The organism is Lysinibacillus sphaericus OT4b.31 (assembly GCF_000392615.1).
Lineage (GTDB): Bacteria > Bacillota > Bacilli > Bacillales_A > Planococcaceae > Lysinibacillus > Lysinibacillus sphaericus_B.
On record NZ_KB933398.1, the window covers coordinates 3,690,875 to 3,806,217 of the forward strand.

The following is a 115,343-nucleotide window of genomic DNA, read 5'->3' on the forward strand; positions in this document are numbered from 1 at the left end:
AGATTCGTACTATTTTCTTTACTCACATTATAAAATCGAAAACAGCAATGGAGAGCAGTCAATGATTTGAATAGAATGTTGTTTCAACTTTCCTGTTTGACTCAGTAATACCTGTGAATCACGCCATTCTGGTTCAACTACCAATCAATAAACTAATTATGAATAAAAAAATGCCTTGAATCCTTAGTGAATTCAAGACACTTTTATTCTTTTATTATTGTAATTCTGTTTGTTTTGTTTCAGTACCTAACAAGATTACTCCGATGACACCGATAATAATCGCTCCACAGAAAATAGCAAAGATAAAGCCAATATCATAACCCGCAGTTAACATAGAGCCGACTAATAAGGGACCAAAAATACCACCAATGCGTCCTACTGCTGCAGCCATACCTGCACCTGTACCACGAATAATTGCTGGGTACTGCTCTGGTGTGTAAGCATAAAGTGCACCCCATGCTCCTAAATTAAAGAAAGATAAAAACATGCCTGACGTCAAAAGCATTGCCATCGTTTCAGCATTACCGAAAATGAAAGCACTTACAGCTGTGCCAATTAAATAGGAAACAAGTACAAACTTCCGACCAAATTTTTCTATAAACCACGCTGCTGTAAAATAGCCCGGCAATTGAGCTACTGTCATAATGAGAACATATTTAAAGCTTGTGATCATGTCAAAGCCTTTACCAACCATCACGCTAGGTAGCCATAAGAACATTCCATAATATGAAAATACAACCGTAAACCATAACAGCCAAAGCATCAATGTAGAGCGTGCATATTTTTTTGACCAGACCTCACGAATGTTTTGAAGAATGCTACGTTTTTTAGACTCAACCTTCACTGTAAACTGTGGTGAATCTGGTAAATGCCACCGAAGATAAATTGCATATAGTGCGGGTATTGCTGTTAACAGTAATGCTATACGCCAGCCCCATGTAGGAATGACAAAATAAGAAATGAGGGCAGCGATTAACCAACCCGCAGCCCAAAAACTTTCGAGCAAGACAACCACTCTGCCACGTTCTTTCGCTTCAACACTCTCTGACACAAGTGTTGATGCAACTGGTAATTCCCCACCAAGCCCCATACCTACTAAAAAGCGTAGTGCCATAAAAGCGACTAGTGTTGATGTAAACGCAGATAAACCACTTGCAATTGAAAATAACACAAGCGTCCACATAAATATTTGCTTGCGCCCTACTTTATCGGCAAAAACACCGAAAACGAGTGCACCAACAGCCATCCCTATTGAGTTTATGCTACCAATCCAACCCATTTGACTCGAATTTAAACCCCAATCAACAGCTAAGGCTGCTATAACGAATGATAAAATCCCGACGTCCATGGCATCGAAAAGCCAACCTACTCCTGCTACGCCCAAAAGCTTATTTCGAGAAATGGATTGTTGTGACTTATTAGTTGTACCAGTATTTGTTGTCATCTTAACCACCTGTCTTTACAATTGACTTTACATCATGAGTTTACTATACAGTTGTTTCAATTAAGTGACAAGTAAAATTCAAATGACCGAATTGTTTCGACAATTTCTTAATTGCTATTGAAAACATAGGGCCATTTGCGTTAAAATGTCTTTTATACAAAAACAAATGTTCTTCCTATAAGAACAAAAGGAGATCGTATCGTTATGTGGAAAGGCCTTATTGAAGAATATAAACAATTTTTACCCGTAACAGAAAATACACCTGCTCTAACTTTAAATGAAGGCAATACGCCTCTTATACATTTAGTCAATCTATCTAAAAAAATTGGTATCGAGCTATATGGTAAAATTGAAGGTGCAAACCCAACCGGTTCTTTTAAAGACCGTGGTATGGTGTTTGCAGTTGCAAAAGCTATTGAAGACGGCAGCAAATGCGTTATTTGTGCATCTACTGGTAACACTTCAGCTGCTGCTGCTGCTTATGCAACTCGCGCAGGCATCCAATCAATTGTTGTTATCCCAAAAGGAAAAGTTGCACTTGGTAAATTAGCACAAGCAACAATGTACGGAGCAAAAATTATTGAAATCGACGGTAACTTTGACGACGCATTAAATATTGTGCGCCAAGTGAGTGAAACAACACCAGTCGCACTAGTAAATTCAGTGAACCCTTACCGTATCGAAGGTCAAAAAACGGCTTCATTTGAAATTGTAGACGCTTTAGGTGCTGCACCAGACTATCTATGCATTCCAGTCGGTAACGCAGGGAATATCACTGCTTACTGGAAAGGCTTCAAAGAATATAACGATGCGAAAGGCTCTGGCTTACCAAAAATGTACGGTTTTGAAGCTGAAGGGGCTGCAGCGATTGTTAAAGGTGAGCCTATTGCTAATCCAGAAACAGTAGCAACAGCCATCCGTATTGGTAATCCTGCAAGTTGGAAATATGCTGAAGCAGCACGTGATGAGTCTGGTGGCATTATTGATTCTGTAACAGATGAAGAGATTTTAGCAGCTTACAAACTAATAGCGGGAACTGAAGGAATCTTTGTAGAGCCTGGTTCAGCAGCATCATTAGCGGGTGTCATCAAATCAGTCGAAAGTGGTAAGATTGCACAAGGCGCTAAAGTTGTCACAGTCTTTACTGGTAATGGCTTAAAAGATCCTGATACAGCAATGAACGTATCAACAGTGGATGTTGTATCTCTTAAAAATGATGAAGAGGAAATTCGTAAATACATCGAGGGTGTACTATGAGTAAAAAGTGGCAAATCTCAGTTCCTGGGAGCACAGCCAATCTAGGCCCTGGCTTTGACTCAATCGGACTTGGCTTGTCTCTTTATTTAAAGCTAGATGTTTCTCTACAGGATAGCTGGGAAATCATACACCTCGATGAAAACGGTCCTAGTGAGTTTGAGCTTGAAGAACATTTACTATACGTTATTGCGAAAAAAATCGCTGATCAATACAGTAAACAACTCCCTCCCTGCCGTGTAAAAATGACAAGCGAGCTTCCATTAGCACGTGGCTTAGGAAGTAGTGCTGCAGTCATCGTTGCAGGTATTGAGTTAGCCAACCAGACATGCGAGCTCGGGTTAACAGTGCAAGATAAATTGAATTTATCTTCTCAAATCGAAGGACATCCAGATAATGCAACAGCCTCTGTATTGGGGGGCTTAACTATCTCTTCTATGGATGAAAGCGGCATTGTTGATACTTTCCATGTAAATAATATCGATGCTTCGTTCGTCGTATTTGTACCTGATGTTGAACTAAAAACAAGTGAATCTCGCTCGGTATTACCAGAGCACTTTGAGCGAGCATATGCCGTACATGCATCGGCAAATGCCAATATGCTTGCGGCTTCATTAATGGTACGCGATTTTGAACGTGCGGGTCGTTATATGGAAGCTGATTTATTCCATGAACCTTTCCGTTCAAATTTGATACCTCAATATGCAGAAATCCGTGCAGCGGCTAAAGCAAGTGGTGCATACGGTACAGCATTAAGTGGAGCAGGTCCTACCCTGATTGCCATTATTCCGACGGCTATTGCCGAAGACTTTGTTACAACAATGGCAGTACAATTTCCAGAACACCATATTATCCTAACAAAAGCCGATGAGTATGGTGTACAAGTAATATGATTTAAAACGTCTACTTCCTAGCGGTAGGCGTTTTTTCTTGAAGGAGGAAATATCTTGAAACCAATTATTTTCTGTGATTTTGATGGCACTATTACAGCAACTGATAATATCGTCTCTCTCATGACTCATTTCGTTCCAGTGGAATCAGAAAAAATTGCTCAAGCGATGATGGCACAGACGATTACCTTTAAAGAAGGTGTCACAGCTATGTTTGAGCTATTGTCCACTACCCAAAAAGATGATGTCATCCAATATTTATTAGACACAGCTGTCATTCGTGAAGGCTTTGATGAATTCGTTCGCTATGCTCATAAGCACGCTATTCCATTTTATGTTGTTAGTGGTGGCGTAGACTTCTTTATTGAGCCAATGTTGGAGAAATTTGGCCCTTTTTCAGGTGTCTATTGTAACACCGCTGACTTTTCAGCGACGCAGATCACACTTGTCTATCCAAACAATTGTGATGAGGAATGTGCCAAATACGAAACACAGGGCTGTGGCTGCTGTAAGCCAACAGTCATGCGGAAAGTTGCACAGAATGACCATTTTAAAATCGTAATAGGTGATTCTATTTCTGATTTTGAAGCCGCTAAACAAGCTGATTTAGTCCTCGCTCGAGATCATCTAATTGAGCGTTGTGAAGATTTACATATCCCACACAAGCCCTTTGAAACCTTCTATGACTGCTTAGAAGCTGTTAAAGAGCTTGTAGAAGCATAAAAAAAGGAATCTAGCTAGAAATGTCTGCTAGATTCCTTTTACTATATCGCTAATTGTCGTTTATGCTAGTAACACTAAACTAACCGCCATAACAGCCATTCCAGCTACTAAGCCATACATCGATAAATGTGTTTCGTCATATCTTTGTGCAGCTGGCAGTAATTCATCTAATGATATAAATACCATTATCCCCGCAACCCCTGCAAAGACAATACCAAACATGACATCTGTTAAAAAAGGCATTAATAGGAAGAATGCCACTAGAGCACCTACAGGCTCTGCCAATCCTGATAAGAAAGATAGCTTAAAAGCTTTTCTACGATTTCCTGTTGCAAAGTAAATCGGCACGGATACCGCAATTCCCTCAGGAATATTATGAATCGCAACAGCTATGGCAATAGCAATTCCAACATTCGGATCATTTATGGCAGACATAAATGTGGCAATCCCCTCTGGGAAATTATGAATGCCAATTGCAAGTGCCGTAAATAGCCCCATCTTCATTAAACGATCCTGATCCACCTGAGGCTTAACCGCATTTACATCCTCTACAAGCTTCACTTCATGAGGATTTGTAGCTTTTGGAATGAACTTATCAATCAACGCAATAAATAGCATACCACCAAAAAATCCGGCAATTGTCATCCAATAACCATTGGTTGTGCCTAACGCATTTGTTAAAGCATCTTTGGCCTTCACAAAAATTTCAACCAATGATACGTAAATCATAACACCTGCTGAAAAACCAAGTGCTAATGATAAAAATTTTGTATTTGTTCTTGACGTAAAAAACGCGATTAAACTACCTACACCTGTTGCAAGTCCGGCAAAAAGAGTTAACCCTAATGCCAATAATACATTACCTTCCATTCCCTTCTTCCTTTTCCCTTTTTGTTATAGTACTCATCTTAACTTAGAAGTTTCCTATGTGCAATTCTTTTTTACTAGGCTAATAATGACCAACAATGCCTATTCTAGATTTCTAGACGAAAAAGCAGCACCCTATTCCTACGAATAAAGTACTGCTTCCTCGATTTTTACTACATATCCCCTTTTTGCATTACTCGCTTACGTCGCTCATACCAGATGACACAAATGATAAACCATGTAAAACCGACGCTCCATCCTGCGAGTACATCGGATGCAAAATGTCGAGCTCCTGCCACACGCGACAAACCGATGAGTATTGTTAATACGATTGCCCCAGCCCACAATTGAATTTTACGTACCTTCTTATTGTTCTCCGATAAAATATAAGCCGCAGCAAATAAATATAAGAGGCCTGACATGGAATGTCCTGATGGAAAACTAAAGGAAGTTAATTGATCTTCAATTTCAGGTCGTGGTCGCTGCACCCACTTTTTTAATAATTGATTTAGTACATTTCCTGCTGCGAATGTTAACAATATGAATAGTAAAGCACGGTAATTTTTCATCTTCCAAGCTAAATACACCATTAATATAATCGCCACAGCGACTACAAATATCGGCTCTCCGATATAATGAAAAACTTCTATGAAGCGATTGCCAAATAAAATATCTGCCATTTTAGCATCAAAGTTTTCTATCGATTCACTCTGATAAGTTGCTCGTAAAACAAAAAAGGCAATAAGCGTTAAAACCGCCATTGGATATGCCCATTTTTTCATAATTTCTTTCACCTCTAAGCACATTTTTCACATCATATCATAAATACGTGCCATTAGAGGAGAATAAACACTAGCTCTTCATGAACATTCTATCGTTATAATACAAGTTTGTACTCTTTATGTTGTGCAATGACAATTGTCTCTTCATCCGATTTATTGAAAAAATTTGAAAGAGCTAAAGCAACAATAAATAAGATCAAAATTATAGGTAGTATTTTTTTAAACAAACTAAACACTTCCTTATCATCTAGAGTTTCATTCTCAGAGACGTTTACTTTAATAATACAGGATCAAACAGCCAATCTTTCGGTCCGAAATTTCGATCCTTTTCTCCCTTAACTTCTCGAGAAATATTATTTTTTATAATGAATTCTCTGAACTTTCGACTGAATATTGTTTTTCTGTAAAGATAACTTCCATCATGACTCAACTCAGCTGAAAAGAATATATCTCCCTTTACGTTCGTTATATCATGTCGATTATAAATATCAGGGCCGTTGATAACTCCGCTTAACCCACATGGACAAGGCGGTTGCTCTGTCGCAAAATACAGTTTAACTCTTTCTGCGCTACATGATGGAAGCATCTGTCTTGGTATTATTTGATATGCAGGTTGCTTCCCTATTTCAGGTCCTTGATGGATTACCTCTAGAAGATCATATCCTTCAATATTCTCTTGTTTCATTAATGTCACTAATTTCTCTGAAGCTACCCAAAAACCGCTTACATGTACTAGATGACGATCATTTATTTTTGATGTATCAATAACTAAAGGCGATAGTTGCTCTTTCTCCATTAAACCACAATGCTGGCAATATGTACTGATAGAACATAAGGTGCCTCTATCATCCAAAAACATTTCTGGTGAGTTTCCCGTAGAATTTAACGTAAATAGCGACGCTTGCTCATATTCGCTTTCTGAAAAGTCGAAGTAAAATCGTTCACCAATTGAAACAATGCCTAATTCATGTTCTAAGGATTTATATAGAGCTGCTACCTGTTCATACGTCACATCTTCATTTAATGTGAAAATTGGATTAAAGGAAGCTTTTAAATTTCTTTTTCTTATTTCAGGCGCACCTATAAAAATACCATAGCGATTATAAACTTTAATGACCTGATCTTGACTAGATTCATCTATAGAAAATAAATTTTCAAGTTCTACTTTCAAAATATACGCCTACCTTTATATAAAGTTTTATCGTGAAGTATATTGTCTAGCTAGTGACATTTATTAGAAAATCTAACATCGTCTACTTTATTGATAGATAGCCAGGCAGCTTATTTTAAACGAAAATCATATCTTGTCTTATTACCCACTACAGCATATTTACTTAACCACGATTATACTAAGCGTAACAGCACTTACACCGATATTTCAATGTCGGGTTTACGCCAATTTTTTGGCGGACATTAGAGGTATTTTTGGCGTGAATTGGCGGACTCAAGAAAAACACCGCCACTTTTTGGCGGTGTTTTTTGAAATGTATAGGTCTTTAAGGATATAAATATGTTTTATTTATCCAAAGTAAATAAAAGTAATTTATTTGGAATCAAACTGGAATTTTCGTTACTAGGAATATATACCATTTTTAAAGGATTATAGCACATTAGAAAACTACAGTAAATTCATTTTTTCTGCAAGATCCACAGCTTCCGTGCGAGAATCTACATTTAGTAAAGTGAACAACTGTGTTAAATATCTCTCCGTTGTTCGTTGCGGAATATTTAATTCAATGGCAATAGCTCGATTCGTATGGCCCTGTGCAATGAGTCTTAATATCTTCTTTTCTTTTTCATTTAAATGAATATCAAGCTTTGCATCCTGTAATTTAAATCGATTATCTAGAAAATCCAAGAAATTTTTAGGTAAAACAATTTCACCATTCGCTATTGCTCTTACTGTCCGTAAAATCTGCTCTTTCGAGGCCGTTTTAGCTAATATGCCCTCAATTTTCCTTTCTAAAATAAGTGGATAATAATCAGTAATATCATCACCTGTATAAAGGATAATAGAAGCATCTGTTTGTATCGCTTTAAGATTTCGAGCTAAGTTAATGCCATTTTCTAAAGGCATATTTATATCAATTAAATAAATATCATACGGCTTGTTCTTAATTCTCTGTATTACAGAAGTTGCATCACTTTCAGTATCAACTAAAATATCTTCATTTTCTTTAAATAAATTCTTAGTTCCCTCTAACACAATAGGGTGATCATCCACTATGAGCATCTTAATCAAGTGTGTCACTTCCTTCTTTTACTATAATTCTAATAGACATCCCTTCATTAACTCGTGTATTGATGTAAAAGTGTCCATCAAAGGCCTTTACTCGCTCTTGCATGCCTCTAATCCCCATTGAAGTTGCAACAATAATATCATCAACATTACAGCCGACACCATCATCCTTATAGAGGATCTCAAATCCATCGTCCATTTCCTTGAGATAAACCTCAACTGTTGTTGCATAAGAATGTTTCAAAGCATTGTTAAGTAATTCTTGAAACAATCGATAAATCATTAAATTCAAGCGCTCGTCCTCTAAATAAAGACGATCAATTGTATAAATTAACACAAAACTAGCTCTTTCGGTCACTTTCCGAATTAGCTTTTCTAATGCAGCGTTTAGCCCTAATGTGTCCAATAATGGGGGCTTCAGATTTTCACAATAGGCTCTTAAATCGTGTAAAGATGCAACCATTTGCTTATGAATATTCTCCAGTTTTTGTTGAATATCTGCAGTGTCTTTTGCATTCACTAGGACATCAACTTCTCGAGCAATATGAAGTTGCTCTTGTAAGTTAGTGTCATGTAATTCTTGAGCTAATTGATATTTCTCCTCTTCAAACCTTAACCATAGTAGCTTATTTAACCAAGGTAATTGACTATCATCCGCTTGCTTCATATGCTTTAGTTCCTCTAACAGTTCTTCCACCATCTTTGTATTTTCAATAAAATTATTTACATATAACAGGAGCAATTCCAGCCATAAAAGCTCTTCATCTTTTAAGTGGATTGAATTGTTATGTCCCAATACTAAGGCTCTTTTGTAATGAGAATCTTGATGGAGGAAAGCTAGATAGACCTTGTCAATTTTCCGTATTTCTCCTAATTTTATATCTTCCATTAACTCAGGATTAATCGGAACCTTTCCCTCAACCATTGAAGTAAATTGATTTGTGCCATAGTCATAGGTTAATACAAATACATGCTCAAGCTCAAGGTGCAGTGAAACCTCCTGAGCAAACTTCTCTAGTAACTCGTTCATTTTAATTGTTTTACCAATCCTATCGACAGCAGTATATAGCTGATGTATATAATCCCCTTTTGTTGAAAATAGGATTTTCCGTTTGCGATAATCGACCTTTTCTTTTATGTAAAAAAGTATAACTAACGATGAAAATGTAAAGAAGGACACGCCTGACAAGACAGTCTTTGTTAGATAATTTCCTGCAATCCAATACAACCCAACAGTAAACCACACCGTAAATATTAAAGAAAATATTACATAATAGCGCAATCTCGTAATATGATATTCGATATCAAATAGTCGTTCCGCTAATTGTGTAAAGATAAAGCTAAATGGAATTAGTAATAAAAATAATGAACTAATTTCTGCCTTAAGTATATGTGTATGGAATAAAATTTCAGGGAGTGCATATAAAAAAAGAAATGGCAGAAACGGTATCAATATACTACTTAATAATATTTTCAACTGAGGTGAGCTGTATTTGAAATAGCTAAACAATAAAATACTAAGTATAATGATTAGAAGAATTAAGAAAAGAGCTAATACTACATTAGAAAGTGCATTATTATAAGCAGGATAAATAGTGCCCATACAGCCCAGTATTAAAGCCATCATAGGGAATATATAAAAGAATTTGATATGGTTTGTAAACACCCAATTTATCTTTACAAATGAAAAATAATTTCTTAAAAAATGCAATAATAGGACTAAACATAACAGCATACTACTACGATTTACTATAATCCCAACACCATTTAATCTACCAGAGACACCACTACTTACATAAGCTAATGAAACAGTAAGCATGAAAAGAATAAGCAAGTTAGTAAGCAATGTATTTTTTTGTTTAAAATGTAGAAAGACAGTAACGAATAGAGTTAATAAAAAATAACAAGCTGGAATTATTAATATATAGTAAAATTGCTGAGGAATATCTAAATGTTTAATATGTATATCTATTATTTCTCCATCTGGTTTCTTTATTGTTAAAGAATTAGCAGATAATATTACTGATTTATATTTCACCTGTTTTTGATTATCAGTTGGCATATTATCTATAGTTAAAACAACATCACCTGCAGATATATTTTGCCCTTCTGCCCAGCCTTTATAATAAGGTTTGGTTACTACCCACTTGCCATTCTCTTTTTCTACCTCAATATCTAAAAAAGGCGCGCTATAATTTACATAATTCAGATAAAGACCAATTACTAAATAAAGCATTATAGCGGGCCAGAATATCTTACTATTCAATGTTTTTAATTCCAAATATCACTTTCTAAATCAATCTCACCACTAAACGCATCTAAAATTGCTTTTTTTTCTATAAACGACATTCCAATTAATGAGGCTTTTTGGTCCTTTAATAATGTAACTAGTACTGATTTTGGTTCAAGATACTGAATTACTTTAATCATACAAATCACTCCTCATCTCATTAGTTTTAATACGTACTCTTTACCTAAATCGTTTATAGCAACATTTTTCAGATTATGCAACGCCTTGAACTTGTAGACATTTTTTATAGTAATCGTATAACGTATTGCGCCGCCATTTGTCAATTCATTTTTTGTGGCATTATTATCCAAAAATGAAACTATATCATTATTATAATAGTTTACTACTGATTTTGAAACATCATTTTTCTGAGACATAAGATAAATAATAGGCAATGAGTATCTTTTATTTAGTAGATCATTTTTGGGTCCCCAAGTTTTTAAACCTTGAATATCGTTTTTTATTTGCTGGATAACACCTATGCATTTACCATATTCCTCCATTCCAGAAGATACTCTTCCTTTTGCAAGCGCTTCCCCAATTAAGCAACTCATTGCTGTTAATGATCCAGACTTCAGTTCAATCATTTGTAAGTAGGACTGTTCGTCCCGGCAGTTATTAAGTAAATCTAATTGCTGGCCGTTGATACTTCGTAATGCATACTCTTCTAACAGTTGTATAGCCACACTTTTGTGTTCAAAGGATGTCTCCTGTATTGTTCTAGATGCCATAACGAGCATAGTTAAAGCTGCATTTAAAGATAGTTCAGGTGTTTTGCTCCAACTATAGTCCGAATCCTTATCCTGCAAGTCGTCAATAATATCAAAGGACAAAATTAAAAGTTCAATAGCTGTAGCAACTTTATAAATATCTTCATTAAAACTATCTGTATATGCTTCATAATGCCAAAAGCATAGTTTACCAAATGAATAACCTACTAATGTCTTTTCTTCTTTAAAACTTTTAAGCATAGTCTTTAATTCAACACCAAGCAATGCCTCGTTTTCAATAACCATGTCCAACGATTCATTAATCCGTTCATCCAGCTCCCTCAATAGTCCTCTACCCCCTTAATTATATTAATAAATATTATATAGATTAATGGGAAATAATACTATGAATCGCAATGTAAAAGAAATGGTAGTACATAGATACCGCCAAATAATGGCGGTATTCAAGAAGTTCACGCCAATTTCTGCAAACAAATAGTAAAAAAAGTGGCGGTATTGAATTACTACCGCCACTTTTTGGCGTAAACTCCCCGTTGAAATGGCGTCCTTATTGATGTTACGCTTAAACTAGGTTAAAGATACATAGGCTAGTAATGAAAACTACTGAGAAACATATAAGGAAATTCTCCAATATTGGGAGTGGTTGATATGAAAAATGGAAAAAACGAAACTGTTTTAATAATTGCCGCTACTTTTTCATGCACTATATCTGTCTCGGCAGAAGAAATTACAATTAAAAAGCCGACGAGTGAACAACAATATGTTGAGCAAATTATTATTCAAACGGAATTACAAGCTTATAAAGAAACATTAACTGAGTATAAAAATAAATCTACATTTTCAAATTTTATTAGTGATATTCCTGGATTTGATAATTCGTTTCAGCAAAAGCTAGACAATACTATTGATCAATACGGGATTAGAAGAGTAGCTGAAGACAGTCTTTCAATTATGCCCTTAGTAACACCATTTACCTCTGGATTAAATATAAGTAAACCTAGCATCTATACAGCAGCACAGTTTAGTATTATCAATGCAAGAGGGGTATTAAATAGGGACACCACTAATCACAATTGTTCTAGTACTTCCTCCATAGGTAATACCGTTAAAATAGGGGGAAACGTTGACTTACCTTTTTACTACAAAGACTCGAAGGCAGAAATTGCTATTCCTTCTGCAGATATTGGTGAAAATAATATTTATTGTGAACAAACACGATCTAGTTCGAAATTTACTGGCGTTTCAATAAGTGAAAGCGGTATCTCATTTAATATTGCCTCAGCATTTAACACATGGAATAAGGCATCCATTAAACATTAACATATCGGAATTAACTGTTTAGCATGACCACTTATGAAATCCCCTTAAACTACTCATACATTGGGGTAAGGCACAAAAAACTAAACTGTTTTTTTGTACTTGCCCCCCTACTAAAATACCCGCAAGAATAGAAACACGTCTGCCGCATAGAACAAATACCAAATACCTATTGAATAAAGATCATTTTTAACAGGACAATCGGATCAATACTTAGTCGCCCAACTTTACGTACACGAGTTGATTGGAGCGCAGGCGGCGACTTCTGCGGAAATGGCATGAGGAGACTGAAGCCATGCACGCGAAAAGCGTCCACCGTAGCGCAAATCAACGGGTTCATAAAGATACTTCTATTTTAAAAGAAAAAAGACTGTGACAAACTCAATTTTTGAGTTTGTCACAGTCTAAAGAGGTGCCTCAAAAGATTTGAGACACCTCTAGTTTATTAAGCTTTTACATAATATACTTCTTGTCCGCTTTCAATGATGTATTCGGGCTTTGGCTTACCGGCATTTGCTTTATGACCCGCAACATGCTCAGGGCTCTTCTCCCAATTTTTCCATGCTTCTTCTGATTCCCATCGAACCACAATAAGCACTTCCTCATCACCACGACGTACTTTCTTAACTAATACTTGCTTATCAATAAACCCTGGTTGTTGTTCTAGCAATGATGGACCATCTTTTTTAGTACCAAAACGCTCAACAACTTTGTCCGAATTCCCTTCCGTAACGACCATACGTTTAATTTGTACAAACATATTAGTTAAAAGCCTTTAAAACATCGTCAGCTTTTGCAGTTTCAGAAGTGATACCGCCACCTGATAGGTACCAGTATTGTGGATCTAGATAGAAAATTTTACCATTTTTCGCTGCATTAGTAGCCCCAACGATTTCATTTTCAATTGCCGCTTTCGTGCCAGATTCGCCTTCAGGATTTACTGCAGCATCACGGTCAACTACGAATAATACATCTGGGTTTGTATCGCGCACATATTCGAATGATGCGTTTGCACCATGTGTAGATACTTCAATTTTCTCATCAGCAGGTTTTACACCAAATACATCGTGAATCACACCGAAACGTGAACCAGGACCATATGCAGATAATGAACCTTCAGAACCTAAAACGATTAATGCTTTTTCTTCAGCAGTTGCAGTTTTAGCTTTGATTTCTTCTACTTTCGCTTCATATGCAGCAAATGCATCTGCAGCTTCTTGTTCTTTACCAAAGATTTTACCAGCTAATTCAGTATTTGTTTTGAAAGAGTTTACGAAATCAGCGTTCTCCACACCAATGTATACAGTTGGAGCGATTTTAGATAATTCTTCGTAAGCAGATGCTTGACGACCAGAGATGAAAATAATATCTGGATTCATAGAAGATAATGCTTCAAAATCAGGCTCTTTTAAAGAACCAACATTTACATATGTTGTGTCTGTGTATTTACTTAAATATTCAGGAACTGATTTTTGTGCAACACCTGCAACTTCAACACCTAAAGCGTCTAAAGTATCAAGGAAACCATAGTCAAAAACAACAACGTTCTCTGGTTTTTTTTCTAAAGTAACGTCAGCAAAAGTGCTTTCATCAACTGTGCTACCTGGGATTGTAAGTGGGTACGCAGTTGCTTCGTCCTTTTGTTCCTCTGCAGGCTTGTTATCAGTTGTTGAACCTTTATCTTCTTCTTTTGCTTCATCTTTTGAACCACACGCAGCTAATACTAATAGCATCATAGCCATTAATACTGTAAGTAATTTCCAATTCTTCATAGTGAAATTGCTCCTTTATTTGTTTTATATTTTTCAGATGACTTTAATCATCTTTGTTCCTAAGAGTTAAAATACACGCAAATACGGCAACCGTTCTGTTCTTGAACAGGGATATCCATATCATAGATTTCCTTAAGCGCATCCGAAGTAATGATGTCATGCGTTGGACCGTCTTTAACAACTCGTCCATCTTTTAATGCTACGATATGGTCAGAGTACACCGATGCAAAGTTAATATCGTGTAATACAATGACAACCGTTTTTCCTAACTCGTCCACCAATTTGCGCAGGATTTTCATGATTTGCACCGAGTGCTTCATGTCCAAGTTGTTCAGTGGCTCATCGAGTAAGATATAGTCTGTGTCTTGTGCAATCACCATTGCGATAAAGGCACGTTGACGCTGACCCCCTGATAATTCATCCAAATAATTATGTTGGAGATCATCCAAATTCATATATTGAAGCGCCTCTTCTACTTTTATCTCATCCTCTGGTTTTAAATTTCCTTTTGAATAGGGGAAACGGCCAAAGGATACAAGCTCACGAATTGTTAGACGTACATTCATATAGTTCGACTGCTTTAAAATCGATACGCGCTTTGCAAAGTCATCTGATTTCCAACGACGTACATCCGATTTATCGAGTAATACTTCTCCAGTGTCTGCATTAAGTAAACGGCTTACCATTGAAAGCAGTGTTGATTTACCAGCACCATTCGGTCCAATAAAGGACGTAATTTTTCCTGTTGCTACTTCGACACTGACATCTTGAATGACCGGTTTTTTTCCAAAATACTTAGAAATTTCTTTAACTTGGATCATCCTGCTGACCTACTTTCCTTTAGTAATAGGTAGATGAAATATACGCCACCTATAAAGTTTATAATAACGCTAAGTGTTGTATCGAAATTAAAAATACGTTCGACCACCCACTGCCCACCGACTAAAGCAACAATACTCATTATACAAGAGCCTGCAATTAATACAGAATGCTTGTATGTCTTGAAAAACTGATATGACAAATTCGCCACGATTAAGCCGAAGAACGTAATTGGCCCAACAAGTGCAGTAGAAACGGCAATTAATACCGAAGATAATATAAGCATGCGCTGTACAAGTTTATCATAGGGTACCCCTAAGTTTATCGCTGTATCTCGACCAAGAGACATAACATCTAATTGACTCATGTGACGCCAGCCAAAAATAAAGGTAATCACAATAACAAGCCCTGCTAGCCATACTAAATCCGAATTGACATTGTTAAAGCTTGCAAACATTTTACTTTGTAAACTCAAAAACTCATTCGGATCAATTAATACTTGGAAGAACGTTGTGACGCTACCTAAAAACGTTCCGACAATCATGCCGACAAGCAGCAAGAAGTAAATTGGACGTTTTCCTTCTTTAAACAATACGCGATAGAAAATTAACGCAAAAACAATCATTGCTGAAACAGCTAGTAAGAAATTATATTGTGCATTAATAACGAACACCGACATCGAGCCAAAGAAGTAGTAAATAATTGTTTGAACCAACATATATAAAGCATCGAGACCCATTACACTTGGCGTTAAAATACGATTATGTGTAATCGTTTGGAAAACAACTGTAGAATAAGCAATTGCTATCCCTGTTAACGTCATTGCCACCACTTTAATTATGCGGCGTGGGAACGCGTAATGATAGTTACCATTTAGTTCATAAAATACATAAAGCAACACAAAGACTATAGCCAGTCCTACTAAAATTAACAGCTTCTTACTATTACGCATACGCTTTCCCCCTAAACAACATAAATAGGAAGATTGCACTTCCGATAACACCAACTGTCATGCTAATCGGAATTTCATATGGGAAAATTAATATCCTGCCTAAAATATCACAGAATAATAGGAATGACATACCTAGCAAGGCTGTATGGGGTAATGTCTTCGCTAAATTATCCCCTTTGAACAGCGAAATAATATTCGGAATGATTAAACCAAGGAATGGAATCACACCTACTGTCAACACCACTGTCGTTGAGATAAGTGCTACTAACACTAAACCTAAATTCAAAACGAACTTATAGGAAAGACCAAGGTTTTTAGCAAAATCCTCGCCCATCCCTGCTACAGTGAAGCGGTTTGCATAAATGTAAGCTAAAATCAGCACAGGTACACTTATGTATAAAAGCTCATAACGGCCTTTCATCATTAATGAAAAATCTCCTTGTAACCATGCAGAAATGTTTTGGATAATATCCGCCTTATACGCAAAGAATGTCGTAATAGATGAAAGAATATTTCCGAACATTAAGCCAATAAGCGGTATAAATATCGCATCTTTAAACTTGATTCGATTTAATATTTGCATAAACAATAACGTGCCGGCTAAAGCAAATATGAAAGCGAAAGAAATTTTTTGGAAGTACGTGACATTCGTGAAAAACATCATCGAAATTAGTATACCTAACTTCGTTGCATCTAACGTTCCTGCTGTAGTTGGCGACACGAACTTATTCCTACTTAAGCTTTGCATAATTAAACCAGCAATACTCATACCTGCACCTGCAAGCAAAATTGCAACAAGTCTTGGTATACGACTAATTAAAAATAGTCTCGTTTCTTCTGATTGGAAGTCTAATAAGTCACTCGGCTTAATATTCACTACACCGATAAACAGCGACACAATAGACAACACAATAGTTGCTGTTAAAAGATATCTAATTTTCATTGTAATCCCCGGTAGATTCATTTTTATTCGCAAACCATTTTCTAGTGAAAATGATTATCACTACTCACGATTCTCATTATAAGCGTGTTTGGAATATCAGTCAACCTTCAAATGAGAATTATTCTCGCTTTATTTAATATTCTCTAATAAACTAGTATAAATGATGATATATCGACATTTTTGACTTTTCCAAAGACAAAAATAATTCAATAATTCATCTATTTTTCATCCAAATAAAAAAGGTAATTGAGAATAAAGCAGTATGCTTTTCTCAATCACCTTTTTATTCAAGCAAATCGACGAATTCCTCTTAACCATGCAAGTACAATAGACACGACTAAAATAAAACCTAGATAACCCATCACAGCATATAATTTCGATACGAGTGTGGTGAAACCTGCAAGGCTTGCTAAAAAGCCTAAAGCACCTATGAAGATGACGGCAACCTTAAAGCTAGGCTTTGTTGGCTTAAAGAAACGTACCATGAACGAGTAGAACATCCCAACCGCCGTATTATAGATCATGCCCAGTAACGATAATGACATTAATAGACCAATTATCGGATGTATTTCATTCGCTAAGGCGAGCATCGGGATATCTACTCCACCTATGATATTCATCTTTGCAAGTAATGAGAGATTTATGAGTAAGATTAATGCACCTAACAGCATTCCTCCGATAATGCCTCCCATTCCTGCAACTCGCTCATTTCGTATAGATCCACACATCACGGTAAGAAGTGAGAAACATACGCCAATGTTGAAAGACATATACAGTAAAGCTGTGACCCACCAGCTTTTAGATTCTACTCGTAATTGTTGTTCAGCAATCACAACTTGTTCTGCAAAGGATAATTCCATCGTTGCTAATGAATACACAGCTATCACTGTTACAACGGCTAACAAATAGGGTGTGGCAATAGCAATAATGTTAATGATACTTTTAACATTCATCATCACTGTGACAATGGTTAAGGCAATCATAAAAATACTCCCCATCCACACTGGCAGACCAAACATTTGTTCAAATGTAGCACCCGCTCCAGCAAACATAATAACAGCCACACCAAATAAGAAGAGTGACAGTAAATAATCCATCACAAAACCAACCGTATTACCTGAAATTAGATAAATCAAATCCTTATGTGATGTTGTCCGCAATCTTGAGCTAATTTGCGCAATACACATTCCTACAAAGGCAAATCCTAATGTGGCAATAAGTGCTCCGAAAATCCCCTTATAGCCATAACTCGTAAAGTACTGCACGATTTCCTGCCCTGATGCAAACCCCGCACCGACGATAATTCCTACATAGGCACCACCGATTTGCAAACTTTTTTTCAATCAATTCTCTCCCCGTTTATTTATCCCGTGCCAGCTGGTACTACGACTCCCACCAATGAAAGTTCCTATTTATAAATTTTCTTACTGATTGTCAACTTTTCAATGACGTCCATATTAGGCATATATCCAATACCTATACACTGTGGTACACGAATATAGCCATTTTCTACAACCACTTCAGGTGTAATAATATCCTCGTCCCAATAATGGCTTGAACCTGCTGTATCTCCAGGTAATACAAAATTAGCGAGTGACGTTAAGGCAATATTATGCGCTCGTCCGATTCCAGCCTCTAACATACCGCCACACCATACAGGAATACCTTTTTCTTGACACAAGTCATGAATTCTCTTGGCTTCAGTTAAGCCACCTACCCGTCCAATTTTAATATTTATGACACCACAGCTTCCAAGTTCAATTGCCTTCCGAACATCCTCCAAAGACGTAATACTTTCATCTAGACAAATGGGTGTTGTCAACTGCTTTTGTAACGTAGCATGATCTATGATATCGTCAGCTGCAAGTGGCTGCTCAATCATTAATAAATTGTAGGCATCCAGTTGCCGTAACACGTCAATGTCATTTAAGGTATAGGCAGAATTGGCGTCAGCCATTAATGGTAAGTCTGGAAATTCAGTACGAATAGCACGAATCACTTCAACATCATAGCCTGGTTTGATTTTCACTTTTACACGTTTATAACCCATTTCTACATAGACTTTTAACAAATCGATTAATTTTTGGGTAGAGGATTGAATGCCAACACTTATGCCTACCTCAATCATTTCCTTACGACCACCTAATGCGTGAGCAAGTGACTGCTTCGTTTGTTGTGCATATATATCCCAAACCGCTCCTTCAATCGAGGCCTTTGCCATACAATTACGCCGAATAGGGGCGAACATCGCACTGATCTCATCTGGATGCACAATATCTTTATGTAGCAAGGTTGGCATTAAAAAGTCCTCTAGCATATGCCATGTCGTCTTTAATGTCTCCTCTGTATACCACGGCGCCACAAAGGCTACCGCTTCTCCCCAGCCTATCGTGCCTGATAGATCCTTCACTTCTAAAAGCAATAATTCTTTGTCATGAATCGTGCCAAAACTTGTTTTAAATGGGGACTTCATGGCTATTTTCAAATGTCTAATTGTAACTTCTTCTATTCTCACAAAAATTCACTCCTTATCCTTAATTATAAAGCTAATAAAGAGCGTCTGACTAATAGATAGAAGTTCACATATTCCTTGTGTTTCTTCACTCGAACGATGGCATACTCCTGTTCAAATAAGGTCGTTAAAATTGTACGAACCTTATAACGCCAGTCTTCCGCAAGCTTCGGACTCTCTACTTTCATTTTTTGCAAATATTGTGGTATTGCTAATAAGTAAGCCTCCCTAATAAATACTTGATCACGCTGAAATTCACCATCTTTATCAAGTACTGGCAAACCATCCACCGTCATTGACCACGAAACAATTTCTTCTGCACTTTCTGCAAATTCGTCTAAGCAATCGTCTACATGTTTGCGTTCAATCCACCACTCAACAGCAAGCCGGTCTGAAGGTAGTCCATCATTAAAATCATCTTGTAACGGACCGTAATAATCCGTCTTATATTGATAGCTAACAGCATTTAATTTCAAAAATGATAAATTAGCCATACGTGTTTCTAATGGGTCAAATACCCAACGGACAAGTTGAAACCCATTTTCTTTGGCATATTCTTGTTGAGCATGTTTTAATAATTCCCCTACACCTTGTTCACGATATGTTTTCTCCACGCCAATCATGTGCGAATGAAGATACATTTCCCCCTCTTGATAGCCCACAAAGCAATAATTAAAGCCAATCAGCCGACCTTCTAAATATGCACCAAGTAATAGTCCCCCATTTTGCACAGCAGCAAGCAACTGGTGAGAGGGAATGGCCTGACTTCCCCATATTTCTGCGTTAAGGTGTTGCACCTTAGCAATTTCCACTGGTGTAATCACTTTCTTTATACATACTTTTTCTAACATCATACTGACGCCTCCCCTATATTCTTTGTTTTTAATGCCAGTAATACGGCATTCGTAAGAATTTCAACTCCAGTCACAAGCCTCGCCTGCTTAAATTTCATCTTTGGATGGTGTAGCCCTGGTGTTAAACCACAACCTAAACCTAACATTGTCGTCTTTAAATGTGGTCGTTGAACAGCATAATGGTGAAAATCCTCCCCACCCGGTGTTCGAATTGGCTTTCTTAAATTCGATAAACCTGTCGCTTTTACAATAGCCTGCTCCATAATATATTGGGCGGTTGAATCTACCTCTGCCGCCACAATATTTGCCACTGTACGTAATTCAATCTGAACTTTATGCAAGATTTTTGAAGAATCTACTACACGTTTTACACCTTGAGCGAGTGTATCCATTACATCATTTTGTTGTGCGCGTATATCAATGGTGAAAGATGCTCTACCAGGAATTATATTGCCAGACTCTCCCCCTGCTTGAAACTTCGTCATCTTTATTGACACAGGAATCATAGGGTCAGTATGAATCGTACGTAAATCCTCTATAATTGTTGCCCCTACTTCAATTGCATTGACACCTAGATGGGGTCTTGCCGCATGGGCATCCTCGCCAATTATTTCTCCTTCAAGCAATCTTGAAGCGCCATGGTACAATGCCGCACAATAGGCACCATCCTCTAGTTCATGCACAGGTCTCAAATGAACGCCAAATAAATAGTCTAAATCATCAATTATTCCTTCTTGTAGAATAGCTAATGCACCTGTGCCCTTTTCTTCTGCGGGTTGGAAAATTACACGAATCGTACCATTGAATGTTTGTGGTTGTTCTTTCAACAGTAACAGAGCACCAATGGCCATCGTCATATGTCCATCATGTCCACAGGAGTGATTGGCGCGCAACTCACCATCTACCTCCTGCCACAGTGCATCAATATCGGTACGCAAACCAACTTTCGGTTTTCCTCGACCTACGTCCACATAAAGTCCTGTACAATTTTCAAAGCGCTTTGGTGAATATCCTTCACGCGTTAATAGCTCAAAAATATAATTAGTTGTTTCTACCTCATACCAGCTTTTCTCTGGATGCGCGTGTAAGTACGTGAAAATCTCCATTAATCTAGGCCTCAAGCGATCCAACGCTTCTTTCATACCAAACCACCCCTTTAATTTTCATACTATTAAGACTATTATAACGAAAAAAGTTGCTTTTCTACACAGAAACTTATTGCCTTATTTAGCATTTCAACCTCAAGAAAGACAAAAAAGATGCCAAGAGCAGTCCATCACTAGACTACCCCGACATCCTTATACTAATTAATACCACGCATTGCTTTAGAAATAATTGGTGACAGCAATAATATGATCACACCAATAATAATCGACAAGAAACCTAAAAAGCCAAAGTAGGTGAATTCACTTACAACTTCATATACTTTTACAAGCTGGGCATTGATTGCTTGCGCTGCGGCACTTGTTAAGAACCAAAGTGACATTGTCTGCGCTGCAAAAGCCTGTGGTGCTAACTTCGTTGTAGCTGAAAGACCTACTGGCGATAGCAATAATTCGCCTATTACGACTAAGAAAAATGACAACACTAACCACCAAGGACTCACCAATGCTTGTCCATCTGAAAAGTGCGCTGGAATCATCATAACTAAAAACGACAAACCTGCAAAGAATAATGAATACGAGAACTTACGTGGTGTCGACGGTTGCTTATCGCCCCATTTTAGCCATAGCATTGCAAATAACGGCGCCATGGTAATAACGAATAACGGGTTTAACGATTGGAACCAAGACGATTGAAGTTGGAAACCACCAATGTTTAAACGTGTACGTTCATCTGCATACGTTGCTAAAATAGTTGCGCCTTGTTCTTGTATGGCCCAGAACATTACAGCAGATAAAAACAGTGGAATATAAGCAAGCAGACGAGATTTTTCGTCCTTTGTTGTTTTCTCACTGCGATACATATAGATAAAGAACACCGTTGGAATGATAATACCTAATGCAGTAATGATTAAACTAAAGACATTCATCGTTAGTATGCCCGTTTTTATGCCAATCGCACCTGCAATTATTATAAGTAAGGCAATAATGCCGAATTGCGTGAATACTTTTTTACGTTCTTCAGGCTTTAACGGATTATTTACTTGTAAGCCCGCTAAACCTAAATACTTTTTCTCAGTTGCTTTATAAACAATTAAACCAATTAGCATCCCAATGCCTGCTAAACCGAACCCTAAATGGAAACTATACTTTTGTCCAATTGTTCCGACAATAAACGGCGCAATAAATGCACCCATATTAATACCCATATAGAAAATTGAAAATCCTGCGTCGCGACGACTATCTGTCTGAGCATAAATATCTCCAACAATACTTGAGACATTTGGTTTTAATAACCCAGTACCAATAACAATAAAGGCCATTGAGACAAACAACATGCTTACGCCTCCAGGCAGCGCTAACAGTAAGTGACCAATCATAATTAACACGCCACCATAAAATATAGTTCTACGTGTACCTAAAAGTCGGTCGGCAATCCAACCACCGATTATACCTGACATATAGACAAGTGATCCATAAATGGCCATAATTGAGTTTGCTGTACCACGATCTAAGCCTAAACCGCCTTCATGCAACTCATAATACATAAAGAATATTAGAATCGCTCGCATACCGTAGTATGAAAAACGTTCCCAAAATTCAGTGAAAAACAAAGTGAAGAGCCCTTTAGGATGTCCGACAAAGCCTTTTTGAGGGACGGATTTTACAATTTCATCTTTAGTAGACATAACAATATCCTCTCCCATTTTCATTATTCCTTAAAAATATTATTGCCCATTAATAAGGATAAAAAACTATATTTCATCATACTAAAGCGTTTTCATGACTTTATCAACAGTTTTTAAAAATGTTGAAAATTTATCATTTTTCTTTAAATTCTGATTGATTCCAATTATTTTCGCCAAACTCATTGATATATCTAAGTTTTCTTACACTTTCACCAGCCTCCCTTTGGCTTCTTGCTTTAAATTATTTTAAAATAATTTCAAATCTGAATTTTCCATTTTTTACGCATAAAAAAATCAACGACGAATAATCGCCGTTGACTCCATTACTGCTATTTAATGACATATTGCTGAAACTTTGCATAATCTACCTCTTTTGCTTCAAGCGTCAGTAATGTGCCCTCTTCTTCGTATGCCGTTTCATGAATGGATGCATTTTCGTTAAGATAAGACACCACATTTCCTTGCTCATAAGGAATGAGCATTTTACATGATATATAATCACAGAAAATATGCTGACGTATCGTTTGTATTAAATCGTCTAAGCCAACACCCTGCTTTGCAGAAATCCAAATATTGTCACCACTGATTACAGGATGAGGAACATTTGCTAAATCCGCTTTATTATAAACATAAATAGTTGGGATTCCTTCAACACCCACTGCTTTTAACGTTTCATTTGTAACATCCATCATAAAACCATGTTCTTCATTTGAAACATCCACAACATGGAGCAGTAGATCTGCATCACGGGCCTCTTCTAATGTCGAGCGGAATGCCTTCACTAAATGATGAGGCAATTTACTAACAAAGCCGACTGTATCGGTTAATAAAAACGATTTGTTATCAGCTAACTCAATCTGACGGACAGACGTCTCAAGTGTAGCAAATAGCATATCTTTCTCAAATACTTGTTTATGGTCTTCTTGTCCAATTTTCGTAAGAAGCTGATTCATGATAGTTGATTTCCCTGCATTCGTATAGCCGACAAGGGATACGACGGGTATATCATTTTTACGTCTCTGCTTACGCTGTGTCTCCCGTTGTTCCTTCACTTGCTCTAAATCTTTTTTAATTTTCGAGATTTGGTCCTCAATTTTACGGCGATCTAACTCAAGTTTTGTTTCACCAGCTCCACGGTTTTTAAAGCCACCACCTGTACCTCCACCTTGACGGCTAAGTGAAGCATGTAATCCGACTAAACGTGGCAACATATATTGAAGCTGTGCCAATTCTACCTGCATTTGTGCCTCACGAGTTTTAGCACGACGACCGAAAATATCTAAAATCAACATCGTCCGATCAATAACCTTTGTTGCTAAATCACGTTCTAGATTGCGGATTTGCGAAGGGGACAATTCATCATTAAAAATGACAAGATTGGCTTGTGCCTCATCATAGAAATTTTTAATCTCTTCTATTTTCCCAGTTCCCACATAATGTGAAGGCGTGACACGCTCTAAGTTTTGTGTCACAGTGCCGATGACTTCTACATTTAAAGCTTCTGCTAAATTCGTTAGCTCTTCCATGGAATAAGCAAAATGCGCATCGTTACGTAAATTCACGCCAACTAAAATTGCCTTTTCCTGTAATACATCTACTTCCTTAATTCTATCCATTCACAAACCTCCCACCAACGCATTGGTAACGCTACGACAAATTTTCTCCATCTTACCATATAATGCCCCCAATCTATGTCTTTTAGAAGATATAGAATACGAACGGATTAAAGTGATGAAACACCCCGTCCAGACACATCTGAAAAAATGCGCCCTCTAAGCTTAGGGCGCATGTAGTTGATTTATCTTTCTTCTTTTAATAATTCTTCCGTACGATTAAATTCATTCTCAATATCTTTATTTGGTCTATATGTCAAAATACTGACAATAACGGCAACGATTAAGCACACTAAGAATCCTGGAACAATTTCGTATAATGCATCAGCTAATACATCGATTTTTCCCCAGATAAACGCTGTAGCCGCACCTGCCACCATACCACTTAGGGCTCCGTAATTCGTTAGCTTTTTCCAATATAATGACAGTAATATCACTGGACCAAACGCCGCACCGAAGCCAGCCCAAGCGAAGCCTACTAAACTTAAAATAGAACTGTCGGGGTTCCATGCTAAAACGGCTGAAATAATTGCAACAACTAACACAGCCGCACGACCCACAAAGACATAATGCTTATCATCGGCCGTCTTATTAAATAATGCTTTATAAATGTCTTCCACAAGTGCCGAAGAAGTAACAATTAACTGTGATGAAATGGTACTCATAACAGCAGCTAAGATGGCAGCTAACATAATACCAGCAATAAATGGATGGAATAAAGTTTGACCGAGCACAATGAAGACAGTCTCAGCATCCTTTAACTCTCCAGCATTTTGTTCAAAATAAGCAACACCTACCAACGCTGTGCCAATCGCACCAAAAAGGCTTAACATCATCCAACCAATACCAATACGACGAGCTTGCTTTGTCTCTTTCACTGAGCTAATCGCCATAAAACGAACAATAATATGCGGTTGTCCAAAATAACCTAATCCCCATGCCAATGAGGAAATAATAGCTGCGGCTGTTGCCGTTGTCGGTAATAAGTTCAAATGTTCTGGGTTAACCGCCTTAATAGATGCAATTGTATCTCCTAATCCACCTGTTAAATACAACCCAACTAACGGAACTGTAACAAGTGCTAAAAACATTATGAGACCTTGTAAAAAGTCAGTATAACTAACCGCTAAAAATCCTCCAAATAATGTATAGGCAACTACAACACCAGATACAATTAATAAACCAGTATGGTAGTCATAGCCAAATGAACTATCAAAGAACTTGCCTCCTGCTACCATTCCTGAAGATACATAAAATGTAAAAAATATTAGAATGATAATACCTGAAGCAATTCTTATGAGCTTTGTACTGTCACGTAAACGATTATCCAAATAACTCGGAATGGTAATTGAATCATTGGTAACTTGTGTATAAACACGTAACCTCGGTGCGACAAATAACCAGTTCAAATAGGCACCGACTGTTAATCCAATGGCTATCCAAGCTTCAACAAGTCCTGATAAAAAAATAGCACCCGGTAAGCCCATTAAAAGCCAGCCAGACATATCCGCTGCACCCGCACTAAGCGCTGTTACTGCTGGACCTAGCGAACGACCGCCAAGCATATAATCCGTCAGATTTGACGTTTTAACAAAAGCGTACCATCCGATTGCAAGCATAGCGACCATATAAATAGTAATCGCAAGTAATTGATACATGTTATCTGACATATTTTCTCCCCCTATTCGTCTTTAGTATCACCAAATTAAAAAGAATTACTATACTAAAGATACCACGAATATACAATTTCACCCATAAACATTCAGAAAAATCATGAAATTATTTTTGAATTTCAAAGTAGCAATGTACTTTATAAATTGTGTTACACTAATGCCATCTATCACACAATAAAGAAGGAGAAAACATGACATTTGAAGAAATGAAAGCTCAACTTCTAGAGCAAATTTTACAACAGCAACTTGTAGCGGCAACAATTAGCCAGCCACGCATGAAATCGAATGAAGTAAAACGTATTAAACTAAAACCTTTAAAGTTAAAAGATGCTTACCATATACAGATTGAATACCAATATGAACGCATCTTGAAACATGAAAACGTCCATTTGACGGATTTCTCCACAAAGCTTGAAGCTTTTTTCGAAGATTTTCGCCAAGCACATGTAGACTTTATTGGCGAAAAAGTACAAGTACAACTTTCGAAAAAAAACAAAGTATTATGGAAATCCGATAATTTAGCGGTACCAAAACAAGTTAACCTTTCCCATAATCGTAAGAAAAACTATTTACTAGATGATGCGACACCTTACCCCTTTCTAATTCGACTTGGTGTACAAACAGAAGAAGGTAAGGTAAAAAAACAAAAGTACGATAAGTTTAAGCAAATTAACCGTTTCATTGAATTTATCGATGATGCTCTAGCTTATTTACCTAAGGATCGCCCAGTCCGTATTTTAGATTTTGGTTCAGGAAAATCCTATTTAACCTTTGCTTTATACCATTATTTAAAAATTGAAAAGGGCTTGGACATTCGCGTCACTGGCTTGGATTTAAAAAAGGAAGTGATCGAGGAGTGCTCCCGTATCGCGCAGGACTTAGGCTATGAACAGCTTGAATTTTTAGTCGGGGATATTAATGACTATAATGATGAGTCCACAGTGGACATGGTGGTTACATTACATGCCTGCGATGTAGCAACAGATATGGCTTTATCGCGCGCTGTCAAATGGGGAGCAAGCGTTATTTTAAGTGTACCTTGTTGCCAACATGAGTTAAACCAGCAACTTCATACTCCGGCGCTCGACATTATGTTACAGCACGGGCTTGTACGTGAACGATTTGCTGCTTTAGCAACCGATTCAATTCGCGCAGAAATACTATCACTCGTAGGCTATGAAGCTCAATTGCTGGAGTTTATAGACATGGAAAACACTCCAAAAAATATTCTCATACGAGCGTATCGTACTGGCAAAAAGCCAAGTCTCGAACAACGTGCCGAATATGATGCCTTTGTAACATTGTTGAATGCAAAACCATTTTTAGCAAATGAACTAAAATCATACTTATAATTATGAAAACCCGTGACAAGAAATGTCTTTACTCATTGTGGCACAGTTCAAATTGGCAAAGTCGAGTTTGCCTACAGTCTTTGTTTTTTTAAGGAAGTAATAATAATCAGGCCCGGAAAAAGCCACTACCTTTCCGTGGACGAACCATCTAGCGTCCCCTTTGAATGCTCTGTGCGGGTTCTAGCTGGTTCTTTCTTCCGCAGGAGGCTCGCAGCTTGTTCCTCTCTAAACTGATACAATAAATTTCAAAGAAGCTCGCTCCGATGCACAAACTGCTGTAACAGTTATCATAAGAGACACAGGCTGTACAGGGCAACACTAGTTTAGAACAAAAGAGCACAGAAAAAGGTTTCGGGAATGCCTAGCATTCCCGAAACCTTTTGTCTTCAATCTGACCTTAGACAAGATATATGTCACTAATAGAAAAATACTTTTATTACTCATAAGGTTTCTATCAAAAATTTACGCGATATTCCTGTCCATCAGCTTAGTCTTTATATTGATGGGCTGTGAATTATAACTCTTGTCGTAATGCTTGAATGACATCTATTTTCGTTGCCTTACGGGCTGGTCGGTAGCCGGAAATCATCGCTACTCCAATACTTATAGCCGATGCAATAATGACAAGTTGCCACGGAATGAGCGAAAACGTAATGTCATTCGTACTAAAAGCATCTTCTCCAGTTGCTGCTTTTAGAATTAATGGTAATACCACATTAGCTGCAAAACTAATGACATATGAAATCACTACAGCTATCAGTGTTCCCAAAAGCCCGATAAACGTGCTCTCCATTAAGAACAAACGTTGAATAAGCTTTGGACTAGCCCCAATTGCCTTTAATACACCAATTTCACGTGTACGCTCTGTAACAGCCATCGTCATCGTATTAAAAATCCCAATTGAAGCAATTAATACTGCGATTGTCCCAACAAATATTAATCCAATCTTCAATACAAGGAAAAATACATCCAATTGCTCTAATTGTTCTGTTACAGAGAAAACACTATAGCCTTTTTCTTTCAACTTCTCTAAAATCGGTTTTACATTTTCCATACTGTCTGCAAAGATGTTAAATTCCGAATAGAACATTTCATCGGCTTGTAGATTTCCTGTTGTTGACATGTTTGTTGCTAATACCGCTTGCTGTTGTGTATCCATATAAACAGCGTTGTCAATCATCCAATCATAAGAGGGTTTTTTAGTCACACCGACAATTGTATATTTCTTTTTTTCAGTCTCAGTCGCTTCGGAAGTATTCGGCAATAAAGACATTTCAATTTCTTTACCAATTAAGGAGTCTTTATAACCTTCCTCATGGCCATCATAATATGTTCCCTCTGCTTCAGCTTTTTTATTTTTATCTTGAATCACATCACGTTCGGCATCATTTAATAATGTTTGACCAAAGTGGTACCCTACAATGATTTCATTTGCCTTTGTCGGATATTTCCCTTCCGATAGTTTCCCCGTCACTCTCTCGAAATCCTTCATATTTGTTACAAATAAATTACCGTTTGTATCACGATTCTCAAAAAATGAGTGCGCGCTTGCATTGACCGTAACGGTTTCTAGAACAGTTTCTACATGCTCAATTGCTTTAATTTCATCTATTTGTTCATCTGTAAATTGCCCGTCACCATGTACTTGGATTTTCGTAACCTTTTCATCTGAAAGTATTTCATTGCGAATGGAATCTTGTAAGCCAAAACCTATGGATGCTAGTACAATCAAAAATGCACAACCCATTGTTGCCGCTAATACTGTCATAAAAACTCGTAATTTATTTTTCTTAATATGCTGTGTGACAAAGTCTAGTTGGTCTTTAAATAACATGTTACGCCTCCTCCTTTACAAGTTCGCCATCATACATACGAAAACGACGATGTGCAATCGACGCTACTTCTTCATCGTGCGTAATGATGACAAACGTTAAGCCCAATTCCCGATTCAAGCTTTGAATCAGTAGTAAAATATCCTGCTCTGTTTCAGAGTCTAGACTTCCTGTTGGCTCATCCGCTAGTAAAATAGGTGGATTCGTAATCAAGGCCCTTGCAATACTAACACGCTGTTGCTGACCACCTGATAATTCATTCGGATAATGGTCTGCTACCTCTGCTAGTCCGACCTTGTTCATTAATTTTTTTACTTTCTCTTTTCGTACTGCCTTGCTAGTACTTTGTAATTTCAAAGGTAACTCAATATTTTCAAAAGCTGTTAAGCCCGGCATTAGTTGAAAGTTTTGAAAGATAAATCCGAACTGTTGCAAGCGAAAAGCAGCGCTCTCCGTTTCCGTAAGCGTCGCAGTTTCCTGTCCGTTTACATTAATGGAGCCTTGTTCTGACTTCATAAACCCCGCTAAAATTTGTAGTAAAGTTGATTTACCAGAGCCACTTTTGCCAACAATTGCAACAATCTCGCCCTCCTTGACTTCGAAGTTTACGCCTTTTAATACTGGCACACGCTTTTCCTTGCCCTTTTTTCCTATTAAAAATGTATGTTGTAAATTCTCGACTTGTATCATTATTGTTTAAACGCCCCTTTCTCTTCTTTTTCCATTGTAGAGAAGAATTCTTAATAATAACGAAGGATAAAAGTGAAGATATTCTTAAGAAAACAGGGAACACTAATAATAATCGAACGCCTTTACAATACCTTTACAATTGAATCTGTTATATTTGTAAAAAACTACGATACAACATGTTCTTTCCTGTACTAAACAGTTATTCATTTTTTAAAAAATGTTATTTTATAGCCATTTTTCTGTATCTATAAAAATAGAGACAATACACACCAATAATAATTGTGAATATTTTGCATATTACAGCAATGTAAAGTTTTGTGGAGATTAGATAAATTTTATGTAGATAAACTAAAGATTTTGTTATGATAGTAAAGTTTAAAGGTCGATTATTTTATATACATCCAGGAGGATTCGATTTACATGCTTAACTCAAAAAAACAAGACCCTTTCTTTGTTGCATTGCATAAAATTGCTGAGAACATGAGAGAGGCCGTACATTACGCAAATGATTTCCGGATTAACAGTGTAGCTGACCTGAAAGAGATTAGCATTACAATGAAAAATTACGAAACAGCTGGCGATAAACTGATTCATGAGCTTATCGTTATGCTAAATAAATCGTTTATGACACCAATCGAGCGCGAGGATATTTTAGAATTTGCGATTCGTATGGACGATGTGTTAGATGGTACGGAGCATTGTATCGCTCACTTTGAAATGTTCTCCTTAACAGAAGTAGACGAATCTATGCGTATCTTCTTAGGCTACATTTCTAAAAGTGCTGACGAAATTGTTAAAGCAACTGAAGAGTTAAAGAAAAAGAATCTTATCGGCATGCGCCCACATGCAATTTTAATTAAAGACTATGAGCGCGAATGTGACGAAGTGCAACGTACTTCTATTAAGCAATTGTTTTTAAATGAAAAAGATCCAATCCGAATTATTAAGTTTAAAGATATTTATGAACAATTAGAAGATATCGCTGATTATTGTCAAAACGTTGCCAACACAATGGAAACAATTATCATGCGTAACGCGTAATTAGGAGCTGGGCACTTACAATGGACACAATTATTATACTAACCGTACTAGTCGTCATCTTTGCCCTAACATTTGACTTTATCAATGGTTTCCATGATACAGCAAATGCTATTGCTACTTCGGTTTCTACTAGAGCATTACCACCACGTGTGGCAATTATTATGGCTGCTACAATGAATTTCATCGGTGCTATCACCTTCGTGGGTGTAGCAAAGGCACTTACAAAAGACATTGTAGATCCATTTGCTTTAAATGCCTTTGAAGGAGATACAACGGGTTCTGTCGTAATTTTAGCGGCATTAATCTCGGCTATTATTTGGAATTTACTTACTTGGTATTTTGGTATACCATCAAGCTCTTCCCATACGTTAATCGGTTCAATTGCTGGTGCAGCTATTGCGTCCGCTGGTTTCAATGTACTTAACTATGGTGGTTTTACAAAAATTTTAACGGCGTTAATACTGTCGCCAATCATCGCCATTTGCGCTGGTTTTCTGATGATGACTCTGTTTAAATTACTGTTCAAAAACTTAAATTTGTATCGTACAAATAAAGGCTTTCGTACAATGCAAATTTTCACTGCTGCTATTCAATCGTTTACGCACGGTACAAACGATGCGCAAAAGGCGATGGGTATTATGACAATGGCATTAATCGCAGGCGGCTTGCACACAGGAGACGAAATTCCTTTCTGGGTCCGCGCTGCAGCAGCGACTGCTATGGGTCTTGGTACCTCTATTGGTGGTTATAAAATTATTAAAACTGTTGGCGGTAAGATTATGAAAATTCGTCCTGTTAACGGGGTGGCAGCAGACTTAGCTTCGGCAACAGTTATTTTCGGTGCTACTTTAATTCACTTGCCAGTATCTACAACCCATGTAATTTCTTCATCTATCATGGGTGTTGGTTCAGCACAACGTGTACGTGGTGTAAACTGGGGCATGGCACGTAAGATTGTAACAACTTGGATCATTACAATGCCAATTTCGGCAGTGATGGCATCTATTATTTACTTGTGCTTATCACTTTTCTTTTAATTTTATTGAATATGCGTTTCAACGCCTGCTCAATAAAATTAAAATCTCCAACGGATGTTTTGAAGACTCCTGTTCCTTTATGGGCAGGAGTCTTTGCTTTGTCACACGACAAAATGTGACACATCCTTTACACTAGTTTAAAAAGGGGGAAACATACTCAATATGAAAGCTTACTCAAATTTCATCACTGCACATGCGAAGGCCATCGTTGCTGTATGGCTTGTTCTTTTCATTGCAATGGTAGTGTTTGCAATACAACTTCCAAGTAAACTCCAAGGTGATGGTTTTTTTGTCGAAGCGGATCATTCCTATGTAACAAATGAGCTAGCAAAAACATTTGATTTACCTGCTGATACAGTTTTAGTGCTCTTTGATCCCGCAGAAGATAAAAAAATACAAGAGACATTGCACAAGTTAGAGGATATCGAAGACATTCATTCTATTCAGTCCCCGCTAGAAGATACCTCTTTGCGAAAGAATGGCATTGCCTATGCGATGGTTCATTTTAAGAATGATGTTAAAAACCTTCCTGAGGTCGTCAAAGAGGTTCGTTCCTTAATAGAGGAAGATGGTGTCAGCATAACGGGTGGACCGGTAATTTCAGAGGACATTAATACAGCTAGTCAAAAAGATTTAGCATCAGCTGAAGCCATTGGTCTCCCTATTGCCATTGTCGTGTTGCTACTTGCTTTTGGGACTGTTGTAGCTGCACTATTACCAATTATCATTGGTGTCGTTACAGTTATCTCAGCATTCGGTATTCTAACATTACTAACCGGTAGTGTTAATTTATCCATTTTCGTATTAAATATTGTCCCTATGCTAGGGCTCGCATTAAGCATTGACTTTGCGCTACTCTTTATCAATCGCTATCGCGAAGAACGAGGACACGCAACAATCGCTCAAGCTATTCAAACGTCGATTCAAACTGCTGGTCGTTCCATTATATTTTCTGCGGTTTGTGTAATGATTGGTCTTGGTGCAATGATTGTCATTGATGTAGAAATTTTTCACAATATCGCACTTGGTGGCACAATCGTTGTGTTACTTGCAGTGATTTCCGGCCTCACGTTATTACCAGCCACAATGATGCTTCTAGGGGATCGTTTGAATAAGTGGCGTATACTACGTGTGAAGCCAGGAGGCGCAAATCGCTGGCGTGGCTTTGCAGGCTTCGTGATGAAACGTCCAGTAACGATTGTTATAGCAGCTTTACTTTTACTTGGCATCGGCATGATTCCACTAAAGGATATTCGACTGACGATTCCACAGGTGGATTCTTTACCAACAAAATACGATGCACGTGCGGCATACGATAAGTTAGATGAAACATTTGGGCTAGGCGAAACTTCCACTATGTACTTACTTGCGGAGCGCCCTAGTGGCTGGGAAGATGATGAGGCGAGAAACCTTATTTACGACATTCAAGAAAAGCTACTCGACGATCCGCTCGTAGACAAAGTATCAACTATTTATACGGCTGCTCAAATCAAATCACCAGAGGATTTAGCTGCTTCGTTAAAGATCCCACAAGCGGCACAACAATTAAAACCACTTCTGAATGCTTTTTCAAAGGATACACAAATGTTTATACCGATTACATTAAATGTCGCAGGTTCATCAACTGCTGCTCAAGAATTTGCTAGAACATGGATGAATAAAGATTTAGGCGTCGATTTTGCACTTGGCGGGCATGCGAAATTTAACCAAGAAATTTTTGATGAAATTGCTAGTAAAATCTTTTTAGCTGTATCGATTATTATCGTCTCAACTTTCTTTATTTTAATGCTTGCTTTCCGTTCTATTCTCATTCCAATAAAAGCGATTATTATGAATATCATTGGGTTATCTTCAGCATTCGGGATACTCGTGTATATTTTCCAATACGGTCATTTGGGGTTAGAGGCTGGTTCAATCGTACTTATTATTCCTGTCATCGTGTTCTGTCTTGTATTCGGCTTGAGTATGGATTATGAAGTCTTTTTAATATCACGTATTCAAGAAGAATATCTAAAGGGCTCAGATAATACACGCGCAACAATTGATGGGCTAACATCTACAAGTCGTATCATTACTTCTGCTGCGCTCATTATGATTGTTATTACAGGCGCATTTGCTTTCACGGATGTTATGCCAGTGAAGCAAATCGGGGTTGGTATTGCGCTTGCCGTTGCCATAGATGCAACCATTATTCGCCTTATGCTAGTTCCAAGTCTAATGAAGCTATTTGGAGATTGGAACTGGTGGCTTCCATTTACGAAAAAAAATAAATAATGCCGCATGTGGAACATGAAAAACCGAGAACATCGATTACAGATGTCTCGGTTTTTTAATTACTTTTAGCTTTACTAAATAAAAATACTAAACTTCACTATAATTATTTTTATACCATGCCTTCGCCGCTTCTACCTCAGGCATTGTTAATTGATGGCCGTAATTAAACCAATTCGTCATTACTTCGGCCCCGGCAGCAGACAAAAGTGCCTCCAAGTCCTGCGATTCCTCAGCTGTACACATCGGATCATTCGTACCTGCAGCGATAAACACTGGCATTGAAGTTAATACTGGCAGTTCGATATCTCGTCTAGGTACCATAGGGTGATGTAATATTGCACCTGCTAATGCATCCTTATAATGGAATAGCAAGCTCGTTGCAATATTCGCGCCATTTGAGTACCCAATAGCTACAATACGTTGACGATCAAAACCGTACTGTTGTGCAGCCTCAGTCAAAAAATCATTTAACTGTTGTGTACGGAAGATTAAATCTTCTATATCAAAAACACCTTCTGCTAATCGACGGAAAAAGCGTGGCATGCCATTTTCTAGTACATTCCCACGAACACTTAAAATATTCGCTGTCTCATCAATTTCCTTTGCAAGGCCAATTAAGCTCTGCTCGTTGCCACCTGTACCATGTAACAATAATAAGGTTGGTTTAGTCTCGTCGGTTCCCTTATGAAAAACGTGCTGCATAAACAGACCACCTCTCAATTATCTTGAATTCGAGATAATTGTAGCTTGTGGCAAAATTAAATTCAAGCTCTTTGACTTATTAATTTCACGATTTTCGCTATTTGGCTGTTCTTCATTGTTTTTATAAAAATTCATAATCGTAATCACTGAAATTAAACAGACAGCTAAAACAACAACAATAACAATTCCTACTAGTTTTTTCCCATTCATCGTAAGTTTTCCCCCGCCTTACTCAGTTCTTTTTGCGAAAGCCTTCTTCCAGTAAATATTCCTTTGCCGCATCATATGTGCCAAAGGCTTCCTCTAAATTTTCTCCATGATAAATATTCCAAGAACGCTGCTCGTAGGCAAGCTCTAATTTATCGCCCTCACGATTGCGCCATAATTCAACTATAGGTTCTTCTTTTTCTTGCTCCTCCGCTAAATATTGAACAGCATCTTCGATAATTTCTCGTAACTGTTGCTCATCATAATCGCGAATATTCACTAGTCCTTTATCATTTGCTTCGTTTTCGTAACGCAATAAATCACCCACAAAGACAAAGCCATTGCCGTTTGGATGTAATTTTTCTACGATAATGGTCTTTTCGTAAAGGCTATCCTTGAAATGATAATTTACGCGTTTCAATGAAATTTCCTTTTTCGTTAGTTCTGGAAATGATTCAATAACAGTTTGTTTTTGTTCAAATGTTAGCATCTAAAAATGCTCCTTTTCTATCAATCTACCTTACAGTATAACTTATTTCACCTGTTAAATCGTACTATAAAATTATAGTCAAAATATAGCTGTTTTTAAACATAGTGGCCTACGCTTAGTTTCTAAACGGAACTAGCTAGAACCTACATTTCCCTTCGCGGTTTATGAACCATGATACTTGCTGTTTTAAGCAATTCATATGATGATACATACTAGGGACAAAAAATTCTACCTTCTCCGTTTAAAAATAGTAGCACAAACCTTGTTCTTGGCTTGTCCTACTATTAGTTAATGTGACTATATAGCGCTATTTATACATCTCATTTTTGACAAACTGAATGACTTGTGCAACATAGAGCTCTCGGTACGGTACGAATTGAGCTGTGCTTACAGGTCGTACTACTCTACCTCGTTTACCGTCTGGGAAGTATTCATAACCCTCAATATTAAGCGTCACTGTTTCTCCCAAAAAGAAGGATTCTGCTTCATCAAGTCGCGCCCTAACGACACCTGACACTTCCTCATATTGCAACTCAAAAGAATCCCAATCATGCTCAAACGGATACAAGTATACATGACAAAACTCATTGTCTATCATCTTTTCAGATACAATGCTACAAGACGTCATGCCCATCCTCACAACTTGTTGAATATCAATATTAAGCCCTAGCTCTTCCTTCACTTCTCGAATACCAGCTTCAACTGTTTCAAGCGCTAACAGATGTCCTGCCGCAGTAATATCAAGTAAACCAGGGTAATCCTTCTTCTGAGAGCTACGAATTTGGAAATAAATATAATCCTCATTTACAAGCCAGCAGTGAAATGTTTCATGCCATAAGCCCTTTTCATGCACTTCTGCTCGTGTAGCTGTGCCAATTTGTTCGTACTGTTCATTAAAAACTTTAACGATTTCTTGCTCCATGTTATTTCGACCCCTATACTGACTTCGTAGCCTTTTTCTTAATCGCATTACGTTGATCATAAATATTGGACACGGTGACCTTCAACACCGCATAAAACGGTACCGCAATAATAATACCGACAAATCCTGCAATATTTCCTGCCGCTAAAATGATAGTAATAACCGTTAACGGATGTATATCAAGTGATTTCCCCATCACATTTGGCGTAATAAAATTGCTATCAATTTGCTGTGCGACAAGCGTAACTAAACATACCCAAATAACAAGCATCGGCTCTTGTATTACAGCCACAACAATCGCTGGCGCTAATGCAATCCAAGGTCCGATAAACGGTATCATATTCATAAAAAAAGCAAAAATAACGAGTAACAGCGAATACTCTAAACCAATAATTAAAAAGCCCACATACATAATTAATGCCAATAAAAAACTAATTTGTAGTTGCCCTTGAATATAACTACGTAACACATCGTCAATTTCACTTAACGTTTTTTTCACCCATTCACGACGTTCACCACTAAAATATTTATAAATGGAGGGCGCAAATTTCTCATGATCCTTCAACATGAAAATGAAGAAGAATGGAATTAAAATAGCCAATAATGAAGCGGATACAATAGATTGTAAGAACGTAACAAGCCCCTTACTTGCCACTACTGCAATATCTTGTACTGAATTGGCTACATGATTGATCATGGATGTTAATTGTGGAGGGAAATTTTCCCTGTTTTTTAATACATAATCCGATGCATCTTGAATGCTTGCTCCAATCATAGGTGCACTTTTCACAAGATTATTTACCTGTGTCGCGATGGGACTCCCAATAATCCAACCAAAACCACCTACAAGCGCTATGAGTCCAACGACAATCGTCAGTATACTTGCCCACCTAGGCCATCTGCGTTTCTCTAAAAACCGCTGGATTGGCTCTGTCACATAATACAAAACGCCACCTAATAACAATGGCACAAAAATAGTTTTTAGTATAATAGCGAGTGGTGAAAAAATCCAATGAATCTCTATAAAATATTTTGCAATTAGTAGAGCTAGTAAAATTCCTACTCCAACCTGAAACCAGACTTTCCTCGTCACTCTCGTCACTTCCTTTTATCACAGTTACTGAAAATACTACTTATATATTCACCATTTCGCAAGTATCCTAGTATTTCTTCTTCAGCAAATAATTCACAACTCCAAAGTAACACCAAACACCGAAGATTTCCACTCCTTATAGACGATGATAGCACTCATTGTTTCATTGTAGATACTATTTGCAAGAATTTCGCATATTCCTTACTTTTTTGATAATAAAAAATAACAAAGAGAAACACTGCTGTTTTTACTTAAAAGATAACCCTTTTTACTAGTTGACCCGTTAGATTTAAACAAAAAAATTCGCTCTCTTCCCGCGGGGATCCGCAAGCCCCTACAGATGCTAATACTAAAGCATCTGTGAAGTATCGCTCGGCTCGTTGTCCCGCAGGAGTATCGCGAAATTTTTACATAAATATTCTATAATAATTTAGGAGCAACTATATCCATTTCGGACTGTCTCCTCCACATGCTATAACTTTGTGTCGTCAACCGAATTTAAGTAACTCTCAATATCACCAATTACCGATTCGACACAGCCATCTTCAAATGGCGAAATTAGTCCAGCTTCTTTTACGAGCTTGGTAAATGACATAGAACCGCCTAAACCACATAAATGTAGATAGTCCTTCCAGGCTGCAGCAAATTCTTCACGTGAGCGTTTCCAGAACTGGAATGCACAAATTTGCGCTAATGTATAGTCAATATAGTAGAACGGGCTTGCATAGATGTGCGCTTGTCGTTGCCATATACCACCCGCTTCTAAATAGCTGTTACCATCATAGTCACGATGTGGTAAATAGGTTTCCTCGATTTTTTTCCATGCTGCTTTACGCTCAGCAGGTGTCATTTCAGGGTTTTCATAAATAACGTGCTGGAACTCATCAACAGCAACTCCATAAGGAAGGAATAATAGGCCACTGCTTAAATGTGTGAATTTATATTTCTCTGTGTCCTCTTTGAAGAATAATTCCATCCATGGCCATGTGAAGAATTCCATACTCATAGAGTGGATTTCACAAGATTCATATGTTGGCCATAAATATTCAGGAATGCCAATGTTACGGCTTGAATACACCTGGAAGGCATGTCCAGCCTCATGTGTTAGTACGTCGATATCACCTGACGTTCCATTGAAATTCGAGAAAATAAACGGCGCATGATAATTTTCAATAAATGTACAATAACCGCCACTTTCTTTCCCCTTCTTCGCCACTAAATCCATCAGATCATTATCAATCATAAAGTTGAAGAATTCACCTGTTTCAGCTGATAATTCTTCGTACATTTTTTTACCATTGGCAACAATCCACTCTGGATCACCCTTTGGTGTAGCATTCCCTGTTAGGAAATTTAAGTTTTCATCATAGAACTTGAAATCAGAGATACCGATACGCGTTGCTTGACGTTCAAATAGCTTTGTTGCAAGCGGTACGATTAAATCACGCACTTGATCACGGAATTTCTTTACCATACTCGCATCATAATCAATACGGTTCATTCGTATATAGCCAAGTTCAACATAATTTTTATAGCCAAGTTTCACAGCGATTTCGTGACGTACCTTAACTAGTTCGTCATAGAATCGGTCAAACTCCTCCTCATGCTCTGCGAAAAAGTCAAACCTTGCCTCTGTTGCAGCTTTACGCATAGCGCGATCAGTCGATTCAGCATATGGGCCAAGCTGTGCAAGTGTTAATGTTTCCCCATTAAATTCAATTTGTGCTGAGGCAACTAGCTTATTATACTCAGAAATCACTTTATTCTCTTTTTGCATTAAATCGATGACAGTTGGTGAAAAGCCTTTGATTTGGTAGGAAGCTAAATCAAATAGCTGTTGTCCCCACTTTTCTTCTAATTGCCCGCGAAATTGTGAAGCAACTAATGCCTTATAGTATTCCGTAGTAACTTCTTCTAACTCTGGGCCAACTTCGTCGAAATAATCGCGTTCAGCCTGATAGAAGTCATCATTCGTATCAATGGACGCACGAATATAAACTAAGTTTGCCATGGTAGCATAATCATTACTTAGCTTATTTAATTTCTCAATAAGAATACTTTGTTCCTCAACAGTTTGTGCATCCTTAAATTCCACAATTAAAGCTAATTGCTGCTCTTTCAATGCCTCCACATTCGGACGTTGGTATTCATAATCTTTAAACGTTGTCATAGAAGTCCCCTCTTTCTGTCGTATACACAGTGATATTTCTATTATATGCCAAATACATAATATTAAGAAACTAAAAATAGCATTAATAGCCAAAAATATATGTTTTTAATAGCGCTGCTCTTTCTCGTATTCTGAGCTTCGTTTCAACAGACTTAGGGGTTTTCGCGGCAACAACATCCACCTCAAAGCCTAGAGATTTTGCTAAATACTTCGCCCGTTGTAAATGAAAATCATTTGAAACAATCGTAATGTGCTTTGTCCCCTCTGGTAATAACTCTCTTGAAAATAGTAAATTTTCGTATGTCGATGTGGATTGATCTTCTAGTAAAATACGTTCAGCTGGGATACCCCTTTTCACTAAATAGTCGAGCATAACGGAAGCCTCTGTCCTGTCCTCATCAGAGCCTTGCCCACCTGATACAATCACCTTGACATGTGGATACTTAGTTAAATACTCAATTGACTCCTCTAATCTGTTTTTTAAAGAGAGTGAGGGCACTCCATCTGGTTTTACCTTGGCCCCAAGTACAATCATATATGTAGCTGTCCCATTTGCGACTGGCTGAGCACCACGTCTCATTTCTTGTCCTAGCCATATATAAGTCACACCGCCAATGCACAATAGCAGAATCGTTACCCTCATTGTCCACTTTTTCAAATGCATCACCCCTTTACTACTATCAACGTCCGAAAATGACAAAGGATGCTTGTACAAAGTACTACTACTGTACAAACATCCGATCAGTTATCGTAATATAAAGCGTTTTATAGACTCTTGTAATGCAGAGATTTCATCCGTTAAATCATTTGAGGATTCACTTACAAGTTGTATTGCACGCTGTTGCTCGTCAACAGATGCAGTTACTTCCTCTGATGTACCTGCATTTTTCTCACTGATATGTGCAATACTTTCAATAGAATGCATGATTTCATCCTTCGACTGATTTAAATGTTCTACGCCAGTTGCCATTTCTTCAATTGCAGAAATGATTTTTTCAACTGCTAACTCAATTTCCCTAAATGATGATTCTGTAATCGCAACCGAATCATTTTGCGCTTGAACGATGGCATTCGTTTTGTGCATTTCGCCCGTCACTAGATGTGTTTCACTTTCAATACCTCGTAACGTTGTACGGACTAATTCTGTTGCTACTGATGTTTGATCTGCAAGTTTACGTACTTCCTCTGCCACTACGGCAAAGCCCTTCCCATGTTCACCTGCACGAGCTGCTTCAATCGATGCATTTAATGCCAGAAGGTTTGTTTGATCGGAAATTTCATTAATCGTTCCAACAATGCCTTCGATTTCTCTAACTTTTACAATAAGACTGTCGAAAACAGTTTGCACATTATTTATTAGTGCTGACGATTCCAATGACTTTTCCTTCAATTTACTTAAATTTGCTAAACCTTCTTCATTGGAATGCTTCATCAATTGTGATGAACTCAACATAGATGTGTTTTTATCGTGTAAAACGACGATTTGCTGTGCAAACTCAAGCGCTGTGCGATTTGTATCCTCAGCATCTGATGCCTGTTGCACTGCGCCTTTTGATACTTCATTAATTGCTTTTACGATTTCATCACCATATGCATTTGTTTCCTCTGCCACCGCTGTAAGATTAGAAGAAGTTGCTTGTATTTCTACAATCGACTCTTCAACATCTGTAATTAATGTTTTTAATTGATTAACCATTTCATTAAAGCCTTCATTTAATTGGCCAATTTCATCGGAACGTTGTAAATTTTCGATTTCAACAGTCAGATTTCCCTTTGCCACTTCACGAACACGTTTCGACAAACGACCGATAGGTAGAGCTAAATGTCTAGAAACTAAGATAACAATTATACTCCCAATAATAACTGCCCCAAATAATGTAAGTCCAATCACTAATAATAAAGAATGCGCTTCTTTATTAAAATCCTGCATATATGTACCCGATGCAATAATCCAACCCCAATGAGGGTCTTTTTCGGAGTAGATTATTTTATCAGCCAATGTTGTTTGTCCTGGTAATTCAAACTCATATTGTGTAAAACCGCCACCTTCAAGTGCTCTATCAGTAACTTCACGAATAAAATACTTGCCGCTACTATCCTGATCTTCCCAAAGATTGTCCCCTTCACGAGTAGGGTGGGTAGTTAATGTTCCCTTATCATCTAACACATATATATATCCGTACTCACCCAAATTTCCTGGATAATTAATTGGTCGCTTTCCGTCATCGTCCTTTGGACCAAGAAATGCCTCGCGTACTCTTTCTTGCGCAACTTCCAACGGGATGTCGCCTTTTTCTACACTTTCATTCGCCAGTTCAATTAATTGCAAAGCAGATTCAACGCTATTTTGAATAACTTGTTCTCCAAGACCTTCCATACCATCTTTTGCTGTCCCATAGCTAACTATACCAATAATTAGGCTTGGCACTATTAGTAATGCTAATGAAATGATAATTAGTTTCCCCTGTATTGAACGTAAAAATTTCATGCTTTACACCCCTTTTCTTCTCGTTCACAAAATGTATTAGTTTATATTATGGTATGGTTTCAAAGTTTACACAATGGGTAAATCACAAAAAATAAGCAAATTAGTTGCATTATTGTCGTAATATGCTAATATACATATCTTTGTGTATAGAAAAAAACTATCTTTCTACAGGAATTTGGTCCGTAAAAAAATAGTTTTTTGATTTTTTTCATAATTTAACAGAATAACTAACTTCAATTACTTCTTTTGACGTTTGCCCTAGCAAATCAACTATGCTACTTGTAAAAAGGCCTATGCAAAAATCGAAATTTCATGTTTTCCTTTTAAGTGAATTTGGACAACTTGTCCAACGTTAGATTAACTGTAGATATCCTTGTAATTGATTGTAGTACAACACTAGTACCTATAACTCTATTTCAACTTTGAGCTCTTTCCTACGCTATTATGGCTATCCAAACAATCAATGCTATTAATGTAACGAAAAGTGTCGGTATAGTTAAAATAATACCTATCTTAAAAAATTGCCCCCAGCCTATTTTAATGCCCTGTTGCGCTAATATATGAAGCCATATTAATGTTGCCAGTGATCCAATCGGCGTCATTTTTGGTCCTAGATTAGTGCCAATAACATTTGCATAAATAAGCCCTTCTTTAATAGTGCCTGTTGCGCTTGTCTCAGAAATGGCTAACGCATCTATCATAACAGTAGGTAAATTATTCATAACAGCTGATAGAATCGCTGCTACGAAGCCCATCGTTATAGTAGCTACAAATAAGCCCTGCTGTACGGCATGCTCTAATAATTCTGCTAGTAAACCTGTCATGCCTACATTTTTTAAGCCATATACAACCACATACATACCAATAGAGAAAAACACAATATTCCATGGCGCGCCTTTTACAACTCGCTTCGTATTTACATGTTGACTGCCCCGTGCTAGCCATAAAAAGATCAGCGCGACACCACACAAAATGAATGATACGGGAATTTTAAAAAACTCACTCGAAAAGAAACCTATTAGTAGAATCCCTATGACATACCACGATAAATGAAATAGCCTGCTATCACGGATGGCAGTTGCTGGTTGTTCTACTGCTTCCATCGAATAATGCTTTGGTATCGATCTTCGGAAAAATACATAGAGTACAATTACGCTTGTTAGTAACGAAAAGATATTTGGCACTATCATATGTACAGCATATTCCATAAAACCAATACCAAAATAATCCGCTGAAACAATATTTGTTAAGTTGCTGATCACTAGGGGGAGTGAAGTTGTATCCGCAATAAAACCGCTCGCTATAATAAAAGGAAAAACCATCTTCTCTGTCAATTTCAACTTACGTACCATCGCCAAAACAATCGGCGTTAAAATGAGCGCAGCACCATCATTCGCAAATAAAGCTGACACGATTGCGCCGAGGCAGGCACTATAAATAAATAAACGAACCCCACTACCTTTTGCAAGTCGTGCCATGTGTAGTGTAGCGCTGCCCATTCAAAAAAACCAATTTCGTCTAAAATAAGCGAAATTAATATAATGCCTATAAACGATAATGTTGCGTTCCATACAATACCGGTGACCTCAAAAACATCATGCCATGTCACAACACCCAATGTCAGAGCAACTGACGCCCCAATACATGCCGACCAACCGATTGACAATTTACGTGGCTGCACAATAACTAAACATAACGTTACCAAAAATACTACGATTGCTAAAAAAGCCTGCATAATTCTCCTCCCTAATTAAAGGGTCTGTCTAAAAGCACTTTAAACAATAACGTCCAACTATCCTATATGTTAAAAACCAGCATTTTTCAGGGGCAACGTACGAGCTGTAGGAGTCTACGGCAATTTTTTCTCTATTCAGCAAAAAAATAGCATACTAGGAGTACTCCTAGCATACTATTGTTACTTTTGGGACAGCCCCATTACCATTTCCCAGAAATCATTCGCCTAAATCTGCATTATGGTAAACATTTTGTACATCATCTAAATCTTCTAATGCATCAATTAATTTTTCAAATTTCGCGACATCATCACCAGTTAATGTAACTTCTGTTTGCGGTAACATAGAAAGCTCGGCTACTGTGAATTCTTGTACGCCTGCCTCTTTCAGTGCTTCTTGAGCAGCAAAGAATTGATCTGGCTCTGCATAAATAATGACCGTTTCTTCTTCTTCAAGAATATCACGAGCATCAATATCTGCTTCCATTAAAATCTCAAGTACTTCGTCTGCTGACTTACCTTCTAAACCAATAACAGCTGTTGAATCGAACATGTAAGCTACTGAACCACTTACACCCATGTTTCCATTATTTTTACCAAATGCTGCCCGCACATCAGATGCTGTACGGTTTACATTGTTTGTTAAGGCATCCACGATGAGCATTGTCCCGGCAGGACCAAAACCTTCATAACGTAATTCATCGAAGTTTTCATCGCTGCCACCTTTCGCTTTTTCAATTGCCTTTTCAATGATGTGTTTTGGGACACTATATGTTTTTGCACGTTCAAGGACAACTTTAAGGGCGCGGTTTGATTCAGGGTCTGGTTCGCCCGATTTTGCTGCTACATAAATTTCGCGACCAAATTTTGCATTTACACGACTTGTGCTTTGATCTTTAGACGCCTTCTTTTCTTTAATATTGTTCCACTTACGACCCATTGTTTCCACTCTCTTTCGAAAATAAAGTTTATAAAAATCCTAGATGCACAACTACACATCTATAAATGGTATTTAAATACTTATCGTATCTTTACTCTGCAAATAATAACACAATGATGCTTACAAAGCTAGATATACCAATGTTTAAGGTGCTATTTTATGAGACTTCAGTTAGTGATAATTTCATGATTTAGAGACTCTCTTTATGCTACTTTCTAATAAATAGAGGCATCTTCACAATTTATTTTCTTGTGTAATTTTTTCTAATAATGCTTGGCATCCTTCTACGGCTAAGTCATAGGTTTCTTGAAAATCCCCTGTATAGTAAGGGTCGGGTACGTCTTTTCGGTGGCTTGTTAAATCTAAAAAGCGAAAAATCTTCGGTGACTCTGAATTGCCCAACATAGTGTGGATATTACGAATATTACTACCATCCATTCCAACAATATAATCAAATTGCTCGAAATCAATCTTTTGTAATTGGCGTCCTTTCATCCCTACCGTCGAAACCCCATACTCTCGAAGCTTGTCCTGCGTACCACGATGTGGCAGTTCCCCAATATGCCACGCACTTGTCGCGGCAGAATCCACTTCAATGGCATCACTTAGATGTGCTTTCCCTATTAAATCACGCATCACTGCTTCGGCCATTGGTGAACGACATATATTACCTAAACAAACGAAAAGTACTCGAATCATGTCACTGTCCTCCTACGACAAAACACTCAAAATCACATGATTTTGAGTGCTTACTTTTTACTTTTTCTCTGCTGCAATCCGCTGATGTAACTCTTCAGTCAGCGCAATTAGTTCATGCTCTAAATGATTCATAAATTCCTCACGTCCGTCTTTACCCTTACCTGTTACATAAAAAGGTTCACCATAAATTAAATAGCCCTTGCCACGCTTAAATACATCGCCGGCATTACGTGCACCAACGTAAGCGGCTGGAACAATTTGCGATTTTGACAACTGTGCAATCGTAATTGCACCTTGCTTTAAATCGGCCCCTTCCGAATTACGTGTACCAGATGGGAAAATCCCAACAATTTTTCCCTCTTTTAATAACTGTGAAGGAATTTTAATGACACTCGGTCCTGGATTATCACGATCAACTGGGAAGGCATTCAAATGGCCAATAAGCCAGCCAAGGCCTTTTATATCAAATAACTGCTTTTTTGCCATGAAATGAATTTCTCGTGGATACATCGAAACACCTAAGTTTAAAATATCAACATACCCTGTATGTGTACAGGCAATAATAAACCCATCATCCTTTGGTAAGTTCTGCTCCTCATACACACGAGCTTTCGAGCCCATTAACTTTAATATTATCTTGACGAGGCTTGCTACAAATTTATACACTGTCTCATTCCTATCTTATTGAATAGTTACCACTATTGTAATCGAAAAGACTAGTATACTGCAATTAGGTAAACAAAATTAGACCTTTCCCACTAACACATCGACATCAATTGTTATTTCATTTAGTATAATTCTTGCTTCCTCTGATTTATGCCAGCCCATCGGTGTCATTTCGAGGAGTGCAGGAACCAGCTCTGAAGTGAGTCTAACAGAATAGGTAACACGCTCAACCATCACATCCGCAAAACTTTCTCTAAAACGTTCTACCGTTTGTTCATTCGAATACGTTTCTTTAGCTGAATCAGCATATAGCTGTGTGCGAAGCTCTTGTAAATAACCACTTTGCGGTACAACTTTTATCACGCAGCCACCTGGTACTAGTAGTCGCTTAAATTCCTCATAATTCGCTGGCGATAAAATATTTAAAATAGCATCAAAGTTTGTTTTTGCAAATGGACTCTTCGCTAAATCGCCAACACACCAAATTTGCTCTGGATAATGTCGAGCTGCGGCTAGAATACCTTCCTTTGCTATATCAATTCCAATGCCGATACCTCCCTTATGCGCCATAATGCGGGCTAAATGTGAGCCCTCACCACAGCCAGTATCCAGTACTGTTTCCGCAGTAGCAATTAGATTTCTAATTTTTTCTTCAAGTAAATCGTACATACCACTATCAATAACAGCTTTGCGAGATTCAAAAAGATCCTTACTATATTTTGAAGCAGCGCCATGTGTCAGCATATTAACATAGCCTTGCTTGGCAATATCAAAAGAGTGATGCATTGCACACTCCAGTCTTCCTTGTTCATGCACCTTCATAGGCTCTTGACAAATTGGGCAAGCGAATAGCATGATATTTTTATTCATCAATTCCGCTCCGGCCGCTCGTTTAGATAATGCTCCCATTAATTCGCCTCCTTGTGCTCTGTTGGTGAAACGAGTGCGAAACGCTCCCATTTCCGACTTTTCCATCTAAAGTATACGATAATTGCTCGCATCCATTCATCCGCTGAAATAGCTAACCAAATCCCTATTAATCCCCAGTCTAAAACGAATACAAGCAAATAGCCAAGCGGTAGACTCATACAGACCATTGATAGGAAACCAATTTTCACAGGAAATCTTGCATCGCCTGAGGCACGTAATGAATTAATGACAACAATATTCATTGTACGTCCTGTTTCAAGCAAAATACTCAATACTAAGACAGACGCCCCAATAGCAACGATTTCAGGATTATCCGTAAAAATGCCCATAAGCTGTTTACGGAAAATCGTCACAACTCCCACCATTATTAATGTGAAAATAAAAGCTGCCCGTACACTTGACCACAGCTGATGGTACGCTTCATCCTTCTTGCCAGCACCTACATTACGACCTATGATAATCGCTGTCCCTGTACCAATTGCAATAGCAAATAAATACGTAAACATAGAAATATTCATAGCATATTGTCTTGCCGCAAGGGTTTCAGCTCCTAAATACGTAGCATAGTAAAGGAATATAATTTGACAGAACTGATATAGCACCTGCTCAAAAGCTGACGGTAAGCCGATATTTAATATTTTCCGGACATATTCTTTTGAATAGGTGAAGTAATATTCAATCTTTACACGAACCTCCATCACTTGATACAACAGCCATAAAAACACGATTACTGCGAGTCCACGGCTAATAACAGAGGAAATAGCAGCACCTTTTACTCCTAACTCTGGTAACCCTAAATTACCGAAAATTAAGCCATAATTTAATACAACATGGAGCACGTTCATGCCAAGGGAAACATACATCGTTTGCTTTGTCCAACCATGTACACGAATCACCGCTGCTAACGCATTGATAATTGCTTGTAAAAAAATAAAACTACCAATAATAACTAAATAGCTCTGGGCATAAGCCAAGACATCGCCCTTTAAATTCATCATTGACATTAAGTTGCTTGCACCAAAAAAGAACACGACACTCATAATTAGTCCTACGCATAAATTCATGGTCACTGCCAATGCTGAAATCTTTGCCGCCTCAAAGTAACGCTTTGAACCTAGATACTGCGACACAACAATCGAAGCACCGTTTCCGACAACTTCAAGTATTAAAATTGCAATATGAATATATTGATTGGCCGCGCCAACACCTGATACAGCATTATCAGATAAAGCACTAAGCATAAACGTATCGGCCAGCCCCATTAGCATAAATAAAAAAACTTCTAAAAAAATCGGCCACGTTAAATGAAATAAACTCAAATGGTCAGCCGTTTTTTTCTCTCTAATCGTACTTGCCAAGCTTTGTCACTTCTCTCTCTACATTACATAAAAATCTATTGTATCTTATCATAGATTTCTCTGCTGTAAAGAATAATACGGTGAGAATGAGTAGCAAAATCTGTCGCAATATTCCTCAGTGAGCTCAAATACAAAAACGCTTCGACTCGTGAAAGTTAACAAAAAAAATCCCTCTCACAAAGCTCGTGTGAAAGGGTGACTTATTAACTTAAGCAATTAGCTTGTAATTGTTGACGTTTGTCTTTCGTTAGACCCAACTCTTGCTCTAAAAAGGCTGTCTTTGAGCCATAACGTACATCCATTGCATCGAATGCTGCTTGTAAATAATCTTCTCGTGCAGACATTAATGCATAGAACTGCTGTAATTCACGATCATTAAAATCCTTCTGAATAGTCTGGGCCATACGATCTACCATAGGGCGTAAAAGTGCATTCGTATCTAAATAATCTTGCATAATAATCTCCTCAGGTACATCTAAGGCTAATAAAATCAGCGCACCACCTATACCTGTTCGATCCTTCCCGACTGCACAATGATGGACAAGCCCTAAATTTTCAGGATTTTGAATCGTTGTGATTAATTGTTTAAACGAAGCATTATTAAAAGGCATCTGCGCATAAAATTCGCAGAACATTTCTGGACTTACAACTTTATAGAAATTTTGCCCGCCAGTATTCGTAGGCATTTCAAAAGCATGGTTCCCCTTGGCAGGAATTTGTATATACTTCGCATTTGGAAATGTCGGATTAGGGTTGTTCTGCGCCTCATGTTTGTCCCGATAATCAAAAATCGTTTTCACACCTAGTGTCTCAAAACGTTCTTTATCCGCCAACGTCATTTTTCCAAGTGCTGCCGAACGATAGATCAAGCCTTTTTTGACAGTACGCCCATCCTTTGTTTTATAGCCACCCATATCGCGGAAATTATAGACTGCTTCAAACGGAATAACCTTCATGTCAAACTGTGTCATCCACTACGCCTCCCTTATATTAGCAATCACCTTATCCTCTATTCTATAGAACCAATAAGGATAATACCAATTTTCACACTAATGCATTTCTGCACACAGCAATGCCTTTTCAGAATCACTAAACATCTATGCGTACGTAAAAACGGCTTCTAAAAGTAAATGCTGTGTACACGCCAGCCGATCGGTGCGCTGCTGAACCTGAGCAGTTCTCGCCTTTACCCGAGCGCTTCTCGTCATTTCCTGATGTAATTGGGGCGGGGTATGATTCATAACATATCAAAAAGCCGTCCTAACTTATGGGACGGCTTTAAAAAGTCTTCAATTATTGAAATAACTCAGGATAGACAGCTTTGGCTACTAGCTCAACCGCTTCGCCGATACGTGGACCAGGTCGACTGGATATATCAGCATCTATATAAAACACAACTTTGTTTTGAATGGCTGTAATCGTATTCCAACCATTGCGTGCAATGATTTCTGCCACAGGGTCTTCGCCGTAATTTACAGTTGTTAGAATGACTTCAGGGTTTTTAGCAATGACGTTTTCCTCAGAAACCTTTACCCAATCCTTTTTGTCAGCAAATACATTGTTCACTTTAGCCGCATTTAAAATTTCTTGTTGGAATGTACCTGAACCTGCTGTATAAATCTCTGGCTTCGGACTAATTTCCAAGTAAACATTTTTTTGTTTTTCTACATCTTTTACTTTTGCTTGAACATCAGCTATTTTAGCCTTGATGTCTTCATTTAGTTGATCACCTTTATCCTCAACACCCATGACAGTAGCAATTTGTTCAATATCTCCATAAACATCTTCAAATGAAGCTGCTGATTTAATAACAAATACTTTCACACCTGCATCTTCAAGTCCTTTTAACGCATCAACTTTACCATCAGTAGTGTAAGCAATCACCACATCCGGTTTTAATGACACAATGCGCTCGCTATTAAACGTCATAGAATCTGAAACACGTTCAATGTTCTGTGCTTCTGCTGGATATGTATCATATTCTGTAGCGCCTACGATTTTATCACCCGCACCTAATGCAAATAAAATTTCTGTATTGCTTGGCTGTAAAGACACAATAGTTTTTGGTACAGCATCAAATGTCACTTCTACACCACGATCATCTGTCACTTTATAGCCTGTTTCTTCAGCTGTATTTACTTCCTTCGATGTGTCCCCACTTTTCGCTTCATCAGTTGTACCGCAACCTACTAGGACAAGCGCTAACATTAAAATCGAAAGCCATTGAAAATTAACGAATTTCTTCACTTCACTCAATCTCCTTTTTCTTTTTCATTGGGTATGATTTACTTATAAACGGAATTTCAGCAATTCCTGCCTGTTGATTCATGTATACAGCCATAACGAAAAATACATTGGCCAGTAATCCTAAATAATCGAAAAGAATGGCTGGTACTTCTCGCTCCTCTGACACTTTGTGCAAGGCACGGTATGATTTTTTTGCTTCACTTCGACATAGATGAAGTGCAGCGGCAGCCTCCGTCCCTTGTGGTAAAACAAAGTTTTGAATTTCATCTCTAACATGTTCAACGTAAAAATCATAACGATCGCTCAGCCATGCTAAATCTCCATCAGTTACAGCTAATTTGCCACGTACTGAACCATTCACATGATAAGCCATTGGCAAAATTGCCATCAAATCGACCGCAACAACCTCAACTGTTTCTTTCTTTACAGCAGCCAAGGCTACGCCCACATGCGTTGTTAGGCTATCTGTTCGAATCTCATAATCGACCGTCGATACTTTTTCACGCATAAACGGATAACATGAATAACGCGCATCTTTTTTCAATCCTGAAACCCCACTTTCTTTCGTGAAAATATTCCTACTGGATTTGAGCTAAACGTGCATAAAAAAAACGCCCTCCCCCATTAATAGTGGAACGACGAAAATGCATAAGTTGCGTCGCTGTGACACGACATTGCCTATGTATTTGCCGCATATCCTCCTAACTTCCGAAGAGTACTTATACGCTCAAATAAAGGTCGGTCTCCTGGCTTGTACAGTTCACTACCTTGTATGTAGCGATGTTATCATAATAACCTTCCCATCTACTAAAGTTATGAATCTTCGACAGTGGCTTATTTTTATGATTTTTTCTGCACTTACAGTTGCGGAAACAGCTCCGGTTTTACACCGAATTCCCGATTATGCTATGGACTAGCACCCTTATTCTGCAAGAATTATTCACTTGTAAAGCAGTTTATCATAGATTGTGATGAAAAAGTAGTTGCGAAATTGCAGAAAACTCGCTCAAAAACATACAGAACCTAGCACTATTTCCACATAACGATTAGCTATTTGTAGTTCTCCCCTGAAAATTCTATAATAATTACTGACTATAATATTTTTTCGATAACTTGTTCAATATCTAGTTGTGAATCAGTCGGTTCAAAGCGCGCAATCGTTTTACCATTGCCATCTACTAAGAACTTTGTAAAGTTCCAGCGAATATTACGACCATCTAAAAAACTAGGTGCTATTTGGACAATAGCTTGCGCCAACATTTTTTCTTGCATATTTGCCTTCCCAAATTCGCGAAAACCCACTTCATGTTTTAAATAATTGAATAACGGATGTGTCGTCTCACCGTTTACTTGCACTAATTCAAAAATTGGGAACGTCACACCGTAGTTAATCTTGCAAAGTTGTGTTGTTTCCTCGCCATCTTCAGGATTTTGATTGTCAAATTGATCACAAGGAAAACCTAAAACAACGAAATTATTCTCGCCATATTTTTCATACATTTTTTGCAAATCCTCAAGCTGATAGGTAAAACGATTGGTTTGCTGTGTTGACAATTAGCATAGGCTTTCCACGATAGGTTTCCATTGATAAAATTTCACCATTTGGCTTTTTCACTAAATAATTATAAATTCTCATTTTTTAAACCCCTTTTATATTTTTTATGATTATAGCAATAAACCCTATTTTCTCCAATAAAAGAGGTTTAACATAAAAAATAGCCATTACGCTTGTTTAACGAATGGCTGTCTTATATTTCTTTTTATATTTTGCATCTTGCTCTTCTTCAATTAATCTCTGTGCAATTTCCAATAGCTTCTTGTCGCTTGTGGCATCAAACAACTTTTTAAAGGATACAATAATATCATATCGAATGAGTGTCGAATGTTTCTCATCAATACATGTTTGGAATCTTTTTGCTAAATACGAAACAACTAAATCCCTTTGCACCTGTCCCGCAAGACCAATTTGCCAAATTGCTTGCAGACTATGTCTAGCTGTTACGGTTTTATCATCATATGTTACTGCCCAGATTTTCAAAAAATCTTCTAATACACGTTCTTCTGGATCACTTTTTGCCGCCAATGCGCATAAAAACTGTACTGCCCGCGCACGTACATGTCCATCTTTATATGTAAGGGCTTGAACAAGCTGCTCCCAGACTGCGTATGTCCAATCAACTGGTTCTTGCATAATTTTCATCAATTCTTCGTAAGACTCGAATTGGATTTCACGGTCATGCTCTGTTAATTTACTAAAAAGTTGCAAAATCTCTTTTTCCATGATTCATCCCTACCTTTATTCTGTCAGAACGTTATAAAATTTTAAATTTTTTATGTTACACTTAACTTAATTTATAGCAAGAAGGAGAGTTTATGAATAAATCTATTACCCGAAAGTTGATTTTACGAACGCTTGTGATTATATGTCTAATAGTTGCGGCATATTTTATCATACCAGTCTCCGTGCCTATTATATTGGCGGGGATTACGGCTTTTTTCTTAGAGCCAATAGTTATGTTTTTTAAACGTAAGTGGAAAATGTCACGTAAAATTGCAGTCGCCTTCATTTACATAATGAGCGTTATCTTTATTTCTATTATTTGTTACTTTACTATTACACAGCTCATGTCGCAAATAATAGTTATTTCTAAGCAAGCTCCCTATTATATTTCCAAAATATCGGAAATGTGGCTTCACATGCAAGATAACATTTCTAAATATACCGAAGACTTCCCCGATGAAGTGAGTATATCACTTCAAAATACGACGATGGATTTCATTAAGAAAATTGAAGAATCTTTTCTAAACTTCTTTAATTATACCAAAGTTACCGCATTCTTTTCTGAAATTCCAAGCCTCTTTATTAGTCTTCTCGTATATATGATTGTTTTATTTTTATTTATGCTAGATTTACCAAAATTAAAACAGATAACTTACAAATATTTAAAGCCATCTACCGCAAAAAAAATGAAAATAATCTCGAATCGCTTAAAAGACGCATTTTTTGGTTTTATGAAGGCACATCTACTCGTTAGCTTTATAATTGGAGGTGTCACACTTGTTGGACTTCTTTTTATTCAGCCAAAATATGCGATTACTATGACTTTTATCATTTGGCTTATCGACATTATTCCATTCCTTGGATCAATTATTATTTTGGCACCTTGGGGGCTTTATCATTTATTGATGGGAAACACCTCCATTTCTGTTCAATTATTCATCTTAGCAGTTATTTTACTCATTATTCGTCGAGTAGTCGAGCCTAAGATGATGGGAGATCATATTGGTTTGTCTACTTTACCAACATTAATAGCCATGTTTATCGGACTTCAGCTATTTGGTATTATCGGTTTGCTGACTGGACCATTTTTTATTATTTTATTCTTTGCTTTAAAAGAAACAGGTATTATCAAGTTTAATTTCAAAATTTAAGATATAAAAACGCACAAGTGGCCTTTAATTGCGGTGAGCGTTGGTCAGCAATTTTTAGCACGAATGTCTTGACTTGAATAAAGAAATTTATATTTTCGAACCTTTAAAAAAGGCCATCTTTGTAATTTACTCTACAAAGATGACCTTTTTGCTATTTAAATCGTCTATAAAATAGTAGGATTATTGAATGCGACCAAAGCCTACTAAATATTGATTCCACCAATCAAGTGATTCGATGACAACACCTTTGTTTTGAGCGTCAATCATCGTGTTGTTGCCTAGGTAAATACCGACATGTGCTACGCCTGAACCATAGCTGAAGAATACTAAGTCACCTACACGTGCTTCACTTGCAGAAATGCGTTGTGTTGCTAAATATTGCTGGGATGCTGTACGTGGTAATGAAACGCCTGCTTGCTTGTATGACCATTGTACAAGACCCGAACAGTCAAAGCCTGTTGACGGATTGCTACCGCCCCATACGTAACTACGACCTAAAAACTGTTTAGCTGTTGAAATAGCATCACCTGAAGAAGCTGTGCCTGAACCTGAACCAACAACGATTGATTGCGGTTTACCACCACCATTATTAGTTGTTTGCATTACAGGTGTAGCTGATTGAAGTGCACGTAAACGAGCCGCTTCCTCTTCAGCTGCTTTACGTTCCGCTTCTAAGCGTTCCTCTTCTTGTTTAGTAGCAATTTGAGCCTTTAACGCAAGTGATTTTGCTTCGTTTTCAGCTTTTTTAACTTCCATTTCGCTTTCTTTTTGTTGAAGCGCTTGGAATTGCGTTTGTAATTCTTTTTGTTTTTCATCTAAAGTTGCTTTTTGTTCTTCTAATTTTACTTTATCTGCCTCTTGTTGATTGACCAATTCTTGGTCAGCATCCATTAATGTTTTAACCGCTACGACACGGTCCATTAAATCTGCAAAGCTTTTCGCTTCAAGGACTACGCTTAAATAAACCCCTACTGTGTTATCCTGCGCTTGGTATGCAGCCATACGTTCATTTAGAATAGCAGAACGTTGCTCGATACGCTTTTCTGTTTCCACGATACTAGCATCAACTTCTTTAATTTCTGCTTGTACTTGGTTAAATACTTTAACTTTTTCATCAATATCGTTTTGCAGATCTGTCAACTCTGCCTCTAATTTTTTAACTTCTGCATCAATCTGAGCTTTTTTCTCAATCATTTGTTGAGAAGTTTCTTCTGCATGTACTTCGGTTGGTTGTACTGTATTAAATAATAAGCCGCCCGCAAGTGCTATTGTTAGCACCATCGACTTACGCCATTTATTGCGCTTCCCCACTAAACTTCATTTCCCTTCATCCATCAATTTCGCTCTCGGTGTTCTATGTAATCACTTGAACGATTTCTATTATATTCAAATTTATATTTATACTTTTATTAGCCTTTTAAAGTTTAGCATTAATAGCATAACTTTTATACTATTTCTCGTCGTTTTAATAGTTTAGTAAAACTCGAAACATTTTTGTAATATTATCGAAAACACTTAATTCTTCTACAACAAACAACTATATACTGCAACAACACTTATTTAGCTCCTCTCACGACAACTAACCAATACGTATTTGTAATGGTTTTGTAATATACGCTCATCTAATTATTAGTAAGTAAAAAAAGGCAGGGGCATTTTCCCCCTACCTATTGTTTCATTGAACGTAATGCTTGAATGGAGAGCCGTACTAACAGGATTGCACACAAGAACAATCCTAAGTACGCTGCTGTATTTAAGTAAACCGCATAGGAATCATGTATAAATTGCGAGATAGCTAATAGCGCTACGGAAATAATGCCAAACGTAATACCAACTAGTAATAGGACAAAACGCGAAAACAACTGCGTTATAAAACGGGCATTATGTTCATCTGAAAAAATATCATGATGTAATATTATTTTCCCGCTTTCGACTCGTTGAATGAGTTGATCCACTCTTCTTGGCATTTTTCGTAATGTCGGAATTAACATCGATAACTCTTCTTGCACACGTTCCTTTGTAGCCATTGGTTCTTTAAAAGGCTTTAAAAATGCTGCGCGCATATAGGAGGAAGAAAAATCTTTTGCCTCTGTGAAAATATCAAATTGCGCATCTATGATTCTTAACGTACCATCTAACGTCACTAATGATCGAAGCGCCAGTCCGACAGAGGGATAAAACGCAAGACCGAAATCACGTACAACGGTAAATAACGAATGGATCAATTCTTCAGTTGGAATACGATCGACATAAGAAATCTTTAGCAATATTTGATCGATTGCTTGCTCCATTCTTGACCGTTCTGCATGAGCAGCATTTTCTACTAATAGCATTAAGCCGTCATATAAGATACTCGAATCGTTTTGCTGAATACCCATTAAAAATAGCTTTAAGCCTTCTTGTTGAGTAGCGCCCAAACGACCGACCGCTCCGAAATCGAGCAAAATCGGCGCACCATCCTTCTCATCAATGTAAATATTGCCTGGATGCGGATCTGCATGAAATATACCAGAAAAAAGCATTTGCTCAAAAAATGAATACAGAACCGTCTGTGCAAACTGCTTCGGATCTATTGATAACCGTCTAAATTCTGCTGCGCCTTCTGATACACTTTTTCCACGTACGTATTCCATGACAATTATATCTTCATCACTGTATTGTGTATAAACTTTAGGAATTCGCACCTTATAATCACTTTTCGCAAGCGCATTGGTCACCTGTAATGTATTGCGTACCTCAATGTCTAAATGAATTTCCTCACGTAAACCATCGGCAAATCCACCAGCCAACTCTCGAAAACCAAGTGACTCTGCCCATGTTGACTTACTTGTCAGCCAGTTCGCAAATTCCTCTAATATATCCAGATCATCACGCATTATGCCTTTCACTTCTGGACGCAGTAGTTTCACCACAACTTCATCGGAATTTTTCAGTCGTGCCTTATGTACTTGTCCTATAGATGCTGCCGCTAAAGGTTCCATATGAAAAGTAGTGAATACCTCTTCTACAGGCTTTGGAAGAGAATATGCCAAAATCTTTGTCACTTGCTCAGGTTGCAATGGCCTTACACTATGCTGTAGCCGCTCTAGCTCATCAATGAATATGGGCGAAAACAATTCTTTGCGTGTAGATAATACTTGACCAAATTTGATGAATATTCCACCACACTGCTCTAATGTCGTTCTTAGTGCTATTGCAAGCTCCTTCTCATTTTCGCGCTGTCTTGCATATTTAATTGTTTGTACAACCCCGTTTGTGACTGCTATTTTTAATACTTGACGTAATCGCTTTTGCTGACGCCAGTAGCTTCGTAATCTTAATAGAATCGACCGCTGACCGTTTCGTCGTTCTCCACCGGCAATACCACTCGAATCAAAGAGTTCAAATACAAGGTAAAGCAGCATGGAAATAAGTAGCATGCTACCTATCCAAATAAGCGTACTCACCTCTGTCACAGTTTGCATCATCGATTCCGATAAAAAGTCTGTATGACGCAAGTATGAATACCAGTAAACAAAGGACGTGAGCGTCACACTAATAACAACAGATAGCACTCTTCGTACAAAATTAATACTCGAACCTATTAAACGACCACTGACAAAGTAAATGATTCCCGAAGCAACTATGATTTGAATCAGAAACTTCACAAAAATCAACAGTGCCACCCCCCGTTGTTTCTTCCTAATACTGCTAGTATAACAAATTCATGCATGTACTTTCTTTTACTAGCCTCAAGTTAGTAAACAATAAGTGAAATCAACAATCATTTTATGCATTACAGCCATTGTTTCGTACAGCCATTAGCACAAAATCAGTTATTCGGTCATTCTCAGCTAGTGGATGAAGCTGGGGTTCGAGGACTAGTAAGAAAAAAGAATATCAGGTTGGACCTTCCACTAAGCGAGCTTTCGTGAACGTATAAACGACATCCCAAAGGTGGACCCAGTTATATGCACTGTTAATCTAGTCAGCTTAGTTGTAACGCCGTTATGACTGTACAAAATAGTGGTTACTCACTAACCGTCTATAAGGTAGCAGCAGCATCCCTAGGCATTTGCTTAGACGTGTACTTTAGTGACGAGACAACAAATTGTTTACAGCATATAACTTCACATAATATGAAAGGGATGCTGCCATATAGCAGCATCCCTTTCGTTTAATTCGTTGAAAGCACTTGCTCCCAATCAATCGTGTTATTTTTCACTTGATCTCGTTTCTCTTTGTCCATAATATCGTTCGGACGGCCACCTTTTGGCCAATCTTTATCATGATTTGCCCATTCTGGTCGATCCTGCGTTAAAATATATGCCGCTAAATCGGAAGCATCTTGATCTGTTAAGGTACCTCCTGCTCCAACCGGCATGTTATTTTGAATATAACCAGCCATTTTGGTCATACGTGCCATACCCGCACCATCATTAAAGGAATTTTCACCCCATAATGCTGGACCTGAATTTGCTCCAGTACCTGAGCCATCTGCAGCATGACAAGTGATACAAGACTGTGCATATAGTTCCTCACCATTTGCTACATCCGGAATAGGAACACTCTTCATATTACTCGTACCAGCCCATTCACGTTCTGCCCCTATTGGAACACCTTTTGAAATATATGCAAAGTACGCTACCATCGCTTCCAACTCGTCACTATTCATTTCGAATTTTTTGCCATTCATGCTTCGTACCATACAGCCATTAATTCGTTCTTCAATCGTGACAATACTTCCTGAGCGACCAATGTATTGCGGATAATTTGCCATAACACCTACTAAAGAAGAAGCTTGTTCATCATAACCTGCACCTGCATGACAACTTGTGCAAGATAATTGATTACCAACGTATTCATCTGCAGCAACATGTGTATTATTCACAAGCTCATAGCCATATAAAATCGCTTCTTTCATAGGTCCATCTGGCACTTCTTCGATACTAGGTGGTGCGTAGACAACTTTCTGAGAAGCTGCTGTTGTCGGTACTTGTGTTTGTACCGTTGCATCTTCTGTTTCTCCATTCGCATCACCTAAGATTTTATCGCTTACGACTGCTCCCACAAAAAGTGAACCAGCTATTAATACCGTTCCTGCAATCCCCGTTACTATAGCTTTCATCTTTCATACCCCCCTCTGTATCACTAACTTTACTTTAGCAAGATAATGTATTTTTGGATGTGATTTTTCTCACACTCCCTAATATTTGAACCTTATATACAACAAAGTTGGATAAAAAAGGAAGTATTTAATGTGCTATAACAGAAAAACCTAGACTTAATACCCCTTCACGTATAATTATTTTTATGCCAAAAAACCGAGTACATTGCTGTACCCGGTTGCCAACATTCCTTTAAAGTTTACAGCCATCCTTACACGCCAATTTTCCATTACCAACCATCTTCACCGAAGACTTTAAGCCAACCATTTCAGCTGTCTGATGCAATGTGCGTACGAATACTTCATTCGGCTCTGCTCCTTTGATTCCATAACGATTTTCAAATACAAAGAACGGTACACTTTGTACACCAATTTGCTGCGCATCGTAACGATCCTTATGCAATTCCTCCATAAAAGCATCACTCGAAGAAAGCACTTCTTTTGCTTCAGCAATGTTTAAGCCTAAGTTTTTGATAATTGCTAGCAAAACAGCCTCATCATTTAAATCCTTACCTTCAATAAAATAGGCAGCCATCAAGGCTTCATTATAATCCACGTCTTTGCTATACTGCTTTGTCCATTTCGCTAAGCGATGCGCATTTTCTGTGTGCGCCGTTTTTATTTCATCATAATTATAGGCAAGTCCCACTTCCTTTGCTCGCTCTACAATACCGGCAGTCATTTGCTTCACTTCTTCCAGTGTCACCTGGTGATGAGCCATCCAATACTCATAAAAGTTTTGACCTAGCTCTTTTGGTGCCTCCGGAGCGATTTGGAACGCTTTAAATTCTATCTCTACTTGGCCAGTATACCCAGCCTCTTCAATCGCTCGCTCTAATTCTTTCTCCCCTATATAGCAAAAAGGGCAGGAGAAATCAGAAAATATTTCAATTTTCATTGGAACCTCCCTATAAAATATCTATCCAAATCTTCATAGTCGTTGCCGAAATAAGTATGGCTAAAATCCATTGCAATACCTTCGTATTCATACTTTTCCCCGCATTTGCTCCTAATGGTGCAGCAATTAAACTAGCCACAATCATTATCGCTGCTGGATAATAATCGACTTGCCCTGTCATTAACTTGCCAATTGTTCCACCGATGGATGAAATAAAGGTTATTGCTAAACTTGATGCAATCGTCATGCGCGTAGGAATCCCTAATACAATAAGCATAATCGGGACAAGCAGGAAACCACCCGCCGCTCCGACAATTCCTGAACCAATACCAACGACAAAGGCTAGAGATGCAGCTAATGCTTTATTAAAACTAATGTCATTCATTGGCTTATCATCAATTTGCTTTTTCGGAATAAACATCATGACTGTCGCAATCAGTGCTAGTAAACCATAAACGACATTAACGCCTGTCTCCGATAAAAATTGGGAGCCATAACTACCAACAAAGCTACCGGCTAAAATAGCCCCTCCCATATAAATAATGAGCGATTTATTCAAATAGCCACCTTTACGGTAAGCCCACACTCCAGCAATCGAAGCAAAGAGTACTTGCACAGCACTAATACCCGATACCTCATGTGCTGTAAACGCTGATAAACCTAGTAAAGGTGGAATGTATAATAACATTGGATATTTAATAATCGAACCACCAATACCTAGCATCCCTGACACAAATGAACCTACAAAACCAATTAAAAATATAGTAATAATCCATGTTACATCCATTTATTTTTCCTTCTTTCTTTTGTGTGAGTGCCAGGCACGCACACAATTAGACTCTTCGCATACCCCCTTGTCAACACCCGCTGAATGAAGGAGAAAGGTGAGTGTCCAAGCTTGAACACTCACCATCATAATTACGCCTTTTGAATTGTGTAAGTGCCTGGCACGCACACAATTTAGCCACCTATCTTACTGCACAGCGATTAGGGCCAATTTCCATTTCCGTTTGCTCATCTTGTGCTGGTGTGATTTTACCCATATTCACTTGACGAATTTCTTGATATGCATGCGGTTGTGGTGGTAAATTATCCGTTACAACGCTACGGAACTTTGCCTCATCCTCAATAGTTAAGCCATGGTTTTCAGCAAACAATTCACCGAGACGTTTGGCCACTGTACCATCTTCATTTAACTCATCAATGATCATAAAGTGAGCAGGTAACACAACTAAATCATCCGAAAGTTCGCGGTAACGCTTATAAAGCGTTTCACGTAAATCCCCAACCCAGTCTGCTGCAAGACCAGCTAAATCTGGACGTCCAATTGAATCGATAAATAAAATATCACCCGTCAACAAATAGTTACTGTCGACAACAAACGAAGTTGAACCAATTGTATGCCCTGGCGAATAAATTGCACCCACATCAATTCTAGCTGCGCCAATTTGTACCGTAGTACCATCTACTAACGGGGTAAAATCAAACACAACCTCTTCTGCATCTTTCGGAGGTAGATAATACGTCGCACCTGTTGTCGCTGCGATATGACGCCCTCCCGAAATATGATCAGCGTGTAAATGCGTATCAAATACATGCTTAATTTTTACGTTTTTCTCATTCGCAAAGTTTGTAAATACTTCTGTGAAACGAACAGCGTCAATAATTGCTGCCTCGCCCTCAGAGATTATCATATAAGAAAGACAACCTTTACCTAAACGTACAAATTGATAAAGCTCACCGCCACCTGTTAAATCGCCTACTTTTATCGGCTCTAAATATTCACTCCACGTTTTCATACCGCCAGCCAAATAACTGGCTCTTAGCCCCGCTTCCGCTAACATATCGGCAACCATCAGCGACGAGCCTTCTTTCGCACAAACAACTAGTACATCTTTGTCAGTCGGGATTTTTGCTAAAATACCTTCTACGCCGTCTAATAGCTCGAAATACGGAACATTAAGGTACTCAAACTTATGTCCATCAATTTTCCAATCCTCAAATGCATCCGCATTTCGTACATCTAAAATAAATAATTCTTCATTATTAATTACTTTTTTCGCTACATCCGCAGCGCTCCATTGTTGTACTGACACTGAATGTACCCCCTCAGGTATTGTTTTTCTGATTTTTTTAGCGGGAAGGACAAGCCTCTCCGCTAATTTTTATATACACGAAAATTAAAACGTTAAAGATGGGGCTGCATCTTTAGCAAATTCTAAAAATGTTACAGCACCTCCAACCTCAATACCAGCTACAAAATCGTCTGTTGTTAAGCCCATTACATCCATTGTCATTTGACACGCAATAAATTTTACACCTAACTCCTGCGCCATCTCTACTAACTGCGGTATGCCAGGGACATTCGCTTTTGCAAAGCCTTCAGCGAAATGTTCTGTTCCGTCAGGCATTGGTAGTGCATGCATACCTTGTTTATGAATTAATTTTAACCCTTCAAACGTAAAGAAGATGGCAACTTCCTTGTCAGAAGCCGCTGCTGCTGTTGCGATATTGAATACCTTATACGCGTCAAAGAGACCACCATTACTTGCAATAATTGCTACTTTGTTTGACATATTAAATTCCCCCAATTAGATAGTTTTTATTAGTTCGCCCGTCCAAGCTGTCATACCTGGAAGTACGTTATAAACCTTTGTAAAACCATTTGCAACAAGCTTTTGCGCCGCGAAATCGCTACGCTTTCCTGTACGGCAAATCACATATATCTCTTGTTCTTGGTCAAGCTCATAGATACGTGCTTCAAGATCACCCAGCGGAATAGATTTTGCTCCAGCAATATGACCGAAAGCGAACTCCACCTCTTCACGCACATCTAGGATAAGCCCGTTTTTTCCAACCATTTCTGCCAACTCAATTGTCGGTTCAAACGCTTTTCCAACTACCGTATCATTTACGCATTTACGAATATAATGCTTTAACACAGCATCCTCTTCCGTTGTACCAATGTATTGATGTCCTACAGTTTCCGCCCATGCAGCAATATCCGCCTTAGAGCCTTTATCTGTTGCTGATACTTCTAAAATCTGACCATCTACTAAATCAGCCATCGCCTTCTTTGTTTTTACAATAGGCATAGGGCACGATAACCCTTTTGCATCTAGCTGAAAATCTGCTTTAATACGCATAACTTCCTCCTTATACCCATATAGGTATTGTTTTAGGCAAAAAAATATAGAGTGGCGCAAAGAAAATCTCCCCCGCAAACCTCTTACTGCACTTCACCCTCCCAGGCAAGCATGCCCCCAATCATATTTGTGACATCAAAGCCCCGACTTCTTAAATATTGAGCTGCCCTACCACTACGAGCACTTGAACGACAAACCATTACATACGCTTCATTTTTATTTAACTCATGCATACGGAATTCCAATAAGCTCAGCGGAATATGAATGATGCCTGGGATATGACCGGATTCCACTTCATCTAGTTCACGTACATCGACCAGTTTTAAAACTCGCCCCTGTTCTAACGCTTGTTGTACTTCTTTTGCTGAAATCTCTTTCATGATACCAACCTCCTAATAAGCGCTCATGCCTCCACGAACATTTGTTACACGCTCAAATCCTTGTTTCTTTAGTTGCTTACAGGCTTGACTACTACGCATACCACTTTGACAAATAACAACAATTTCTTTGTCCTTTGGTAATTTATCAAAGTTAGAGCCTAGTGGGATATTTTTAAATTGTGGAATATTGCGTCCCTTGTACTCAGCTGGTGTTCGCACGTCCACAAAAATTTTGTCCTTTTCGTTCAACATATTTTTTAATTGTGCTGCAGATATTGACTGGACACCTTTTGTCGGCTTCATTCGCCAAACCAAAAATGCAATAACGATAACAATGATAATCCATGTTTCCAAGTGATAGCTCCTCTCAATCACATACTATAAAGGGTATATTAAATTCATCTGCTTTTCACGACTAAATCCATCGCTTCTTGAATAGCAAAATTCACCTTCTCCGAATCTCCTTCAGCAGTCGCTACACAATTCAACAAGTTCTCGCTGACAATGACGCCAATAGTCCGATCAACTGCTGAACGTACGGCAGATAGCTGTGTAATAACATCCTTACAGTTTTGCCCATCTTCCATCATACGTAAGATTCCACGCAATTGGCCTTCCATTCGCTTCACTCGATTTGCTGTTTTTGCGTCGTATGCCATTCTTGTGCACGCCTCCTTCCGATTCAAGATATTTAACTTGCTTACGAGATTCATATTATACCCCACCAGGTATAATGTCAACGTGTAAGCTCAAACTTATTTTGTTGAAATTGTTGTTAAGGTTTATCTGTCAGTTCGCGAGTTCTATCCGCCGCTTCAAATGGTTTATCCGTCACTTTGCCAGTTCTATCCGCCACTTCAAGTGGTTTATCCGTCACTTTGCCAGTTCTATTCGCCACTTCAAGTGGTTTATCCGTCACTTTGCCAGTTCTATTCGCCACAACAAAAAATCCCTGATATGAGGGAATAAAATACCGCTCATATCAGGGAGATCTTTTATTTTATTTTATTTTGCTAGCTGCATTGCTGGACCAAAGAATTCATAGTGAATTTTTTCGTCTGCTACGCCAATTTCATGTAAGTTTTTAATAACCGCTTCCATAAAACCAGTTGGGCCGCATACATATACATCTGTATTATTCGCTATACTTTCAGCCAGTAACTCTTTAGTGATGAGCTTGTCTTCATCAGAGTATAATGCTGTGTATGTTGCATTTGGAAGAGTATTTACTTTTTCTTGAATATCATCACTAAATGCGATGACATTCTCATTGCGCGCGCATTGAATGAAGTTCACTTCATTTGTCGCATCGTCTTTTAGAGATTGAAGCATACTATTTAAAGGTGTTACGCCAATGCCACCACTTACAAATGTGATGGGTGCAGCTGTTTCTTCTAAAACAAACAGACCTGCCGGAACACTTACGTCTACTAAATCACCAACTTGTAAAACGTCGTGAATAAAGTTAGATACTTTACCGTTTGGTGTATGATCGCTTTCACGTTTTACTGAAATACGGTAACCTTGCTCCGCTGTCGCTTGAGAAAGTGTATATTGACGGTTCATTAAGTATTCTTCACCAGGTACTTTCACTCGAAGGCTAATGTATTGGCCTGGCTCATAAGCTGGTAATGGCGTGCCATCTTCATTCACAAAGTAAATAGAAGTTACTAGGTCACTTTCAACTTCTTTTTTCGCTACTTTTAGTGGTTTGAATAAACGCCATCCACCATTAACCTCTGATTTTTGATATAACTCTTCTTCTACTTGAATGAAGACATCTGCAATCATACCGTACGCTTCAGCCCATGCGTTAATAATGTCGTCTGTTGCTGCATCTCCCAGAACTTCTTTAATCGCTTTTAATAAGTGTTCTCCTACAATTGGGTAATGCTCAGGTAAAATACCTAAACTACGGTGTTTATGAGCAATTAACATAACTGCTGGTAAAATCGCCCCTAAATTTTCTATATGAACAGCTGCGGCATAAACAGTGTTTGCTAACGCTGTTTGTTGACGCCCTTGTTCTTGATTCGTGTGATTAAAAATATTTAATAATTCCGGATGAGCCTGAAACATATTTTTGTAAAACGTCTTTGTAATTGCTACACCATGAACTTCTAATACTGGAACTGTCGCTTTAATAATTTGTACTGTTTCTTGTTTTAACATATCGCATACCATCCTTTCATGATTACAATATAACGTTTTGATTCTCTTAAAGCAATATATAAAATACATCTTTAACAAAATAGACATAATTCATGTATTTTAAATACATCTTTTTAAAAAGCATTCATATTACTATGAAATAGAGGATAATGCTATAATTATTTATGAACTTTAGAAAGTAGGGTGTTCTAATGCGATTAACTTTATACACGGATTACTCCCTCCGGACACTCATTTATTTAGGAGCGAAGGAAAACGACCAACTATCCACTATTCAAGAAATTTCAGACGCCTATAATATATCAAAAAACCATTTAATGAAGGTGACACACCAGCTTGGACAGCTTGGTTACATCGAGACAATCCGCGGACGTGGTGGTGGTATTCGTCTGGCGATCGATCCAAAGACGATTACGATCGGTGAAATAGTACGTCATACAGAAGAAGATTTCCACTTGGTGGAGTGCTTTGATAAAGAAAATAACCTATGTAAAATTGCCCCTGAATGTCAGTTAAAAGGCGTACTTTATGAAGCACTCCAAGCTTATTTAACTGTTTTAGATCGCTATTCACTCGATGATTTTTTACATTCCAAGGAAAAATTAATGGCTTTACTGCTTGGCAAATAGCAATACCCGCTCAACCAGAAGTTGGACGGGTATTTTTTTAATTAGCTGACATTTATCCATTTGTAGTAACGCACCCTCCAAGGATAGGACACCGCCTCGTTAAACTAGCTTTTTCCACAGTTTTAAATAGGTTTCACGACAAAAAAAAAATCGAGGAATTTTCGCCTCGATTTATAATGCCTTTGAAAACATAATCATATCTAAGGCACGTATACCATTTTCATAGATAGGTTCTGGATAACTACTAAAAAAATCTTTTTCAATCGCTTCCATACGAAAACCAGACTTTTGATAAAAAGCAATATTATCAATACTAGAATTTGCCGTGCCCACAATGACATTTTTATAACCTTGTGATGCGCTAATCGTAGTAATTTTTTGCACGGCTTCCTTCCCAATACCTTTACCTTGAAACGCCGATAAAATGGCAATATTCTTAAGTTCAATGGATGTTGCTGAGTGCGCAATAAGCAACGCAATACCCACTAATTTTTCACCGCACTTAATCTCGTATAAGTCACCGTCATTCATATACTGACGAACGGCTACCTCACTTTCATCCGCAATCAATAACTGTGGCAAATAGCTTTCACGTGGGCCCTCCACCTGTTCTAGAGAGATACAGTGACGCACAAAATCATTGCGTTCAAAGACATTTAAAACACATGGTTGTTTTTCCTTCACCTCTAACCATGTATGCTCTTGCGGATAATCCTGCTCTACACCTAAACGAATAAAAGGCAACTTCTCTTGCGCCTTTTGTGAGCGAACATTAACCTTTCTTGCCCCTGCAAAAACGCGCTTTAGCCCTAACTCAAAAAACGCAATATCAAGTATCGCCGTTTTTGCCTCTAGATTATAGCCCTTTCCCCAGAACTCATAACCAAGCCATGAACCAATATGACAGCTCTTTTTCGTATGATCTATAAACATCAGTGCTGTCACACCGATGACTTGTCCTTCCTCGTTCAAGACAACACGTGGAACGGTCTTACCCTCTTCTTCATCTATACATTCTCGTTTAATAAAATTGATCGTATCTTCTACTTTACCGGCAGGTAACCCAAGTGTATCTCGCACCTGTGGCATAGAAGATAACGCATGTATCGCTTCTGCATATTTAATGTCGTGTTTCACTAAAGTTACTGCCATACCTTATTCCCCTTTAATCGTTATTACGTTTTTTATACCAGACATGCAGCGGATTTTTTTCTTCATCCTCTACTGGTAATTGTATCATTTGAAATGTTCGTTCGGCATCAGCCTTCTGTAGATCAGCGTATACCTCACTTGAGCGACCTAACCCTACCGCTATGGCATCTGCTAGTGAATTAGCAAAATAAGCCTTATCCACACCAGCCATTGCCATCGCGCCAAAGCACATTGGGCAGGGGGCACCGCTTGCATACATCACTGTACCACGTAAATCTATAGAAGCTAGAATTTTCTTGAGCACGTCGTAAGGCTAGTAGCTCAGCGTGACCTGTGCTATCTGGACGTAGATGCAGCTCATTGACGCCCTCGCCAATAATTTCGCCATCTTTTACTAATATAGCTCCAAATGGCTGCCCGCCTTGTGCTACGTTTTCAAGCGCTAGCGCCACAGCTCGTTCCATCCACTTATTCATATATACTCCTCCATATATTTAATTATACGTAATTTGCCAGGATACACCGAAACGATCCGCAATCCAGGCAAATTGCTTAGAGAAGCCATAATTGTCCAGTGGCATTAAAGCTTGTCCACCTTCTAATATTTGCGCTGCAAGACTTCCGACTTCTTCGAGTGTCTCACATTCTACAAAAATAGATGTAGCAGGTGTAAAAGTAAAATCATGCTTAATGACACTATCATTCACCATAATTTTCAAACCTTTTAAATCGAGAACAGCCATTGCCACTTGTTGAGTATTTTCCATATAAGTCAAACTTTCTACTGTTAAATCCGTAAACCATTGTTTATATTGCTCGATTGCATCATGTGCTTGTCCTTGAAACATTAAAAATGTTGTAGCGCTTTTCATCTGTTCAGCTCTCCTTCATATTTTAGAATCCATTCGGCTGGTGTCATTTTTGAAACAAGCTCGCCAATCAAATCATAAGGGATATTTTTCGTACTCGTAAAACGAATGCAGCTTTTCCCCATATTCAGTTTTGTGGGTACACACTTGGCATACTCGTCTTGAAACCAAGAGAGCAATGCCTTATCCGTATAGATACCCATATGATATAAAGCTATATGCCGCTTTTGAGCAGCAAGACTAATAAACGGGAGCGGAGTATTTGGCGTTACGTGATAACCTTTTGGATATGTCGATAACGGCACAACATAGCTTATCATGTCATAGTACATTGTTCGTTCAAAGCCTTCGGGTAAATTAACTTCCACTACTTCCACTAGCTTAGCCAAACTTTCGCGCCATTTTTCATCTACTTGTTCGATATAAGTACTCATACTGTAACCCTCACTTTTAAAATCGTATCTTTTGCCCCGAATTATATATCTCACTTTTCAGATAACTTTAAAGCAATTTTTAATTCCACACTACATAATAAAGTAAAACTTCAATCCAAAGGGGGTTTCTTCCTCCTCTACGGATTGGTAGTTGAACCAATGTGGCATTTAAGGTCAGCTGTTCGACAACCTCGTGTAAAATTATAAGCCTGTAATCGCTATTGTCCCATATATGCTTTCTCGGTGCTTTTTTCGTGAAAGTTTTCTTTTTTCATCATGCAATGCTTTCAAGAAACTTACTCACGAATATATTATGCTTTCCTTCACTTTTTGCTTTACGATATAACTCCTTCGTCTTAAAGCCTTGTCTTGTTATGTCCCGCATTTCCTCTAAACGAGCTGCCTGCCGTTTCTTCCTTTTTCGCGCTATATATATAACGAGCCCAGTCCTTTTGATACCCTGGTGTTAGGCCATCATAAAAGACTACATCCTGAGCATTATCTACAAGCTTTTCTCGCAATTGAGGAACCATTCTTTCATAGTCGCTAACACATTGACTATTTGCCGTCTTTTTCTTACCACGGGCCATACTATCTCTTAATGCTCAAAATTGAAAACGTCTCATCGTGAGACATCAGACTTGCAAATTTATAATCACTACTGACAATGTATTTCTCTTCATCTACTTGAATCGCAGGGAAAATTTCATCACGATGTATAAACTGTTCATATTTTTTATTACCCTTTTTCGGATAAACAAAAAATAAATAGCCCTGCTCCACTAACACATTAGCCTTGAGCGCACTGTTTAAATAAGTTACCATGTCCTCAACAGAAAACACAAAGGAAATGATACGATCATACGGGGCATCCCCTGAGTGCGAAATCCCCTCCAATATCACATCTTGTGGCTGGTTTAGAATAGTAATTGAGCGTCCACCCTGTAATTTAAACTTCTTTTGCATGTCTTTCTTTCGCACCTCTTTCAATTTCCTATATCCTAAATTTACCACAAAAAAAAGAGAGGTGTCTCAAAAGTTAGAGACACCTCCATTTCTGTGCTAAAGTATTGCATTGGACACAAAATTATTAATTCATAATGGAAACATAGCTATTTAATTTTTGAAGATGCAACCAAACCTTTTATAATGGGAATTGCTGTTCCAATCAGTACGAATGGTAGGAACCACCAGCCTAATGTTTCTACTTTCTCTAAAGCAATACGAACCATCTGGAATGAGATGAATGCAAACAAAATTAAGCAAAAATTTTTCACTTCATTCAATATTTTTCGGCTATTTAAATAAAATTGTTCAACGTTACTTTCGTTTAAACGTGCAGGATAGTTATGCATATGTGGTGCTTTTTCAAGTAGCCCCATTAACACCCACAAAAATATCCCTACAAACGGAAGGATAAATAATTCAATTTTGGAGCCCCATCGATTTACCTCTCCTCCACCGTTAAAATGCGCTGGAATTTCATCGGGTATTTTTCCCCACATCACAATAATATATAAGATAGACACAACAAATACCCCACCACCAATATAGTCCCACATCTTTTCATATGTCGTCTTCGGTAATTTTAGAACTGGTCTATACATTTTTCCACATCCTTGTTTAATCTTAATTAATTTTACGTATTACATCCTCTTAAGTTTCAAGTTCACTTAATGCCATTGCCCAAAATTCTATTATTCTACGACTTATTTCTCTAATTTGTATAATAATCACTACAAAAATACTCATAATACTTTGTAAATTCCATATAATCTGATATAAATGATATATATACATATTTCACTTTTTTGTAACATTTCTACTAATCTACTAAGAAAGGATTTTTCAAACATGCGATTTACTATCTATAAGAAATTATTACTCGGCTTCCTAATTGTCATTTTTGTATTAGTTGGGACAATAGGTTTAAACTTCAAACAGTTAAATTCAGTAAATAGTACGTACCGTGATTTACTCGAAGAACAAACGACAAAATCTATTAGTATTCAAGAGCTCAAAGCTATCGCAAAGCAAGAGATTGTTAGTATGCGAGGCTATCTACTACTAGGCGATAAACAAAATCTCCAAAATAATAAAGATTCCCGCGATGAATTCAAACAAAAATCTGACGACTTAATGGCATCACTCGAGTCCCAGAAATCTATTGAATTATTAGAGGCTATTATTAAAAGCGAGGAAAATGTTCAACAGTTCGCAGATCGTATGTTTACTTTAAAAAATGATGGGCAAACCGAACAATACGAAAAATTGGATAGCACTCAAGGTCGCCTCATTATCAAACAATTTGATGAGCGAGTTGAAAACCTAGCCAATTATCAAAAGGAATTTGTAGATTCAAAAATTACTGCTACATCAAAAGAAATTCAATCTATTAAGTTTCAGATGATTTTACTTGGAGGATTTGCCGTTGTCATTAGTCTGATAATTGCCATGGTAATGGGAAGCATTATTTCCCGACCTATCAATGGTATGGCCAAAGCAGCAAAAAAAATAGCTGAGGGCGATTTAACAGCTGAACAAATTCGCATCAAGAACCGCGATGAGGTTGGCGATTTAGCCCTTGCTTTTAATCAAATGGCTCAAAATTTAAAAGACGTAATTACAAATGTACGTCAAAACACAGTACAAGTTAGTGCTTCTGCTGCGGAATTAACTGCGAGCGCTGACCAAACGATTCAAGCAACGGAGCAGATTACATCTTCCATTCAAGAAGTAGCTAGTGGCTCTGAAGCCCAGGGAAAAAATGCTACCGACAGCTCTGCTGCAATGAAAACTATGACAAAGGGTATCCAGCAATTAGCAGCCACAACCGCTGCTGTTTCTGAACTCACAATAGAGACAAATACAGAGGCAAACAAAGGAAATGACTCACTACAACGCGTCATTACACAAATGGATACCATTAATACTGCCGTATTAGAATCTGCTGCAGTTGTTAAAAATTTAGGAAACCATTCGTTGGAGATTGGGAATATTATTAACATTATCACTGATATCGCAGAACAGACCAACTTATTAGCACTGAACGCTGCAATCGAGGCAGCACGAGCAGGTGATCATGGTCGTGGGTTTGCAGTCGTTGCAGATGAAGTTAAAAAATTGGCAGAACAATCTAAAAAATCAGCTGAGCAGATTGCTGGTTTAATCTCAGAAATCCAACAAGATACAAAACGGGCAGTAACGGTGATGGATACCGGTACTGAAGAGGTTCAGATTGGTATACAGGTTGTAAAGGTCGCGGAGGAAGGCTTTTCAAAAATCGTCGAACTCATTGCCCAAGTATCTATGCAAATTCAAGAGGCGACAACCGTTTCCGAAGAAATGTCATCGAGTGCTGAACAAATTTACGCATCCTTCGATGAAATTGCCACAATCGCACAAATGTCATCCGCTAACCTGCAAAATGTGGCTTCTGCCTCTGAAGAACAATTAGCGACAATTGAAGAAGTGGCCGCTTCTGCAGCTACACTCTCTACAATGGCTGAAGAATTACAAACACAAGTTTCACGCTTCAAGGTACAAAATGAAGAGGCTATATCATAAGCCCCTCTAAATAAATAGCAAGAATCTGCTGACTTCCATGAAAAAACAGCAAGCCTCTGTAGGTGCATAGGTGTCTATCGAGGCTTGTCTAGTTTTCTAGCAGATTATTTTCTTCAGTGAGACACAGATGAATATTATGCATAGTAAGGTCAAATTTTTCTGTCAGTATGCATTCCACATTAGCATTTATATTTATCGCTTAATCCTTGTAGCGTAGCTATAACTGCTGCTTCTTCACCAGAAACCTGTAAAGTAGCATATTTTCGTACTTCATGCATGCCCACACAGACACTTTCCTTTGCCTTCACAAACATTGCTTTATCGTTAGCATCATTACCAAAAGCGATAAAATCCCCTTCCAGAACACCTAATTTTTTTAAGCCATTCCATTTATCAATACCACTAGGACTCATATCGACAATATTTTCTGACGTATGCTCATATAACGAAATCGGTAGTTTTACTAGCTCTGCCATTATTTCTTTATGTTGTTCACCGGGAAATAATACAATTTTCACAATGTCCTTCAGTTCATCAAGTACTACTTTTTTTGCAAGCTTCAGTGGGTCTAAATTTCGGTAAATCGGATGGTCTTCACTACCTGTGTACGCGTAGTCCCAATCACCATCGATTAAATACGGTAGTTCAAATGTATAAATAATTCTTGAAATTGCTTCCACTATTTCTTGTGGAAAGGTGCTTACTTCAATCGTAACCGCATTCTTCGCGACGAATGCGCCGTTGCCACCGACCATCGGAAGTTTTCGCAGTGACTCAGGTAATACGGGCAATAAATCACGGATTGGACGTGCTGACGCAAAGATTACTTCATGGCCATTTTCCATACAACTTTCCAGCGCAGTAGTTATACCTTGGCTCAATGGCTGTCCTTTAAAACAAATCGTACCATCTAAATCAAATACAAATTTCATTGTCACGCCTACTTTCTATGTATAGAATCTCCACATATTATCTCATAGAAAATGGGTGTTCTTACAGCAATTTATCAATTTCAATGGATGCTAAACACAATATTCCATGCTAACAAATTTGCTACCCCACATTAAGACAGAAAACAAAAAATTTTTAGAATATTGTTGACAGAATAACGATATCCAAGTATTATTGCTTTCAACAACACATTGTAGGCCTAGATTGGAAATAGTAGAGATGTCTGTGTACTTGTAGAGAACCGGTGGGTGGTGCAAACCGGGAGACACACATTTTGAACTCGTCCATGAGCTACTCCCTGAACTATAACTTCGCCAAAGCGTAGTGAATAAAGTAAGGGATGTCGGATTCCCCCGTTATAAGGATAGACAGTAATAGCTGTTGATAAGGGGACTTTTTCTGTAAAGAAAAAGTCAATTAGAGTGGTACCGCGAGCAAAAACTCGTCTCTATATTTTTATATAGAGACGGGTTTTTTTATTTTTAAAGCCGATTGTGCGCGTTAATATCCGACTACCACTGCTTGGATGCGGCATGCTCAGCTTGCAATATTTTAATTAAACAAAAGGAGTGTTTGAAAATGGGAAGAAAAATTTGGGTGTTTGATACAACTTTACGTGATGGCGAGCAAGTACCGGGAGCAAAGCTGAACTTATACGAGAAAGTAGAGATTGCACAGCAACTCAAAAAATTAGGCGTCGATATTATCGAAGCTGGATTCCCTGCTTCATCACAAGGTGACTTTGATGCTGTGAAAGCTGTCGCACAAAAAGTCGGTAACACGAATGATATTATGATTACTGCTTTAGCGCGTGCAGTACAGGCAGATATCGATGCTGTTTACAATGCTGTAAAATACGCCGAGAATCCAATGATTCATATGGTGCTTGGCACTTCTGACATTCATGTTGAAAAGAAATTTAGTAAATCCAAAGAGCAAATTCTTCAAATTGGGGTGGACGCTGTAAAATATGCAAAAACACTGCTACCGCAAGTCCAATATTCTACAGAGGATGCATCTCGCTCTGATTTTGAATACCTATGGAAAACAATAGAAGCTGTCATGAAAGCTGGCGCCACGATGATTAATGTGCCTGACACAGTTGGTTTTGCAGTGCCAGAGGAATTTGGCGCGATGATCTATAAACTAAACGACCGCATGAAAAATCTTAACAACCGTGTTCTGCTAAGTGTTCACTGTCACAATGACCTTGGTATGGCAACAGCTAACACACTTGCAGCTATTAAAAATGGGGCTGACAAAGTTGAATGTACCATTAACGGTATTGGTGAACGCGCCGGTAACGCTGCACTAGAGGAAGTAGTGATGGCATTAAAAACGCGCAGTGCTGTCTACAATGCTGAAACACACATCAATACAAAAGAAATCATGAATACTTCACGTCTTGTATCTAGCTTTATGGGCTTAGATGTACAAGTGAACAAAGCGATTACTGGAGACAATGCCTTCGCCCATTCATCAGGTATTCACCAAGATGGCCTATTAAAATCACGTGATGCCTACGAAATTGTACATCCTGAAGACGTAGGACTAGACGACATGGAGCTAGTTTTAACTGCACGTTCAGGTCGACATGCCGTGAAAAACGCCTTAGAAAAACTTGGATTTTCAAATCTTTCTACTGAAGAGTTCGAAGGTATCTTTGACGGCTTCTTAAAGCTAGCCGATGCCAAGAAAGAAGTATACGACCATGATTTATATGTAATTGTAGAAAGCTATTATGAAAAGCACGATGCAAATCACGCCAATGCTACTCATTATAGCAATCAATTCTTTGATTTCGCTGACCTACAAGTCGTCAGCAATGCAAGCTTCCCATCTGCAAGTGTGAAGATTCGTAAGGGCGACGAAGTATTTAAAGCTAGTGCAGTTGGGTCTGGCCCAATTGATGCGTTGTATTCGGCAATCGCAGAAATTACAAAAATTGATGTGAAGCTAGTGGAGTACAATATAAATAGTGTCTCTCGTGGAAAAGAAGCGCTTGGTAAAGTAAAAATTACAATCGAACATGAAGGTGAGAAATATATCGCAAAAGCAGCGGATACAGATATTTTAAAAGCAAGTGCCCTTGCCTATGTTAATGCTATTAATAGCATCGTTGTAGCGAAATTAACCCCTGTTATGAACTAGGTAATTTTTGAGCAATTTAAGCGAACTGGCTCAACAACATTATTGATATTCATGGAAAAGCAGTATGACGAGGAAAAAAGTCATACTGCTTTTGTTATTTATTGACTGTCATTTACTAATTTTTGATATTCTTCTTCAATCAAGTCAACATCAAGACGCTCAAACAGCGGCGTCACCTCTCCAATGACTGATGGCAGTGCCACTTGCTCATGCCACATCATTTCCTTTACACCTAACATATCTCGAATTTGTCCAGCTGAAAACGGTAGAAAAGGCTGCAGTAGCTGACTAAGATTGGCGATAATATAGACGCACGTTACAAGTGTTTGATTTCCTGCCTCAACGTCATTCTTCACTTGCAACCATGGCTGTCGTTCATCAAAATAGCGATTTGCTGCACGAACGTATTCAAAAATAGCTTCTAAAGCCTGCTTAAAATGCCCCGCTTCAATACTAATACCGGCTTCACTAAACAAGCGAATCGTCTGCTTCCTTACATCTCCATCCACCTCAGCCTGTGGGACTTGGCTGGCAAATGACTTTTCTAAAAATTTCAATGTACGATTGACAAAATTACCGTAAGCGCCAAGTAGTTCACTGTTATGACTATAGATAAATTCGCGCCAAGAAAAATCAGTATCGCGATTCTCTGGGGCATTCATCGTTAGAAAATAGCGAATGGAGTCCGCATTATAGCGACTTAATATATAAGGAACCCATACAGCCCAATTTTGGCTGGTCGATAGTTTTCGCTTCTCTAATGTCAAATATTCGTTCGAAACAATATGTGTTGGTAATGCCTTCGCTCCAATGCCCATTAAAATGGCGGGCCAAATAACTGTATGGAAAGGGATATTATCCTTGCCATGTATATAGTACGAGATTGTGTCTTCATTCCATAGTTCCTCGATGGCCACATCGTGCTGTTTAGCCCATTCGATACTTGCGGTTAAATAGCCAGCCACAGCTTCAATCCACACGTAAATCTTTTTGCCCTCAAAGCCTGGCACTGGTACATTTACACCATTCGGTAAATCTCTTGTTACTGCACGATCAGGCACACCTTCGCCCAAATAACGCTCTGTTAAACCTAACGCATTATCGCGCCAACGTTTCTCTGCCTTTGCATCAGCTAAATAAGTCTCAAGCCTTCCCTGAAATTGACTGAATGTAAAATAAAAATGTTCTGTCTCTCGAATCACTGGCTCATTCCCACATATTTTACAGCGCTTATCAATTAAATCAAGCGGATCTAAAATTTCCGAACAATTATCGCACTGGTCTCCACGCGCCTTCGCACCACAGTTCGGACAAATCCCTTCCACAAAACGATCAGGTAAAAACTGCTTATCCGTTTCACAATACGCCTGTTCAATCTTCTTTTTATATAAATAATTATTTGCTAAAAGCTGTAGAAAAATGGTCTGCACTGATTCGTGGTGGTGCTGAGCATCTGTTCTTGTATACATATCATACGTAAATCCTAACTCCTGAAAACATTGTGTAAATTCATCATGATATCTATTGGCAATGGCCTCTGTTGTGGTGTTTTCCTGTGTAGCTCGAATTGAAATCGGTGTACCATTACAGTCACTACCTGAAACATATAAAACTTTCTCACCTTTTTGTCGGTAATATCTAGCCAAAATATCACCTGGTAATAATGCGGCGATATGACCTAAATGCAACGAACCATTCGCATATGGCCAAGCGCCTCCAATAATAATCGTCATCCTAAGTTGCTCCCCTCGAAAATGTCTATCAAATTCACCTTGGCGTATCTGGTGTATTGCTCTGGCGCAAATAACATCTGAAACGGCCGCAAAATAAAGATAAAAAAAACGCCCTAATCATTACTGATTAGGACGAGTATACCCGTGTTACCACCTATATTTACAAATAGCTCAAACTATTTGCCTCAATCAGTACGTCCACATATGAGAGATACTGCTGCTGTTGTAACGAGTACCATCTCGTCGTAGCCTACTTGCCAAAGCTTTCGGTACGAAGCTCAAAGGTCATTTTCAAAAGGGTTCATTTACCTCATTTCCACCAGCAGAGGCTCTCTATTAAATGCTTGTCCAATTTACTTTTCCTTCTCAACGCTTTTCTTAGATTGGCACCATTTTACTCTTTTCCCTCAAAATTTGCAATGCAAACATTTGGAGTTGAAAACGCTAAATGTCGATAAATGAGTAAAAGTTGTGGATAAACCGACGAAATTTCTCGATAAAGTGAAACTTCAATCAGTGCCCACTGATTGTTAGTTGAACCAATCGGGCTTTTACATTCCGTTGATCGACCGCCTCGTTACTTTGCATTTGAGGTGGGCGGCTTACTGACCGTTAATGCGGGATAAATATAAAAAGTTGGGCGATAAATTTTAAAATGTTAGAGATAAATGCTAAAGGTTTTTAAAATTAGTTTAGTACGGTTAGCAGTTCCTTTAGATCATCAATGACAACATCCGCTTCTTGTAATTCACTTTCCTGTGCAAAATCAAAGCGTACACCAATTGAAAGAAGGTGATTATCTTGAGCCGCTTGAATATCAGAGACACGATCACCGACAACTGCTCCATGTTGAATGTTATTTTCTTCAATTACTGTACGAACCAAATCTGATTTGTGACCACTTGAGATGGACTGAATACTATAGATATTTTTGAAAAAGCGTGTTAACTGATAAGTTTCAACAATGGCTTGCAAATACTCGATTTGACCATTACTTGCTATGTATAAATTATAGGTTTCTGCTAGAGTCGTTAGGGTTTGCTCTGTATTCGGATACAATGCGCCTCTACCCTGCTGTATCTGTTCGATAAGTTTTGCATGGAATATAGTATTACTGTCTTCACGAACTTCCAAGGAGTGCTCTGGACATAATGTTTCCCATACGACAGGTAAAGGAACACCCATAATTTCACGATACTTTTCAATTGGTGTATCCTCTTGCCATAAGCCCTTTGCACGCAGTACATCAAAAGTCGATGTAAGGGCTGGCTCCAAAATAAGATTGGTTTGAAATAAAGTGCCATCCATATCAAAAATAATTGCATTTTTCATAAAGTTGCTCCTTCCTATGAACCTTAAATCTAAGAATATAACGTTGCTACTTTCGTTAAGGTTCATTTCATGTTTTTCCACAGTTTCAAACAGTTGTCACCAATCCTTCTTTGAATATGTTGCAAAAAATAAGCGTCTCAAAAGTTAGAGACACTTACTTGTTACTATTAATCAAAAAACTCCATATGCACTTTTTCTTTTTTATAGTATTGTAATCTATCCTGTAAAGTACCTGTATGAAATTCAAACTTATGACCATCTGGATCCGTAAAGTAAATGGATTTTTCATCCCTCACATCTCGCTGTCTACCTTCTAAAATATTGACATTATAATGCATTAGTTTCTCATACATTTTATCGAAATCTTCTTCAAGAATTGAAAATGCAATATGTGTATAGGATTGATGAATCTCATTGCGCGGGATATCCTTCTCTACATTTAAAGCAAGCCACAGTCCATTCAGATCGAAATAAGCTGTGTTGCTACCTTTCACTAATAATTTTGCATCGAAGACGTTTTTATAGAATGCTATGGAATTACCTAAATTAGAAACTGAAAATAAAAAATGATTGATGTTTTGTATCGTCACGCACGGTCACTCCTTACCTATTCCTCTATAACTATGAACATACGCATCCTTTGTTCATGCAACATTCCTTATTAAAAAGTAGAACACAAATATCTTTGTTCCGTCATGCTTATTTCTTTTTTCCTTTCTTCAATCCTTTGGAAATTTTCTTCCATTTCCGCTGTTCGTTTAATCTTGCCTGTGTATTGGTTTTACGTTCCATAAATGCGAGTTCCCTCTGTAACTTGAAGTAGCTTTGTAAACGTGAGCTTTCAAGTGCCCCATCTATGATCGCTTGCTGAACTGCACAACCTGGCTCCTCTTGATGCATGCAATCTCGATAGTGACAAGCAGCAGATAGTTCTTCAATATCTTTAAAACTGGCAGAAAGACTATCTCCCTGATCCCATAATTGCAGCTCACGCATTCCTGGCGTATCAATTAAACAACCTCCATTTGGGAGTACAATTAACTCACGATGTGTCGTCGTATGGCGGCCTTTAGCATCGTCCTCGCGAATATCCGAAACTTTCATGAGTGTTTCGCCACTGAGTGCATTTGTCAATGTAGACTTCCCGGCCCCTGAAGAACCAAGTAATGCACCCGTTATCCCCTCAGTAAAAAGAGCACGAATATCTGATAAGCCTTCCCCAGATAAAGCACTTGTCACAAAAATATCTACACCAAATGCGATAGCTTCGACCTCACGTAACATAATCTCGACGTCTTCACATAAGTCTGCCTTTGTCAGTACAATAATTGGCTTGGCGCCTGAGTCCCAGGCTGCTACTAAATAACGTTCTAAACGACGTAGATTAAAATCAGCATTTAAGCTCATTACAAGGAGTACAACATCGACATTTGAAGCTACAATTTGCTCCGTTATTTCTCGACCTGCAACCTTACGTGAAAAAACTGATTTTCGTTCAAATAGTTTATGAATAATTGCCTTTTCTTCGCCAGCCATTTTCTCGACCAACACCCAATCTCCAACAGCTGGGAAGTCTTCTCGTGCTAGAGAAGTATATGCGAAATGCCCAGCAATCGTTGCTAGCCACTCTCCTTCTTCTGTCAATACACGATATGAGTGTTTATGCTCTAAAGTCACTCGCGCCGGGATACAGTTGGCTAATTTCGACTCCTCTTTAAACGTCGTCATTTGCTCTTCAAAATATGTTGAAAATCCTAAAGTTGTTAAATTCAATTCGTTTTCCTCCTGATATATGCATGTTATTTACGCTTCAGCATATTTGTGCACAAAACATCTATGCACTCACCGAAACTTTATCTTTATGCAGCATTTGATTTGCTGAAAAAATAAAAAACCTTGTAACTGCAATTCGGCAGTTACAAGGTTTCACAGCACGTTCAAGAGAATGTACAAGTAGCCTTATTTATGTAGAAGTTTAACTAGCTACTGAACAAGGTCTAACATGTATATTTTAGGCGTGTGAAATTGAACAAACCGAATTGCAATTCGCTAAAAACAGATCTATTCATCATGTCACATCACCTACTTCCATTTATTTGTTTCCAATATATCTAAATTTTGCGAAATTGTCAATTCCAAATTATCAAGCATGTAACCACTCCCCCCATGCATACAATGACTAAGACCACTTTTGCAAAGGAGATGTTGAATTGTCGAAAATCGTTTCTATCAGTACATATCAACCACCTTACACATTACATCAAGCAAATGCTGAGGAGCTAACGAAAGAGCTTTTTCATAAAAAAGTCGCACGTTTAGAACGCTACTTAAAAGTCTTTGAAAGCGGTGGTATTGAGACACGCCATTTCTGTGTACCTGCCGAATGGCATCGTACCGAGCATACTTTTGAAGAACGTAACAACTTATATATTGAGTTGGCAACAGCATACAGCGTTGACGTCATACAAGCCTGTTTACAAAACGAAGCGTTCTTAGCAACACCGATTTGTCCTGAGGAAATCGATGCCATTATTTTTGTTAGTAGTACGGGCATTTCAACACCAAGTATTGATGCTCGAGTTATGAACCAACTTGCCTTTTCAGACAGACTAAAACGCATGCCACTTTGGGGACTTGGTTGTGCTGGTGGAGCAGCTGGTGTCAGTCGTGCCTATGATTTCTGTAAAGCACACCCTCAAGCAAAGGTACTTGTTGTTTGTGTCGAACTTTGCAGCTTAACCTTTCAACCAAACGACTTTTCAAAGAGTAATTTAATAGGTGCCTCTCTCTTTGCCGATGGTGCAGCATGTATTCTCGTTTGTGGAGATGACGTCACAATACCTACAAGAAAGCCGTCACCTTCCATACTCACAACTGGCTCTAAATGGATGCCAGATTCTGAAGATGTAATGGGCTGGAATATTAAAAACAATGGACTTCATGTCATTTTCCAGAAAAGTATCCCTGCTATTATTACGAACTGGCTTGGTCCATTTATTGAGCAATTCTTAGTAGAACAAGAGCTATACAGTGAACAGCTTGATCATTTCATTGCTCATCCTGGAGGTAAAAAAGTGCTGAAGGCCTATGAGGATGCATTGTATCTTGCGGAACAAAAAACCGACATTTCTCGGGAAATATTAAGACGTCATGGAAATATGTCATCCCCTACAGTGTTATATGTATTAGAGCAGTTTATGTTAAAAGAAGGTCAAGTAGATGATGTTGGTTTGCTCGTCGCTCTCGGTCCCGGCTTCTGTGCGGAAGCTGTATTACTTAAATGGAGGGAGTAGCATGTTTTTTTATATTATCTTGATTCTTGTCATTCTACAAAGATTGACAGAAGTCTCTATAGCGAAACGTAATGAAAAGTGGATGCTTTCGCAAGGGGCGTATGAAGTAGGAATAACGCATTATCCCTACATGGTAGCCATGCATTTCAGCTTTTTTCTATTTTTAATAACCGAAGGGAGCACCAATAACAATGGTCTTTCGCCCTTATTCCCTTTATTCTTTTTACTATTTATTGCGGTGCAAGCACTACGTATCTGGTGTATCCATTCACTAGGACCTTTTTGGAATACAAAAATTATCATATTGCCTGGTGCGGAAGTAGTGCGAAAAGGACCATATACATTTATGCGTCACCCTAATTATGCAGTTGTTTGCTTGGAAATTCTTTTACTACCTTTAATGTTTCAAGCTTACTTCACAGCATTTTGCTTTACACTTTTAAATATTACAATGCTTTCTGTACGCATTCCCATTGAGGAAAAGGCATTGCGTGAAGCAACAAACTATAACAAAATATTTAAAAAGGAACTACCTCAAAAGTAATTTGAGGTAGTTCCTTTTTAAAATAGAAATATCTATATGAAACCGTTGATTTCCGCTACGACGGACGCTTTTTCGAGGGCATGGCATCAGTCTCCTCGTCGCTACGCTTCTGCGGGGACTTTTCGCTCATGCTATTCCCGCAGAAGTCGCCGCCTGCGCTCCAATCAACGAGTGTAAGTCTATAAATGATTGAGATGATGGATAGGAGGACGAACAACTGCTTTTTTTTAACTTTATCTATTCATTAGTAGCATCTCATGCCCCGTTGATTTCCGCTACGGCGTACGTTTTTCGCGGGCGTGGCTTCAATCTTCTCGTCGCTACGCTCCTGCGGGGCCTTTAGCTCATGTATGCCCGCAGAAGTCGCCGCCTGCGCTCCAATCAACTCATATTCAACGACATCGAAGAAGGCAGAAGACCGTATAAATCCAATCCACTACAATGCGCAAATTGTCCGTTATTAGCTCCATGTACGACGAGTAAGCATCATCGGAGGAATGGTACAACCTGTTTGTTTCTGTTAACTCCAGTCCCAATTAAATGGATCTACTAAGTTCTCCCACGGTTCATTAAATTCTTCATCAGATAATAAACACGCATCCAGCTCTTTTACAATGGCTTTTTTATCTAATTCAATGCCAATAATGACGAGTTGTGTCAACCGATCACCAAATTCTTCATCCCAATCTTCCAGTACTTCAGGACTTTGTAAAAAAACATCCTGCTGCTGTGCCTTAGGTAAAGCCGCTACCCAGTATGAAACGGGTTCAATTTTTGCGGATGAACCTGCTTGTGACAGTAATAGTGCCACTTCCTGATGTTTTGCACTCCAAATAATCCCTTTGGCACGAACGATGGACTCTGGCATATTGTCACACCACTCTACAAATCGCAATGGATGAAATGGCATTCTGCGCTGATAGGTGAACGACGTGATGCCGTACTCTTCCGTTTCCGGTATATGATTTTCATGGCCAATCTCTAACTCCTTTAACCAACCAGCAGATTGTGAAACGCGTTCGAAGTTAAAACGTCCCGTATTTAATATTTCTGCCGGCTCTATAATACCATTAGTTGTCCGAATTAATGTTGCCTCAGGCTGTAATACTCGTAAAATTCTATCTAATATTTCCAGTTCCTCTTGTGACACTAAATCACATTTGTTCAGTACAAGAACGTCACAAAACTCAATTTGGTCAATCAGTAGGTCCGCTACATCCCTCTCATCTAATTCCCCTACCGCTTCCTTACGCTCTAGCAGACTCTCTCCAGATTGAAAATCATGCCAAAAACGATTTGCATCCACTACTGTCACCATTGTATCGAGCTGACAAAACTTTGTAAGATCAATATCAAGTTCCTCGTCCATATAGCTAAATGTTTGTGCAACTGGTATCGGCTCACTAATGCCTGTGGATTCTATCAAGATATAGTCAATATTCCCGAGCCCTGCAAGACGCTCTACCTCCTGTAGTAAATCCTCACGTAACGTACAGCAAATGCAACCGTTTGATAGCTCTACAAATTTTTCTTCAGTGCGTGAAATACCGCTACCCTTCGCAATCAATTCAGCGTCAATATTGATTTCACTCATATCATTGACAATAACTGCCACACGCATATTTTGCTTATTTTGTAGCACATGATTCATAATTGTCGTCTTACCTGAACCTAAATAACCACTTAAAACTGTAACCGGTATTTTCTTTGTCATCTCTCTAATCTCCTTCAAATCGTAATCATTACTATTTATATTTTGTAATTAAAGCACAAAGAATATTAAAGTGCAATATTTATTATTTTAAGTAAACAAGTATTTGACAAATGAAAGTAAACATAATATCTTATGAAGCGTAATTACTACGATTTAAAAGGAGGTGTTTTTATGCGTGTACAAATCACATTAGCCTGTACAGAAACAGGGGATAAAAACTATATCACGACAAAAAACAAGCGCAATAACCCCGAACGGCTAGAACTAAAAAGTATTCACCCCGCGTGAAAAGAGTAATCTTACACAGAAAAACAAAATAAAGTGAAATAAGTACGCCAATCTGTTGAACAAAACTTACGTGTGCTTAATTTGCCACTCAACCAGCTTTTAAACTTATAAAAATTGGCTGATTCAAAAGTATAATAAACTTTTGAATCAGCCTAGTCTTTGTGCAAACCTTATCGTAATAGAAGTTCCTCCTTAACATAATCCTTAACAGTTACTAGCTTCTCTTAACTTCTATTTCAATAGCAAGCTGATTCAACTTCTGTTCTAAGTCATCCAGGATACGTAATTTAGCATCCAACTGGTCCTCGAAGCCCATCGACTGGTCCAATATTTTTTTTACTTGGGTATCTAAATCTGATAAAGTTTGAGAATTTAGAATGGTTTTTCCACTTGAAAGTATAGAATCATTCTTTAAAAGAAGTTCTCTCTGTTCTTTTAAATCAGCTATTTCATTTAAGAGTTTTTCATTCTCACTTCTTTTTTGTTCTATCTCTGTTACTAAACACTGATTGTTGTTATCGGAACCACTCCTTTCACTACGAATCATTCCTAATTCCCCAACAATACTTTCCATTTGTTTGCTTGTTTCTTTTGTAAAATCAATTAGCTTATTTTCGAGATTTTCGATGGCAGACTTATAATCTGCCCCCAGTAGTTCCTGCCGCTCTCCTTTCATTGAAATCAATTCACCTTTAGTGGCTTTTAGTGTTTCTACTAATAGTTCATTTTCCGTACGCAAATCATTTTTATCTTTCAATAAAGCCTCGATTGAAGAAATATGTTTATTTCTTTGATTTTCCCTCACCTGAATATCATCTTGATAGCCCTTCGATGCCTTTTCTAATTCTCGCCTTAGCTTACTAAGCTCTAGCGAAAGCTCTTTTTCTCGATTGATTAATTGTACATTTTCCCGTTCTAGTCTGAGTACGAGTGAATAATAATCGCTAGCTCTAAGTCTTTCCACTTCCTTTTTATATTTGGCTAATTCTGCTCTTAAAAAAATAATCATTTGTTGTAGCTGAATAGGATCGTTATTTTTAACGCTGTCATTATTCACATTGGTACCCCCTATCACGGAATTTTTTTAAGAAAATCAATTATTTCTTCAAATTGCTTTTTGTTAACGTCCAGGATTTCGTCAAGCTGCTTTAAGACCCATAATTCAAATTCTTCATCTACTATTTCACTCTTTCCACGGTTTTCTCCCGATAACAGATAGGCTATCAGTAAATTCAGTGTACTTTTTTCTAAAAATGCAAAACTATTATCTTTCTCCTTACTATTCTCTGGTAATTTATTCAGCTGAGCTATCATAAATTGGCGGATGTGCTCCATCCCAACATTTTGCTCATCTAACTCACTCATTTTCATCCTCCTGTATACGAGTTATTCCATTTAGGTTGATAGGGTTTATAACAGCAACCCCCCCTTTGAGTTGATCACAATATGTAAAGCCCATGATTGTTCCTGAATAAGATAAATTATGTGACCACTTAATCTGAAAGTTCGAAAAGGAAATGGTTTCATTAGGCTCAATCGCTGTTTTTTCTAAAGGTTTAAGCCAAAATTCCTCATTGCTCGATTTATCATTTATTCGTTCCCAACTAGTCGGTCCCTTTAAATTCTGTTTGAAATGCTCATACACATAGCGCCCAGAGAAGGAAAAAGGAGAATCTTCAGGTAGCTTTATACACAAATATGGATTTGTCAGTGGCTGATTGCCCATGTTTCGAATATGGAAGGAACCTAAACACAAACTCTCCTGTTCAGGGTCATAGGAAATATTGAACGAAGAAGTGAAATAACTGATGATGTTTACACTGTCAGGAATAATAAGGTCCTCAACCATCTTTTTAATTTCAATAACATACGATTCCGTTTGTCCTTTAAGTTCATTTATTTTTTGTTCTACATCATTTCTGCCAGTCCTCATTTAACTGCCCCCTATCTAGAGTTTGAAACCACATGATTGAACAAATGCACTAAAACATTCAGTTATAGTGGTGACCCAGATGTAGACATCTTGCTTTTTGCGCTAGGGCTCCACCATCATATTTTAGAACAATAAAAAAAGAGAGGATTACCCTCTCTTCAAGATATGACTTTTAGTTATGTGTTAGCACTATTAACCGCCAGTTGGGAAAATAATTGAGCATTGCTTTGGACGAACTGCAGTTGGACATGAGAACGGTAAATCTGCTCTTGGTTCGCAGAAAGTTGCTAAGAATTCAACAGTAACAGGGAATGTAGACTGGATACTTTGACAAACAGCTACAGTAATTGTTAACGCAGAAAACGTAATTGTACCTGCTCCAGCTGTAAGTGTTCCAGTTGTACATACGAAGCAATCTAAATCTGTATATAATATTTCTACATCTGTCCCTTTAGGTGCACATAATGTAACTTGCTCACAGCGTGAAACCGGAATATCAGTACTTGTGAAAACCGCGCCAGTTGGTAAAGTAACTACAATCGTTAGAATGAAGTTCTTTTGAATATTTAGATGTTGAAGACATACAGTTGATCCATCAATGGAGAATTGACGATTCTCACGGTTTAGGATCACAATTGGATTTGTAGCTGCTGGGATTACTCTACATGAAACAATTGCACCTGTTAAGTCTGTCGTCGCTGTTACGCCTGGGAAAGTAATTGGTCCAGTTGGTGAAATATCAAACGACATCTCCTTTACAATCCAGTCATATACCTTATCGACATTTATACAAATTAATTCTCGATCCTGGGATGGCATATTTTCTTGCATCCTTTTGACACCTCCATAAGTTTTTTATCTTTCGTTTGTAGCATATGTATTCTGGCTATAAGTGTATGGGCTAATAAATAGTTCTACATGATATTTATTAAAAGTCATGAATATCGGCATGTATCATTTTTACTTACAAAAACCTCCTCTTAAAGAGGAACAAGAATGTTAAAAAGAACCGGTATATCTGTAACAGAATTACAATATTTTTAATAAAATATTAAAGGACTGAAAGGGGTGAAATGCAATGGAAGATTCTAAATTGTACTCCACTCAAGAAATCGAAAGATTAAAACAAAAAATTGAGACCTATAGGGAAACGTTAACTTCATTAAAAATGGGGACATCAATTGAAGAATTCCTATTTATGAAAAACGAGTTTGATGGGCTAAAAACGCAAATCGCACATTTGGAAGGGCTAACAGAAACATTAGATGATAAGCAAAATTCACACATCAAAGGATATGAGGACCAAATAAAACTACTTTCGACACAAATTGAGTCTTTAAATCAAACCATTGAAGAAATGAATCAAGAAATTTTCATGGTTTTAAACAGATTAATAACAATTGAAGTTAATGAAGCTTCAACCACTTTACCTGCCATTGAAAAAAATGCTAATTCTACGGCTAACGATTCACAAAGGCATCCTAGAATCACACAGACAGCAGATCAATCCACTATTACATCAAAGCAACCATCTTATAAACTGCTGCAGAGTTTGGCAGGAAAAGCAACAAATATGCAAGTAAATTTAAACAATGGAATACCTTCTGCTCAAAATGACATACAGGGAAACAAACCCGAAGAACGCCATTTTAATCAACAATACTTTCAATCGATAAATACTCAACCAAGCCAAATATATAATGGCCTATACAGAAATACCACCGTAGAATCCACCTTCCATTTTAAAAAAGCTACTGACGCACAGGAGATCCCAGTTAGTGTTTATAATCCTAATACCGTTTCATCTGCTATAAACAATGAATCCTTCGATAATAATGCCTTAAATTCTTCTATCGTTAATGAATCCGTCAATGATGTAGAATCTGAAAAAATAAATGCCTCTGTCGATTACGGGAATTCAAAAAGAGTAGTTGAAACTGACAATCAGAGGATTTCTCCAAAAATTAATGATTCCATCGGCCATGTGAATTCTCAGAGAATTGTTGAATCAGTCAATGATGTAAATTCTGAAATAGTTAATGAACCCGGCAACCTTATAGACTCTGGAACAGTTAATGAACCTGGCTATTCTAATAATTCTCCTACTATAACACCAGATGAAATTGTGGTTTTTGAAACTAAATCAGGGGAAAGCAATGAAATTCATATATCACTTGAAGAGGTAAACAAGCAACATGAACTTATAAAAGAGTCGACTGTAGAAGAAAATAAGAAAGTAAAGAACTCGTTTTTCAATTTCTTTAGAAAATGGAGTTAATTAAAACCATGAATTCGTGATTTCAACACTAATTTTTTAAAATCGTCCAATATGTACAAAAATACGTATTGGACTTTTTCGTGTTTTGTTTAAAGGTATATAACCAAGTGACTGAAAGCCCCTTATCAATATAGAAACCACTATGTAGATAATTGCCCGTAACTCCCAGTCTTAGATGAATAGAATAATGAGGAAAGGGGGTGTAAAAATGTGTACAAATAATTTTATGAACCATGGTGGATGTGGTTGCTCATCAGGTAATGGTAATGGTCAATGTACAGCGCTTGGACCTTTTGTAGCAATTGATGCTGCATGTATTATTCCACCTCAAGCAACTGGCTCCATCATTCCTTTCTCTTCCGGTATCACACCTGTTATATTAGCATCTTTAGTTACTGGTTTGATTGCCACACCTAGTTTAATCGGGTTCGGTACTGCTGTTCCTGGTGTAACAATTGTAGGTAATACTATTGATTTATCTGGTATTGTGACTGAGGCATTTTCAGTTCCACGACCTGGTAATATTACGGCTATTTCGGCTTCATTTACTGCAACAATTGCACTTGCAGTAATTGCCGGCACAACAACAGTCACTGCAACAGTTTACCGTGCTCCTGCTGGAAGTAGTCTTTTCACAGCTACAAGTGCAACTGTAAACTTAGCACCAGCCTTTACTGGTTTAGTATCTCTAGGTCAAACTGCATTCGCTTCCGCAAATGTAGCACCAGTGCCAGTAGTAACAGGTGACCGCTTATTAATGGTTTACTCCATTACTACTTCTGGGGTTACTGTTGTGCAAACATTAACAGGAACAGCAAGTGCAGGTATTACTATTGCATAATACCTATAAACTATGGTAGATATCGTAATTTAAAAAATTCAAATAGGCGACTTCTTCTCATGAAATCGCCTATTTAGTATTCTATAAATTTTCTAGTTTGATAAAGCATTTTGAATATGTGCAAGATGGTGTTTTCCATGCCATGCATACAGAGCAAGTGCTTTTACTAGTGTCATCAATCCTGAATCTGGATGATTAAATGCTCGTTGTAATTGTTGTTCTGTTAAGCTTGTCAGCAAATAAACCCATCGTTCATGCAAGCTTTCAATCATTTTATAGGAAGTGGCTACCGGCACTTCACAATCTGGCAATCGTGCCCAATCTTCTTCATTGTAGGGCTTAATCGTTGGTGTATCCTCAGTTAAAGCTAGCTTAAAACGAATATAGCTATTCATATGGCTATCCGCAATATGATGGACAAGTTGCGATACAGTCCAACCATTTTCTCGGTAGGATTTTGCTAATGATTGTTCACTTGCACCCCCCAGTGTTTCAGCAAGTTGCCTCGGCAAAAGGCGGATGTCCTCCATCCATTCCCTTACTTGCTGTGCCGTAGTGACTTCTGGAAATCGAAATTGTCCAATTGGATATCGTATATCGTTCATTAGCTTTCCTCCGTTTCTATTTACTCAATACACTAACAATTTAAAAGTTTTCTTGCCAAGCACTTTTATTTAATTTAATGTTGTGGTCAATTTACTCATTAATTTCATAAACCAAAGTATCAATTTTGAGGTCTAAAAATCATTTATTACAAGTTTCACCTCAAGTCAATTTTATTGAGGTTTATGTTATTTTTAATTGTGTTAAAACCGCACGAACTAAAGCTTGTAAAGGATGTATAATTGCTGTTCCCATTTCCTTGTCAAATTGCTGTGCCGCCTCTACCATCGATAGTTGTGCTACAGATATTGACTGCTGCTCATTCACAATTTCATGGAGAAATTGCAAAAGCGCCTTATTATATGCTTCCTTTTTGCCCTGCATAATCAACTCAAATGTATCATCGATCACCTTTGCTTCAATTTCTATTGCCTTGTCATGGTGCTTGGCAAACTGCTGAAGCCGTTTCATTGTGCCCTCTACAGTCGCAGGATTTGTAAAGAGTATCGTTTGAGGATGCGCGTCCTCACAAATAGTCGCAAAATAAGGCTCATCGATCTTGATAATGGGAATAGAGAGTGCCAACTGTTCCTCCATCAATAGCGCAATGTAATTTGTACATGTTATTAAAATGGCATCAACATTACAGCTCGACATCCACTCCAATTGCTCTCTTACCTTTAGTGATAGCCCTTCAGCTCCCTCAGTCACGCGGTGCATAAGCCCTGGGTCAACAAAATGTACAAGTTCTATATCTTCATTACTTCTAAATGCCTGCTCTATGTAGTCAATATTCGAATGATGGGCATGCAAACAGCCTACTTTTTTCTTCAAGTTATCCCCCCTAATTGGAAAGCGCCATTGTCACGACTGGAATGGCAATGCTGTTACGATTTACAATGATTTCTTCTTTTGTAATAACATAGCCTAGTGCTTGATAAAACTCAATATTTTTTTGAACACGCATGCGCACTTTACATTCACTTATACTTTTTCTATGTGTACGTGCATATTTTTCAAGCTCAACAATTAAAGTCTTGGCCAATCCTTGTCCCTGATTTTGTGAAATAACAGCAAGTCTAAAAAATAAATTCCTACATCATTCACCGTGAATTACATCTGCTAGTACTATCTCCACATCACTCGCATCCCCTTGTGTTTTATTATTCATTTCAATATTTTTTTAAACACAAATAAACCGCATTATCAAAAGATAATGCGGCTATCCAAATTTACTTCTTTTAGATTGTGTAAAGGCTTCTATGGCTTTCGGTAAATAAAAGCATCTTAAATTCCCTTACACTACTATATAAATAAAATTAATGGTTATTCACAAAACGTATCGCTTTACTCATAACAGTGGGGACGACTGATGCATGATTTTCATCCATCGCTTCATAAAAAGCGATTTCTATCATATTCCCTAAATCACTGACCATTTGTCGCGCATCATCTACCATGAAGGTTTCCAGCTCACCTACACCGATAAATAATTTTTCATTTACAACCGTTTGCTCTTTCATAAACGATGCTGCCTTAGGTAATAATTCATGGTTGTTCCACCAAATTGATGGGCTGATCGCTATATAGCTTTGGAAATTCGATGTCGCAGAAAATAATTGCCACAGTACAAAATAGCCCGCCAATGAATGGCCGAAAAGTGTTTGCTGTTCTACATTTACCTGGAATTGAGCCTGAATACTTGGCTTTAACTCCTCTTCTAAAAATCTGCTAAAGTCCGCGGCTCCACCATGCTTGTCATAGCCCTTTCCTTTAAATCTTGCTGGGTAGCTATATTCTTTTGCGGGTGCAGTAAAGTCATAAAAGCGTCGTTCTTGCATATCTTCTCCATGGCCAATTCCGACAACAATCGCGGGTGTTACATGCGTCTTTGCTGCATTGCGACACTGTAGACGCACCGCTTCTTTCACTAAATGGAAATAAGATGAGCCATCTAACACATAATAGATAGGGAAGCCCTCTTCCGGTGCCTGTCCCTGTGGCACATGAATATAAACTGAATATTTATAGTCTGTGAACTTCGAGCTAATTTGATAGGTCGAATAATCAAGTGTTCCTTCTAATTTTTCAATGCTCATCTGTTTGCTCCTTCAAAATATCGTAACCATAGCACACAGGTGTTTTCGTTGCTGGATCTTCCATGATGCGTGCATTAATATGAAATACCTTACGCATTACATCAGCACATAAAATTTCTTTCGGAGTCCCCATCTCGATAACAGCACCTTGACGCATTGCTATTAAATGGTCTGAATATCGTGCGGCATGATTGATGTCATGCAAAACCATTACAATTGTACAACCATGTTTTTCGTTCAAGCTTTTGACAATGTCCAGCACTTCTAATTGATGGGCCATATCTAAGTATGTTGTCGGTTCATCTAATAACAAAATATTTGTTTCTTGGGCTAGTGCCATTGCCAACCACACTCGCTGACGTTGTCCACCTGAAAGTTGGGCAATTTCACGATTACGAAAATCAATTGTATTTGTAACAGATAAAGACCACTCAATCATCTCTTCATCTTTCTTGGTTAAGCGATTGACATTATTACGATGTGGATAACGGCCATAGGCAACCAGTTCCTCAACCTTTAACTGTCCAGGCGCGACTGGCGTTTGCGATAAAATAGCAAGCTTTTTGGCTATATCCTTTGATGATAAATTTTGCATATTTTGCTCCTGTAAATAGACAGTCCCTTGCTGTTTCTTTAAAATCCGTCCAATTGTTTTCAATAGCGTTGATTTACCGCAACCATTTGGCCCAATGATTGTTGTTACTTTTCCCTCTTCAATCGATAAATTTAAGCCTTCAAACACACGAACCTGCTCATAGCCAGACGATAAATTTTCCATACGAAATGCAGTTTGCATGCTATTTCCTCCTATGCCTTTGATTTCACTAATAAATATAAGAAATACGGAATGCCAATAATGGATACGACTATACCAACCGCTAATTCAGATGGTGCAAACACCGTTTTTCCGATAAAGTCTGCGATAACAAGCAAGCATGCGCCAATCAGTGCACTTGCTGGCATTACATAACGATGCTGAATACCGACCAGCTGTTTCGCTATATGAGGAGCCATTAAACCGATAAAGCCAATACTACCTGATACGGACACACACGCACTCACTAAGCCGACACTCGCTAATAACAGTTTGATTTTCTCTTTTTCTACCGCTATCCCTAAGCTAGTAATACTATCTTCTTCTAGCTGGAAATAATCGAGTAAATACGATTTCCGATAAACATAAAAGCTTAGTATTATCAGCCATGGTAGCATAGCGGCAACAAAAATCCAGTTAGCATTATAAATGGAGCCAGCCATCCAAACAGCGGCAGATTCATAATCCTGCGCATTCATTTTCAATGATAAAAACAACGTCAATGCCCCAAAGCCACTATTAATGGCAATACCTGTTAAGATTAGTCGTTGCATATCTAAGTGACCATTTTTAAGTGCAAAGGAAAAAATAAGTGCAGCTGCCATCGCACCTCCTACAAAACCGAACATAGGCATCATTAAAATCGATAACCAGCTATTCAAATCCGCAGTAACAATATTCAGTTGGAAGAAAAACATGAAAATGACAACGGCTGCACCAGCCCCAGCATTAATCCCTAAAATCCCTGGGTCTGCTAAACCATTGCGTGTAATGCCTTGTAGCACCACCCCTGCCATCCCTAGTCCAATACCAACTAGTGCTGCAATAACAATACGAGGTAAGCGGAATTCAAAAATAACTAAATCAAATTTAGGATTCGGTTCAATACGTAGCAATGTTTTCACTACATCGATGACAGACATATCAAAGACACCATTTGTAATATGTAGATAACTAGCACCTAATATAAATAAAATGAGTATAGAGATTGTTAATACAAATACACGTGAGGTATTTTTACGCACGTTTTTCACCTCCGTGCTTACGAATTAAATATAAGAAGAATGGGACACCAACTATTGCTGTTAATACCCCGATTGGCGTTTCCATTGGGTAATTAACATAACGACTGAGTACATCACAGAGCGCCAAGAAAAATGCACCTATTGCTGCTGCACAAGGAATGATAAAGCGGTAATCTACACCGACAAGGAAACGTGTAATATGGGGTATTACTAGCCCTACAAAGGCTATTTTTCCGACAAGCGCTACCGCCGTCCCTGTTAAGCACACAACAGCTAACATACTAATAATTTTTACTGCTTTCGTTTTTTGTCCAAGACCTAAGGCAATATCTTCACCTAATGAGGTTATGGTGATAGCTCTTGCTGATAATAAAGCAAGAACTAAACCGACTACTCCAAATGGAATGGCTAGAAGTAGCATATCAATATCTACGGTATGTACCTTTGTGTTATACCAAACACTTACTGTTTGCGACACTTGGAAATACATTGCAATTGCTGTAGCAATACTGCTCAAAAATGTACCAATTACCGTTCCTATAATGGCAAGCCTTACTGGTGATAGCCCATTTCGAATTAGGGAGCCAAAACCAAACACTATACCTGCACCTAATGCAGAACCAAGCATAGAAAGTAAAATCATTTGATAATTTGGGAGACCTGGAAAAAATACTATTGCTAACGTGATCACAAATGCAGAACCATCATTAACGCCCATCAGTGAGGGAGATGCCAGATAATTTCGTGTAATACCTTGCATAACTGCGCCAGCTACTGCCAAAAATGCGCCCACTAGTAATACCGCGGCAATTCGAGGAATACGTCCTGTACGAATAATCTGGTGATCAACATTCGAAGGGTCAAAAGCTATAATCGCCTGCCACACCGTTAATGCACTAATATCTTTTGTACCGTACATAACCGAAATTAATGCCACAACCGTTATCAGGAATGGGGTAGCTGCTAATATAGCAAATGACACAATATTTGTTTTTTTCAACTTCCACACCTTTTTCTATTTGAACTCTATCTTACAAAAGGCTGATAATAGCCCGGTGACACCACCAAATCTACTACCAGCCTGTTTAAACTATTTAAGTAATTTTTCCGCTGCAACATCTAAGAATTTAACGTTAGACCAGGTAGTACCACCTTGAGCTAATGGCTCAATTGCATTAACAAAAATCTCATTGTTTTGAGATGCCTTTAAGCTTGCAAAAATCGGGTTCTTTTGTAGTTCCTCTAACGCTTTTGGTGCATCTGTATTTTCAGATTGCTCAAATTGTAGGAAGATAGCATCTGGATTTACCTCCGCTAATGTTTCAAGTGAAAGTTCAGCCTGGGCTTTTACCGTGTTCACAATCTCTGGTACTGGCGCCCCTAAATCTTCATATAGTATTGGGTTTAAGTACACTCCTGCAGGGTAGATATACATCACACCGCCACGAACACGAATGATTAACACTGATTTATCTGCTAATTGCTCTTTTGATTTCACTTGTGAATCAGCCACTTTTGCCTCATAGTCTGCAATAATTTTTTCTGCCTCAGTCTCTTTACCAGCAAGCTGTGCAAGTACTTTTAAGTTTTCCTTCCAGTTTATTGAAATATGTGAATAAGGAATCATTGTTTGGATTTTTTTCAGCTTTTCAGCCGTTTCTTCAGGGAATTTTGATGTTCCAATAATCACGTCTGGATCAAGTGCTAAAATCGCCTCTGCATTCGGCTCCATTTTGGTACCTATAAGTTTAGCATCTGCAAAATCCGTAGCAAGGTATGAAGGGACTTTCCCAGCAATTTCAAGCACACCGACAGGTTTAATGCCAAGCATTGCTGCGTCCTCCATTGACTCTAAGCTCGCTGCTACAATGTTATTAACCTTAGCTGGTAATTCATATGTCTCACCGAGATATGTAATTTTCTGAGTTGTAGCCTGTTCCTGAGCTTCTGTAGTACTTGATTCTACCGCTGAGCTCGTTGCAGGTGTAGTCTCTTCTGCTTTTTCTGAACCACACGCTGCAAGTGATAAAGCTAAAAGTGCAGGTGCACACATTTTGAAATATTTATTCATGTTTATTCTCTCCTAATCATTCTCAGTATCTATATTGATAATGATAATCATTTTCAATTATAAGTCAATAGTATTCATAGATTTAATTGATATTCATTATCATTTATGGATGCTATTTTAACAAAGAGAAAAACAGCTGTGAATGGACATATTTAATTATCACATGGACTTTTGCCGACTTTTAATATAAAAAGGAGTTGTTTCTCTTATACAAGATACAACTCTTTTAAACATATTTAGCTTCCTCATTCACCATCTTTCGATACATTGTCGGGGACATACCCGTACATTTTTTAAATACCCGACTAAAGTAAAAACAATCTACATAGCCTACACATTCTGCTATTTCCGCTACTGTACTATCGCATGATCGCAATAATTCCTTTGCTCTTCTTATACGATATTCCGTTAAATAGCTACTTGGATTCATACCTGTATGCTGTTCAAATAAATCAGCAAATCGACGACGCTCCACACCAAATTCCTCCGCTATCTTCGTTATCGAAAGTTGTTTAGCATGGTTTTTGTGTATGTATTGTAAAACCTGTTCCATCTTTTCACTGGCTGTATCTAAAACCTTCATTTTTGCCGAAACAAGAATAGCTTCCACTAGATTCATAAATAACGTCTTTGTTTTGAATGTTGCCATACTACCTAGCATTGAATAGCTTTCTATAAGTTGCTGTACGAAACTAATAATCTTTGTATTATCCCCAGTATTTATTAAGAAATGCTGTTGAGTAAGTGGAAAAAGTGCTCTTACCTCTGGTGTAACATGATAATGGATGACCGCATACTCCCATATTTTTTCACCAATCACGTTAATTTCTATTGGCATTTGAGGCCCAGCATGTACCACCATTCCAGGCTCCATCGTATAAGTTGTGCCATTGAAACTAAAATTAGCACATCCGGCGAGAGGGACGACTAATCCACACTTTCCAGGAGCTGTGGTTCGACCAACATCCTGTCTCCCAGGTTCCATTTTATTTGTAAAAACATCTAAAAAAGTTACAGATGCATGCGCATAGTAATCAATTATCTGGTTAACCGTAATTTCCATTCCATTTACTTTCACTTTAGCACCTTCTCAATTTGTAAAAAATGATGCAAATCATGTTCCACCAAGCCTAAAAAATAACGATAAAGTGTAAGTTCAGATTCACCAATTTGAAAGCTTTGCTGCCATTGTTCATCTGTGAGATGATGCAGCGCGTTGACAAGTTGTCGTCTGCAATTTAAAAACTTCGCCATCGTTTCTTCCTTACTTTGTAAGCGACTACTATGGGCTGCGTTTGCGTTCATTTCCTTTACATTCGGTGCCTTTGGCAGACTGTCCTCCATAAATAGAAACGGAATACGTTTACTTACCACAAATTCATCCCATGGGATAAGATGTCCAATAACCTCGGCAATCGACCATTTTACCACTGCTATTGGTGTTCGCCACTGTTCTTCTGTTACACTCGCCAAGCTCTCCACCCACATCCGAGAGCTTTCGTAGTGTGCCAATATTTGTTTTTTATCTTGGTTCAAGCTCTCCCGCTCCTCTACTTCAGTCAAAGATCTTTAACTTTGGCCAGGTTGATTTCCACTGTTTATTGTGTATTCTTTGTTTATAAATCTCATACATTCGCTCATCTTTTTGAAAGTATGGTGTAGGAGAGACAATGCCAGCGACTAAATGATTGATTCCGTAAGGCGCAGTCATTTCGAGTAAATCATTATTTAACCTAATCCCAATAGCTGTTGGCGTTTCTGGAAAATGCGCGATTCCATCTGTAGAACATTGATAAGGTTTACTATTATTTATCAAATGCATCCTTGCTTGATTTTTCACAGACCAAGGCTCATTTGGTAAATATTTTCGCAATTGTCGTTCATACTGCTTTTCAATGGTCTCTGAGGTCAGCCATGTATCGAAATAAATAACATCAATATTGGCGATTGGTGTTCTATCACTAAATTCATGAAGAGTATCCCACACCTTAGAGCGAATAAACCCTGCACATACCCAACAATCAGGCAACTGTAGCTGGTCCACAGTTTTTAAAATGTCCATCATCCAGGTATCTGCCTTAATTAATTTTTTTAAGTCATCTTCTGTTTCTAAGCGTTCCATACAATCAAACCTTTCAGCTAACAACGTACCGCTAAACTTTCTTTTATAAAATGTATCAAGCCATTCTCGGCTTAGGGCATCACCTGCTAACTGCTTAAATGTTCGTGAATTAACTTCCATTCATTATTCTCTTTAGTAAAGATATTCGTTGCTCTTCCGCTCCCAGATACAAATTCCCCATCATGATAGCCTTCGTAGTGGTAAGTATAAATACAGGTAGCGGCTGTTTCATCAACTGTAAGCCATTGAACATTCGTAGCACTATAAACCTCTTCCTTTATAAGATCCCATGCTTTATCGAAATAATCGCCGATTTCTTCGATCGATGTGCATGTTTTATCAGAAAACCAATAAACGGCTTCCGGATGTAATATTTCTTTTACTTTATTGAAATCATGTGAGTTCGTTGCTTCTATATAACGTTCTAACGCTTTTTTAAATGACAAGATCATCTCTCCTTTATTTATTCTAATTTTAGCTGATTTTATATTTCATAGGAACACCTTATCTCCATAGCTGAACCGTGAACTATTTTAATTGGGGTACTTTGGGAGATACAATAGAGAAAAAGAAACTTACCCAATCAAATTATTTTAGATTAAAAACAGCGAAAGAAGAGATATTAAAGAAGGCGTGACAAATAAGTTATAATGATTATAAAAAAAGAGGTGGATACTAATGCTAGCTACTATTCAAAAACAACCAAACAATTATATCGCTCAATTCACACGTCCACTTTCCCATTCAGTTGATGCCGTTTGGGCAGTGTTGACGGAGAATGGCAAGTTGCAGAAGTGGATGGGCAATTTAGAAATGATTGATCTTCAGGAAAATGGCAAAATGCGTTTTAATATGAATGATGGCACAGATGCTTTTGAGGAAATCACAATTACAGATTATGCCAAACAACAAATACTCGAATTTGAGTGGGGAAAAGATTCCGTGCGATTTGAACTTTCCACGACTAGCGATGGCTCATTACTGGTGTTGCAGGAAACTATCAGTGAGCTAACAGATCATACCCCTAAAGATTTGGCAGGTTGGCATATCTGCTTAGAGCTTCTATGTGATTTACTAAATGGCATTATTCACGATGAATTTCCAATGGAGCAATGGAGAAAATGGTTTGCGGCGTATGAACAACTTGTCGCAGATGTGGAGAACAACTAAAACATCCCCGAGTAAGAAATATACTCGGGGATTTACTATTAACGGCTAAATGCTGTGGCAATGGCAAGTGCCGTCATTGGTTCTTTGATTGAATCAAGCGTATAAACAAGCTTGCCTTCCTGCCAGACAATTAAATTACCGGATTTATAAACATCTAAATGGGCAAAGCCATTTTGGCTTGGTATAGGTAGCGTATGCGTTTCTAAATATTTTACTGCCTGTTTAGCTAACTCCACACTTGCTTGTGGGTTATCCGTTCGTGTATGAGCTGCCAGTGCCCATCTTCCCTCATTCCAACCGGTCCATACCGAGCCAGCTCCAGCGTCCTGGTAACCTTTAATATTATATCCAAGATTCACTTGCTGCCCACCATTTTGACTGTAATCCTCAAAGGCAATTTGCTCACTTGCTTCGGCTACGCTGCCATATTGCGTTACAAGCAGTTTTGCAATAACAGTCGCATCGGTTGAATTTTTGAGTTTTATATCATTAATTGGCATATACTTTTCGCTTTCGAAAAATACAATTTCAACCTGTGTACCTTCAACCTTTGTAGTAGCCGTTAAAAATGTACCTTCTGTTATAGGAAGCTCTTTTGGTAAGACAACAGCTAAATCAGTCTCTAGCTGTTCCTTTACATTTTTAAGAGCCTCAGCCTGCGTAATAGCGGCTACCGTCTCTTCAGATTTTGTTTCAGATGTGTCGTCTGTCTTGTCATTTTGTTGATCTTCTTCTTGCTGGTTATTTTGTATTTTTGTGTTGTCATCATTGTCCGTAGTACATGCGCCTACTAAGCTTGCACTAATTAATAGTAGCGGTAACAATAATCCCTTCTTTGTCATGTTAGACACCCCTTCTAATAAGAGTTTAGCTATTTACTTTTTCCCTAAGTGATGATCTCTTAAACGTTAGTTTGACAGCTCATTTATGCGTTTTGTCAGCTCGTTAAACGTCTGATCCAGCATGGCATAGTCTTTATCCTTTGCTGTTAGGAAACTGAGTTTACCGAGTATTTCCTGCCTTTCATTTTCAAGCTTTAATCGCAGGCTAGCTAAATTATCAGCTGATGTTGGAGGGTTATCTTGCCACTTTTTATGAATGCGTTCATTTTCGAATGCCCACACACTATCCGTCGTTTTCTCAAGGAAATAACAGTCATGGGACACCACGAGTAATGTTCCTTTGTATTGTGCCAATGTATGCTCCAACTGCTGTCGAGAAGGTAAATCTAGATGATTCGTCGGTTCATCTAAAATAAGAACATTCTTTTCCTCTAAAATATAGGCCATTAGTTTACACTTCACCCGCTCCCCCATACTCATATTACCAATCGGGGCCATCCAGTGGGTTGGTGTAAACCCTAAATGCTTCATTAAATTTTGAACTTTGCCTCGCTCTTCAAAGGTCTCTTTATAAAAGAATTTTTCAGGCGTTAGATCGAGTGGTAAATCGAATACCTCTTGTGTTAAGTAGCCGATATTGGCGGCTGGCGACATCCAAATTTCTCCTTCAGCCTTTTCCTGCCCTAATAGCACCTTTAACAAGGTCGTTTTCCCACTACCATTTGGTCCAATAATCGCAATTTTTTCACCATATTGAAGGGTCAAGTTAGCGTCTTTAAACAACAGACGATTATCAACATACTTTGTTACATGTTTCAACTCTAAAAAACGCTTGCCAACACGTTGACTAGTCTCTAATGCAAATTGTATTTCGTCATCCGCTTCAACGCGTTCAACCTTTGCCTTGGCCAACTCCTTTTCTAGACGCTTCTTCTTGGATTTCACCTGAGCGTCCATGCGCTTTGCTTTGACACGGTAATGCTCCTTAAAGCCTTCTTGCTTTGTCGATTGTGCATGCGCCTTCTTTGACCAAGATGTTAGCTCCTTCATCTGCGCCTCGATACGGTCAATATTTTTTTGCTGTTTTTCATAGGCATGTTGTTGTGCTAATCGCCGCTGTTCTCGTGCAACCATGTAGCTCGAATAATGACCGTTGTGTTCAAGCAGTTTACCCTCTTCAAGTGACCAAATTTTTGTTGCAACCTCGTCTAAAAAATAGCGATCATGTGACACTACAATGATTGTGCCATTATAATTCTTCACTTTTTCGATAAGCAGAGTGGTGCTTTTTTCATCTAAATGATTAGTCGGTTCATCCAATAATAATAGCTGTGCATCCTGCGAAAAGCCTTTTGCTAGCCGCATTTTAAGCTTCTCGCCACCACTTAAATCTGAGTATTCTACGTCAGGTACATGCCATTTAGCCAGTAAATCTGCCTCGTTGGATACTACTTCTTGCATGTCAAAAATTGCTTGCTCCTGTTCCACATGAGCAATTTTCACAGATTGCAACCACTGTAACTGTCCTGCTGTTGGCAATAGCAAGCCTTGTATCAGTTGTAGTAATGTAGATTTCCCAGCACCATTTCTGCCAATAATGCCAATCACCTCACCTTGCTTCACAGAGGCTGTGACATTTTCGAAAATCTGTATATCCATCACTTCATAACGTACATCTTGTAATTTTAAAAGTTCGTTCAATCTATCCATCCCTCTCTATTTGGAGGCACAAAAAAATCCCTCCAATTTATTTTGGAAGGATTAGTCGCAAAAAACTGTACACAAATAAGCTATTTTTCATAGCTAGATGTGTTATCCTGTACTACAGTATGCTGAGACTCTCACTTCAAAACAGCGAATATGCACATTCTTAAAGTGAAAAATAAACATACTTAAGTACCTGACTAAAGTTTATGTTATGGAAAACGGGCAGACTAATCCTATTTTTTAATTCAATGAAATTCTAAATTTCATGCATAAAAATAAGATTAGTTAATCATCGGCCACCCATCGTCCCTTCATTCGTAATTACAATAATTGTAACATCTATTCCTTAAAAACAAAACATTATTTAATCGGCAACCAAATTTCAGAATAATAGTGGTCACTAGATGCATCACCATTGCTATACACTTCTAGCTCAGAACCGCCTGTTAACTCAAAGGCATTCGAAGGTAGCCACTCTTGATAAATTTTCTCCCACATGGTTGTAATGGCTGTTGGCATAGCCCCCGTCACTTCAAAAACTACCCATTTCGCTGCTGGCACCATAAACGTTTCAAATCCGTGCGAATCATCACCTGCATGATTGGTCGCAATCCAATAGTTCATGATATCGTGCTCAATCATATCGCACACACCCATGACTCCATGAATCTCTCCTGTGTTTAATGGAAATAGCTGTGCATTTGTGCCGTCCACATACACATCCTGCCAAAATTTCGTGATTTCCTTTGTCTGTTCTCCATCCTTACAAGAGAATGTCCGTTTAACCCCTATCAATTGGAAACTTTCTTTTTCAATAATTTTATACTTCATTGGTTCTGCTCCCTTCAATTGCACATGAATGACTAGTTTATTGTAGGAGTGAATCATTCCCACTGCTTTACGCACATCAGACGGTTTCATGCCATGCTGCTTGCGAAAGGCTTTGGCAAATGCCTCAGGTGTTTCATAGCCATATTTGTAGGCAATATCAATGATTTTACAATCACTACTGGCAATTTCTTGCGCTGCTAATGTCAGCCGTCGCCCTCGCATATATTCGCCAACGGTCATACCTGTAAGAATCGCAAAACCCCGTTGAAAATGAAAAGAAGACGAATGTGCTACGTTTGCAATATCCTCGATCTGTATATCCTCCGTTAAATGATTTTCAATATACTCGATAGCCTGTTGAATTGACTGTAACCACACAAAACTTCACTCCTTATATGTATTGTATCCAACCCACACAAATAAACTGGTCATTTTCTGCTGAGATTGGACAGTTAAACATTTTGCATCTATTTTATTGGCAACACAGTATCATTTTACATATTTTGTGACTATTACTTGTATACTTTTTTCAATTTCTCCGTATTCTTTTATCCATATAAAAAGGCCGTGTACTTTTATCTATACACAGCTCTTGAAGATTTTTATTTTATCTAAAGCACTCAAATGATCGGATATTATTTCTTATAATCGTACGGAATTGCCACCCATATCTTCTGCTCCAGCGGAACCCTGCAACGAATTCTCTACCAACAGCAGTTGGGAAGAACCAAAAGCTTCTCCCATTATTCAACCATATATACGTAAATGTAAATAAACAAGAACGAATACCACTAGAGCCTACGCGCCAAGCAGGAATTGGTGGTGAAAATCCAGGTGGTGAGCCCATTGGCATTTGTCCAGCTGGTAGTGGCCCAAAATTTTGCGGTCCAAACTGTGATGATTCGAAATAATCAGGGTCATTCCAGCTCGGACGTCTGAAATTGTCTCCAAATTGATTATTTGGATAGTAATACAATACAAACTCCTCCTTTACCTTTACATAATTCAATATATGTAAAGGGCGAAAGTCCGTTTGAGCAATAGCCTACCCCTTCCTGTTGTCTAGAATTGCTGTATAATCAAAGTCAAATTTACTTACTAAAGGAGATCTAATGCGTAAAATATACATAATTATATTAACTTTCTTATTCTTAACTATCTGGTTACTGTTAAACAACAACGCCAAACAACTACCAAATGCATCCACAACTATCAAAGAAAAACTAGCAGCGGTTGAAGACTATAAATATTATTTGGACAAAGGAAATAATACGATTGGCGAAGCGATGAAAAACATGGATTTGGTTATTGTTGAACCGATTGAAATGCAACAGCAGTACATTGACGCTGCTCAAAAAAATGGAACTTTAATTTTTGGTTATATTAATGCAATGGAGGCAGACAAATGGAATGAGGCCTTCTATCAACAATTACAAGAAATCGATTTTTACAAAGATGTATATGGTGAGAAAAAGTATTTTGCAGAGTGGGATTCTTACTTAATGGATATGACTTCCTCACACTATCAACATCTTTTACTAGAAGAGATTCAAAAACACATTGTTGATAAAGGCTTAGATGGCGTATTTTTAGATACTGTCGGCAATATAGATTCCTTTTTGCCTCCCGAGGAACAGGTAAAACAAAATCAAGCGATGCTTACCTTCATCAAAAAAATTAAACATCGTTATGATGGCTTGTCCGTAGCCCAAAACTGGGGCTTTCAAACACTAGCAAATTACACAGCACCATATATCGACTTTATCATGTGGGAAAATTTTTCATACGATGTAGTTGGAGAGGATGACTGGTCGTTGGAAAAGATAGAACAACTGGTACATCTACGAGAAAAGTTCGGTACACAGGTGATGACTATCGGATTTAGCAATGAATCGCAGAGTCGTTCCTTAGCAGAAAAGCATCACTTTAAATTCTTTTACAACCCTGCAGGCTCTTATTACAATAGTTGGCACTAGCAATGGCCTCTGACAAACTACCTTTTGCATATCGTTTGCAGAGGTTACTTTTATGTATAGCAAAACGCAGTTTCCATCGCATATGGATTTAGTACAATATTGTTTCACTTACATTGTTTAATGAAAAACCGCATGGGTAAACTAATAACCTTAATGCGGGATAAAAATCTTTCTTATAATGAGGTGAATAACTTGATCGTGTTTCAAGAGAACACTGTTAAACATGAAAATCGTTATGACTATGGGCAACGTAATCTATGGACAGGCTTATTATTTGGTCTAGGCGTGGTGGCGTTTATAGACGAGGTAATCTTCCATCAATTATTACACTGGCACCATTTTTATGATAAGTCCACAGCTAATATTGGATTAGTGTCAGATGGTTTATTTCATGCCTTTAGTTTTTTTGCTACAATTGGTTCTGCTTTTTTACTAGCAGACCTCCATCGAAAACATGGGTTCTGGTTGAAGCGATGGTTAAGCGGAATATTCATAGGCGCAGGAGCATTTCAACTATATGATGGTATTATTCAACATAAACTGATGAATCTTCATCAAATTCGCTATCATGTCAACATAGTTCCTTATGATGTCGTTTGGAATGTACTAGCTGCTATTTTGATTTTAGTTGGAATTTCCTTACTTTTACAAACAAAAAATTCACTAAAACAATAAGGAGGTTCTTTGTCCAATGCACATACATGATCATCACACACAAAGCATCTCTATCATTGTTCAGCTTATTTTAGCCGTGCCCTTTGTTATCTCACTATTTATATATATTTTTGCTGTATTTCTTTCAAATCGGCATAAGAAACAATGGCCTTTGTATCGCACATTTTTTTGGGTTATTGGACATGTATGCGCCATTATCACCTTAATCGGTCCATTTGCTGAGCGTACTCATACTAGTTTTTCAGCTCATATGATGGGGCATCTATTACTAGGTATGCTTGCGCCTCTTCTAATTGCTCTAGCAGCACCTATGACCCTGTTATTAAGATCCATACCTGTGAAAATGGCTCGTACCCTCTCACTTATATTGCGAAGACAACTCTTTACTGTTCTGCGCAACCCTATTTTCGCGTCTATTCTAAACGTAGGTGGTTTATGGTTGCTCTATACGACACCCCTCTTTAAAATGATGCACGACAGCACACTATTATTTATTTTTATTCACATCCATATATTTTTAGCAGGTTATTTGTTTACAATTGCATTTATTTATATAGATCCAACTCCGCATCAAACATCCTATATTTATCGCTCTACTATTTTATTATTAGCGTTAGCAGCACATTCCATTTTATCTAAACGTATTTATGCTTATCCGCCTAGCAATGTTTCAATCGAGCAAGCACAACTAGGTGCAATGATTATGTATTACGGTGGAGATGCCATCGAGATTGGGTTTGTTTTTTCGCTTTTTTACCAATGGTTTAAAAGTAGTCGCAAACCTCTTCACTCGAAGGTTGTTGCACCTAGTTAAACAAATCCCTTCAGGTACCACATTCAGTTACGAAGACAAATAAGATTGCATCACACGCCAATCCGTTAACTTTTGCTCAAAAGATTTAATATTTTTGCCTGGTATAGGACTGGTAGATGGCATTTTCTGATAGTGACGATTGGTTAATAGTTCGAATCCAATATGTTTCCTAAAAACCTCGAACGCCTTGGAACCATTAAAAAGTACAAGTCGAATATCAGGGTAACGCTCAAAAAGTGTGTTAAAATCATTGGGTTTTTCATTTCGGATTGCAGCATCTAAGCTTCCTTCACGCTCACACGATTCTATGGTATCCCAAAGACCTATACGATTCTCCAATAGCAATTGAAGTCTCTCGGTGTAATTCTCTGGAATCTTTACACCTAAGATTTCCCCAATTATTGGCCAAAAATGATTGCGCGGGTTGCCATAGTATTGTTGTTTCTCTAATGATTGCTTTCCAGGCATTGAACCGACAATTAGCACCCTCGTTGATGAATCAATCACTGGTGGCAATACATTTTTAACTTCAGTCGTCATTAGAATCACTCCTTACTTCTATTGTAGCGGAAAATCAGAGCCCGCAACTAGTTCCTGTGCTGATTTCAAATCGAGCTTATCATTAGGGAAATTCTTTTTATAAGTACGTACAATTTCGTAGCCTATGCAATAACCAATCCATTTAGGTAGCTCGCCACCATATAAAAACTCAAAATGATTATGTACACCCAGTACATCTAATGCAGGTACAAAAATGCTCTTCCATATCTTCAAAATCTCATCCATTGAGTAATGCTTCAGCCAGGGCGCTAACCACTTATCACCATACAACTCTTCAACCGCGCATTCTGCCAGTCCCTCTAAAACAAGAGAATCTCTCAAGGTTATTTCATCTAATGACTTATTGACATACTGCAAGCGACAAACATGATTATATTCATGAGCGAATAATGCTTTCAGTTCCTCTCTTTCAAGTCCCGTGGCTATAAATAGAAACAGGGCATTTGGATAAGCAACACCATTTTTTCTTGTCAATGATTGTTCCATGTTTATAGGGAAAATATAAATAGGGACATCTGGTCCATTCCATCGTTTTTTTAACCGCTCAAATTCTTCCTGCACAATCTTCCATACATCCTGTTTTTCTAACGCTTCCATAGCGACTTCTTCATGTGCCTGAAATAGACCATTTTGCAATAAATTATATTGAATTTCCTCGGGTGAAAAACCTATAAATACATCTTCTAAGGGATTACAGAGTATGGAGCATTGTATCTCCTCCAAACTTTTATCATGATTTCTCTTTCGTACAATAATGAAGTTATTAAGCCACTCACCTGTCGGCTTTACTGACATCTTCCCATCCTTTTTTCATAGCTTATGCCTTGAATAGACAATCGGCTAATGCTGAATGTGTACAGTCGCATATATTAACTTGTAATGAAGATAGAAAGGAGGGAAATTTGTGAATCCAGCTGATGCTTATAGTCTTTGCTGTAAATATCATGGTAAACGCGTAAAAATCACTGATACATCTGGCAGAGTACACGTGGGGGAAATAACAAGGGTAGACAGAAAACAGGTATGGATTCTACCTGATAGACGATACAATGGCTACGGTCTAGGTTTTTGGGGCTTCAGAGGTTCAGGATTTGGTTTTGGTATAGCACTAGGTACAATTTTTGGCATAGCACTAGCACCGATTTTGTTTTTCTAAAAAGTGAAACTTGCAAATGGTTTTTATTGATCCCATCGTATTTAAAATGAACCATCTCAAACAATATTTTGAGATGGTTCATTTTTTCTTTATTTAACTGCCTCTTGTTGTTGTTTGCTTTCGATTAACTCCGATACGGTAACAAATGTATATCCTTGCTTCTTTAATGTTGGCAAAATTTCTTCAAGTGCTTTAAGCGTTTGTGTACGATTGCCGCCACCATCGTGAAAAAGAATAACATCTCCAGGCTTTGTGCCGTTCAGTACTTTTTTAACGATTTTACTCACTCCTGGTTGTTTCCAATCCTGTGTATCCTGATGCCAAGACCACATTACTACTTTGTATCCATCCTTCACCGCAGCATTAATCATTTTGTCATTGTAATTTCCACCTACGGGGCGAAACAGAACAGGATAGAAACCTGTAATGCTATAAATCATTTCATTCGTCTGGCGCAGTTCCTCCTGTAACTCAGTTACTGAAACCTTAAAAGGATGCGTATACGTATGATTGGCTAATTCATGCCCTTCCGTATAAGTGCGTAAAACAAGCTCAGGATATTTTTCTGCATTTCCTCCAACAACAAAAAAGGTAGCCTTCGCCTCATACTTGGCCAATAAATTTAAAACTTCTGCTGTATATTTTGGATGCGGGCCATCATCAAAAGTCAGAGCAACAATCTTATCTTTGGTGTTAATATCCCACACAACTTCCCCCGTCTCCTCATAATAGCTTCGTCCTTTATCAGCAAAGGTTTTCAATCCTGCATAAAATATCGAGATGATTAAAAAACTAGCCGTTAAAATCAATATGTGCTTACGCATCATAGCATCACCTCCCATGCACAATTTCACCTAACTTCGTTAACTTACTATTTGCGAAATGCAGTGAATTATACTTCAGAATGACTGGCTGTTTTCCCCTACATCTCCTAAATAACTACACCTATAAAATAGTTAGAAATGTTTTCACTTCAACACATTACTGCAGTTCATATACTGATCTTCATATAATATTCACAAACGGGCGCTTATTTTTGAACGATTTGTGAAAACAATCACATTGCACTTTCTTTTTTAAAAAATCGGTGTAAAATAGGAACTATAACTGATATATAACAATTTAAGAAAACCACCGTGAATTATCCGGTTGTTATAGAACAAAAAAATCAGATACAAAGGGGCCTTTACAATGTGGGTTATTACAGTTTTTGAAAAAGATACTTTCCGCATGTTCGAATACAGCACTAAAAATGAAGCAACAATTGCATTAGAAAAATTTAAGCAAACAGCAATGCTCTCTTATACAAAGTAATAAAATGAAAGGCTACTCTGAGGAGTAGCTTTTTTTATCCCTTTTCGTAAATTCCCCAAATCTTCTACATACTTTCATTCGTGAACTCTCACATAAAGTGAAGAAAGCTACTAACATAGCTACAGCTGTTTTGGACATTCACTATTGGATATTGAACTGTCATTACATGCTTTTTAAAATCGAAATATCTTGAACACCTTTTTGTCTATCGCCATATGTATATAGAGAAAAGGAGTGATTTAAATGGTGACAATTGAGCCTATCATGATTAAAGGTCATTTTTTCACAGCTGTCATTGTTCATTTACCAAAAACAACACTACTGACAATTTCAAATGATACAGGCTACATCATGTGTGGCGCATTAGATGTTGGTCTTTTAAATAGTCGTTTGGTGGATCGTAAAATTGTTGCTGGTCGAGCAGTTGGTGTTAAAACAATTGATGAGTTATTAACAGCTCCGCTTGAATCCGTTACCTATGAAGCGGAACAGCTTGGCATATTTGCAGGGATGACTGGGGTAGAGGCATTATTAAAAATGATTTAATGTAGCACAACTGCTATGACTCGAATCGTCAATGACGCTGAAATGGAACAATTGAATTTTATTCAGCTGGTGTTTTAACATCGGCTGAATAAGCTATTCACTCTTTCCTTATACTATAAGGCAAAGGGAGTGATTTAATGCATACAAATAAACATTTGAAGATACATTTAGCTTTATTATTCATTGTTATTGTAGTTTTTATATGGTCTATTATCAAACCTGTTTCCTATTTGGATTGGTTAGCAGAAGTCAGTCCTGGTGTCATTGCTATTATTACGGTTATTGCCATTTACAACAAGTTCCGCTTCACGACATTTTCGTATTTTATCATCGCTCTTTTATCTATTCTGACATTCGTTGGCGGACATTATACGTATTCAGAAGTCCCTCTTTTTAACTGGCTAAAAGAAGAATTTCATTTACAACGCAATCACTACGATCGCTTTGGACATTTCCTTAAGGGGTTAATGGCAATTGTGATAAGAGAGATATTATTACATAAAACGCAATTAACCAAAGGAGCTTGGTTGTCGGGCATTACCATTAGTATCATGCTAGCCATTGCCGCTTTATATGAAATTATAGAATGGCTTAGTACCAAAATTTCAAAGGGAGGACATGTTTCCAAGGATTTTTTAGGGATGCAAGGTGATAAATGGGATGCTCAATGGGACATGTTTTTAGCCCTTATTGGAACGATTCTAACGCTACTCCTTTTCACCAAATTACATGATAAGCTTTTAAAAAGGCAATCAAAGTGAACCTAGATTATTGTCTAAACATAATGCCATTCCTGTAACGAGCATAGCCTACTAGTATGAACCATACGGAAGGTGGTATTCTGGTGTATTATGCAAATGTCAATCAACACTCAATCCCTGCGTCTCGTATCATTACCGTGACAGGGAATGGAAAGGTACTAGCTAGAGCAAATTATGCCCAGCTTCAAATAGAAGTGAGCACACAAGGGCAAAGTGTGCAAGAAACGCAGCAAGAAAATGCTAGTATCATGAATCGTGTACTTCAATCCATCTTGGCCCTAAATATTCCAAGAGAAAATGTGCAAACTGCGGCCTATACTATTGCTCCTCTCTATGACTTTGTAGATGGTAAACAGGTGTTTAAAGGCTACGAGGTGACAAATGCCATTACGGTTAAAATACCGGACACGAATCAGGTTGGGTCGGTCATTGATACGGCCGTGCACAACGGAGCAAATCGTATTTCATCCATCCAATTTAAAATTGACAATGCAGATGTATATTATCAACAAGCACTCAGCTTAGCTCTTCATAATGCACAAATGAAAGCCAAAACGATTGCTGAAACCATGCAATTGTCTTTGCATCCTCAGCCAATCGAAATTGTCGAGGAACATGAAAATGGCCCTGTACTGTATAGATCCATGGCAATGGCAGAATCGACGATTTCAACCCCAATCGAACAGGGTCAAATGACAATTAGTGCCACTGTACGAGTCAAATTTCAATATTAAATTTATTTCCATGGAAATTTGGAAGCTTAAAGAGAGCCTTACTACATTCATGCTGTAGTAAGGCTTTATAGAGGTCAATGTGATTCATCACCTCGTAGATTTTATTAAACGGAAAGTCTTTGGCGCTAATTCACATGGATTATACCCTCTCTGCTAATAAGCTCCAATTTATTGGATGCATCTCCTATTTTACCTTGTTGTAACTTCTCACTATCCGTTCCTTTCTGATACCCATCTAAATGAACTGTTATATCTGAAGATTCGCTAGTAGCTATAAACTTTAAAGATTTAGGTTTGTCTTTATAGGATATCGTAATATCTCCTGAACCAGTTTCTACAGATAGCGATGTCCCTTCCTTCATCTCTTTCATGAGGACCTCACCGCTTGTTGAAGTAACTTCCAGCTTAGGACTAATAACTCTTGTAACATAGCTATCACCATTGGTTGAAGCGATTGCTAAATCATTCAATGAACTGTCCATAATGCTCAGTTCTCCGTCCTTGGATGTAATTTTACCTTTATCTGCGGAAAGGCCTTTAATGATTTTAGAGCCAGAATCATTCGTAATAATAATATCTTTTGTTACTATATTATTGATTTTTATATCACCATTGCTATTATTTACTGTAATCATGTTCACGCCATTATTAGGTAAAGAAATGTGGAGTGTACCCTTTTTACCAAAGCTGACGTTTCCCAAAACTCCACCTGGTGAATCTTGCTGTTGTACTTTAATTTTATTCTCTACCTTGTTAATGGAGACTGGATTTTTCTCGCTATTTTGTTGTTTACCATCTACCATAACTGTTATTTTTTTAGATTTCGAACTTTTTAATTCTATATTCCAAGACTCACTATTTATTTCTACTTCTTCAATTTGATCACCATCGAAGGACTGTTCTTTTTTGTAGCTTTTTTCACCAACTGCTTTGAGGCTGAATACGACTCCCCCAATTACACCCACTAATAAAAAAGCAATTATAGCTTTTTTCAACTTTACTCCTCATTTCCATAGATATTTTAAATTACATCAATTTTGTCGACTTTATGATAAGAAAGGAAGCCTATTATAAGACCCAATAAGCAAAATACGATTGGCACAGCTATAAACTGAAATAAACTTGTAGGGCTTCCTCCATTAGAAACAGTTGCGTTAATCAAGAATCCAATGAATACAGCTGAAGTAATGGTCGTTGCCGTTGATTTTTTTCTCATGCCAAAATACAAGGGAATTAAACTCACTCCAGCAATCATAAATGCACTGATAAAAATGGATGGTACAGCGGCGACCATTTCGTGTATTTCAACTGGCGTTTCAAATAAGCCCATCATTGGATTTAACAAATAAATGAATAAATTAATTATCAAAGTAGCACTAATGATGCTCAAGAAACAAAATCCAAAAACAATGGATAATTTGGCTTGAATTATTTTTTTCCTTTTTACTGGATAAGTGAATAATGTTTGAATGGTATTCCCCTTATATTCATCAATAACTAAACGGGATAAAATCACACTTGAGAAGATGATAAATACGATTCGAATTAAAATATTCGTTAACGACATAAATTCTGCGTAATCCGGAAACATTTGCTCCGCTTCGCCTTTAGAACCTAATGCCATTAGTGCAACAGCAGCAAATATGCCTATAGTACACATGGCTAATCCTTTAAAATAACTAGATAAGCAATTCTTATTCCATTCCAGTCTCATCAGTTTAAGCATATCGGTTCCCCCCATTAATAAGGTTTAAAAAATACTCTTCTAAATTATGTTGTTGTTTCTCGATTCTGTTCACCACAATGCCATTTAGAACTAATTCTTTATTAATTTGAGATTGGGAAATTCCTGTAGCAAAAATTCGAATGCAATGCTGATCCACAACTTCATATTTATGGATTCCTAGTTTCTTCTCCAGTACTTGTGTCGTTTTTTCCAAATTGTCTACCTTAATCTCAAGGTACTCCATGTTTTCTGCTCTAACTTCCTCCATTCTTACTTCTTTCAACAATTTTCCATGATCGATAATGCCAATAGTGTCGGCTATCGATTCGATTTCTGAAACGATATGACTTGATATTAAAATGGTGATGCCATGCTGTTCTTTTAAAAGTAATAGGAGTTCGCGAATGTCTTTAATACCAATAGGATCAAGCCCATTAATTGGCTCATCCAAAATGAGAATTTCTGGTTTAGTGACAATCGCCCGCGCTATGCCTAATCTTTGCTTCATGCCCAAAGAAAACTCATGTATTTTTTTATTTCCTACATCTTTCAGGCCAACAATTTCCAATGCCTCTTTAACGGCCTCTTTCCCATAAACGCCAATATAGTCGCAGTGAAGTTGTAGATTTTCCTTTGCCGTTAGTCTTTCATAAAACTCTGGATACTCGATAATGCTCCCTATGTTCTTTAAATATTGATACGAAGTCGGCAGGACCGGTTGGTCAAATACTTTAATTTCACCCGATGAAGGTTTTACTAAGTTTAAAATCATCTTCATAATTGTTGTTTTCCCCGCTCCATTTGGGCCCAAAAATCCATAAATTTCTCCTCTGTTAATGTTCATATTGACACTTGAAACCGTTTCAACCCCTTTAAATGTCTTGCTTAATTGATGAATGTGGATAACTGATTCCATTCGACTTTACACCCCATCTTTATTTTTTGGTTACGATACACTAAGCTTAATGGACGAAAGTAAAATCAAAGTAAACACAATGGAAAATGACCGTAATATTTTCAATGGAATAAAGAAATACGGAAAAGAACTTGATATGATGAGGTTGAAATGAGGGAAAATCAAATGGAGTCTGCAAAAATTTTAGTAGTAGATGATGAAATCGGCATTTTAAAATTACTCGAAATTACACTTAGAAAAGAAAACTTTATAAATATTGAAACTGCTTCAACCGGCAAAGATGCGCTTCAACTTGTAAAAGACAATATTTACGATATTATTTTGCTCGATATTATGCTGCCAGATATCAGTGGCTTTGAACTTTGTACGGAAATACGAAAACATACGAATACGCCTATTATTTTTGTTAGTGCGCGCTCTACGGATTTCGATAAACTAACGGGATTAGGCATTGGTGGGGATGATTATATTACAAAGCCTTTTAATCCCTTAGAAGTTGTTGCTCGAATTAAAGTCATCCTTCGACGTCAAAAAATGGATGAGGACATAAAACTGAAAAGGGACACTAGATTCGATTATGGCTATTTCATTTTCAACCCTGAATCTGCTACGTTAACAGTTAAAAACCAACACATCGAATGTACTGCAAAGGAGCTTGAGT

117 protein-coding genes, 4 pseudogenes, 1 riboswitch and 2 other annotated features (1 of these 124 cut by a window edge) are annotated in these 115,343 nt (G+C 37.9%); of the genes and pseudogenes, 27 read left to right on the forward strand and 94 right to left on the reverse strand.

Annotated elements, in window-relative coordinates:
- Window positions 1-214 precede the first annotated feature (214 nt).
- Window positions 215-1,444: an MFS transporter gene (locus H131_RS16990; RefSeq protein ID WP_010860361.1), complete on the reverse strand. Its 1,230-nt coding sequence runs from the start codon at window positions 1,442-1,444 to the stop codon at window positions 215-217.
- A gap of 204 nt (window positions 1,445-1,648) precedes the next feature.
- Here H131_RS16990 and thrC point away from each other — a divergent pair, with 204 nt between their 5' ends.
- Genes thrC through H131_RS17005 form a run of 3 tightly spaced genes read left to right on the forward strand, consistent with a single transcriptional unit; the run spans window position 1,649 to window position 4,311 of the window.
- Window positions 1,649-2,701: a threonine synthase gene (gene thrC / locus H131_RS16995; RefSeq protein ID WP_010860362.1), complete on the forward strand. Its 1,053-nt coding sequence runs from the start codon at window positions 1,649-1,651 to the stop codon at window positions 2,699-2,701.
- Window positions 2,698-3,591: a homoserine kinase gene (gene thrB, locus H131_RS17000; RefSeq protein ID WP_010860363.1), complete on the forward strand. Its 894-nt coding sequence runs from the start codon at window positions 2,698-2,700 to the stop codon at window positions 3,589-3,591. The genes thrC and thrB overlap by 4 nt, the downstream gene beginning before the upstream one ends.
- A 54-nt stretch (window positions 3,592-3,645) precedes the next feature.
- Complete coding sequence (locus tag H131_RS17005; protein ID WP_010860364.1) at window positions 3,646-4,311, forward strand: 2-hydroxy-3-keto-5-methylthiopentenyl-1-phosphate phosphatase; 666 nt, start codon at window positions 3,646-3,648, stop codon at window positions 4,309-4,311.
- Between the two features lie 60 nt (window positions 4,312-4,371).
- Here the strand turns inward: H131_RS17005 and zupT are convergent, their stop codons facing one another.
- The 7 genes from zupT to H131_RS17040 all read right to left on the reverse strand — a co-directional run bounded on the left by zupT (window position 4,372) and on the right by H131_RS17040 (window position 11,544).
- Window positions 4,372-5,181 (reverse strand): zinc transporter ZupT, encoded by an 810-nt coding sequence (zupT, locus tag H131_RS17010; RefSeq protein ID WP_010860365.1) that lies wholly within the window; start codon window positions 5,179-5,181, stop codon window positions 4,372-4,374.
- A gap of 170 nt (window positions 5,182-5,351) precedes the next feature.
- A complete protein-coding gene (locus H131_RS17015) occupies window positions 5,352-5,960 on the reverse strand; it encodes a phosphatase PAP2 family protein (RefSeq protein ID WP_010860366.1) in 609 nt (202 codons plus the stop codon).
- A gap of 271 nt (window positions 5,961-6,231) precedes the next feature.
- A complete protein-coding gene (locus H131_RS17020; RefSeq protein WP_010860367.1) occupies window positions 6,232-7,131 on the reverse strand; it encodes a hypothetical protein in 900 nt (299 codons plus the stop codon).
- A gap of 447 nt (window positions 7,132-7,578) precedes the next feature.
- Window positions 7,579-8,193, reverse strand: a complete 615-nt coding sequence (locus H131_RS17025; RefSeq protein ID WP_230491904.1) for a response regulator — start codon at window positions 8,191-8,193, stop codon at window positions 7,579-7,581.
- Window position 8,194: 1 nt separating this feature from the next.
- Window positions 8,195-10,435 (reverse strand): sensor histidine kinase, encoded by a 2,241-nt coding sequence (locus tag H131_RS17030; protein ID WP_036131625.1) that lies wholly within the window; start codon window positions 10,433-10,435, stop codon window positions 8,195-8,197.
- A gap of 35 nt (window positions 10,436-10,470) precedes the next feature.
- Window positions 10,471-10,629 (reverse strand): competence pheromone ComX, encoded by a 159-nt coding sequence (gene comX / locus H131_RS17035; protein WP_010860370.1) that lies wholly within the window; start codon window positions 10,627-10,629, stop codon window positions 10,471-10,473.
- Between the two features lie 12 nt (window positions 10,630-10,641).
- The gene (locus H131_RS17040; protein WP_010860371.1) at window positions 10,642-11,544 is read right to left on the reverse strand and encodes a polyprenyl synthetase family protein; all 903 of its coding nucleotides are present in this window, start codon (window positions 11,542-11,544) and stop codon (window positions 10,642-10,644) included.
- Between the two features lie 324 nt (window positions 11,545-11,868).
- On the opposite strand from H131_RS17040, the gene H131_RS17045 reads away from it, so the two are divergent.
- Complete coding sequence (locus tag H131_RS17045; protein WP_010860372.1) at window positions 11,869-12,540, forward strand: hypothetical protein; 672 nt, start codon at window positions 11,869-11,871, stop codon at window positions 12,538-12,540.
- A 442-nt stretch (window positions 12,541-12,982) separates the two neighbouring features.
- Here H131_RS17045 and H131_RS17050 read toward each other — a convergent pair whose 3' ends face one another.
- From H131_RS17050 to putP, 12 genes are all read right to left on the reverse strand, one after another.
- Window positions 12,983-13,297: an antibiotic biosynthesis monooxygenase family protein gene (locus H131_RS17050; RefSeq protein ID WP_010860373.1), complete on the reverse strand. Its 315-nt coding sequence runs from the start codon at window positions 13,295-13,297 to the stop codon at window positions 12,983-12,985.
- 1 nt (window position 13,298) lies between these two features.
- Window positions 13,299-14,309 (reverse strand): siderophore ABC transporter substrate-binding protein, encoded by a 1,011-nt coding sequence (locus H131_RS17055; RefSeq protein WP_010860374.1) that lies wholly within the window; start codon window positions 14,307-14,309, stop codon window positions 13,299-13,301.
- A 59-nt stretch (window positions 14,310-14,368) separates the two neighbouring features.
- On the reverse strand, window positions 14,369-15,130 hold the full coding sequence (locus tag H131_RS17060; protein WP_010860375.1) for an iron ABC transporter ATP-binding protein: 762 nt from the start codon (window positions 15,128-15,130) through the stop codon (window positions 14,369-14,371).
- On the reverse strand, window positions 15,127-16,080 hold the full coding sequence (locus tag H131_RS17065; protein WP_010860376.1) for an iron chelate uptake ABC transporter family permease subunit: 954 nt from the start codon (window positions 16,078-16,080) through the stop codon (window positions 15,127-15,129). The genes H131_RS17060 and H131_RS17065 overlap by 4 nt, the downstream gene beginning before the upstream one ends.
- Entirely contained in the window at window positions 16,073-17,023 is a 951-nt protein-coding gene (locus H131_RS17070; protein WP_010860377.1) for an ABC transporter permease, read from the reverse strand. Before H131_RS17070 ends, H131_RS17065 begins: the two co-directional genes overlap by 8 nt.
- 287 nt (window positions 17,024-17,310) lie before the next feature.
- Window positions 17,311-18,366 carry a YkvI family membrane protein gene (locus tag H131_RS17075; protein ID WP_010860378.1) on the reverse strand — a complete coding sequence of 352 codons (1,056 nt, stop codon included), beginning with the start codon at window positions 18,364-18,366 and terminating at the stop codon, window positions 17,311-17,313.
- Window positions 18,367-18,431: 65 nt separating this feature from the next.
- Window positions 18,432-19,538 carry an o-succinylbenzoate synthase gene (gene menC / locus H131_RS17080; RefSeq protein ID WP_010860379.1) on the reverse strand — a complete coding sequence of 369 codons (1,107 nt, stop codon included), beginning with the start codon at window positions 19,536-19,538 and terminating at the stop codon, window positions 18,432-18,434.
- Window positions 19,539-19,561: 23 nt separating this feature from the next.
- Window positions 19,562-20,389, reverse strand: a complete 828-nt coding sequence (locus tag H131_RS17085; protein ID WP_010860380.1) for a GNAT family N-acetyltransferase — start codon at window positions 20,387-20,389, stop codon at window positions 19,562-19,564.
- The gene (locus tag H131_RS17090; protein WP_010860381.1) at window positions 20,386-21,531 is read right to left on the reverse strand and encodes a M20 peptidase aminoacylase family protein; all 1,146 of its coding nucleotides are present in this window, start codon (window positions 21,529-21,531) and stop codon (window positions 20,386-20,388) included. Before H131_RS17090 ends, H131_RS17085 begins: the two co-directional genes overlap by 4 nt.
- 161 nt (window positions 21,532-21,692) lie before the next feature.
- Window positions 21,693-23,180, reverse strand: coding sequence for a peptide MFS transporter (locus H131_RS17095; protein WP_036131633.1), 1,488 nt, complete (start codon window positions 23,178-23,180; stop codon window positions 21,693-21,695).
- 329 nt (window positions 23,181-23,509) lie between these two features.
- Window positions 23,510-24,796 carry a GTPase HflX gene (gene hflX / locus H131_RS17100; protein WP_010860383.1) on the reverse strand — a complete coding sequence of 429 codons (1,287 nt, stop codon included), beginning with the start codon at window positions 24,794-24,796 and terminating at the stop codon, window positions 23,510-23,512.
- A 182-nt stretch (window positions 24,797-24,978) separates the two neighbouring features.
- Window positions 24,979-26,463 carry a sodium/proline symporter PutP gene (gene putP, locus H131_RS17105; RefSeq protein WP_010860384.1) on the reverse strand — a complete coding sequence of 495 codons (1,485 nt, stop codon included), beginning with the start codon at window positions 26,461-26,463 and terminating at the stop codon, window positions 24,979-24,981.
- A gap of 194 nt (window positions 26,464-26,657) precedes the next feature.
- Here putP and H131_RS17110 point away from each other — a divergent pair, with 194 nt between their 5' ends.
- Window positions 26,658-27,818 carry a class I SAM-dependent methyltransferase gene (locus H131_RS17110; protein WP_010860385.1) on the forward strand — a complete coding sequence of 387 codons (1,161 nt, stop codon included), beginning with the start codon at window positions 26,658-26,660 and terminating at the stop codon, window positions 27,816-27,818.
- Between the two features lie 514 nt (window positions 27,819-28,332).
- Here the strand turns inward: H131_RS17110 and H131_RS17115 are convergent.
- The gene (locus H131_RS17115) at window positions 28,333-29,652 is read right to left on the reverse strand and encodes an ABC transporter permease (RefSeq protein WP_010860386.1); all 1,320 of its coding nucleotides are present in this window, start codon (window positions 29,650-29,652) and stop codon (window positions 28,333-28,335) included.
- Window position 29,653: 1 nt separating this feature from the next.
- On the reverse strand, window positions 29,654-30,340 hold the full coding sequence (locus H131_RS17120; protein ID WP_010860387.1) for an ABC transporter ATP-binding protein: 687 nt from the start codon (window positions 30,338-30,340) through the stop codon (window positions 29,654-29,656).
- A gap of 420 nt (window positions 30,341-30,760) precedes the next feature.
- On the opposite strand from H131_RS17120, the gene H131_RS17125 reads away from it, so the two are divergent.
- The 3 genes from H131_RS17125 to H131_RS17135 all read left to right on the forward strand — a co-directional run bounded on the left by H131_RS17125 (window position 30,761) and on the right by H131_RS17135 (window position 34,692).
- Complete coding sequence (locus H131_RS17125; protein WP_010860388.1) at window positions 30,761-31,381, forward strand: DUF47 domain-containing protein; 621 nt, start codon at window positions 30,761-30,763, stop codon at window positions 31,379-31,381.
- A 20-nt stretch (window positions 31,382-31,401) separates the two neighbouring features.
- Window positions 31,402-32,418: an inorganic phosphate transporter gene (locus H131_RS17130; protein ID WP_010860389.1), complete on the forward strand. Its 1,017-nt coding sequence runs from the start codon at window positions 31,402-31,404 to the stop codon at window positions 32,416-32,418.
- Window positions 32,419-32,580: 162 nt separating this feature from the next.
- A complete protein-coding gene (locus tag H131_RS17135; protein ID WP_010860390.1) occupies window positions 32,581-34,692 on the forward strand; it encodes an MMPL family transporter in 2,112 nt (703 codons plus the stop codon).
- Window positions 34,693-34,779: 87 nt separating this feature from the next.
- Here H131_RS17135 and H131_RS17140 read toward each other — a convergent pair whose 3' ends face one another.
- The 19 genes and pseudogenes from H131_RS17140 to H131_RS17230 all read right to left on the reverse strand — a co-directional run bounded on the left by H131_RS17140 (window position 34,780) and on the right by H131_RS17230 (window position 53,617).
- On the reverse strand, window positions 34,780-35,394 hold the full coding sequence (locus H131_RS17140; protein WP_010860391.1) for an alpha/beta hydrolase: 615 nt from the start codon (window positions 35,392-35,394) through the stop codon (window positions 34,780-34,782).
- Window positions 35,395-35,412: 18 nt separating this feature from the next.
- Window positions 35,413-35,604, reverse strand: coding sequence for a hypothetical protein (locus H131_RS17145; RefSeq protein WP_010860392.1), 192 nt, complete (start codon window positions 35,602-35,604; stop codon window positions 35,413-35,415).
- Window positions 35,605-35,626: 22 nt separating this feature from the next.
- The gene (locus H131_RS17150; protein ID WP_010860393.1) at window positions 35,627-36,091 is read right to left on the reverse strand and encodes a hypothetical protein; all 465 of its coding nucleotides are present in this window, start codon (window positions 36,089-36,091) and stop codon (window positions 35,627-35,629) included.
- A 307-nt stretch (window positions 36,092-36,398) separates the two neighbouring features.
- Window positions 36,399-37,013, reverse strand: coding sequence for an NUDIX hydrolase (locus H131_RS17155; RefSeq protein WP_010860394.1), 615 nt, complete (start codon window positions 37,011-37,013; stop codon window positions 36,399-36,401).
- A gap of 13 nt (window positions 37,014-37,026) precedes the next feature.
- A complete protein-coding gene (locus tag H131_RS17160; protein ID WP_010860395.1) occupies window positions 37,027-38,106 on the reverse strand; it encodes an AI-2E family transporter in 1,080 nt (359 codons plus the stop codon).
- Window positions 38,107-38,578: 472 nt separating this feature from the next.
- Window positions 38,579-40,276, reverse strand: a complete 1,698-nt coding sequence (locus tag H131_RS17165; RefSeq protein ID WP_010860396.1) for a M3 family oligoendopeptidase — start codon at window positions 40,274-40,276, stop codon at window positions 38,579-38,581.
- An 82-nt stretch (window positions 40,277-40,358) separates the two neighbouring features.
- Complete coding sequence (locus H131_RS17170) at window positions 40,359-40,919, reverse strand: YdcF family protein (RefSeq protein WP_036131636.1); 561 nt, start codon at window positions 40,917-40,919, stop codon at window positions 40,359-40,361.
- A gap of 102 nt (window positions 40,920-41,021) precedes the next feature.
- Window positions 41,022-42,764, reverse strand: coding sequence for a methyl-accepting chemotaxis protein (locus H131_RS17175; RefSeq protein ID WP_010860398.1), 1,743 nt, complete (start codon window positions 42,762-42,764; stop codon window positions 41,022-41,024).
- Between the two features lie 434 nt (window positions 42,765-43,198).
- Window positions 43,199-44,499, reverse strand: a pseudogene (locus H131_RS17180) (arsenic transporter).
- 217 nt (window positions 44,500-44,716) lie between these two features.
- Window positions 44,717-45,436, reverse strand: coding sequence for a YebC/PmpR family DNA-binding transcriptional regulator (locus tag H131_RS17185; protein WP_010860401.1), 720 nt, complete (start codon window positions 45,434-45,436; stop codon window positions 44,717-44,719).
- A 234-nt stretch (window positions 45,437-45,670) separates the two neighbouring features.
- Complete coding sequence (locus H131_RS17190; RefSeq protein WP_010860402.1) at window positions 45,671-46,135, reverse strand: low molecular weight protein-tyrosine-phosphatase; 465 nt, start codon at window positions 46,133-46,135, stop codon at window positions 45,671-45,673.
- Between the two features lie 57 nt (window positions 46,136-46,192).
- Window positions 46,193-46,801, reverse strand: coding sequence for a lysophospholipid acyltransferase family protein (locus H131_RS17195; protein ID WP_010860403.1), 609 nt, complete (start codon window positions 46,799-46,801; stop codon window positions 46,193-46,195).
- Window positions 46,802-46,879: 78 nt separating this feature from the next.
- Entirely contained in the window at window positions 46,880-47,710 is an 831-nt protein-coding gene (locus H131_RS17200) for a putative RNA methyltransferase (RefSeq protein ID WP_010860404.1), read from the reverse strand.
- On the reverse strand, window positions 47,710-49,089 hold the full coding sequence (locus H131_RS17205; RefSeq protein ID WP_010860405.1) for an MATE family efflux transporter: 1,380 nt from the start codon (window positions 49,087-49,089) through the stop codon (window positions 47,710-47,712). Before H131_RS17205 ends, H131_RS17200 begins: the two co-directional genes overlap by 1 nt.
- Window positions 49,090-49,292: 203 nt before the next feature.
- Window positions 49,293-50,060, reverse strand: a complete 768-nt coding sequence (locus tag H131_RS17210) for a tyrosine-protein phosphatase (RefSeq protein WP_010860406.1) — start codon at window positions 50,058-50,060, stop codon at window positions 49,293-49,295.
- Window positions 50,061-50,382: 322 nt separating this feature from the next.
- A complete protein-coding gene (locus H131_RS17215; RefSeq protein ID WP_010860407.1) occupies window positions 50,383-51,336 on the reverse strand; it encodes an ABC transporter substrate-binding protein in 954 nt (317 codons plus the stop codon).
- Between the two features lies 1 nt (window position 51,337).
- Window positions 51,338-51,880 (reverse strand): hypothetical protein, encoded by a 543-nt coding sequence (locus tag H131_RS17220; RefSeq protein ID WP_010860408.1) that lies wholly within the window; start codon window positions 51,878-51,880, stop codon window positions 51,338-51,340.
- Window positions 51,881-52,055: 175 nt separating this feature from the next.
- Window positions 52,056-52,275: riboswitch (cobalamin riboswitch) on the reverse strand.
- Between the two features lie 153 nt (window positions 52,276-52,428).
- Window positions 52,429-52,972: pseudogene (locus H131_RS17225) on the reverse strand (glutathione peroxidase).
- A gap of 96 nt (window positions 52,973-53,068) precedes the next feature.
- On the reverse strand, window positions 53,069-53,617 hold the full coding sequence (locus H131_RS17230; protein ID WP_010860409.1) for a hypothetical protein: 549 nt from the start codon (window positions 53,615-53,617) through the stop codon (window positions 53,069-53,071).
- Window positions 53,618-53,709: 92 nt separating this feature from the next.
- Between H131_RS17230 and ytvI the strand changes: the two genes are divergently transcribed.
- A complete protein-coding gene (ytvI, locus tag H131_RS17235) occupies window positions 53,710-54,768 on the forward strand; it encodes a sporulation integral membrane protein YtvI (RefSeq protein WP_010860410.1) in 1,059 nt (352 codons plus the stop codon).
- Window positions 54,769-54,948: 180 nt separating this feature from the next.
- Here ytvI and H131_RS17240 read toward each other — a convergent pair whose 3' ends face one another.
- The 13 genes from H131_RS17240 to hmpA form a co-directional block, all read right to left on the reverse strand.
- Complete coding sequence (locus tag H131_RS17240; RefSeq protein WP_010860411.1) at window positions 54,949-56,079, reverse strand: C40 family peptidase; 1,131 nt, start codon at window positions 56,077-56,079, stop codon at window positions 54,949-54,951.
- Between the two features lie 356 nt (window positions 56,080-56,435).
- A complete protein-coding gene (locus H131_RS17245; RefSeq protein ID WP_010860412.1) occupies window positions 56,436-58,424 on the reverse strand; it encodes an ABC1 kinase family protein in 1,989 nt (662 codons plus the stop codon).
- A 500-nt stretch (window positions 58,425-58,924) separates the two neighbouring features.
- Window positions 58,925-59,875 carry a c-type cytochrome gene (locus H131_RS17250; protein WP_010860413.1) on the reverse strand — a complete coding sequence of 317 codons (951 nt, stop codon included), beginning with the start codon at window positions 59,873-59,875 and terminating at the stop codon, window positions 58,925-58,927.
- Window positions 59,876-60,107: 232 nt separating this feature from the next.
- Window positions 60,108-60,812: a DsbA family oxidoreductase gene (locus tag H131_RS17255; protein WP_010860414.1), complete on the reverse strand. Its 705-nt coding sequence runs from the start codon at window positions 60,810-60,812 to the stop codon at window positions 60,108-60,110.
- Window positions 60,813-60,822: 10 nt separating this feature from the next.
- A complete protein-coding gene (locus tag H131_RS17260) occupies window positions 60,823-61,599 on the reverse strand; it encodes a sulfite exporter TauE/SafE family protein (protein ID WP_010860415.1) in 777 nt (258 codons plus the stop codon).
- Between the two features lie 181 nt (window positions 61,600-61,780).
- A complete protein-coding gene (locus tag H131_RS17265) occupies window positions 61,781-62,908 on the reverse strand; it encodes an MBL fold metallo-hydrolase (protein WP_010860416.1) in 1,128 nt (375 codons plus the stop codon).
- A gap of 84 nt (window positions 62,909-62,992) precedes the next feature.
- Complete coding sequence (locus H131_RS17270) at window positions 62,993-63,388, reverse strand: DsrE/DsrF/DrsH-like family protein (protein WP_010860417.1); 396 nt, start codon at window positions 63,386-63,388, stop codon at window positions 62,993-62,995.
- A 15-nt stretch (window positions 63,389-63,403) separates the two neighbouring features.
- On the reverse strand, window positions 63,404-63,958 hold the full coding sequence (locus H131_RS17275) for a sulfurtransferase TusA family protein (RefSeq protein ID WP_010860418.1): 555 nt from the start codon (window positions 63,956-63,958) through the stop codon (window positions 63,404-63,406).
- A gap of 83 nt (window positions 63,959-64,041) precedes the next feature.
- On the reverse strand, window positions 64,042-64,338 hold the full coding sequence (locus tag H131_RS17280; protein ID WP_010860419.1) for a rhodanese-like domain-containing protein: 297 nt from the start codon (window positions 64,336-64,338) through the stop codon (window positions 64,042-64,044).
- Window positions 64,339-64,350: 12 nt separating this feature from the next.
- A complete protein-coding gene (locus tag H131_RS17285; protein ID WP_010860420.1) occupies window positions 64,351-64,692 on the reverse strand; it encodes a rhodanese-like domain-containing protein in 342 nt (113 codons plus the stop codon).
- Between the two features lie 44 nt (window positions 64,693-64,736).
- Complete coding sequence (locus H131_RS17290; RefSeq protein WP_010860421.1) at window positions 64,737-64,997, reverse strand: metal-sensitive transcriptional regulator; 261 nt, start codon at window positions 64,995-64,997, stop codon at window positions 64,737-64,739.
- A gap of 116 nt (window positions 64,998-65,113) precedes the next feature.
- Complete coding sequence (locus H131_RS24620) at window positions 65,114-65,278, reverse strand: hypothetical protein (protein ID WP_155242470.1); 165 nt, start codon at window positions 65,276-65,278, stop codon at window positions 65,114-65,116.
- A 65-nt stretch (window positions 65,279-65,343) separates the two neighbouring features.
- Window positions 65,344-66,510: an NO-inducible flavohemoprotein gene (gene hmpA, locus H131_RS17295; protein ID WP_010860422.1), complete on the reverse strand. Its 1,167-nt coding sequence runs from the start codon at window positions 66,508-66,510 to the stop codon at window positions 65,344-65,346.
- A gap of 191 nt (window positions 66,511-66,701) precedes the next feature.
- Here hmpA and H131_RS17300 point away from each other — a divergent pair, with 191 nt between their 5' ends.
- Window positions 66,702-67,139: an Rrf2 family transcriptional regulator gene (locus H131_RS17300; RefSeq protein ID WP_010860423.1), complete on the forward strand. Its 438-nt coding sequence runs from the start codon at window positions 66,702-66,704 to the stop codon at window positions 67,137-67,139.
- A 171-nt stretch (window positions 67,140-67,310) separates the two neighbouring features.
- On the opposite strand, the gene H131_RS17305 is transcribed toward H131_RS17300, so the two are convergent.
- The 8 genes from H131_RS17305 to H131_RS17330 all read right to left on the reverse strand — a co-directional run bounded on the left by H131_RS17305 (window position 67,311) and on the right by H131_RS17330 (window position 71,201).
- Entirely contained in the window at window positions 67,311-68,291 is a 981-nt protein-coding gene (locus H131_RS17305) for a GNAT family N-acetyltransferase (RefSeq protein ID WP_010860424.1), read from the reverse strand.
- A gap of 13 nt (window positions 68,292-68,304) precedes the next feature.
- A complete protein-coding gene (locus H131_RS25525) occupies window positions 68,305-68,502 on the reverse strand; it encodes a hypothetical protein (protein ID WP_010860425.1) in 198 nt (65 codons plus the stop codon).
- Entirely contained in the window at window positions 68,486-68,767 is a 282-nt protein-coding gene (locus H131_RS25530; protein WP_010860426.1) for a nucleoside deaminase, read from the reverse strand. Before H131_RS25530 ends, H131_RS25525 begins: the two co-directional genes overlap by 17 nt.
- An 18-nt stretch (window positions 68,768-68,785) precedes the next feature.
- The gene (locus H131_RS17315) at window positions 68,786-69,163 is read right to left on the reverse strand and encodes a VOC family protein (protein WP_010860427.1); all 378 of its coding nucleotides are present in this window, start codon (window positions 69,161-69,163) and stop codon (window positions 68,786-68,788) included.
- Entirely contained in the window at window positions 69,160-69,594 is a 435-nt protein-coding gene (locus H131_RS17320) for a DUF1801 domain-containing protein (protein ID WP_010860428.1), read from the reverse strand. Before H131_RS17320 ends, H131_RS17315 begins: the two co-directional genes overlap by 4 nt.
- A 356-nt stretch (window positions 69,595-69,950) precedes the next feature.
- Window positions 69,951-70,184 (reverse strand): YdeI/OmpD-associated family protein, encoded by a 234-nt coding sequence (locus tag H131_RS23175; protein ID WP_051112159.1) that lies wholly within the window; start codon window positions 70,182-70,184, stop codon window positions 69,951-69,953.
- A 1-nt stretch (window position 70,185) separates the two neighbouring features.
- Window positions 70,186-70,560: a hypothetical protein gene (locus H131_RS23180; protein ID WP_155242471.1), complete on the reverse strand. Its 375-nt coding sequence runs from the start codon at window positions 70,558-70,560 to the stop codon at window positions 70,186-70,188.
- A 146-nt stretch (window positions 70,561-70,706) separates the two neighbouring features.
- Window positions 70,707-71,201: a DUF1648 domain-containing protein gene (locus H131_RS17330; protein ID WP_010860429.1), complete on the reverse strand. Its 495-nt coding sequence runs from the start codon at window positions 71,199-71,201 to the stop codon at window positions 70,707-70,709.
- A gap of 247 nt (window positions 71,202-71,448) precedes the next feature.
- On the opposite strand from H131_RS17330, the gene H131_RS17335 reads away from it, so the two are divergent.
- The gene (locus H131_RS17335; protein WP_010860430.1) at window positions 71,449-73,161 is read left to right on the forward strand and encodes a methyl-accepting chemotaxis protein; all 1,713 of its coding nucleotides are present in this window, start codon (window positions 71,449-71,451) and stop codon (window positions 73,159-73,161) included.
- 179 nt (window positions 73,162-73,340) lie between these two features.
- Here the strand turns inward: H131_RS17335 and H131_RS17340 are convergent, their stop codons facing one another.
- Window positions 73,341-74,093, reverse strand: a complete 753-nt coding sequence (locus H131_RS17340) for an HAD-IIB family hydrolase (protein WP_010860431.1) — start codon at window positions 74,091-74,093, stop codon at window positions 73,341-73,343.
- 210 nt (window positions 74,094-74,303) lie between these two features.
- Window positions 74,304-74,565 (forward strand) — a binding site (T-box leader).
- A gap of 126 nt (window positions 74,566-74,691) precedes the next feature.
- Between H131_RS17340 and H131_RS17345 the strand changes: the two genes are divergently transcribed.
- On the forward strand, window positions 74,692-76,263 hold the full coding sequence (locus H131_RS17345) for a 2-isopropylmalate synthase (RefSeq protein WP_010860432.1): 1,572 nt from the start codon (window positions 74,692-74,694) through the stop codon (window positions 76,261-76,263).
- Window positions 76,264-76,361: 98 nt separating this feature from the next.
- Here the strand turns inward: H131_RS17345 and metG are convergent, their stop codons facing one another.
- The 4 genes from metG to rsgA form a co-directional block, all read right to left on the reverse strand.
- Window positions 76,362-77,996: a methionine--tRNA ligase gene (gene metG / locus H131_RS17350; RefSeq protein ID WP_010860433.1), complete on the reverse strand. Its 1,635-nt coding sequence runs from the start codon at window positions 77,994-77,996 to the stop codon at window positions 76,362-76,364.
- A gap of 125 nt (window positions 77,997-78,121) precedes the next feature.
- Window positions 78,122-78,375 (reverse strand) — a binding site (T-box leader).
- 308 nt (window positions 78,376-78,683) lie between these two features.
- Window positions 78,684-79,328 carry an HAD hydrolase-like protein gene (locus tag H131_RS17355; protein WP_010860434.1) on the reverse strand — a complete coding sequence of 215 codons (645 nt, stop codon included), beginning with the start codon at window positions 79,326-79,328 and terminating at the stop codon, window positions 78,684-78,686.
- 167 nt (window positions 79,329-79,495) lie between these two features.
- Window positions 79,496-79,918, reverse strand: a complete 423-nt coding sequence (gene fosM, locus H131_RS17360) for a FosM family fosfomycin resistance protein (RefSeq protein WP_010860435.1) — start codon at window positions 79,916-79,918, stop codon at window positions 79,496-79,498.
- A 109-nt stretch (window positions 79,919-80,027) separates the two neighbouring features.
- The gene (rsgA, locus tag H131_RS17365) at window positions 80,028-81,101 is read right to left on the reverse strand and encodes a ribosome small subunit-dependent GTPase A (protein WP_010860436.1); all 1,074 of its coding nucleotides are present in this window, start codon (window positions 81,099-81,101) and stop codon (window positions 80,028-80,030) included.
- 437 nt (window positions 81,102-81,538) lie between these two features.
- Between rsgA and H131_RS17370 the strand changes: the two genes are divergently transcribed.
- Window positions 81,539-82,621 (forward strand): type III polyketide synthase, encoded by a 1,083-nt coding sequence (locus H131_RS17370; RefSeq protein ID WP_010860437.1) that lies wholly within the window; start codon window positions 81,539-81,541, stop codon window positions 82,619-82,621.
- A gap of 1 nt (window position 82,622) precedes the next feature.
- Window positions 82,623-83,165, forward strand: coding sequence for an isoprenylcysteine carboxyl methyltransferase family protein (locus tag H131_RS17375; RefSeq protein ID WP_010860438.1), 543 nt, complete (start codon window positions 82,623-82,625; stop codon window positions 83,163-83,165).
- Between the two features lie 520 nt (window positions 83,166-83,685).
- On the opposite strand, the gene H131_RS17380 is transcribed toward H131_RS17375, so the two are convergent.
- Window positions 83,686-84,879 (reverse strand): GTP-binding protein, encoded by a 1,194-nt coding sequence (locus tag H131_RS17380; protein ID WP_010860439.1) that lies wholly within the window; start codon window positions 84,877-84,879, stop codon window positions 83,686-83,688.
- 171 nt (window positions 84,880-85,050) lie between these two features.
- On the opposite strand from H131_RS17380, the pseudogene rpmG reads away from it, so the two are divergent.
- Window positions 85,051-85,199 (forward strand): annotated as a pseudogene (gene rpmG / locus H131_RS17385) (50S ribosomal protein L33).
- A gap of 182 nt (window positions 85,200-85,381) precedes the next feature.
- Here the strand turns inward: rpmG and H131_RS17390 are convergent.
- The 4 genes from H131_RS17390 to H131_RS17405 form a co-directional block, all read right to left on the reverse strand.
- Entirely contained in the window at window positions 85,382-86,224 is an 843-nt protein-coding gene (locus tag H131_RS17390) for a hypothetical protein (RefSeq protein WP_010860441.1), read from the reverse strand.
- A gap of 14 nt (window positions 86,225-86,238) precedes the next feature.
- Window positions 86,239-86,532, reverse strand: a complete 294-nt coding sequence (locus H131_RS17395) for a hypothetical protein (RefSeq protein ID WP_010860442.1) — start codon at window positions 86,530-86,532, stop codon at window positions 86,239-86,241.
- A complete protein-coding gene (locus H131_RS17400) occupies window positions 86,525-87,100 on the reverse strand; it encodes a hypothetical protein (RefSeq protein WP_010860443.1) in 576 nt (191 codons plus the stop codon). Before H131_RS17400 ends, H131_RS17395 begins: the two co-directional genes overlap by 8 nt.
- Window positions 87,101-87,292: 192 nt before the next feature.
- Window positions 87,293-87,931, reverse strand: coding sequence for a BMQ_0737 family morphogenetic spore coat protein (locus H131_RS17405; protein WP_010860444.1), 639 nt, complete (start codon window positions 87,929-87,931; stop codon window positions 87,293-87,295).
- A gap of 247 nt (window positions 87,932-88,178) precedes the next feature.
- Between H131_RS17405 and H131_RS17410 the strand changes: the two genes are divergently transcribed.
- A complete protein-coding gene (locus tag H131_RS17410) occupies window positions 88,179-89,378 on the forward strand; it encodes a hypothetical protein (RefSeq protein ID WP_010860445.1) in 1,200 nt (399 codons plus the stop codon).
- A gap of 208 nt (window positions 89,379-89,586) precedes the next feature.
- Complete coding sequence (locus H131_RS17415) at window positions 89,587-90,219, forward strand: exosporium glycoprotein BclB-related protein (RefSeq protein ID WP_010860446.1); 633 nt, start codon at window positions 89,587-89,589, stop codon at window positions 90,217-90,219.
- Window positions 90,220-90,311: 92 nt separating this feature from the next.
- On the opposite strand, the gene H131_RS17420 is transcribed toward H131_RS17415, so the two are convergent.
- From H131_RS17420 to H131_RS17475, 12 genes and pseudogenes are all read right to left on the reverse strand, one after another.
- On the reverse strand, window positions 90,312-90,824 hold the full coding sequence (locus tag H131_RS17420) for a YfiT family bacillithiol transferase (protein WP_010860447.1): 513 nt from the start codon (window positions 90,822-90,824) through the stop codon (window positions 90,312-90,314).
- Between the two features lie 181 nt (window positions 90,825-91,005).
- Entirely contained in the window at window positions 91,006-91,656 is a 651-nt protein-coding gene (locus H131_RS17425) for an aspartate/glutamate racemase family protein (protein WP_010860448.1), read from the reverse strand.
- Window positions 91,657-91,666: 10 nt separating this feature from the next.
- Window positions 91,667-91,897: pseudogene (locus tag H131_RS17430) on the reverse strand (GNAT family N-acetyltransferase); the annotation flags it as partial.
- 244 nt (window positions 91,898-92,141) lie between these two features.
- Window positions 92,142-92,921 carry an alpha/beta hydrolase gene (locus H131_RS17435; RefSeq protein WP_010860450.1) on the reverse strand — a complete coding sequence of 260 codons (780 nt, stop codon included), beginning with the start codon at window positions 92,919-92,921 and terminating at the stop codon, window positions 92,142-92,144.
- On the reverse strand, window positions 92,911-93,717 hold the full coding sequence (locus H131_RS17440) for an ABC transporter ATP-binding protein (protein WP_010860451.1): 807 nt from the start codon (window positions 93,715-93,717) through the stop codon (window positions 92,911-92,913). Before H131_RS17440 ends, H131_RS17435 begins: the two co-directional genes overlap by 11 nt.
- Window positions 93,718-93,728: 11 nt before the next feature.
- Entirely contained in the window at window positions 93,729-94,760 is a 1,032-nt protein-coding gene (locus H131_RS17445) for a FecCD family ABC transporter permease (RefSeq protein ID WP_010860452.1), read from the reverse strand.
- Entirely contained in the window at window positions 94,753-95,760 is a 1,008-nt protein-coding gene (locus H131_RS17450; RefSeq protein WP_010860453.1) for a FecCD family ABC transporter permease, read from the reverse strand. Before H131_RS17450 ends, H131_RS17445 begins: the two co-directional genes overlap by 8 nt.
- A gap of 90 nt (window positions 95,761-95,850) precedes the next feature.
- Window positions 95,851-96,831: an ABC transporter substrate-binding protein gene (locus H131_RS17455; protein WP_010860454.1), complete on the reverse strand. Its 981-nt coding sequence runs from the start codon at window positions 96,829-96,831 to the stop codon at window positions 95,851-95,853.
- Between the two features lie 226 nt (window positions 96,832-97,057).
- Entirely contained in the window at window positions 97,058-97,909 is an 852-nt protein-coding gene (locus H131_RS17460; protein ID WP_010860455.1) for a helix-turn-helix domain-containing protein, read from the reverse strand.
- Window positions 97,906-98,367, reverse strand: coding sequence for a DinB family protein (locus H131_RS17465; RefSeq protein WP_010860456.1), 462 nt, complete (start codon window positions 98,365-98,367; stop codon window positions 97,906-97,908). The genes H131_RS17460 and H131_RS17465 overlap by 4 nt, the downstream gene beginning before the upstream one ends.
- Window positions 98,368-98,386: 19 nt before the next feature.
- Window positions 98,387-99,073, reverse strand: coding sequence for a nucleotidyltransferase family protein (locus H131_RS17470; RefSeq protein ID WP_010860457.1), 687 nt, complete (start codon window positions 99,071-99,073; stop codon window positions 98,387-98,389).
- Window positions 99,040-99,405 carry a YybH family protein gene (locus H131_RS17475; protein ID WP_419185152.1) on the reverse strand — a complete coding sequence of 122 codons (366 nt, stop codon included), beginning with the start codon at window positions 99,403-99,405 and terminating at the stop codon, window positions 99,040-99,042. The genes H131_RS17470 and H131_RS17475 overlap by 34 nt, the downstream gene beginning before the upstream one ends.
- 226 nt (window positions 99,406-99,631) lie before the next feature.
- On the opposite strand from H131_RS17475, the gene H131_RS17480 reads away from it, so the two are divergent.
- Window positions 99,632-100,123, forward strand: a complete 492-nt coding sequence (locus H131_RS17480) for an SRPBCC family protein (RefSeq protein ID WP_010860459.1) — start codon at window positions 99,632-99,634, stop codon at window positions 100,121-100,123.
- Between the two features lie 38 nt (window positions 100,124-100,161).
- Here the strand turns inward: H131_RS17480 and H131_RS17485 are convergent, their stop codons facing one another.
- The 4 genes from H131_RS17485 to H131_RS17500 all read right to left on the reverse strand — a co-directional run bounded on the left by H131_RS17485 (window position 100,162) and on the right by H131_RS17500 (window position 104,479).
- Window positions 100,162-100,965 (reverse strand): hypothetical protein, encoded by an 804-nt coding sequence (locus tag H131_RS17485; RefSeq protein ID WP_010860460.1) that lies wholly within the window; start codon window positions 100,963-100,965, stop codon window positions 100,162-100,164.
- A gap of 66 nt (window positions 100,966-101,031) precedes the next feature.
- A complete protein-coding gene (gene abc-f, locus H131_RS17490; protein WP_010860461.1) occupies window positions 101,032-102,666 on the reverse strand; it encodes a ribosomal protection-like ABC-F family protein in 1,635 nt (544 codons plus the stop codon).
- A gap of 366 nt (window positions 102,667-103,032) precedes the next feature.
- Window positions 103,033-103,881, reverse strand: coding sequence for an AraC family transcriptional regulator (locus tag H131_RS17495; protein WP_010860462.1), 849 nt, complete (start codon window positions 103,879-103,881; stop codon window positions 103,033-103,035).
- Window positions 103,882-104,110: 229 nt separating this feature from the next.
- A complete protein-coding gene (locus H131_RS17500; protein ID WP_010860463.1) occupies window positions 104,111-104,479 on the reverse strand; it encodes a hypothetical protein in 369 nt (122 codons plus the stop codon).
- A gap of 136 nt (window positions 104,480-104,615) precedes the next feature.
- On the opposite strand from H131_RS17500, the gene H131_RS17505 reads away from it, so the two are divergent.
- The 3 genes from H131_RS17505 to H131_RS17515 all read left to right on the forward strand — a co-directional run bounded on the left by H131_RS17505 (window position 104,616) and on the right by H131_RS17515 (window position 106,968).
- Window positions 104,616-105,479, forward strand: coding sequence for an endo alpha-1,4 polygalactosaminidase (locus H131_RS17505; RefSeq protein WP_010860464.1), 864 nt, complete (start codon window positions 104,616-104,618; stop codon window positions 105,477-105,479).
- Between the two features lie 153 nt (window positions 105,480-105,632).
- Window positions 105,633-106,154: a DUF2243 domain-containing protein gene (locus tag H131_RS17510; RefSeq protein WP_196228935.1), complete on the forward strand. Its 522-nt coding sequence runs from the start codon at window positions 105,633-105,635 to the stop codon at window positions 106,152-106,154.
- Window positions 106,155-106,170: 16 nt separating this feature from the next.
- Entirely contained in the window at window positions 106,171-106,968 is a 798-nt protein-coding gene (locus tag H131_RS17515) for a cytochrome c oxidase assembly protein (protein WP_010860466.1), read from the forward strand.
- Window positions 106,969-106,995: 27 nt separating this feature from the next.
- Here H131_RS17515 and H131_RS17520 read toward each other — a convergent pair whose 3' ends face one another.
- Together H131_RS17520 and H131_RS17525 are read right to left on the reverse strand one after the other, a co-directional pair.
- Window positions 106,996-107,508 (reverse strand): DNA-deoxyinosine glycosylase, encoded by a 513-nt coding sequence (locus tag H131_RS17520; protein WP_010860467.1) that lies wholly within the window; start codon window positions 107,506-107,508, stop codon window positions 106,996-106,998.
- Between the two features lie 18 nt (window positions 107,509-107,526).
- Window positions 107,527-108,324: a DUF2268 domain-containing putative Zn-dependent protease gene (locus H131_RS17525; RefSeq protein WP_010860468.1), complete on the reverse strand. Its 798-nt coding sequence runs from the start codon at window positions 108,322-108,324 to the stop codon at window positions 107,527-107,529.
- A 109-nt stretch (window positions 108,325-108,433) separates the two neighbouring features.
- On the opposite strand from H131_RS17525, the gene H131_RS17530 reads away from it, so the two are divergent.
- On the forward strand, window positions 108,434-108,685 hold the full coding sequence (locus H131_RS17530; protein ID WP_010860469.1) for a hypothetical protein: 252 nt from the start codon (window positions 108,434-108,436) through the stop codon (window positions 108,683-108,685).
- Window positions 108,686-108,774: 89 nt separating this feature from the next.
- Here H131_RS17530 and H131_RS17535 read toward each other — a convergent pair whose 3' ends face one another.
- Window positions 108,775-109,512 carry a polysaccharide deacetylase family protein gene (locus tag H131_RS17535; protein ID WP_051112216.1) on the reverse strand — a complete coding sequence of 246 codons (738 nt, stop codon included), beginning with the start codon at window positions 109,510-109,512 and terminating at the stop codon, window positions 108,775-108,777.
- 364 nt (window positions 109,513-109,876) lie between these two features.
- Between H131_RS17535 and H131_RS25895 the strand changes: the two genes are divergently transcribed.
- The 4 genes from H131_RS25895 (at window position 109,877) to H131_RS17550 (ending at window position 112,040) form a co-directional block, all read left to right on the forward strand.
- Window positions 109,877-109,999, forward strand: a complete 123-nt coding sequence (locus H131_RS25895; RefSeq protein WP_010860471.1) for a hypothetical protein — start codon at window positions 109,877-109,879, stop codon at window positions 109,997-109,999.
- A 243-nt stretch (window positions 110,000-110,242) separates the two neighbouring features.
- The gene (locus H131_RS17540; protein WP_010860472.1) at window positions 110,243-110,545 is read left to right on the forward strand and encodes a YunC family protein; all 303 of its coding nucleotides are present in this window, start codon (window positions 110,243-110,245) and stop codon (window positions 110,543-110,545) included.
- Between the two features lie 137 nt (window positions 110,546-110,682).
- Window positions 110,683-111,306 (forward strand): DUF2238 domain-containing protein, encoded by a 624-nt coding sequence (locus H131_RS17545; RefSeq protein WP_010860473.1) that lies wholly within the window; start codon window positions 110,683-110,685, stop codon window positions 111,304-111,306.
- A gap of 83 nt (window positions 111,307-111,389) precedes the next feature.
- Window positions 111,390-112,040: an SIMPL domain-containing protein gene (locus tag H131_RS17550; protein WP_010860474.1), complete on the forward strand. Its 651-nt coding sequence runs from the start codon at window positions 111,390-111,392 to the stop codon at window positions 112,038-112,040.
- A 125-nt stretch (window positions 112,041-112,165) separates the two neighbouring features.
- On the opposite strand, the gene H131_RS17555 is transcribed toward H131_RS17550, so the two are convergent.
- From H131_RS17555 to H131_RS17565, 3 genes are read right to left on the reverse strand one after another with little or no spacing between them, the layout of a single operon-like run.
- Window positions 112,166-113,035, reverse strand: coding sequence for a DUF4097 family beta strand repeat-containing protein (locus H131_RS17555; protein ID WP_010860475.1), 870 nt, complete (start codon window positions 113,033-113,035; stop codon window positions 112,166-112,168).
- Between the two features lie 26 nt (window positions 113,036-113,061).
- Window positions 113,062-113,766: an ABC transporter permease gene (locus H131_RS17560; protein ID WP_010860476.1), complete on the reverse strand. Its 705-nt coding sequence runs from the start codon at window positions 113,764-113,766 to the stop codon at window positions 113,062-113,064.
- The gene (locus H131_RS17565) at window positions 113,759-114,682 is read right to left on the reverse strand and encodes an ABC transporter ATP-binding protein (protein WP_010860477.1); all 924 of its coding nucleotides are present in this window, start codon (window positions 114,680-114,682) and stop codon (window positions 113,759-113,761) included. The genes H131_RS17560 and H131_RS17565 overlap by 8 nt, the downstream gene beginning before the upstream one ends.
- Window positions 114,683-114,847: 165 nt before the next feature.
- On the opposite strand from H131_RS17565, the gene H131_RS17570 reads away from it, so the two are divergent.
- Window positions 114,848-115,343, forward strand: the 5' portion of a protein-coding gene (locus H131_RS17570; RefSeq protein ID WP_010860478.1) for a response regulator transcription factor. The gene runs 227 nt beyond the window's last position; 496 of the gene's 723 nt are visible here — the first part of the coding sequence; its start codon is at window positions 114,848-114,850; its stop codon lies beyond the right edge, outside the window.

Bases quoted from the DNA above. Each gene is read 5' to 3' on its own strand.
- H131_RS16990 (WP_010860361.1), bottom strand. From the start codon at position 1,444: ATGACAACAAATACTGGTACAACTAATAAGTCACAACAATCCATTTCT.
- thrC (WP_010860362.1), top strand. From the start codon at position 1,649: ATGTGGAAAGGCCTTATTGAAGAATATAAACAATTTTTACCCGTAACA.
- thrB (WP_010860363.1), top strand. From the start codon at position 2,698: ATGAGTAAAAAGTGGCAAATCTCAGTTCCTGGGAGCACAGCCAATCTA.
- zupT (WP_010860365.1), bottom strand. From the start codon at position 5,181: ATGGAAGGTAATGTATTATTGGCATTAGGGTTAACTCTTTTTGCCGGA.
- H131_RS17015 (WP_010860366.1), bottom strand. From the start codon at position 5,960: ATGAAAAAATGGGCATATCCAATGGCGGTTTTAACGCTTATTGCCTTT.
- H131_RS17025 (WP_230491904.1), bottom strand. From the start codon at position 8,193: ATGCTCATAGTGGATGATCACCCTATTGTGTTAGAGGGAACTAAGAAT.
- H131_RS17030 (WP_036131625.1), bottom strand. From the start codon at position 10,435: ATGCTTTATTTAGTAATTGGTCTTTATCTGAATTATGTAAATTATAGC.
- comX (WP_010860370.1), bottom strand. From the start codon at position 10,629: ATGATTAAAGTAATTCAGTATCTTGAACCAAAATCAGTACTAGTTACA.
- H131_RS17045 (WP_010860372.1), top strand. From the start codon at position 11,869: ATGAAAAATGGAAAAAACGAAACTGTTTTAATAATTGCCGCTACTTTT.
- H131_RS17050 (WP_010860373.1), bottom strand. From the start codon at position 13,297: ATGTTTGTACAAATTAAACGTATGGTCGTTACGGAAGGGAATTCGGAC.
- H131_RS17055 (WP_010860374.1), bottom strand. From the start codon at position 14,309: ATGAAGAATTGGAAATTACTTACAGTATTAATGGCTATGATGCTATTA.
- H131_RS17060 (WP_010860375.1), bottom strand. From the start codon at position 15,130: ATGATCCAAGTTAAAGAAATTTCTAAGTATTTTGGAAAAAAACCGGTC.
- H131_RS17065 (WP_010860376.1), bottom strand. From the start codon at position 16,080: ATGCGTAATAGTAAGAAGCTGTTAATTTTAGTAGGACTGGCTATAGTC.
- H131_RS17070 (WP_010860377.1), bottom strand. From the start codon at position 17,023: ATGAAAATTAGATATCTTTTAACAGCAACTATTGTGTTGTCTATTGTG.
- H131_RS17085 (WP_010860380.1), bottom strand. From the start codon at position 20,389: ATGATGTTAGAAAAAGTATGTATAAAGAAAGTGATTACACCAGTGGAA.
- H131_RS17090 (WP_010860381.1), bottom strand. From the start codon at position 21,531: ATGAAAGAAGCGTTGGATCGCTTGAGGCCTAGATTAATGGAGATTTTC.
- H131_RS17095 (WP_036131633.1), bottom strand. From the start codon at position 23,180: ATGTCTACTAAAGATGAAATTGTAAAATCCGTCCCTCAAAAAGGCTTT.
- hflX (WP_010860383.1), bottom strand. From the start codon at position 24,796: ATGGATAGAATTAAGGAAGTAGATGTATTACAGGAAAAGGCAATTTTA.
- putP (WP_010860384.1), bottom strand. From the start codon at position 26,463: ATGTCAGATAACATGTATCAATTACTTGCGATTACTATTTATATGGTC.
- H131_RS17110 (WP_010860385.1), top strand. From the start codon at position 26,658: ATGACATTTGAAGAAATGAAAGCTCAACTTCTAGAGCAAATTTTACAA.
- H131_RS17115 (WP_010860386.1), bottom strand. From the start codon at position 29,652: ATGTTATTTAAAGACCAACTAGACTTTGTCACACAGCATATTAAGAAA.
- H131_RS17120 (WP_010860387.1), bottom strand. From the start codon at position 30,340: ATGATACAAGTCGAGAATTTACAACATACATTTTTAATAGGAAAAAAG.
- H131_RS17125 (WP_010860388.1), top strand. From the start codon at position 30,761: ATGCTTAACTCAAAAAAACAAGACCCTTTCTTTGTTGCATTGCATAAA.
- H131_RS17130 (WP_010860389.1), top strand. From the start codon at position 31,402: ATGGACACAATTATTATACTAACCGTACTAGTCGTCATCTTTGCCCTA.
- H131_RS17135 (WP_010860390.1), top strand. From the start codon at position 32,581: ATGAAAGCTTACTCAAATTTCATCACTGCACATGCGAAGGCCATCGTT.
- H131_RS17140 (WP_010860391.1), bottom strand. From the start codon at position 35,394: ATGCAGCACGTTTTTCATAAGGGAACCGACGAGACTAAACCAACCTTA.
- H131_RS17145 (WP_010860392.1), bottom strand. From the start codon at position 35,604: ATGAATGGGAAAAAACTAGTAGGAATTGTTATTGTTGTTGTTTTAGCT.
- H131_RS17150 (WP_010860393.1), bottom strand. From the start codon at position 36,091: ATGCTAACATTTGAACAAAAACAAACTGTTATTGAATCATTTCCAGAA.
- H131_RS17155 (WP_010860394.1), bottom strand. From the start codon at position 37,013: ATGGAGCAAGAAATCGTTAAAGTTTTTAATGAACAGTACGAACAAATT.
- H131_RS17165 (WP_010860396.1), bottom strand. From the start codon at position 40,276: ATGACAACGTTTAAAGATTATGAATACCAACGTCCGAATGTGGAGGCA.
- H131_RS17170 (WP_036131636.1), bottom strand. From the start codon at position 40,919: ATGAGGGTAACGATTCTGCTATTGTGCATTGGCGGTGTGACTTATATA.
- H131_RS17175 (WP_010860398.1), bottom strand. From the start codon at position 42,764: ATGAAATTTTTACGTTCAATACAGGGGAAACTAATTATCATTTCATTA.
- H131_RS17185 (WP_010860401.1), bottom strand. From the start codon at position 45,436: ATGGGTCGTAAGTGGAACAATATTAAAGAAAAGAAGGCGTCTAAAGAT.
- H131_RS17190 (WP_010860402.1), bottom strand. From the start codon at position 46,135: ATGATTCGAGTACTTTTCGTTTGTTTAGGTAATATATGTCGTTCACCA.
- H131_RS17200 (WP_010860404.1), bottom strand. From the start codon at position 47,710: ATGGGAGCATTATCTAAACGAGCGGCCGGAGCGGAATTGATGAATAAA.
- H131_RS17210 (WP_010860406.1), bottom strand. From the start codon at position 50,060: ATGACACAGTTTGACATGAAGGTTATTCCGTTTGAAGCAGTCTATAAT.
- H131_RS17230 (WP_010860409.1), bottom strand. From the start codon at position 53,617: ATGGAAAAAGAGATTTTGCAACTTTTTAGTAAATTAACAGAGCATGAC.
- ytvI (WP_010860410.1), top strand. From the start codon at position 53,710: ATGAATAAATCTATTACCCGAAAGTTGATTTTACGAACGCTTGTGATT.
- H131_RS17250 (WP_010860413.1), bottom strand. From the start codon at position 59,875: ATGAAAGCTATAGTAACGGGGATTGCAGGAACGGTATTAATAGCTGGT.
- H131_RS17255 (WP_010860414.1), bottom strand. From the start codon at position 60,812: ATGAAAATTGAAATATTTTCTGATTTCTCCTGCCCTTTTTGCTATATA.
- H131_RS17260 (WP_010860415.1), bottom strand. From the start codon at position 61,599: ATGGATGTAACATGGATTATTACTATATTTTTAATTGGTTTTGTAGGT.
- H131_RS17270 (WP_010860417.1), bottom strand. From the start codon at position 63,388: ATGTCAAACAAAGTAGCAATTATTGCAAGTAATGGTGGTCTCTTTGAC.
- H131_RS17275 (WP_010860418.1), bottom strand. From the start codon at position 63,958: ATGCGTATTAAAGCAGATTTTCAGCTAGATGCAAAAGGGTTATCGTGC.
- H131_RS17280 (WP_010860419.1), bottom strand. From the start codon at position 64,338: ATGAAAGAGATTTCAGCAAAAGAAGTACAACAAGCGTTAGAACAGGGG.
- H131_RS17290 (WP_010860421.1), bottom strand. From the start codon at position 64,997: ATGGCATACGACGCAAAAACAGCAAATCGAGTGAAGCGAATGGAAGGC.
- hmpA (WP_010860422.1), bottom strand. From the start codon at position 66,510: ATGTTAAAACAAGAAACAGTACAAATTATTAAAGCGACAGTTCCAGTA.
- H131_RS17300 (WP_010860423.1), top strand. From the start codon at position 66,702: ATGCGATTAACTTTATACACGGATTACTCCCTCCGGACACTCATTTAT.
- H131_RS17305 (WP_010860424.1), bottom strand. From the start codon at position 68,291: ATGGCAGTAACTTTAGTGAAACACGACATTAAATATGCAGAAGCGATA.
- H131_RS25525 (WP_010860425.1), bottom strand. From the start codon at position 68,502: ATGGCTGGTGTGGATAAGGCTTATTTTGCTAATTCACTAGCAGATGCC.
- H131_RS25530 (WP_010860426.1), bottom strand. From the start codon at position 68,767: ATGAATAAGTGGATGGAACGAGCTGTGGCGCTAGCGCTTGAAAACGTA.
- H131_RS17315 (WP_010860427.1), bottom strand. From the start codon at position 69,163: ATGAAAAGCGCTACAACATTTTTAATGTTTCAAGGACAAGCACATGAT.
- H131_RS17320 (WP_010860428.1), bottom strand. From the start codon at position 69,594: ATGAGTACTTATATCGAACAAGTAGATGAAAAATGGCGCGAAAGTTTG.
- H131_RS23175 (WP_051112159.1), bottom strand. From the start codon at position 70,184: ATGGCCCGTGGTAAGAAAAAGACGGCAAATAGTCAATGTGTTAGCGAC.
- H131_RS23180 (WP_155242471.1), bottom strand. From the start codon at position 70,560: ATGCAAAAGAAGTTTAAATTACAGGGTGGACGCTCAATTACTATTCTA.
- H131_RS17330 (WP_010860429.1), bottom strand. From the start codon at position 71,201: ATGTATAGACCAGTTCTAAAATTACCGAAGACGACATATGAAAAGATG.
- H131_RS17335 (WP_010860430.1), top strand. From the start codon at position 71,449: ATGCGATTTACTATCTATAAGAAATTATTACTCGGCTTCCTAATTGTC.
- H131_RS17340 (WP_010860431.1), bottom strand. From the start codon at position 74,093: ATGAAATTTGTATTTGATTTAGATGGTACGATTTGTTTTAAAGGACAG.
- H131_RS17345 (WP_010860432.1), top strand. From the start codon at position 74,692: ATGGGAAGAAAAATTTGGGTGTTTGATACAACTTTACGTGATGGCGAG.
- metG (WP_010860433.1), bottom strand. From the start codon at position 77,996: ATGACGATTATTATTGGAGGCGCTTGGCCATATGCGAATGGTTCGTTG.
- H131_RS17355 (WP_010860434.1), bottom strand. From the start codon at position 79,328: ATGAAAAATGCAATTATTTTTGATATGGATGGCACTTTATTTCAAACC.
- H131_RS17375 (WP_010860438.1), top strand. From the start codon at position 82,623: ATGTTTTTTTATATTATCTTGATTCTTGTCATTCTACAAAGATTGACA.
- H131_RS17380 (WP_010860439.1), bottom strand. From the start codon at position 84,879: ATGACAAAGAAAATACCGGTTACAGTTTTAAGTGGTTATTTAGGTTCA.
- H131_RS17395 (WP_010860442.1), bottom strand. From the start codon at position 86,532: ATGAGTGAGTTAGATGAGCAAAATGTTGGGATGGAGCACATCCGCCAA.
- H131_RS17400 (WP_010860443.1), bottom strand. From the start codon at position 87,100: ATGAGGACTGGCAGAAATGATGTAGAACAAAAAATAAATGAACTTAAA.
- H131_RS17405 (WP_010860444.1), bottom strand. From the start codon at position 87,931: ATGCAAGAAAATATGCCATCCCAGGATCGAGAATTAATTTGTATAAAT.
- H131_RS17410 (WP_010860445.1), top strand. From the start codon at position 88,179: ATGGAAGATTCTAAATTGTACTCCACTCAAGAAATCGAAAGATTAAAA.
- H131_RS17415 (WP_010860446.1), top strand. From the start codon at position 89,587: ATGTGTACAAATAATTTTATGAACCATGGTGGATGTGGTTGCTCATCA.
- H131_RS17420 (WP_010860447.1), bottom strand. From the start codon at position 90,824: ATGAACGATATACGATATCCAATTGGACAATTTCGATTTCCAGAAGTC.
- H131_RS17435 (WP_010860450.1), bottom strand. From the start codon at position 92,921: ATGAGCATTGAAAAATTAGAAGGAACACTTGATTATTCGACCTATCAA.
- H131_RS17440 (WP_010860451.1), bottom strand. From the start codon at position 93,717: ATGCAAACTGCATTTCGTATGGAAAATTTATCGTCTGGCTATGAGCAG.
- H131_RS17455 (WP_010860454.1), bottom strand. From the start codon at position 96,831: ATGAATAAATATTTCAAAATGTGTGCACCTGCACTTTTAGCTTTATCA.
- H131_RS17470 (WP_010860457.1), bottom strand. From the start codon at position 99,073: ATGGAAGTTAATTCACGAACATTTAAGCAGTTAGCAGGTGATGCCCTA.
- H131_RS17475 (WP_419185152.1), bottom strand. From the start codon at position 99,405: ATGATCTTGTCATTTAAAAAAGCGTTAGAACGTTATATAGAAGCAACG.
- H131_RS17480 (WP_010860459.1), top strand. From the start codon at position 99,632: ATGCTAGCTACTATTCAAAAACAACCAAACAATTATATCGCTCAATTC.
- H131_RS17485 (WP_010860460.1), bottom strand. From the start codon at position 100,965: ATGACAAAGAAGGGATTATTGTTACCGCTACTATTAATTAGTGCAAGC.
- H131_RS17505 (WP_010860464.1), top strand. From the start codon at position 104,616: ATGCGTAAAATATACATAATTATATTAACTTTCTTATTCTTAACTATC.
- H131_RS17510 (WP_196228935.1), top strand. From the start codon at position 105,633: ATGCGGGATAAAAATCTTTCTTATAATGAGGTGAATAACTTGATCGTG.
- H131_RS17515 (WP_010860466.1), top strand. From the start codon at position 106,171: ATGCACATACATGATCATCACACACAAAGCATCTCTATCATTGTTCAG.
- H131_RS17520 (WP_010860467.1), bottom strand. From the start codon at position 107,508: ATGACGACTGAAGTTAAAAATGTATTGCCACCAGTGATTGATTCATCA.
- H131_RS17525 (WP_010860468.1), bottom strand. From the start codon at position 108,324: ATGTCAGTAAAGCCGACAGGTGAGTGGCTTAATAACTTCATTATTGTA.
- H131_RS17535 (WP_051112216.1), bottom strand. From the start codon at position 109,512: ATGATGCGTAAGCACATATTGATTTTAACGGCTAGTTTTTTAATCATC.
- H131_RS25895 (WP_010860471.1), top strand. From the start codon at position 109,877: ATGTGGGTTATTACAGTTTTTGAAAAAGATACTTTCCGCATGTTCGAA.
- H131_RS17540 (WP_010860472.1), top strand. From the start codon at position 110,243: ATGGTGACAATTGAGCCTATCATGATTAAAGGTCATTTTTTCACAGCT.
- H131_RS17545 (WP_010860473.1), top strand. From the start codon at position 110,683: ATGCATACAAATAAACATTTGAAGATACATTTAGCTTTATTATTCATT.
- H131_RS17560 (WP_010860476.1), bottom strand. From the start codon at position 113,766: ATGCTTAAACTGATGAGACTGGAATGGAATAAGAATTGCTTATCTAGT.
- H131_RS17565 (WP_010860477.1), bottom strand. From the start codon at position 114,682: ATGGAATCAGTTATCCACATTCATCAATTAAGCAAGACATTTAAAGGG.